This is a genomic window from Robbsia sp. KACC 23696 (assembly GCF_039852015.1).
GTDB lineage: Bacteria > Pseudomonadota > Gammaproteobacteria > Burkholderiales > Burkholderiaceae > Robbsia.
The window spans coordinates 461,374-576,716 of sequence record NZ_CP156628.1 but is presented as its reverse complement, the minus strand read 5'-3'; the positions used below and the strand labels follow the sequence as shown (position 1 = coordinate 576,716).

General features: G+C 62.3%; 88 protein-coding genes and 3 pseudogenes (2 of these 91 only partly in view). 45 read left to right on the top strand and 46 right to left on the bottom strand.

The genetic code is table 11. The annotated features are described in order from the left end of the window. Positions 1-696, top strand: the 3' portion of a protein-coding gene (locus ABEG21_RS23830) for an MFS transporter (RefSeq protein WP_347559036.1). 645 nt of this gene lie to the left of the window's left edge; the window shows 696 of its 1,341 coding nt (coding positions 646-1,341); the start codon falls outside the window, past its left edge; it ends in the stop codon at positions 694-696. Positions 697-705: 9 nt separating this feature from the next. Continuing rightward, complete coding sequence (locus ABEG21_RS23825) at positions 706-1,455, top strand: DUF2848 domain-containing protein (protein ID WP_347559035.1); 750 nt, start codon at positions 706-708, stop codon at positions 1,453-1,455. A gap of 87 nt (positions 1,456-1,542) precedes the next feature. Here ABEG21_RS23825 and ABEG21_RS23820 read toward each other — a convergent pair whose 3' ends face one another. Beyond that, the gene (locus tag ABEG21_RS23820) at positions 1,543-2,748 is read right to left on the bottom strand and encodes an MFS transporter (protein WP_347559034.1); all 1,206 of its coding nucleotides are present in this window, start codon (positions 2,746-2,748) and stop codon (positions 1,543-1,545) included. Between the two features lie 134 nt (positions 2,749-2,882). Between ABEG21_RS23820 and ABEG21_RS23815 the strand changes: the two genes are divergently transcribed. Next, positions 2,883-3,878 (top strand): LysR family transcriptional regulator, encoded by a 996-nt coding sequence (locus ABEG21_RS23815; protein ID WP_347559033.1) that lies wholly within the window; start codon positions 2,883-2,885, stop codon positions 3,876-3,878. Between the two features lie 120 nt (positions 3,879-3,998). Next, positions 3,999-5,249 carry a benzoate/H(+) symporter BenE family transporter gene (locus ABEG21_RS23810; protein ID WP_347559032.1) on the top strand — a complete coding sequence of 417 codons (1,251 nt, stop codon included), beginning with the start codon at positions 3,999-4,001 and terminating at the stop codon, positions 5,247-5,249. 9 nt (positions 5,250-5,258) lie between these two features. Here ABEG21_RS23810 and ABEG21_RS23805 read toward each other — a convergent pair whose 3' ends face one another. Next, complete coding sequence (locus ABEG21_RS23805; RefSeq protein WP_347559031.1) at positions 5,259-5,759, bottom strand: Lrp/AsnC family transcriptional regulator; 501 nt, start codon at positions 5,757-5,759, stop codon at positions 5,259-5,261. 199 nt (positions 5,760-5,958) lie between these two features. On the opposite strand from ABEG21_RS23805, the gene ABEG21_RS23800 reads away from it, so the two are divergent. Further along, a complete protein-coding gene (locus ABEG21_RS23800) occupies positions 5,959-6,975 on the top strand; it encodes a 1-aminocyclopropane-1-carboxylate deaminase (RefSeq protein WP_347559030.1) in 1,017 nt (338 codons plus the stop codon). A 39-nt stretch (positions 6,976-7,014) separates the two neighbouring features. On the opposite strand, the gene ABEG21_RS23795 is transcribed toward ABEG21_RS23800, so the two are convergent. The 5 genes from ABEG21_RS23795 to ABEG21_RS23775 all read right to left on the bottom strand — a co-directional run bounded on the left by ABEG21_RS23795 (position 7,015) and on the right by ABEG21_RS23775 (position 13,362). Beyond that, complete coding sequence (locus ABEG21_RS23795; protein WP_347559029.1) at positions 7,015-7,731, bottom strand: response regulator; 717 nt, start codon at positions 7,729-7,731, stop codon at positions 7,015-7,017. Then, entirely contained in the window at positions 7,731-9,194 is a 1,464-nt protein-coding gene (locus ABEG21_RS23790; RefSeq protein ID WP_347559028.1) for an ATPase domain-containing protein, read from the bottom strand. Before ABEG21_RS23790 ends, ABEG21_RS23795 begins: the two co-directional genes overlap by 1 nt. A gap of 227 nt (positions 9,195-9,421) precedes the next feature. Then, the gene (locus ABEG21_RS23785; RefSeq protein ID WP_347559027.1) at positions 9,422-10,825 is read right to left on the bottom strand and encodes a cytochrome c; all 1,404 of its coding nucleotides are present in this window, start codon (positions 10,823-10,825) and stop codon (positions 9,422-9,424) included. A 7-nt stretch (positions 10,826-10,832) separates the two neighbouring features. Then, positions 10,833-12,614, bottom strand: a complete 1,782-nt coding sequence (locus ABEG21_RS23780; protein ID WP_347559026.1) for a GMC family oxidoreductase — start codon at positions 12,612-12,614, stop codon at positions 10,833-10,835. 1 nt (position 12,615) lies between these two features. Next, the gene (locus ABEG21_RS23775; protein ID WP_347559025.1) at positions 12,616-13,362 is read right to left on the bottom strand and encodes a gluconate 2-dehydrogenase subunit 3 family protein; all 747 of its coding nucleotides are present in this window, start codon (positions 13,360-13,362) and stop codon (positions 12,616-12,618) included. A gap of 623 nt (positions 13,363-13,985) precedes the next feature. Here ABEG21_RS23775 and ABEG21_RS23770 point away from each other — a divergent pair. Further along, positions 13,986-15,227 (top strand): multidrug effflux MFS transporter, encoded by a 1,242-nt coding sequence (locus ABEG21_RS23770; RefSeq protein ID WP_347559024.1) that lies wholly within the window; start codon positions 13,986-13,988, stop codon positions 15,225-15,227. A 139-nt stretch (positions 15,228-15,366) separates the two neighbouring features. Here the strand turns inward: ABEG21_RS23770 and ABEG21_RS23765 are convergent, their stop codons facing one another. Next, entirely contained in the window at positions 15,367-16,701 is a 1,335-nt protein-coding gene (locus ABEG21_RS23765; RefSeq protein WP_347559023.1) for a PAS domain-containing methyl-accepting chemotaxis protein, read from the bottom strand. A gap of 323 nt (positions 16,702-17,024) precedes the next feature. Then, entirely contained in the window at positions 17,025-18,470 is a 1,446-nt protein-coding gene (locus ABEG21_RS23760; RefSeq protein ID WP_347559022.1) for an NAD-dependent succinate-semialdehyde dehydrogenase, read from the bottom strand. Between the two features lie 362 nt (positions 18,471-18,832). Between ABEG21_RS23760 and ABEG21_RS23755 the strand changes: the two genes are divergently transcribed. Further along, positions 18,833-19,447 carry a TetR/AcrR family transcriptional regulator gene (locus ABEG21_RS23755; RefSeq protein WP_347559021.1) on the top strand — a complete coding sequence of 205 codons (615 nt, stop codon included), beginning with the start codon at positions 18,833-18,835 and terminating at the stop codon, positions 19,445-19,447. Between the two features lie 257 nt (positions 19,448-19,704). Then, positions 19,705-21,105: an MFS transporter gene (locus ABEG21_RS23750; RefSeq protein ID WP_347559020.1), complete on the top strand. Its 1,401-nt coding sequence runs from the start codon at positions 19,705-19,707 to the stop codon at positions 21,103-21,105. Positions 21,106-21,109: 4 nt separating this feature from the next. On the opposite strand, the gene ABEG21_RS23745 is transcribed toward ABEG21_RS23750, so the two are convergent. The 3 genes from ABEG21_RS23745 to ABEG21_RS23735 form a co-directional block, all read right to left on the bottom strand. Next, entirely contained in the window at positions 21,110-23,575 is a 2,466-nt protein-coding gene (locus ABEG21_RS23745; RefSeq protein WP_347559019.1) for an EAL domain-containing protein, read from the bottom strand. Further along, entirely contained in the window at positions 23,565-24,230 is a 666-nt protein-coding gene (locus tag ABEG21_RS23740) for a group III truncated hemoglobin (protein ID WP_347559018.1), read from the bottom strand. Before ABEG21_RS23740 ends, ABEG21_RS23745 begins: the two co-directional genes overlap by 11 nt. A 340-nt stretch (positions 24,231-24,570) precedes the next feature. Next, complete coding sequence (locus tag ABEG21_RS23735) at positions 24,571-25,371, bottom strand: SH3 domain-containing protein (RefSeq protein WP_347559017.1); 801 nt, start codon at positions 25,369-25,371, stop codon at positions 24,571-24,573. Between the two features lie 614 nt (positions 25,372-25,985). Here ABEG21_RS23735 and ABEG21_RS23730 point away from each other — a divergent pair. Then, positions 25,986-26,627 (top strand): hypothetical protein, encoded by a 642-nt coding sequence (locus tag ABEG21_RS23730; protein WP_347559016.1) that lies wholly within the window; start codon positions 25,986-25,988, stop codon positions 26,625-26,627. 48 nt (positions 26,628-26,675) lie between these two features. Here the strand turns inward: ABEG21_RS23730 and ABEG21_RS23725 are convergent, their stop codons facing one another. Beyond that, entirely contained in the window at positions 26,676-28,346 is a 1,671-nt protein-coding gene (locus ABEG21_RS23725) for a glycosyltransferase family 39 protein (protein ID WP_347559015.1), read from the bottom strand. 629 nt (positions 28,347-28,975) lie between these two features. Here ABEG21_RS23725 and ABEG21_RS23720 point away from each other — a divergent pair. Beyond that, entirely contained in the window at positions 28,976-29,545 is a 570-nt protein-coding gene (locus ABEG21_RS23720) for a TetR/AcrR family transcriptional regulator (RefSeq protein ID WP_347559014.1), read from the top strand. Between the two features lie 321 nt (positions 29,546-29,866). Here ABEG21_RS23720 and alaC read toward each other — a convergent pair whose 3' ends face one another. From alaC to cbiE, 5 genes are all read right to left on the bottom strand, one after another. Further along, complete coding sequence (alaC, locus tag ABEG21_RS23715) at positions 29,867-31,078, bottom strand: alanine transaminase (protein WP_347559013.1); 1,212 nt, start codon at positions 31,076-31,078, stop codon at positions 29,867-29,869. A gap of 221 nt (positions 31,079-31,299) precedes the next feature. Beyond that, positions 31,300-32,025 carry a precorrin-4 C(11)-methyltransferase gene (gene cobM, locus ABEG21_RS23710; protein WP_347559012.1) on the bottom strand — a complete coding sequence of 242 codons (726 nt, stop codon included), beginning with the start codon at positions 32,023-32,025 and terminating at the stop codon, positions 31,300-31,302. Between the two features lie 10 nt (positions 32,026-32,035). Further along, on the bottom strand, positions 32,036-33,064 hold the full coding sequence (locus ABEG21_RS23705) for a precorrin-6A/cobalt-precorrin-6A reductase (RefSeq protein WP_347559011.1): 1,029 nt from the start codon (positions 33,062-33,064) through the stop codon (positions 32,036-32,038). After that, positions 33,051-34,331 (bottom strand): cobalt-precorrin-5B (C(1))-methyltransferase, encoded by a 1,281-nt coding sequence (locus tag ABEG21_RS23700; RefSeq protein ID WP_347559010.1) that lies wholly within the window; start codon positions 34,329-34,331, stop codon positions 33,051-33,053. Before ABEG21_RS23700 ends, ABEG21_RS23705 begins: the two co-directional genes overlap by 14 nt. Beyond that, positions 34,324-35,643, bottom strand: coding sequence for a precorrin-6y C5,15-methyltransferase (decarboxylating) subunit CbiE (cbiE, locus tag ABEG21_RS23695; RefSeq protein WP_347559009.1), 1,320 nt, complete (start codon positions 35,641-35,643; stop codon positions 34,324-34,326). Before cbiE ends, ABEG21_RS23700 begins: the two co-directional genes overlap by 8 nt. Positions 35,644-36,048: 405 nt before the next feature. On the opposite strand from cbiE, the gene ABEG21_RS23690 reads away from it, so the two are divergent. From ABEG21_RS23690 to ABEG21_RS23640, 11 genes and pseudogenes are all read left to right on the top strand, one after another. Beyond that, positions 36,049-37,635, top strand: a complete 1,587-nt coding sequence (locus ABEG21_RS23690; protein WP_347559008.1) for a hypothetical protein — start codon at positions 36,049-36,051, stop codon at positions 37,633-37,635. Between the two features lie 2 nt (positions 37,636-37,637). Continuing rightward, positions 37,638-38,264 (top strand): precorrin-8X methylmutase, encoded by a 627-nt coding sequence (locus tag ABEG21_RS23685; RefSeq protein WP_347559007.1) that lies wholly within the window; start codon positions 37,638-37,640, stop codon positions 38,262-38,264. Continuing rightward, the gene (locus ABEG21_RS23680) at positions 38,265-39,020 is read left to right on the top strand and encodes a precorrin-2 C(20)-methyltransferase (protein ID WP_347559006.1); all 756 of its coding nucleotides are present in this window, start codon (positions 38,265-38,267) and stop codon (positions 39,018-39,020) included. A gap of 47 nt (positions 39,021-39,067) precedes the next feature. Continuing rightward, positions 39,068-40,885 carry a bifunctional cobalt-precorrin 5A hydrolase/precorrin-3B C(17)-methyltransferase gene (locus ABEG21_RS23675; protein WP_347559078.1) on the top strand — a complete coding sequence of 606 codons (1,818 nt, stop codon included), beginning with the start codon at positions 39,068-39,070 and terminating at the stop codon, positions 40,883-40,885. 9 nt (positions 40,886-40,894) lie between these two features. Further along, a complete protein-coding gene (locus ABEG21_RS23670) occupies positions 40,895-42,616 on the top strand; it encodes an ABC transporter substrate-binding protein (RefSeq protein WP_347559005.1) in 1,722 nt (573 codons plus the stop codon). Then, positions 42,613-43,665 (top strand): ABC transporter permease, encoded by a 1,053-nt coding sequence (locus ABEG21_RS23665; RefSeq protein ID WP_347559004.1) that lies wholly within the window; start codon positions 42,613-42,615, stop codon positions 43,663-43,665. Before ABEG21_RS23670 ends, ABEG21_RS23665 begins: the two co-directional genes overlap by 4 nt. Then, entirely contained in the window at positions 43,662-44,582 is a 921-nt protein-coding gene (locus tag ABEG21_RS23660) for an ABC transporter permease (RefSeq protein ID WP_347559003.1), read from the top strand. Before ABEG21_RS23665 ends, ABEG21_RS23660 begins: the two co-directional genes overlap by 4 nt. Further along, positions 44,579-46,315 (top strand): ATP-binding cassette domain-containing protein, encoded by a 1,737-nt coding sequence (locus tag ABEG21_RS23655; RefSeq protein WP_347559002.1) that lies wholly within the window; start codon positions 44,579-44,581, stop codon positions 46,313-46,315. The genes ABEG21_RS23660 and ABEG21_RS23655 overlap by 4 nt, the downstream gene beginning before the upstream one ends. Before the next feature lie 114 nt (positions 46,316-46,429). Next, a complete protein-coding gene (locus ABEG21_RS23650) occupies positions 46,430-46,582 on the top strand; it encodes a hypothetical protein (protein ID WP_347559001.1) in 153 nt (50 codons plus the stop codon). 247 nt (positions 46,583-46,829) lie between these two features. Beyond that, positions 46,830-46,976: pseudogene (locus ABEG21_RS23645) on the top strand (DUF3100 domain-containing protein); the annotation flags it as partial. A 258-nt stretch (positions 46,977-47,234) separates the two neighbouring features. Continuing rightward, positions 47,235-48,572, top strand: coding sequence for a DUF3100 domain-containing protein (locus ABEG21_RS23640; RefSeq protein ID WP_347559077.1), 1,338 nt, complete (start codon positions 47,235-47,237; stop codon positions 48,570-48,572). 60 nt (positions 48,573-48,632) lie between these two features. On the opposite strand, the gene ABEG21_RS23635 is transcribed toward ABEG21_RS23640, so the two are convergent. The 3 genes from ABEG21_RS23635 to ABEG21_RS23625 form a co-directional block, all read right to left on the bottom strand. Then, a complete protein-coding gene (locus tag ABEG21_RS23635; protein ID WP_347559000.1) occupies positions 48,633-49,823 on the bottom strand; it encodes a M20 aminoacylase family protein in 1,191 nt (396 codons plus the stop codon). 280 nt (positions 49,824-50,103) lie between these two features. Continuing rightward, positions 50,104-51,615 carry an aldehyde dehydrogenase family protein gene (locus tag ABEG21_RS23630; RefSeq protein WP_347558999.1) on the bottom strand — a complete coding sequence of 504 codons (1,512 nt, stop codon included), beginning with the start codon at positions 51,613-51,615 and terminating at the stop codon, positions 50,104-50,106. Positions 51,616-51,652: 37 nt separating this feature from the next. Beyond that, a complete protein-coding gene (locus ABEG21_RS23625) occupies positions 51,653-52,522 on the bottom strand; it encodes an NAD(P)-dependent oxidoreductase (RefSeq protein ID WP_347559076.1) in 870 nt (289 codons plus the stop codon). 200 nt (positions 52,523-52,722) lie between these two features. Between ABEG21_RS23625 and ABEG21_RS23620 the strand changes: the two genes are divergently transcribed. Beyond that, on the top strand, positions 52,723-53,634 hold the full coding sequence (locus ABEG21_RS23620) for a LysR family transcriptional regulator (protein ID WP_347558998.1): 912 nt from the start codon (positions 52,723-52,725) through the stop codon (positions 53,632-53,634). 16 nt (positions 53,635-53,650) lie between these two features. Here ABEG21_RS23620 and ABEG21_RS23615 read toward each other — a convergent pair whose 3' ends face one another. From ABEG21_RS23615 to ABEG21_RS23590, 6 genes and pseudogenes are all read right to left on the bottom strand, one after another. After that, positions 53,651-54,400, bottom strand: coding sequence for an SDR family oxidoreductase (locus ABEG21_RS23615; protein WP_347558997.1), 750 nt, complete (start codon positions 54,398-54,400; stop codon positions 53,651-53,653). 34 nt (positions 54,401-54,434) lie between these two features. After that, on the bottom strand, positions 54,435-55,136 hold the full coding sequence (locus ABEG21_RS23610) for a magnesium chelatase (RefSeq protein ID WP_347558996.1): 702 nt from the start codon (positions 55,134-55,136) through the stop codon (positions 54,435-54,437). Positions 55,137-55,180: 44 nt separating this feature from the next. Then, positions 55,181-56,362, bottom strand: a complete 1,182-nt coding sequence (locus tag ABEG21_RS23605) for an AAA family ATPase (RefSeq protein ID WP_347558995.1) — start codon at positions 56,360-56,362, stop codon at positions 55,181-55,183. 89 nt (positions 56,363-56,451) lie between these two features. Continuing rightward, a pseudogene (gene cobN / locus ABEG21_RS23600) lies at positions 56,452-60,558 on the bottom strand (cobaltochelatase subunit CobN); the annotation flags it as partial. A gap of 34 nt (positions 60,559-60,592) precedes the next feature. After that, on the bottom strand, positions 60,593-61,750 hold the full coding sequence (cobW, locus tag ABEG21_RS23595; protein ID WP_347558994.1) for a cobalamin biosynthesis protein CobW: 1,158 nt from the start codon (positions 61,748-61,750) through the stop codon (positions 60,593-60,595). Positions 61,751-62,016: 266 nt separating this feature from the next. Then, complete coding sequence (locus tag ABEG21_RS23590) at positions 62,017-63,042, bottom strand: redoxin family protein (RefSeq protein WP_347558993.1); 1,026 nt, start codon at positions 63,040-63,042, stop codon at positions 62,017-62,019. Between the two features lie 203 nt (positions 63,043-63,245). On the opposite strand from ABEG21_RS23590, the gene ABEG21_RS23585 reads away from it, so the two are divergent. Beyond that, positions 63,246-63,914, top strand: coding sequence for a winged helix-turn-helix domain-containing protein (locus ABEG21_RS23585; RefSeq protein WP_347558992.1), 669 nt, complete (start codon positions 63,246-63,248; stop codon positions 63,912-63,914). Between the two features lie 23 nt (positions 63,915-63,937). Here ABEG21_RS23585 and ABEG21_RS23580 read toward each other — a convergent pair whose 3' ends face one another. Continuing rightward, positions 63,938-64,252, bottom strand: a complete 315-nt coding sequence (locus ABEG21_RS23580; RefSeq protein ID WP_347558991.1) for a DUF4148 domain-containing protein — start codon at positions 64,250-64,252, stop codon at positions 63,938-63,940. A gap of 362 nt (positions 64,253-64,614) precedes the next feature. On the opposite strand from ABEG21_RS23580, the gene ABEG21_RS23575 reads away from it, so the two are divergent. From ABEG21_RS23575 to nadA, 7 genes are all read left to right on the top strand, one after another. Then, entirely contained in the window at positions 64,615-65,091 is a 477-nt protein-coding gene (locus ABEG21_RS23575; protein WP_347558990.1) for a cobalamin biosynthesis protein, read from the top strand. Positions 65,092-65,235: 144 nt separating this feature from the next. Further along, the gene (gene cobO, locus ABEG21_RS23570; protein ID WP_347558989.1) at positions 65,236-65,958 is read left to right on the top strand and encodes a cob(I)yrinic acid a,c-diamide adenosyltransferase; all 723 of its coding nucleotides are present in this window, start codon (positions 65,236-65,238) and stop codon (positions 65,956-65,958) included. Then, positions 65,958-67,457: a cobyrinate a,c-diamide synthase gene (locus ABEG21_RS23565; RefSeq protein ID WP_347558988.1), complete on the top strand. Its 1,500-nt coding sequence runs from the start codon at positions 65,958-65,960 to the stop codon at positions 67,455-67,457. Before cobO ends, ABEG21_RS23565 begins: the two co-directional genes overlap by 1 nt. Positions 67,458-68,254: 797 nt before the next feature. Then, on the top strand, positions 68,255-68,827 hold the full coding sequence (locus ABEG21_RS23560) for a DUF2844 domain-containing protein (RefSeq protein WP_347558987.1): 573 nt from the start codon (positions 68,255-68,257) through the stop codon (positions 68,825-68,827). Positions 68,828-69,035: 208 nt separating this feature from the next. After that, on the top strand, positions 69,036-70,292 hold the full coding sequence (locus tag ABEG21_RS23555) for a DUF3443 family protein (RefSeq protein WP_347558986.1): 1,257 nt from the start codon (positions 69,036-69,038) through the stop codon (positions 70,290-70,292). A 135-nt stretch (positions 70,293-70,427) separates the two neighbouring features. Continuing rightward, on the top strand, positions 70,428-71,093 hold the full coding sequence (locus ABEG21_RS23550) for a PepSY-associated TM helix domain-containing protein (protein ID WP_347558985.1): 666 nt from the start codon (positions 70,428-70,430) through the stop codon (positions 71,091-71,093). A 296-nt stretch (positions 71,094-71,389) separates the two neighbouring features. Then, positions 71,390-72,520, top strand: coding sequence for a quinolinate synthase NadA (gene nadA / locus ABEG21_RS23545; RefSeq protein ID WP_347559075.1), 1,131 nt, complete (start codon positions 71,390-71,392; stop codon positions 72,518-72,520). A gap of 59 nt (positions 72,521-72,579) precedes the next feature. On the opposite strand, the gene ABEG21_RS23540 is transcribed toward nadA, so the two are convergent. Next, the gene (locus tag ABEG21_RS23540) at positions 72,580-74,475 is read right to left on the bottom strand and encodes an FAD-binding protein (protein ID WP_347558984.1); all 1,896 of its coding nucleotides are present in this window, start codon (positions 74,473-74,475) and stop codon (positions 72,580-72,582) included. Positions 74,476-74,997: 522 nt separating this feature from the next. Here ABEG21_RS23540 and ABEG21_RS23535 point away from each other — a divergent pair. Then, the gene (locus ABEG21_RS23535) at positions 74,998-76,326 is read left to right on the top strand and encodes an MFS transporter (RefSeq protein ID WP_347559074.1); all 1,329 of its coding nucleotides are present in this window, start codon (positions 74,998-75,000) and stop codon (positions 76,324-76,326) included. 39 nt (positions 76,327-76,365) lie between these two features. On the opposite strand, the gene ABEG21_RS23530 is transcribed toward ABEG21_RS23535, so the two are convergent. Genes ABEG21_RS23530 through ABEG21_RS23520 form a run of 3 tightly spaced genes read right to left on the bottom strand, consistent with a single transcriptional unit; the run spans position 76,366 to position 81,261 of the window. Then, entirely contained in the window at positions 76,366-77,985 is a 1,620-nt protein-coding gene (locus ABEG21_RS23530; protein WP_347558983.1) for a TolC family protein, read from the bottom strand. Beyond that, positions 77,978-80,047 carry an ABC transporter permease gene (locus ABEG21_RS23525; protein WP_347558982.1) on the bottom strand — a complete coding sequence of 690 codons (2,070 nt, stop codon included), beginning with the start codon at positions 80,045-80,047 and terminating at the stop codon, positions 77,978-77,980. Before ABEG21_RS23525 ends, ABEG21_RS23530 begins: the two co-directional genes overlap by 8 nt. Before the next feature lie 2 nt (positions 80,048-80,049). After that, a complete protein-coding gene (locus ABEG21_RS23520) occupies positions 80,050-81,261 on the bottom strand; it encodes an efflux RND transporter periplasmic adaptor subunit (protein ID WP_347558981.1) in 1,212 nt (403 codons plus the stop codon). Between the two features lie 439 nt (positions 81,262-81,700). Here ABEG21_RS23520 and gndA point away from each other — a divergent pair, with 439 nt between their 5' ends. Next, positions 81,701-83,110, top strand: a complete 1,410-nt coding sequence (gndA, locus tag ABEG21_RS23515) for an NADP-dependent phosphogluconate dehydrogenase (protein WP_347558980.1) — start codon at positions 81,701-81,703, stop codon at positions 83,108-83,110. 130 nt (positions 83,111-83,240) lie between these two features. Here the strand turns inward: gndA and ABEG21_RS23510 are convergent, their stop codons facing one another. Next, positions 83,241-83,729 carry a hypothetical protein gene (locus tag ABEG21_RS23510; RefSeq protein WP_347558979.1) on the bottom strand — a complete coding sequence of 163 codons (489 nt, stop codon included), beginning with the start codon at positions 83,727-83,729 and terminating at the stop codon, positions 83,241-83,243. A 483-nt stretch (positions 83,730-84,212) separates the two neighbouring features. Here ABEG21_RS23510 and ABEG21_RS23505 point away from each other — a divergent pair, with 483 nt between their 5' ends. From ABEG21_RS23505 to ABEG21_RS23485, 5 genes are read left to right on the top strand one after another with little or no spacing between them, the layout of a single operon-like run. Then, positions 84,213-84,689 (top strand): MarR family transcriptional regulator, encoded by a 477-nt coding sequence (locus ABEG21_RS23505; protein WP_347558978.1) that lies wholly within the window; start codon positions 84,213-84,215, stop codon positions 84,687-84,689. A gap of 9 nt (positions 84,690-84,698) precedes the next feature. Beyond that, entirely contained in the window at positions 84,699-86,918 is a 2,220-nt protein-coding gene (locus ABEG21_RS23500; protein ID WP_347558977.1) for an FUSC family protein, read from the top strand. Beyond that, a complete protein-coding gene (locus ABEG21_RS23495; RefSeq protein WP_347558976.1) occupies positions 86,915-87,127 on the top strand; it encodes a DUF1656 domain-containing protein in 213 nt (70 codons plus the stop codon). The genes ABEG21_RS23500 and ABEG21_RS23495 overlap by 4 nt, the downstream gene beginning before the upstream one ends. Positions 87,128-87,131: 4 nt before the next feature. Then, positions 87,132-88,307 (top strand): efflux RND transporter periplasmic adaptor subunit, encoded by a 1,176-nt coding sequence (locus ABEG21_RS23490; RefSeq protein ID WP_347558975.1) that lies wholly within the window; start codon positions 87,132-87,134, stop codon positions 88,305-88,307. Then, entirely contained in the window at positions 88,304-89,944 is a 1,641-nt protein-coding gene (locus tag ABEG21_RS23485; protein ID WP_347558974.1) for an efflux transporter outer membrane subunit, read from the top strand. The genes ABEG21_RS23490 and ABEG21_RS23485 overlap by 4 nt, the downstream gene beginning before the upstream one ends. A gap of 49 nt (positions 89,945-89,993) precedes the next feature. Here ABEG21_RS23485 and ABEG21_RS23480 read toward each other — a convergent pair whose 3' ends face one another. Beyond that, on the bottom strand, positions 89,994-92,150 hold the full coding sequence (locus ABEG21_RS23480; RefSeq protein WP_347558973.1) for a phospholipase C, phosphocholine-specific: 2,157 nt from the start codon (positions 92,148-92,150) through the stop codon (positions 89,994-89,996). Between the two features lie 246 nt (positions 92,151-92,396). On the opposite strand from ABEG21_RS23480, the gene sugE reads away from it, so the two are divergent. Next, positions 92,397-92,711, top strand: coding sequence for a quaternary ammonium compound efflux SMR transporter SugE (gene sugE, locus ABEG21_RS23475; RefSeq protein WP_347558972.1), 315 nt, complete (start codon positions 92,397-92,399; stop codon positions 92,709-92,711). A 94-nt stretch (positions 92,712-92,805) separates the two neighbouring features. Here sugE and ABEG21_RS23470 read toward each other — a convergent pair whose 3' ends face one another. The 3 genes and pseudogenes from ABEG21_RS23470 to ABEG21_RS23460 all read right to left on the bottom strand — a co-directional run bounded on the left by ABEG21_RS23470 (position 92,806) and on the right by ABEG21_RS23460 (position 95,391). Continuing rightward, entirely contained in the window at positions 92,806-93,819 is a 1,014-nt protein-coding gene (locus ABEG21_RS23470; protein ID WP_347558971.1) for a lysine exporter LysO family protein, read from the bottom strand. A 95-nt stretch (positions 93,820-93,914) separates the two neighbouring features. Continuing rightward, positions 93,915-94,334, bottom strand: a pseudogene (locus ABEG21_RS23465) (PGDYG domain-containing protein); the annotation flags it as partial. A 343-nt stretch (positions 94,335-94,677) separates the two neighbouring features. Further along, a complete protein-coding gene (locus ABEG21_RS23460) occupies positions 94,678-95,391 on the bottom strand; it encodes a DUF1345 domain-containing protein (protein ID WP_347558970.1) in 714 nt (237 codons plus the stop codon). A 355-nt stretch (positions 95,392-95,746) separates the two neighbouring features. Between ABEG21_RS23460 and ABEG21_RS23455 the strand changes: the two genes are divergently transcribed. Beyond that, entirely contained in the window at positions 95,747-96,613 is an 867-nt protein-coding gene (locus ABEG21_RS23455; RefSeq protein WP_347558969.1) for a response regulator transcription factor, read from the top strand. Between the two features lie 21 nt (positions 96,614-96,634). Here ABEG21_RS23455 and ugpQ read toward each other — a convergent pair whose 3' ends face one another. The 5 genes from ugpQ to ugpB are packed head-to-tail and all read right to left on the bottom strand — an operon-like array spanning position 96,635 to position 101,859. Beyond that, a complete protein-coding gene (gene ugpQ, locus ABEG21_RS23450) occupies positions 96,635-97,450 on the bottom strand; it encodes a glycerophosphodiester phosphodiesterase (protein ID WP_347558968.1) in 816 nt (271 codons plus the stop codon). A 50-nt stretch (positions 97,451-97,500) separates the two neighbouring features. Further along, entirely contained in the window at positions 97,501-98,646 is a 1,146-nt protein-coding gene (locus ABEG21_RS23445; protein WP_347558967.1) for a sn-glycerol-3-phosphate import ATP-binding protein UgpC, read from the bottom strand. Between the two features lie 27 nt (positions 98,647-98,673). Further along, positions 98,674-99,519 carry a sn-glycerol-3-phosphate ABC transporter permease UgpE gene (gene ugpE / locus ABEG21_RS23440; RefSeq protein ID WP_347558966.1) on the bottom strand — a complete coding sequence of 282 codons (846 nt, stop codon included), beginning with the start codon at positions 99,517-99,519 and terminating at the stop codon, positions 98,674-98,676. Then, complete coding sequence (gene ugpA, locus ABEG21_RS23435) at positions 99,516-100,517, bottom strand: sn-glycerol-3-phosphate ABC transporter permease UgpA (RefSeq protein WP_347558965.1); 1,002 nt, start codon at positions 100,515-100,517, stop codon at positions 99,516-99,518. The genes ugpE and ugpA overlap by 4 nt, the downstream gene beginning before the upstream one ends. A gap of 1 nt (position 100,518) precedes the next feature. Continuing rightward, positions 100,519-101,859, bottom strand: coding sequence for a sn-glycerol-3-phosphate ABC transporter substrate-binding protein UgpB (gene ugpB / locus ABEG21_RS23430; protein WP_347558964.1), 1,341 nt, complete (start codon positions 101,857-101,859; stop codon positions 100,519-100,521). A 371-nt stretch (positions 101,860-102,230) separates the two neighbouring features. On the opposite strand from ugpB, the gene imuA reads away from it, so the two are divergent. The 3 genes from imuA to ABEG21_RS23415 all read left to right on the top strand — a co-directional run bounded on the left by imuA (position 102,231) and on the right by ABEG21_RS23415 (position 108,054). Continuing rightward, positions 102,231-102,941 carry a translesion DNA synthesis-associated protein ImuA gene (gene imuA, locus ABEG21_RS23425; RefSeq protein ID WP_347558963.1) on the top strand — a complete coding sequence of 237 codons (711 nt, stop codon included), beginning with the start codon at positions 102,231-102,233 and terminating at the stop codon, positions 102,939-102,941. Beyond that, positions 102,871-104,730 (top strand): DNA polymerase Y family protein, encoded by a 1,860-nt coding sequence (locus ABEG21_RS23420; RefSeq protein WP_347558962.1) that lies wholly within the window; start codon positions 102,871-102,873, stop codon positions 104,728-104,730. Before imuA ends, ABEG21_RS23420 begins: the two co-directional genes overlap by 71 nt. A gap of 84 nt (positions 104,731-104,814) precedes the next feature. Further along, complete coding sequence (locus tag ABEG21_RS23415) at positions 104,815-108,054, top strand: error-prone DNA polymerase (protein ID WP_347559073.1); 3,240 nt, start codon at positions 104,815-104,817, stop codon at positions 108,052-108,054. Positions 108,055-108,148: 94 nt separating this feature from the next. On the opposite strand, the gene ABEG21_RS23410 is transcribed toward ABEG21_RS23415, so the two are convergent. Further along, positions 108,149-108,655 carry a hypothetical protein gene (locus ABEG21_RS23410; protein ID WP_347558961.1) on the bottom strand — a complete coding sequence of 169 codons (507 nt, stop codon included), beginning with the start codon at positions 108,653-108,655 and terminating at the stop codon, positions 108,149-108,151. Between the two features lie 150 nt (positions 108,656-108,805). Then, on the bottom strand, positions 108,806-110,011 hold the full coding sequence (locus ABEG21_RS23405) for an acyltransferase family protein (protein ID WP_347558960.1): 1,206 nt from the start codon (positions 110,009-110,011) through the stop codon (positions 108,806-108,808). A 660-nt stretch (positions 110,012-110,671) separates the two neighbouring features. On the opposite strand from ABEG21_RS23405, the gene ABEG21_RS23400 reads away from it, so the two are divergent. From ABEG21_RS23400 to yghU, 3 genes are all read left to right on the top strand, one after another. Next, the gene (locus ABEG21_RS23400) at positions 110,672-111,247 is read left to right on the top strand and encodes a phosphoesterase (RefSeq protein WP_347558959.1); all 576 of its coding nucleotides are present in this window, start codon (positions 110,672-110,674) and stop codon (positions 111,245-111,247) included. A gap of 379 nt (positions 111,248-111,626) precedes the next feature. Beyond that, entirely contained in the window at positions 111,627-112,766 is a 1,140-nt protein-coding gene (locus ABEG21_RS23395) for a porin (protein ID WP_347558958.1), read from the top strand. 248 nt (positions 112,767-113,014) lie between these two features. Then, on the top strand, positions 113,015-113,854 hold the full coding sequence (gene yghU, locus ABEG21_RS23390) for a glutathione-dependent disulfide-bond oxidoreductase (protein WP_347558957.1): 840 nt from the start codon (positions 113,015-113,017) through the stop codon (positions 113,852-113,854). Positions 113,855-113,930: 76 nt separating this feature from the next. Here the strand turns inward: yghU and ABEG21_RS23385 are convergent, their stop codons facing one another. Together ABEG21_RS23385 and hydA are read right to left on the bottom strand one after the other, a co-directional pair. Then, the gene (locus ABEG21_RS23385; RefSeq protein ID WP_347558956.1) at positions 113,931-114,746 is read right to left on the bottom strand and encodes an SDR family oxidoreductase; all 816 of its coding nucleotides are present in this window, start codon (positions 114,744-114,746) and stop codon (positions 113,931-113,933) included. 154 nt (positions 114,747-114,900) lie between these two features. Next, positions 114,901-115,343 carry the 3' end of a dihydropyrimidinase gene (gene hydA, locus ABEG21_RS23380; protein WP_347558955.1) on the bottom strand. The gene runs 1,054 nt beyond the window's last position, so the window shows 443 of its 1,497 coding nt (coding positions 1,055-1,497); its start codon lies beyond the right edge, outside the window; its stop codon occupies positions 114,901-114,903.

Below are 115,343 nucleotides of genomic sequence, written 5' to 3'. Positions count from 1 at the left end.
CTCGTCGGATTCGGCTTCTGGATTCGTCGCGGCGTCTCCGAGACGCCCGCTTTCGAAAAGCTCAGCGAGGCACACGCCGTCGTCAAAGTGCCGGTAGCCGAGGTGCTGACGCACTACTGGCGCCGCCTGATCGTCGCCGGCGCGGCCCGGGTCGGATCGGACGTGTTGTATGCCTTGATGGTCGTGTTCACGCTGACCTATGTGACCACGGTATTGAATCTGCCGCGCAGCGTGGCGCTTACGGCGGTGCTGCTGGGCACGGCGATCAACGCGGCCATCGTGCCATTCTTCGGCGCGCTGTCGGATCGTTTCGGTCGGCGGCCGGTGTATCTCTGCGGCGCAATCGGCGCCGTCATCTGGGCCTATGTTTTCTTCGTGCTGCTGGACACCGCGCATCCGGTCATGATCGCGCTGGCGGTGATCGGCGGCTTGACCTTGCACGCCGTGATGTACGGACCGCAGGCCTCGTTCGTGACCGAGCAGTTTCCCACCCGCGTGCGTTATGCCGGCTCGTCGTTGACCTATACGCTCTCGGGCATCGTCGGTGGGGGTTTTGCGCCGCTGATCATCATCAGCCTCTATAAGCACTATCACTCGACGATCGCCGTATCGCTCTATATCACCGCTGCGCTGGCCATCACGATCATCGCACTGCTGTGCGCCCGTGAAACCGCCGGCAAACCGCTGGAACAGTAAGGAGAGGTCATGAGCACCCTGCAATTCGCCGTTCGCGCCGTCGGCGCAACCCAGTCGGCAACGGATGTCGCCGCCCTCGACGTCGAAATCGATCAACTGGTCATCGCCGGGTGGGCCGGCCGCGACGCCGCCGCCATCCAAGCCCACATCGCCGAGCTGGCGGCAATCGGTGTCGCGCCGCCGTCGTCGACGCCGTGTTTCTACCGCGTGGCCGATACGCTGCTGACCCAATCGCCTGTCGTGCAACTGCTCGGCGGCACGTCCAGCGGTGAAATCGAATGCGTCTTGATCGATTCGCCGGAAGGGACCCTAGTCGCAATCGGCTCCGATCATACGGACCGCGAAGTCGAGGCCTACGGGGTGGCGGTGTCGAAGCAGGTCTGCGCCAAGCCGGTGTCGCGCGAGGCCTGGCGGTATGCGGATGTCGCCCCGCACTGGGATCAGCTCCACATGCAATCGTGGGTCGTCAAGGCCGACGGTCAACGCATCGACTACCAATCCGGCACCGTCGCCGGGCTCTTGCCGCCGCCGTCGCTGTGGTCCCTGTACGCGCAGACCGGGTCGCGCGACGCATCGGCCCCCTCGGCGGATGCGGCCCTGCCGGCTCGCAGCGCGATGTACAGCGGCACGCTGGCGGTGCACGGCGCGATGGCCGCAATGACCGACGGCGATACCTTCATTCTCGAGTTGACCGACCCGGTGCTCGACCGCCAGCTGACGCATCGCTACACCGTGGCGATGCTGCCGATCGTTTCCTGATCGGCCCGCGCTCCGCGGGAATACAACGCGGAGCGCGCTACCTATCTCGCCGTCACCCTACCGCAATGGCGCAGCGCGCTCGTTCGATCACCGCACCGCTTCGGTCGTTGGCCACATCCGAATCGTAAAAGCCAGCGCTGCGGCAGCGGTCGACAATGCCACCACGGCCGGCCAACCGCCCGACGCGAGCAGCAAACTTCCCGATACCGAACCCAGCGCCATCCCGAGGAAGGCGGTCACGAACAGGGCCGCGTTCAATCGACTACGCGCCGCCGGCTCCAGTCCATAGACGATGGTTTGGTGCGACACCAACGTGGCTTGCACGCCCAGATCGAATCCAACCGCACTGACGGCCAGCAAGATCAGCTGTCCCGGCACCGACAATAACGGCATCAAGAACATCGCGGCGAAGGACAGCGTCGCGATCACGCTCCCCACGCGGGTGCCAAAGTTGGCGCCACGTCGGTCGGCGATTCGCCCGGCGATCGGTGCCGCCAGCGCCCCCGCCGCACCAGCCAGGCCGAACAATCCGGCGCCGGCGCTGCCGATGCCGTACGGCGCTGCGTGCAGCATCACGGCCAAGGTCGACCAGAATGCGCTGAACCCCAATTGCAACGCGCCTTGGGCAAGCGCCGCACGGCGCAGCGCCGGGTGACGACGCCAGAGGCTGCCGAGGGAGGCCAGCAATTGCAGATAGCCCAATTGCGTCGTTGGGGCGAGCCGCGGCAGCTGGCGCCAGGCGAATACCGTAAACAGCGCGATGCTGACGGCGGCCAGCGCGAACATCGCCCGCCAGCCGGCGCTCGCCGCCATCATGCCGCTGACCACGCGCGACAACAGGATGCCGAGCAACAAACCCGTCATCACGGTGCCGACGACACGTCCGCGATGCGCTTCCGGCGCCAGTGCCGCGGAGGCGGGCACGATGTCCTGCGCGAGGGTGGCCGACAATCCGACCACCAAGCTGGCGAGCAGCAGCATATGAATGCCGGGAGCGATCGCGGCCCCCGCCAGCGCGAGCGTCAGCACGATCGCTTTCGACAGAATGATCGTTCGCCGATCGTAGCGATCCCCCAAGGGCGCCAGTAGCAGCAGGCCCAACGCGTAACCGAGTTGCGTCAGCATCGGCATCAGCCCGACCATGCGCGCGTCGGCATGCAAGTCGGCGCCAAGAATGCCCAGCATCGGCTGATTGTAGTAAAGCGATGCAACCGCGAGACCACAGCCGGTGGCCAGGAACAGGATCAACGCCGATGACAGCGGCGGATGCGGGTTTGCAGGGATGGCAGACATGCGTGAAATTCCGGATTAGTGACCAGCTGAGAAAACGTGCTCGCAGTGTCGCAATCTTTATCACGCTTGCGTAGTGGTCGCGGCAACAGAATTGTTATACGCTTCACGTATAACCAGATCGGGCATTGCATGACATGACTTCCCCACCGGTACTCGCCGCCGACCGCATCGAGATGATGCAGACCTTCGTCCGGATCGTCGAGGCTGGGAGTCTCTCCGCCGCCGCGATGCAAATGGGCACGACGCAGCCCACGGTCAGCCGGCGTTTGCAGTGGCTCGAAAAAACCTTTGGCGTGCGTTTGCTGCAGCGCACGACGCATGCGATGAAGCTCACCGACGACGGCGAACGCTGCTACGACCGGGCCAAACAACTGCTGGCGGATTGGGCGGCATTCGAAGCCGACGTGCGTGGCGCCGACGCCGAACCGGCCGGGCTATTGCGCATCGTGGCGCCGCACGCATTCGGCCAGCAGCGATTCATTCCCGCCCTCTCGCGCTACATGATGCGTTATCCCAAAGTGCAGGTGGAATGGTTGCTGCATGACCGCGGCCCCGACTTTGTCGCCGACGGCGTCGATTGCGCCATCCAGATCGGCGAGCTGCACGACCCCTCGCTCGTCGCCATTTTGGTGGCGCATGTGCCCCGCATCGTCGTGGCCGCGCCTGCGCTGCTGGGTCGCCAGCGCATACCGCAGGAGCCGGAGCAATTAGCGAGCTTGCCCTGGCTTGCCTTGAAACAGTTTTATCGCAGCAACCTGACGCTGACGCACGACGAAACCGGCGCGAGCCAGCAGATCACCTTTCGGCCTCGGATGCTGACGGACAGCCTGTACGCGATACGCGCGGCCGCCTTGGAAGGTCTGGGCGTTTGTGCATCGTCGTCGTGGATCGTCGGCGACGATCTGGAGGCCGGCGCGCTGGTGCAACTGGCGCCGCACTGGCGTGCCGCCCCGTTGCCGGTCTACCTGGTTTATCCTTACGCACGTTTTTACCCGGCCAAGCTGCGACGCTTCACCGAGATGATGCGCGAGTCGATCGCGCAACACGTCGTCGATCCGGACCGGACCGGCCTGTATTCGCCGTTGGCGATGCCGCCGGCGCTCGCATCGATGTCGCCCTTCTCACCCTGATCGCCGGTCCCCTTCGCAACCTGCCGCGTGCACCGCCCCGACGCGCAACACGCCGCCCCGGCGACCCGACGCCCCCTCAGCCTTCGACCTTTTCGCTAATCCGTAAGCCGTATAAAAGACATGACGTCCATCGCATCACCCGACAACACGCCGTCACCGGCGCCCGAATCCAGCAGTCCCGGCAGTGCCCCGCCGCCATCTGCTCGCTGGCCCTTCTCCACCGTGGTCGCCGGTTTCATCACGGTGCTGGTCGGCGTCGTCAGCTCCGGGGCGATCGTCCTGCAAGCAGCGAATGCGGCGGGCGCCGACGCTCGCACCTTCGGCGGCTGGATGGGCGTCCTCGGGCTCGCCATGGGCTTGAGCAGTTGCGTGTTGTCATGGCGCTATCGTGCACCCGTCGTCACCGCGTGGTCGACGCCCGGCGCGGCCTTGCTGGCGGTGAGCCTTCCCGGTCACAGCATGGGCGAGGCGATCGGTGCATTCCTGTTTTCCTCGTTTCTGATCACGCTATGCGGCATGACCGGCTGGTTCGAACGCATCATGAATCGCATTCCGCTGCCCCTGGCCAGTGCGATGCTCGCGGGCATTCTGGTGCACTTCGGCATTTCGGTGTTTTCAGTGCTCCCCTCGCAGCCGCTGCTCGTCGGCGCGATGTTGCTCGTCTATCTGCTATGCAAACGCGCCTTGCCGCGATATGCGATCCTGGCGACGCTGCTGGTCGGCACCGCCATCGCTTGGCAGCAACACACCTTGCGCCTCGATCTTCCCGGCCTGACTTTCGGCGTGGCGCACCCGGTGTTCGTCATGCCGCAGTGGCACTGGGCGACGATCGTCGGTATCGGGCTGCCCTTGTTCATCGTGACGATGGCCTCGCAGAACGTGCCCGGCGTATCCGCATTGCGCGCGGCGGGTTATCGCGATGTCCCCGTCTCTCCCGCGATTACCTGGACCGGTATTCTCGGGCTCGTGCTCGCCCCGTTCGGCTGCTTTGCGGTCAATCTCGCCGCGATCAGCGCCGCCATCTGTCAGAGCGCCGAGGCGCACCCGGACCCGGCTCAGCGGTACAAGGCCAGTTTCGCCGCAGGGGTCTTCTATTTGGTGGTGGGTTTGTTCGGTGCCACGGTCGCGACGATCTTTGCCGTATTCCCGCCCGCCTTGATCGCCGCGCTGGCCGGTATTGCGCTGTTCAGCACGATCGGTAGTGCCCTTGCCGGTGCAATGCAATCCGACGTCGCGCGCGAACCAGCCTTATTGACGTTCCTCGTGACGGCATCGGGCGTGACCATCGGCGGCATCGGCTCTGCCTTATGGGGTGTCGCGGCCGGCGGGCTCGCGTGGTGGATCCTCGTCAAACGTCCGCGGACCGCCTAAGACGACCCGTCAGATCGGGAATACCGTCGTCGACAGGATTTCGCGCAATACCATGAAGGTCCTTATCTGCCGGACGCCCGGCAGATACAGCAATTGGTCGGCATGCAGCTTGTTGAAGCTGTCGTTGTCGCGCGTGCGCAGCACCATGAAATAGTCGAATTCGCCGGTGACCACATGGCATTCCATGCAGCCGGGCACTTTGCCTGCGGCTTTTTCGAACTGCATGAACGACTCCGGCGTCGAGCGATCCAGCATGACCCCGATGATCACCATCATCCCCGCATCCAGTTTCTTCGGATCCAGCAGCGCCACCGTCGCGCGAATCAGCCCCGCTTCCTTTAACCGCTCCACGCGGCGCAAGCACGCAGGCGCGCTGAGATTCACCTTTGCCGCCAGCGCCACGTTCGAGATCGACGCATCGGTTTGCAGCTGTTTCAAAATCTGCCGATCGACGCGGTCCATCTGCACCGCATTCGACGACGCATCGGTCGGTAGAGACATTTTTTTCATTGCGTGAAATCCCTTTTTTTCACAATGTATCCACGATTCGGTTAAGAAAAATCCCGCTAAAGTAGGTATAGCCTATTTTATTCGCACGCAAATTTCGTGAGAACTTCGATAGCATTTTGCTCTGTTGTGCATCCCATCACGGTCCGTGTCGATGCGCCGACACGGGTTGCAGAACACCCCCCTTATCGAGGAACCCGCCATGAACTTGCACCGCTTTCCCAAATACCCACTGACCTTTGGTCCCACGCCGATCCAACCGCTGAAACGTCTGAGCGCGCACTTGGGCGGCAAAGTCGCGCTGTATGCCAAGCGCGAAGACTGCAACAGCGGGCTCGCTTTCGGCGGGAACAAGACGCGGAAACTCGAATATTTGATTCCGGAAGCGATTGAGCAGGGATGCGACACGCTGGTGTCCATCGGCGGCATTCAATCCAATCAGACCCGACAGGTTGCGGCCGTCGCCGCGCACCTTGGCATGAAGTGCGTTCTGGTACAGGAAAACTGGGTGAATTACTCGGACGCCGTCTATGACCGAGTCGGCAATATCCAGATGTCGCGGATCATGGGCGCCGACGTCCGACTGGTCGCCGACGGGTTCGATATCGGGATTCGCAAGAGCTGGGAGGACGCGATGGAAAGCGTCCGCGCGGCAGGCGGCAAGCCGTTTCCGATTCCGGCAGGGTGTTCCGAACATCCATTAGGCGGACTCGGATTCGTTTCATTCGCCGAGGAAGTGCGGCAGCAAGAAGCCGAGTTGGGATTCACGTTCGACTACATCGTCGTCTGTGCCGTCACCGGCAGCACGCAGGCCGGCATGATCGTCGGTTTCGCCGCCGACGGCCGCGCGCGACGCGTGATCGGCATCGATGCCTCGGCGAAGCCGGAACGCACGCGCGAACAGGTGCTTCGCATCGCCAAGAACACCGCCGCGCTGGTCGAACTGAACCAAGACATCACCGCCGACGATGTCATTCTGGATACCCGCTTCGGCGGACCGGAATATGGCCTGCCGAATGAAGGGACGCTGGAAGCGATTCGCCTTTGCGCGACGCTGGAGGGGGTGCTGACCGACCCGGTATATGAAGGGAAGTCGATGGACGGGATGATCCAGATGGTTCGCAATGGCGAATTCCCGGAGGGCTCGAAAGTGCTGTACGCCCACCTCGGCGGCGTCCCGGCACTGAACGGATACAGCTTCCTGTTCCGCAACGGCTAGGAAGACAGGAAACCCGATTTGCCCGCTCGGCCGACCTGCTTAGCGGGCCGCTCCGTTCTTCGGCGCGAGATCGTCGCCGATGATGCGTACCGGTTCTTCGTCGCCGCGCAGGATCTTGCCGATCGCGATCGCTTCGAAGGTTTTACGATACTTGCCGAGGATGTGATCGCGGCCACCCAGGACGCTTAACGCATCCGCGTGTCGGTTCAGGAAGTCGTCGGTCACCAGCACGCGATAATCCCGCCCCTGGAACAGGAAGGAAAACTGGAAGGCGGGTACGGTCGCTTGACCGTTGCCTAACAGGAAGACCGGCTCCTCGATGGGCACGGCGGCGGGCGGTGCATTCTGCGTCGACGTGCCGGGCGTTTGTCGCGCCAACAAGCGCGCGACAGTATCGATCAACAAGGGCAGCCGATAGGGCTTGTCGAAAACCGCATCGAACAAATCCTGACGCTTGCGCGCCTGATCGCTCTGAACCGCGCTCGCCAGGATTACGGGGATCGTGGAATACAACGGATCCGCTTTCAGCGATTCGGCCAACTCCTGGCCCGACATCACCGGCATCATGAAGTCCGTGATGACGAGCGCCGGCAATACCGCTTTGATCAGATCGAGCGCAGCCCTGCCGTTCGATGCGGCATAGACTTCATAACCTTCGTCCTCCAGCACGAACGCCAGCGACTCGACGATCAACGATTCATCGTCGACGATAACGAGGCGGGCCTTGTGCGGACGATGCGCGAGAGAGTCGACCATCACGTTCCAGCGTCGTCAGGGCTGCTGAAGTGTGTCTCGTACCGCTGCCCCGTTTCAAGCGTAGGCAAATCCAGCAGGCCGTCGACGAACAGCCCCCGTTCATTGAAGAACAGCTTCCGTGCCGATGAATCGAACACGCTGTCTCGTACCTTCACCGGAATCATCGAGCGCGCGATCCCTTCCGGCGTTTCGCGCTGACGAATCAACAGAAGGTTGTCCATCGCCGACGACAAGGTCGGCGACGCTGCGCCATACCCGGCGCCTGACACCACGCGCGACTCCAACGTTGCCACCGTCGTCACGCCGAGCGCGCGCAGTTCATTACTGAGCGCGGACAGGAACTCCGGCAGACGGCCGGCATTCCCCGCCGCCCGCTCGAAACCGCCGAAACCGTCGATCGCGACGCGGGCGACACCCAAGCGCTTCACCGCGTTCAGCAATTGATGCGCCAAGGCGTCCAGCAGGTTTTCCGTCAGCGGATTCCACAGTATATGGACCGCGCCGGAATCGATCAGCGCATCCAGGTCGATGCCGAACGCCCGCCCTTTCAAGGCAAGGCGCGCCTGGGTTTCGTAAAATCCGAAATACAGCGCCGGCGATTCGGGCGAGGCGGCCGTCAGGAAATTAAGACAGCAAGTGGTCTTGCCGCTTCCCGACGGGCCGAGCAATAGCGTCACCGACGCTTTCGGCAGACCGCCCCCGATCAAGGGATCGAGACCGGTGACACCGCTGGGAACCCGCGTGGATTCAGGCGACTCAATGTTGCTCGGACGGGACAACACCGCTTCCAGGCGCGGATAGACCGACAGCCCGTTCGACGCGATGCTGTACTGGTGCATGCCGTTGATCGAATCGCTACCGCGCGACTTGGTGACCTTCAACTGACGGACGGTTCGCGAGCCGACTTCCTCGCTTTGCAATTGGATCACGCCATCGACCATGGTGTGTTCCGGGCTCGCGTCGTCGATTCGCGCACTCGTGAGAAACAGGACGGTGCAATGGGTGAAAGCAGCATGACCCTGCAACTCGGCAACGAAAGACTTCACGTCGAGATCCGTGTCGCCGCGATCGCGGGCATTCAACAGCCCATCCATCACCAGCATCGAGCACTGCTGACGCGACAACTCCTTGCGCAATACCGCCACCAGCGCCGACAACCCTTCATCGCGCAGCGTCTGAAACAGGCTGATATAGACCAGTTGCGTGCCGATCACCGAGGCATCGAAGAAATCGAGCGTCGACAAGGACTGGAACAGTCGGTCGTGCGATTCCGCGAGGAGCGTCACATAAAGGATCTTGTGCCCTGCGCGCGCCTGCCCGAATGCGACTTGGTTGGCCAGGATCGTTTTACCGGCTCCGGGCATGCCCTGAATAATGTAGGACGATCCGGCGATCAAGCCTCCGCACAGGATGGTGTCCAGGCCGGGCACGTCGCTCAGCACGCGCTGCAGTTGTTTTCCCATTTCAATCTTTAGTGACCCGCCTGATGAACTTGCTCTCGACGACGTCGCGTGTGTGGACACAGCCGGTACGCCGCCGCCGGTAATATGATAACCGATGCCGCGAGGATCCTGCGCCGGCAGAGATTGCCTATCGACGGATGGGGTTCGATCCAAAAAAAACGCCGCACACCCCTGACAGGGCATGCGGCGCTAAAAAATGGGGCCGGAAAGCGCCCCAGAGCGTTGAATCAGTCCTTGTTCACCGGCGACAGCGATTTCTCCGAGGCCTCACGCGGCGTTTCCGGCAGCGTCTTGCGCACCTTTGCCACCATGTCCGGCGTGACGGGCGGCGCATTATTGCCCCAGCCGGAGCGGACGAAGGTCAGCAGATCGGCAATATCCTGGTCGTTCAAGCGCTGCGCGAAGGCGGGCATCGCGTAGTGCGTCGGCGCCGACGTGGTCCACGGCATTTCCGCGCCACCCAGGACGATATGGATCAATGACGTCGGATCCTGCGTGTTCACCGTCGAACTCAAGGCCAGGGCGGGGAAGGTTTCCTTCCAGCCCAGGCCCGTGGTGCGGTGGCAGGCCGCACAGTTGTTCAGGAACTGGATCGCGCCGTTGCTGCTCGCTTTCCCGCTATGGAACATCTGTTCGGTGGCATCGTTGTAGGCCAACGGCGCCTGGTCCGCACGCACCGGCTTCAGGGTCTTCAGGTACTGCGCGATCGCCGTCAGATCGGCATCGGTCATGTACTGCGTACTGTTCTCGACCACCTCCGCCATACCGCCGAACGCAGCCGAATGACTGTTGCGACCGCCCTTCAAGAAGGCGACGATGTCCGCCTCGCTCCATTTACCGAGTCCGTCGTTGACGTCGCCGCGCAGGTTCTTGGCCAGGTAACCGTCGATCACGGCGCCGGACAGGAAGGTCGAACCGTCATCGCTCAGCGCCGATTCCTCCATCGTCACCTTGCGCGGCGTATGGCATGCCGAGCAATGCGCCAGTCCTTCGACCAGGTATCGGCCGCGCGTCACCGCATCGGCGTCGCCCGTCATACTGTCGTCGCTCACGACCGCCGGCGCATACAGGCTGCGCCAGATCGACAACGGCCAGCGCATCGACATCGGCCAGGCGATATCCGTTGCCTTGTTCGCTTGCGCCACCGGCTGCACGCCGTTCATGAAATACGCGTACAGCGCCTTGATATCGGACGGCTTGACCTTGGCGTACGACGGGTAAGGCATCGCCGGATACAAGGTGTCGCCGTTCTTCGCCACGCCGTGACGTACGGCCTTGTCGAAGTCCTCGAGCGTATAGTCGCCAATACCGTGCGTCTTGTCCGGCGTGATGTTCGACGAGTAGATCGTACCGATCGGCGTTGCCATCGGCAGGCCGCCAGCAAACGGCTTCCCGCCCTTGGCCGTATGGCAGGCGATACAATCGCCAGCCCGCGCCAGATACGCGCCTTGCTTGATCAGTTGTGCCTGATCGGCGCTTTGCGTGGGCTGGCTCGTTTGGGCTAGCACGGACGGGGCCAACGCGCCCAATCCGGCAACGGTCGCCAACGTGACCGCCAACGACGACAGGACGCCCGATGTCCGCGCCATCCGGACCGAAGCCGTGGCGCGCGCAATATTTTTAGTCATCATCGTCTCCTTATGCCTGCACCAGCGGACCCGGGCTTTTCAGATACTGCTCGCGGATGGCCTTTGCCGACCAATACGCCAGCGCAGTGACCAGCCCCGTGGGGTTATAGCCCATGTTTTGCGGGAACAAACAGGCGCCCGTAACGAACACGTTCGGCACGTCCCAGCTTTGGCAGAAACGATTGACCGCGCTTTCCTTCGGGTTCGTGCCCATGATCGCGCCGCCGGTCAAATGGGTACTTTGATAGACGCGGGTATCCCAGCTCGATCCCTTCTTACGGATAGCGCGGTAAATGCCTTCGTTCGGAATGGCCTTCGCGACCTTTTCCATCTCGTCGCCCATATGCGCGAGCATCGCGTACTCGTTGTCGTGCCAGTCGAAGGTCATGCGCAGCAAAGGCATGCCGTACTTGTCCTTGTACGTGGGATCCAGGTCGAGGTAGCGGTCCTTGTAGCCCATGACCGAGCCGGAGATACCGATCGTCATATACCGTTGGTAGGCATCCTGAACGCCCTTCTTCCACTCGGTGCCCCAGGACGGCGTGCCCGGCACCGTCGGTGCCTGACCGATCGGACGACCACCGGTGCTCAAGCTACGGATGCTGGCGCCCCCGACGAAGCCCAGCGGGCCGTGGTCGAACTGGTCGCCGTTCAGATCGTCCATGCCCACCGCGCCGGCACCCGTGCCCGCGAACCGGTTCAATGCCGTGCCCTTCGGCAACATGACATTGACGCCACCGTTCATCTGATAGGCGAAGTTGCGCCCGACGGTCCCCTCGCCGGTCACCGGGTCGTATTGCTTGCCGATACCGGACAGCAGCATCAGGCGCACGTTGTGGGTCTGGAACGCGGTCAGGATCACCATATCCGCGGGCTGCTCGACTTCCCGGCCTTGCGAATCGATGTAGGTGACGCCGGTGGCGTGCTTGCCGTCGGCGTCGAGATTGACCTTCAGCACGTGCGATTCCGTGCGCAGTTCGAAATTCTTGCGCTTGAGCAGTACCGGAAGGATCGTCGTCTGCGGCGATGCCTTCGAGTACATATAGCAGCCGTAGTTCTCGCAGAAGCCGCAATAGTTGCAGGGGCCGATACGGACGCCATAGGGGTTCGTATAAGGCTCAGAAGCGTTGGCCGCCGGTGCCATGTACGGATGAAACCCGGTTTCCCTGGCCGCTTTCTCGAACAAGGAGCCGCTGTACTGCTTTTTGAGCGGGGCCGTCGGGAATTCTTCGGTCCGTGCGGCTTCGAGCGGATTGCCGCCGTCGGCGCCAGTTGTCTTCCCGTTGATGTTGCCGGCCTTACCCGATACGGCCATCAGTTTTTCGACGAAGTTGTAGTGGGGCTCGAGCTCGGCATAGGTCACGCCGTGATCCAGCAACTGCATATCGTCCGGGATGAATTTCTTGCCATACCGCTCGGTGTAGCGGGTTTTCATCTCCAGCTCTTCCGGGAGATTCCGATACATCATGCCGTTCCAATGGAAACCGGCTCCGCCCACGCCCGTGCCCAACAGGAACGACCCATGCTGCCGGTACGGCACCGCCGTCAGCTGCATATTGTGGCGAATCGTGCAGGTCTCGCCGGCCAGCGATTGGAACAGCTTGCCGCGCGTGGAATAGGCCAGTTCGTCGATGACCTTCGGATAGGCCGCATCGGTTGGCGTGTCGCGAAATTCGCCGCGCTCAAGCGCCAGAACGTTCAGGCCGGCATCAGTCATTTCCATGCCCATGATGGCGCCCGTCCAGCCGAAGCCGATCAGCACGACATCTACTTTGTCTTTTTTAATCGCCATCTCAACCCTTCCTTCCCGAAATCGACACCGGTCCATACGGATACTTCACATTCGGCTGGTCGATCCAGTCCATGAAGTCCGCACGGGCACCCGGGAAGCCCACCATCTTCCAACCGCCCATATCCTTGTTGCCGCCGTAGATGGGGTCGGCAAGATAGCCTTCCTTCGTGCTTTTCAGCAAAAAGCCGAAGAACGTTTTAGCCGGCACTTTGTCGAAATGCGCCTTGCCCGCCTCGATCTCCTTCAGGACCTGTAATTGCAGGTCCTTCGCCAGTTCCACGAAGCTCTTGCCGTGCGCGCTGTTCGCATAGGTTTCGGATTCGGCAATGCCCAGGCGGAAGATTTGCCGCGGCGTCAGGTTGAGCTGATACCCCATTTCAGGGGGTTGGTCCGGATGGAAAGGCCCCTGCATGTACCACAGCTGACCATGGCCATAGGGCGTGTCCATCTGCTTGTCGAGGAACACCGGCACGTCGGATTCGAGCGCACCCGCGCCATATTCGTCCGACGGAATCAAATGGTCGACTGCAGCTTGAAGGAAGCGGTATTCACCGGGGGTGAAATAGCGTGGCTCGTACGACGCATTCGACGCCGCAGCTGTCGCGCCGCCGTTATCGGCGGTCTTCGTTTCGTGCGGTGGCGTGCAAGCGGTTGTGGACACCGCGACACCGGTAGCAAGACTCGATGCGGGAACGATTGCCAGAACCTGGCGCAAGAACCGTCTGCGCGGCTCTTTTTCTTCTGACATGCTAGCTCTCCGAATTCGCGAAGGTCATGGGGTGAACCTTTCAGCGGACCGGATTATAGGGAAATTCGCGACAGATTGTCGCGGCAATTGTTTCCCGAAACGCTGCGATGGCCGAAGTGTTGCGCTGGAATATCACCGCGGACGGCCGTATTGCGATCTGTCACCTGCCGGATTAGCGACCGGGAGGCGTTGTCTTTTCCAAGGGACGATCCGCCCTCTTCAGCAAGATTGCTTGCTAGCTTTTTGAAAGATAAATCATTTTTTCTCTATCGCATCTTTGTGTGAAAGAACCCTGATACGCGCCGACCAGCGCCGTGATGCGCACCGTATTGGCGATTTCCCTAACATATTAGTGGTATTCCCTAGATTGACCTCGGCTTACAATCGAGCCCCCCCTCCAATCGCCGTTGCAATTTGTGAAGCGACGCCCGCTCTCGGGATCGACCGAAATCAGACACTGGCGACCTCGCTTCTCACCGCGTCAGAGCGTCGAATTATTGTTGCCTAGACAATCAAAATCCGTATAATTGTCTTGCTTACAAAAGACGCCTTTTCGGCGCGAAAGCTTACACGCGTCATCGCGGACCAGCCGCCCGCGCTGCAGTCTGTCCAGGAACCTCCCGATGCGTATCGCTAGCGGCAAGGCCGCGTCCACCGCCTCGCCCGCGGGTTCCCCCACCGGGGCCTCCTCGCCACAGGCGCCGCTCTGGCTGTTGGTCCTGATCACGATCAGCGGCACCTTGGCGATGCATATCTTCGTGCCCGCGCTCCCGGACGCGGCGCATGCATTTGGCGTTGGACCGGCAGCCATGCAGGCGACGATCAGCGTCTACATAATCGGTCTCGCGCTCGGGCAATTGCTCTACGGTCCGGTGTCCGACAGCGTCGGTCGTCGTCCCTTGCTGTTGTTTGGTTTGGCGCTGTATGGCCTGGCCAGCGCGGTGGCGATGTGCGCGCAAAGCGTGCATGTGTTGGTCGTCGCGCGTCTGTTTCAGGCATTGGGCGGGTGCGCCGGTTTGGCATTGGGTCGCGCGATCGTGCGCGATACCTCCGCCAGCGACGAGGCGGTGCGCGCCCTGGCCTTGATGAATCTGATGATGATGATCGGGCCCGGCTTTGCGCCACTGGCCGGATGGGCATTGGTCAGTATCGGCGGCTGGCGCTTGGTCTTCGCCGTTTTGACGGCCTTGGGCGCGGCGACGCTGATTCTGACCTGGCGGATGATCCCGGAGACCGCAAGTCCCACCGGCCGGCTCAGTATGCGCAAGCTGATGCGCGACTACGGCAGCTTGTTGCGAGCGCCCGCCTTCCTCGGTTATGCGATTGGCGGTGGCTGCGCGACCACCTCGATCTATGGCTATATCGCTGCCGCACCGTTCATCGTGACGCGGGTCTTGCACCGGCCCTTGGGAGAAGTTGGCGTCTATCTCGGGCTGTTGATCGTCGGCATGTCGCTCGGCAATGCGACCACTCGGCGCCTGATCCGCAGCGTCGCGTTGACGCGGCTCTTAATGGCCGGGAATGTCTTCAGCCTCGCGGCTAGCGTTGTGCTTCTCGGGATTGTGTTGAGCGGCCATCTGGATGTCTGCTGGGCCGTCGCCTGCACTTCGATCTATGCCTTTGGTGCTGGACTATCCAGTCCAGCCGCGCTCAGCAAGGCTTTGGCCGTCGATAATCGCTTGATCGGCTCGGCGGCGGGGCTGTACGGCTTTACGCAAATGGCGGTGGGCGCATTGTGCACGATGCTGACGGGATTGGCCGGACGCCCGGAGTTGGGCGCTGCCTTGGTACTGACCGCCACGGCGGTCGCAGCGCAAATTGGCTTTTCCAGCGCGCTGCGGTATGAACGGCGTAATGCCGTTTGAGGTTACGGCGCGCCACAACGCCGAGGGAACGACTGCACAGCGCCCGATGCATGAAGCGGCGAGGCGCGCGTCGGAACAACATCAGGCAAGTGCTAATCCGACGTTATTGACGCTAGCGTCGCTAGCGAGGTCGTCGAGGTCAAGATTCGATCTTCAGCGCTTCGGTCGCCTGATGCAAGCCGGCGAGTTGATTGCCCTGCTGCTCCGAGGCGGACACGATGGCGTCCATCGACGTCGCCATTTCCTTCACGGCGGTCACGACCTCACTGATCGTCGCGCCCGCATCTTCCACTAGCGCGACGCCGTGCTCGACTTGCTTGTTCGAGCGGTCGATCAACGCGCGAATCTCCCGTGCCGAATCGGCGCTTCGCTGTGCCAGGTTGCGGACTTCACCCGCCACCACCGCAAAACCCTTCCCAGCCTCACCCGCTCGCGCCGCCTCCACCGCAGCGTTCAACGCCAACAGATTCGTCTGGAACGCGAGGCCATCGATCACCTTGACGATATCCCCGACGGCTTTCGAACCGTCGTGGATCTCGCGCATCGTCGAGACCATTTCATGGACCGCATCGCCGCCATGCTGTGCCATCGCCGCCGTGCGCTGCGCCAGATCGTTTGCCGAACTTGCAAACGAGGCATTGTCCCGCAATGCCGTCGAAAGGCCGCCCACGGCGTTTCGCAACATCTGGGTCGCGTCGATGCGGGCCGTGATGTCGGTCGCGTACTTGACGACTTTCACCAGATCCCCGTTCATATCGCGAATCGGGTTATAGCTCGCCTGGATCCATACCGAACGCCCGTGCTTGCCGAAGCGTTGATAGATGCCGCTATCGTGCCGACCTTCCGCGAGTTTTTTCCAGAAGGTCTGGTAGTCGCTACTTTTGCGATACGTCGGATCGACGAACATACTGTGGTGACGCCCGATCACCTCGTTCGACTTGAAACCAAAGGCTTCGAGGAAGTTTGCGTTGGCTGCCAGCACCGTCCCGTCGAGGGCAAACTCGATCACGGCCTGCGCCCGTCCAATGGCGTCGACCTGTCCCCGATGATCGGCATGTCGCAATTCATCGGCCGTGACATCGGTTGCATACTTGATGACGCGGCGCACCTTACCGTCGGTATCGATGATCGGGTTGTAGGTGGCCTGAATCCACACTTCACTGCCGTCTTGGCGCAGACGCTTGAACACCCCCCGATGAAACTGCCCGGTGGACAACTTGTTCCAGAACGCGCGGTATTCACTGCTGGCGTGCAACGGCGCTTCCACGAAAATGCGATGGTGCTGGCCGACGACCTCGTCCAGACGGTAACCCATCAAATCCAGGAAAATAGCATTCGCCGAGAGGATGGTGCCGTCCGCTTTGAATTCGATAACGGCATTCGTCCGATCCAGTGCTTCCATGCGACCATGGACGGTGGCGCGCTGCCCCCGGAAATGGTTCAACCGACCGAGTCGGGCCATTAGCTTCTTCATCTCTTCACCTAGCAAAGTGGCGCGGCGCCATGCAAGGCGCCAGACCGCAGCGACGGGTCCGTTTCGATGCGCAACACCGTTCACAGCCCGTTTTACCGAAGCCGAACAATTGCAGCGGCAATTAAACGATTCTTTTATTTATCATGTGGGATAATAAGGCAAGCGGACGCGGCTTAGCGGAAATCCGGATAGGGCGGGGTTCTAAATCACTTGTTTGACGGTTTTTCACCACGACTTACGTAAAAAAGGGACAGTCGTTACGTAACGACTGTCCCTTCGGTGTGATCCGGACCGGAAGCTTTATCCGGCCCGCTATTGGCCGCTCAAGTGCCTTCGGCGATGTATTTCGTGACGAGATAGGCTTCCATCGCTTCCTGCCCGCCCTCGGAGCCATAGCCCGAATCCTTGACGCCACCGAACGGCGTTTCCGGCATGCTCAGACCGTGTTGATTGATCGAGATCATGCCGCTCTCGATGTCGTTGCCCACACGCGCCACCGTGGCGGCAGAGCGCGAATACGCATACGCGGCAAGCCCGAACGGCAAGCGATTCGCTTCGACTATTGCCTCCTGATACGAGTCGAAAGCGATGATGGGCGCGAGCGGGCCGAACGGCTCCTCGTGCATCAACGCCGCGTTCGCCGGGACATTGCGCAAGACTGTCGGGGCAAAGAAATAGCCCTTGTCGCCAACCCGTTCACCGCCAGTCACGACCTCCGCGCCCTTCTCGCGCGCATCGGCCACCAGCCGCTCCATCGCAGCCAGCCGACGATCATTTGCGAGTGCCCCCATTTTCGACGTTTCGTCCAGGCCATTACCCACTTTCAAAGCGCGGGAGGCGGCGGCAAACGCATCGGTAAACTGCTGAACGACACTGCGCTCGACCAGAAAACGCGTCGGCGAGATACAGACTTGTCCGGCATTGCGGTACTTGGCCCCTGCCAGCAATTGCGCCGCGCGATCGATATCGGCGTCGGCAAACACCAGAACCGGTGCGTGACCGCCCAGTTCCATCGTCACGCGCTTCATATGCTGCCCTGCCAAAGCGGCCAGCTGTTTCCCCACCGGCGTCGACCCGGTGAACGAGATTTTCCGGATGACCGGATGCGCGATCAGATAGTTGGATACCTCGGACGGCACACCGAAGACCAGATTCAACACGCCTGCCGGCACGCCGGCATCGGCGTAGGCGCGCACCAATTCCGCACAGCTCGCCGGCGTTTCCTCCGGCCCTTTCAGGACGATCGAACAACCGGCCGCTAGCGCGGCCGACACCTTGCGCACCGCTTGATTGATCGGGAAATTCCACGGCGTGAAAGCGGCAACCGGACCGACCGGCTCTCGGAGCACGACGTTGCGCACCTGCGGGCTACGCGACGGGATGATGCGGCCGTAGGTCCGCCGCGCTTCCTCGGCAAACCATTCGATCGTGTCGGCGGCGCTCAGCGTCTCCACCCGCGCTTCCGCCAGGGGTTTGCCTTGCTCCATCGTCATGATCGCGGCGATCGATTCCGCACGCTCGCGCAACAGGGCGGCCGCCTTGCGCATGATCTTGCTGCGCTCGAGTGCCGGCACCTTGCGCCAAGTCTTGAATCCCTGATCCGCCGCCCGCACCGCCTCGGCCAACTCTTTTTCCGATGCCAGTGCCAGGCGGCCGATTTCCGCCTCCGTGGCCGGATTGATCACCGCCGTATCGCGTGCACCCCGTTGCCATTCGCCGTTGATATACAGCTTCACTTCGGGATACGCCGGGTATTGAATATCGCTCATTGCTCAAGTCTCCAAAAGTCCAGGATCTGCATTGCGCCGCATGACCAGCACCCGCCATTGGACGCTCAGTGTACCTTCGATGCCGATGCGCCGCAGGCGCCGCCCAGCCCGAAATCGTCGTCGTCTTCGCGCCGATAAGTGACGCGTTCGCAACACTTCGGGCAAGACCAATGCATCAAGTTGTAAGACAAATTATAACGCTCAACGGAAGCATGCCACGATAGACGGGCATCGCCGCGTCGGCGACGGGATGAGCGGGAATAAATCAAACGAGTGTTTAAAATCTGCCTACAGCTCTTAATCTGCTGCTATCTTGCAATTCATTGACCGCCGAATGCGTACGCCCGTATAGTTGGCGCACTATGCCGAAACCTTCCCACCGCACAAAATTGTTGAACGAGGGGCTGCGCGTAATGCACGAGCGCGGCTTTAACGGCGCGAGCGTGCGTGACATCGTTCAGGCCGCGGGCGTGCCCCAAGGCTCTTTCACCAATCATTTCCAATCGAAGGAAGCCTTTGCCATGGAGGTCGTCGACCTCCACTTCGAGCAGGCGCAAGCGCTGATCGGCCGCACATTGGACAATATGGCACTCGATGCAATCGGCCGGCTTCACGCGTATTTCGACGCGGTGTTGACCGATTTGACCGAACAGGGCGTGCAACACGGTAGCTTGCTCGGCAATCTCGCTCTGGAGACCGCCGAGCACAGCGAGGCGCTGCGGATGCAGATCGGCCGCATCCTGGCGCACGTCGAACTGCGTCTCTCCTCCTGTATTGCCGAAGCGATCGAGGCTGGCGCGATCCATCCGCCCGCGACGGAAGCGCCGCCCAGTCCCGCGGCCTTTGCCGTTCCGGCCGCACTGGCGCGCTATGTGCAAGCCACGTTGCAGGGCGCGGTGTTGATCGCCAAGACGATGCGGGATCCGGCACCGGTCGTCCTCGCGCGCAATATGCTGTTTGCTACCGCACTGCGTTAGGCCCGATGCGCACCTCGCGCGTTGCTCACGCTTTCGCGTGATTTTGTCGTCGGCGCGGACAAAAAAACCGTTGCCTGGTCGTTTTCGAGATGAATTTCCGGGATAATGGCGCTCCGTATTCCTTCATGCCACGGCCTGGTTCGTCGGCGCCCTGATCGTTCGCACCGCCCTGCTGCTTCGCTGGTTTGCTGAAGCAGGGTCGCTCCCGAATGCGCTCACCGGCGGCGTCGATACCGCCAGACGCCGCTCCGATGCTCATGCGCGCCATACCCCGGGAATTGCTCGCCCCGTTGATCGTCGCTTTCGCGATGTTCATGGAATCGATGGATGCCAATGTGATCGCCACGTCGCTGCCCGCCATGGCGCGCGACTTCCACAGCGATCCGGTCGTCTTGCAAATCGGGATCATCGCCTATGTCGTCGGGCTCGGGATCTTCATTCCGATCTGCGGCTGGGTGGCGGATCGCTTCGGTGCCCTACGCGTGTTTCAGACCGCGATCGGTGTCTTCGTCGCCGGCTCCCTGCTGTGCGCGGCCTCGATGTCCTTGCCCTACTTCGTCGTCGCGCGTTTCGTGCAAGGCATCGGCGGTGCCATGATGGTGCCGGTCGGACGCATCATCATCTTTCGTGCCGTACCCCGCAGCGAATTTGTCCGGGCGATGAATTACCTCAGTATTCCTGCCTTGCTCGGTCCGGCTGCCGGCCCCGTGCTGGGTGGCTTCATCACGACCTATTTGCACTGGCGATTGATTTTCGGGATCAACGTGCCGGTCGGCATTGCCGGTATCTGGCTAGCCCAGCGCTTTATCAAAAACTCGCGCGAGCCGCATCCGGGGCCTTTGGATTGGGTCGGCTTCGCCTTGTCGGCCGGCGGCGGCGCGACGTTTTTGCTCGGTCTTTCGGTTCTGGGTGGCGGCTTAGTCTCCGCCGGCACCGCATGGTTACTGATCTTTATCGGGGCGGCGCTGGGCGGACTCTATGTCCTCTACGCCTTCAACGTCGAGAAGCCGCTACTGCACCTGCGATTCCTGTTGATCCCCACGTTCCAGGCGAGCGTTGCCGGCGGATCGCTCTTTCGGATGGGGCTGGGCGCGCTGCCGATTTTACTGCCGTTGTCACTGCAGACCGGCCTCGGCATGTCGGCGTTTCAGTCCGGGATGATTACCTGTGCGTCGGCATTCGGCTCTTTTCTGGTGAAATCGCTTGCCCCGGCCGCGCTGAGTCGTTGGGGATTTCGTACGGTACTGATGTATAACGCCGCGTTCTCGGCGGCGGCGATCGCCGTCTGTGGCGCGTTTATTCCCGGCACGCCGGTATGGGCCATCTGGGTGATCGTGCTGTTCAGCGGCTTCTTCCCCTCACTGCAGTTCACGAGCCTGAACTCGCTCGCCTATTCCGATATTGCGACCCGTGATATCGGTCGTGCCACCAGCCTTGCGAGTTTCGTCCAGCAGATGTCATTGGGCTTGGGCGTTGCCCTTGCCGCCGTCGTGCTGCATCTGACCCGCTATGTGCAAGGCCATGAGACGCTGACGTGGAGTGATTTCTGGCCGGCCTTCATCGTGATCGGTTGCTTCTCCCTAGGATCGATTCCGATCACGCGCCGCATGCCCGCGGACGCTGGCGCCGAAATCGCCCGGGGAAGCAAGCGCCAATAAGCGTTTAAGTCGCGTCGGCAACGACATCCAGCAACCGGGGATCCGCGCCTGGCCAGGCGCGTCGCAGCCCCCGTTCATCGATGCCGAGCATGCTTCTCAGTTCAGGCAAGGCCACCGGCTCGCTGAACAGGAAGCCCTGTAGCTCGGTACAGCCTTCGATGGCGAGCAAGCGCCGTTGCGCATCGGTCTCCACGCCCTCGCCGACGGCCGCAATCCCGAGATCGGAACAGAGTCGCGTGACGGCGCGCACGATCGTATTGGCCTTGCTGTTCTCGCCCAGCGACCGCACGAAGAGCTGATCGATCTTGATGCGGGAAAACGGCAAGGTCTGCAACAGACTCAGCGCCGAATAACCGGTGCCGAAATCATCCATGACCACGCCGACGCCCAACTCGCGCAACGCGCTCAGGATCGTGACCGCGTTCGACGTATGCGTGATCAACGCGGTTTCGGTCAATTCGATTTCCAGGCGCCTGGGCGGCAACCTGGTACGGGCCAACACGCCCTGGACGAATTCGGCGAAATGACTGTCCTGCAATTGCACCGGTGAAACGTTCACGCACACGCGAATATCGTCAGGCCAATACATCGCATCTTCGCAGGCCCGCTCCAGCACCCAGCTGCCGAGCCGCTGCATCAAGCCGATTTCCTCGGCAACCGGGATGAATTCCGACGGGGTGATCGCACCGGACGGATAGGCATCCCATCTCAAAAGTGCCTCGCACGCGTTCAGTCGACCGCTGACGGCGTCCACCAGGGGCTGGTAGGACAGCGTGAAATGGCCTTCATTAACCGCGTGCTGCAAATGCCGCTCCAACTCGCGGCGGACTGCGAGCGGGTCCTGCATACCCGGCCGATAGACCCGAAAGCAGTTACGCCCATGGCGCTTGGCTTGGTACAACGCGATGTCGGCGAATCGCAGCACGGCGTCGGGGTCGTGGAGCATCAGACCCGCTTTGCTATCCAGTGCGAAGCGCCCGACCTGCGACGTGACGAGGGCCGTACTATCGGCCAAGTCGATCGGCCCATCCGCTTGCGGCTGCAGCGCGTCGCTGATGACGATGCCGATACTCACGCCCACCTGCAATCGATGATCGCCGATGTGAAACGGTGACATCAACGCATCCAGACAGCGCTGTGCCAAATCCGTGGTGTGTGCTTCGTTTTCGTGACAGTCGGCACCGAAGCGCGGCGCCTGAATGATCGCGAACTCATCGCCACCGAGGCGCGTCAGCACGTCGTTGTCGTCGAGCAGCGCCCGCAGGCGCTCCGACACCGCCTTCAGCAAGCAATCGCCGACGTGATGCCCGTAGGAGTCGTTGACCGGCTTGAAATTATCCAGATCCAGATAGAGCAAGGAAAACCGCGGTGCCACCGCACGCACCTCCGCGCCGAGCGCCGACATGGGCGGCGGCGCCAGCGCGTGCATATGGGCGTAGAATCGCGTGCGGTTCGGCAGGCCGGTCAGCGTGTCGTGATGGGCAAGGTAGGAAATATGGTCCTGCGCCGCCCGCTGCGCGGTGACATCCTCGATCGTGCAGAGCCAGCCTCCACTCGACGGCATCGCGCCCGGTGCTGTCGGCATCGTTCTCAGCGCAATCAGCAAATGTCGGCCGCGATAGCGCCATTCCAACGGCACGACGGCTGCGGTTTTAGGGGCGCCGATCCGCGCGACGTCCTCGCGCGACGTGTGCGCGCCATTCCGAGCCAAGGCCAGCAAGCGACGGGACATCAGCCGCAATCGACGCGGGCCACGCGTCGGCGCCGAGCCGACCTGTAGCGCCGCGCCGAAACCGCCCAATCCGTTGCTCGGACCTTGCGCGAGCGGAAATTCAGCGGTGTCGCCCCGGTCCAATTCGCGCAGCACGCGCAAGGCACGCGTGCCCTGTCGGACATCGCCGTCCGGGAGGTTCAGTAGCCCGGGGAATCGCGCATTACACAATACAATGCGGCCGGCCGGATCGATCAGGCAGACCCCTTGCTGAATCTGCGACAAGGCGAGATCAAGATTGCGTCGCGCGAGTTCGACCGACGCGTCGGCATCTCTTTGCTCCGTCCTGTCGCGCGTGACCTTGGCATAGCCGCACAGAAGGCCGTCATCGTCATAAATGGCATCGATGACGACATGTGCCCAGAATCGACTGCCGTCCTTGCGCAGACGCCAGCCCTCGGCTTCGAACTTACCCGTCTCTCTCGCGATATTGAGTCCGCGTTCAGGCAGACGGGTTGCCCGGTCTTCCATGGTGTAAAAACAGGAGAAATGTCGGCCAACGATTTCGTCGGCGAGATAGCCTTTTGTCCGCTGCGCCCCGGCGTTCCAATTGCTGACGATGCCGTCGACATCCAGCATATAGATCGCGCAGTCGGAAACGCTGCGAACCAACAGTCTGAAATGTCGCTCCTGGCGGCGCATCAGGTCGTCCAGCGCTTCGTCTCGCGGGCTGGACGACAGCCGACGATCATTTTGCATCGTCGCCCGGCTCCGGCAGCAAAGCGCGCAGCGCCGCGATTCGGGCAGCGGTCGATCCAGTGGTACCGCTGCCCTGACCGTTTGACGGCACGCGCGACGCCGATATCGGCATCGCCGCATGCGACGCAGGACGCGGGCGCACAGGTGGCAAAGGCGCACGGGCAAGCTGAAGGCTACGCGCCATGCGCTTCGCAGCCTCGATGAAGCGTTGCGCGGCGGCAGGCGGACATTCGCGCGCCGCCGTTTCTTCGAAGAGCGTCAGCCAACGCTGGAAGTGCGTTGCATCGATCGGGAGCGGCGCGTGTCGCTGCATCGGACTGCCCGTATAGGCGCCGGTGGACAGCAAGACCGACGCCCAGAATTGCCCGATCCGTGCCAAGTGCGTCGGCCAGTCGTCGACATGGCGATCGAAGACCGGCCCCAAGATTGCATCTTCGCGCGCGCGGGTGTAAAACGCGTCGACAAGGCAGCCGATCATCGCTTCGTCGATGTCCGGGGAAACATCGGGCGCGTCCGTCGGTGTGAGCACGGCATCGCTTGCAGGCGTGGACTGCGTCCCGTCGATGCCGGCAGCCGGCTGCAAAGCGGGTTGCGAGACGGGCGGCAAAGCGGTGATCGAATCCGCTACGGACGGGGACGCGGTGTGTCGTTTCATCGTTACTCGACCGCCGGCGAGTCACTCGGCAGTCTGGTCGAAGGGCAAGGTATCGTGACACCCAAGTCGAACAAAAACACGCACCCGAGGGATGCCCGACTCGCGCATTGGTGCCATCACGCATCAATATCGCGCCATCTTGCCAGAAAAACGACTGTTATGACATCGTACACAGTCATATTGCAGGCAAAAAAAAACCCGCTCACGAGGAGCGGGCTGAATCCATATCGGTTGAGACATGGAGGAGACGAGTTAAGTATAAACCCGTAAGGGTTCAGACTGCAAACATTGCCTCACTTTTTTCAGATTTCGTGTTGCAAAAGTCTCACGTCTGTCGCGATCAGCCGTGCGGTGGGCCGCCGCGATGGTCGCCGCCATCGCCATGGCCGCCCTGTTGCGGCGGGCGCCCACCTTGACCGCCACCGCCGTGCGGGCCTTCGGGCGGATGTCCGCCACCGCCCGGAGGGGGACCGCGATGCTCTTCCGGACGCGGACCGGGTTGCGGTCCGCCATGCTGTTCGAGTCGCACGCCCTGCGGCGGACCGCCATGGAATTCCTGCGGACGTGGCTGAGGACCGCCATGCCATTCGGGTCCGCGCCCTGGCGGCGGGCCGCCATGCCACTCCGGACCGCGTCCCGGCGGCGGCCCACCGTGCCATTCCGGCCGCGGCGGCGCGATGTGCTCCCACCGATCACGCTGACCATACCAAGGCTGAGCGCGATAGTGATCGCCCCAATACGAGCCGAATGAGAATCCGATAATCGGCAGACCAATCTGCGGCCCATAGGACATCAACGGCACCGGATTACCTTGATAGGCGTAATTGAGCCGACCGCCATAGACCCAGCCGCGCAGGCCCGGCAGAGAGACATCGCACCAGGTGTACCCTTCCACGCATCCCATAACCTGCAGCGGCGTGCCGCCCTGCAGTTGCGCGACGGCCGGATAGTCTTGCGATGGGCCCGCGCGAATGATCGCAGGCGCATTGGTGAAGGCAGGTGCCGATTGCGCGTGCGCGAATGGCGCCGCGAGGGCGAGCGCCGCGATGCCGCCGAATCTGGCCAGCGTGCCCGGTTGCCTCGACTTCACCCGCAAGGCCTGCAATACGCGGAGGACATTGACGGTTTTATTGTGCGACATGATTTCTCCTGCTGTCTCCAGCGCTCTGCTGCCAAGCCCAGTGGCCGGCATTGGAATCCTTTGCGTATTGCCGGATCCCGATGCCTGTCATTAAATCGGAAGGGGCCGTAGGAATCTGTTGTGAATTGTGTCTACACGTTACGCGGGGCGCGCGGGTTCCTCTTGCGCTTGCAATTGGATACATCAACCGGGCGGCGCATTCTCGGCGAGGCCGCTTTCGCGAACACACCCGGGACTTCGTGCGTCTTCGCCTGACAGGGGGCAACTTCGTGACTTGTCGATGCAAGCGGTATGCGCCTCCGTATAGTCAACGCTTCCCTACTATCCGAAGCTAAGACATGCGCCATTTGGAGACATCACGCCACACCCGCACGCTACCTATGCGCCGCTATTTAAGTGCCATGACCCTCGGCTTCGCGGCGCTGCTGTCGATAAGCGCGTGCGGCGGCGGCGACAGTCCCGCGCCGCCGGCAGGCGCGGCGCTCCCGCCATCGATGCATATAGAAAATCAGCCTCCTGTGACATCCGGTCCGACCGCACTTCGCGGACTGCCCAATAGAGATGGGAGCTGCTTCCTCAACGCCGCCTTGCAAGTGGTCGCAAACAGGACCGCATTGAGAGATGACGTCGAACGTCTGCATCCGACGGGACAATTCGCCGAATTCTTCGACGCCTATGACAATCCTGCCATTACCGGTACCGACTTCGATCTTCGCCGGGACGCTGTCGTGCACTATCTGCGCACCGTCGCTAACCAGGCCGCGTACACCCTCGGCAGCGACAACTATATTCCCGCGACTGGCGCCGCGGACAGTGCACAGGCCATGTCGGTGATGTTGGGGCGGAGCACCTTTGCCGCGGACTATCCGCCCCATTCGCCGTATATCGAAATGGACCTCTTCGAAGCCGAGAACGCACAACGTCCTGGTGATTCCGACAACGACGCCATGCTCAGGGCGGCGCAGATGCATTTCGAAGCCGGAAAGCGCGTCTTCGGTCACGCTAACCTGATCGATTATCCGACCATGATGCGCATTGCAGCAAACGCCCATGCGACGGTCACCGGTTTCAGTTACTACGCGAACGGGCATTTCATCGCCTACGTCCGAAAGGACGATCAGTGGTGGATGATCGACGACCATGTCACGCGGAAGGCCACCGAGATTGAAATACGGGCCGTCCCCTATGCACTGGACCTTCATATGTTTACCACCACCGGTAAAGGTAGCGGCATTTCGACGTTTGCCCTCGAGTAAACGCGCGCGGAACAGCCCTCGGTTTCGCGATGGCGGCCGTCGCCGGCTTTATTTTTCGACGATGACGCGCCACGGGTCGCGCGCAATCACTGTCATCGGCAGATGCGCTTGCTGGAATTCCGCATACACGCCCGGCGGCATCAACGCCAACGCGTGCGTATCGTGATTCCAGCTTGCGGTGAACGCCGCGTCGGTAGGCTCCCATTGGGCGGGTGCCTGCGCTACGCCAAAGGCAAGCTCGTCAGGATCGCGCACCATGATCATCGTATGCCCGATATAGAACGGGAAGGTGTGATCCAGCTTATGCACCGAATAGAACGGCGTGTCGGCGGGTAGTCCTGCCAGGACCGACTTCACAGTCGGCGCCAGCAAGGCACCGGAACGGAAGCGGCCAAACACTTCGTGCCCGGTACCGGCCACCGTCACCAGCACGCACCAACCGGCCACAAAAGACAGCACGGACGCTGTCATCGAACGCCGCGATAGACGCCAGGCGGCCAACAGTCCGACAAGCCCGCAGGCCAGCGCCAGCCACGCCCAGTTCGTATAGGCGACATACAGCGCGTTAGGCGTGTCGTCCGATCCCATTCGCCGCAGAAACACGGCTGCCGCCACGATTCCCGCCGACAACAGCACGGCATACCCCGCGAGATGCCAGCGCCAGCCGCGCGGCGACAGGTCCGGCAACACGCGCCCCAGCAACAAGGCGAGCGCCGGCACGACCGGCAATACATAGGACGGCAGTTTCGAATGCGACGCGCTGAAGAAGACAAAGATGAACGCCGCCCAGACCACCAGCATCAATGTCGGCGAAAAACGATTTGCCTCACGCGGCGCGCGTAGCAGACCTCGCAACGACCCAGGCAACAGCGACAGCCACGGCAGCATCCCCACCAGCAATACCGGAACGAAGTAATACAGCGGTCCGGGGCGGTTCTGATCCGGCGTCAAATAGCGATCGAACTGCTGGACGATGAAGAAGAAGTGAAAAAACTCGGGATTGTCTCGCTGCACCAGCGCGAACCACGGCGCGCAGAGGAGCAGGAAAACGAGCAGGCCCGACGGCAGATGAATGCGCAGGAACACGCGCCAATCGCGCGCCACGACCATATAGACGATCAGCACCGTGCCAGGGATCAGGATCCCGATCAAGCCCTTCGACAGCATCGCCATGGCCATGCCGGCCCACGACAGCCACATCCAGCCGCGTCGGCCCGCGCGTGTCATCGTGTCGCGCTGCGCCAGCAGCAATGCGCACAAGGTAACAGTCATCCAGAATGACAGTCCCATATCGAGCGCATTGAAGTGCCCCATCAGATTCCAGTACGGTGCCGCGGCCATGACCAGGGCCGCACTCCAACCGGCCAGCGCCCCGAAAAGACGCGCTCCCGTGAAGCCGACGACGAAGATCCCCACAAAGCCCGTCAGTGCCGTATACAACCGCGCTTGCCACTCGCCCACGCCGAACGCCGCAAACGTCAGCGCATTCGCCCAGGTCTGCAACGGCGGCTTCTCGAAATACTTATAGCCGTTGTACCGGGGCGTGATCCAGTCCCCGGTCACGAACATCTCCCGCGCCATCTCCGCATACCGCCCTTCGTCGGTCGGGATCAGATGCCGCATGCCCAGCGGGATGAACCAGATCAGCGCGAACGCGATCAACAGCAGCAGCACGGTGCCGCGCGATAGCGGCGGACGAAGAGACGGATTGGCTTGCATATCACTTGAATATCGAAACTCGGGCGCAGCGCTCGATCGATGACGATTCGACGCCCACGCACCTGGGACCCCTGCGGCGCATGATACCCCACCCGCACAGGCGCACCGCGCCGCATCTGCCCCGCGACGACGTGCCGGCGTCCGGCCCGACGAGGCCGATAAATGCCATCCTGGAAAATAAGCCAAGGCAGCGATTTTATTCATACGATGATTACATTATCGCCCGCGCCTTCCTTGCAAAATCCATAACACGGCTATGTTTAATGAAACATATCGTGAAAAATTGTGTTCTATTCGCGAACCATTCTGCGCGGAAATAAGAATAAGTCTTATTGGTAAACAACCGATTGTCTCGAATTTGGATACGGAATGGTACTGCGCGAAATCACCATTCGTATATATGATTCATCATACGTAAGTGATTATCAGGTGACATAACATTCGGTAACATCAGGCGACATGTACCTGCATCGACAACAATTCTTGGTGCGACGACAAATATCGCCTGGTCTATTCGGAAAATGTGGCGCCAACCCCGCACCTGTTATAGAAAATAAGCCTGTCGACAATTTACAAATCGGATTTGAATCGTATAATAGATCCATAACAGACAGTTGGGTTCTGAGATCATGGATAAGCGCCAACAAATACTCGATACCGCCACGATACTTTTCGGTCGCCACGGATTTCATGCGGTCGGCGTGGACTGGATCATCGCCAAATCAAACGTGTCGAAAATGACGATGTACCGATATTTCCCGTCCAAGGGAGATTTGGTCGTCGAAGTGCTTCGATTCCAGAAAAAGGTTCTCGCGGACCAGCTCAACGCGGACATCGCAGCTGCGGCGAGCCCGATGGAAGCGCTCGAACGCGTTTTCAACTGGCATACGCGCTGGTTCGGCAGCGAAGCCTTCTCGGGCAGCCTGTTCGCGCATGCCGCGTCCGAGTTCGCCGATAAGGGCACGCAAATTCATACGGTTACCGTCTCTCAGAAGCAAGAGCTGACGGCGACGATCGAGAAGATCATTGCGGAAATCGCCGGTGACGAGCGCGCCAGCGCGCTGGCCCCGATCGTCGTGATGATGCTCGACGGGGCGACGCTCCAAGCGCAACTCACCGGCCGTGTCGGCGCGGCAAGCGATGCCTGGAACGCAGTGAAGTCCCTGCTGCAGGTCGAGGCAATGACGGTTAGCGCTTGATTTTCAACTCGCGCCGCGTTGAATCTGTTTTCGGACAGGGAATACCTGAAAGTACAACAACTCTCTGCCCGGTCCGGAGCGCGCGACAGAGCGACCGTAGTAAGCAAACGTTTGTACAAGACAAAACGGCACAGTTCCCTACCGGGTTTGCGCCGTTTTTGTTTTATGAACGGGTTTATTACGGAATTTTACGACCGCACAGAGCGGTCTAGCGTAGACGCAAGTCGCGGCTCGTCATGCGGCCGGACGCAGCACAAAAAATCTGATGTAAGCGGCGATCAATAGGAGGCGATGTCTCAGCAGAGACATCGTCCTGCCGGATTAGGCGTGGATATTGTCGGTAATATCTGCCTTGAGCATTCCGCGAATGCCGCGGATCGCCTGCCGGATACGCGATTCATTTTCGATCAGCGCGAAACGGACATAGTCATCGCCATAATCGCCAAATCCCACCCCCGGCGACACACAAACCTTGGCCTTTTCGAGTAGCAAGGTGGCGAAGGCAAGCGAACCCATTGCACGGTAGGCGTCTGGAATACGTGCCCAGACATACATCGAGGCCTTCGGTTTCTCCACCGGCCAGCCTGCCTCGCAGAGGCCCTTCACCAACACATCGCGGCGACGCTGATACTGCGCGGCGATATCCTTGACGCACTGTTGGTCACCCTCGAGCGCGGCAATCGCGGCAACCTGCAGCGGCGTGAACGTGCCGTAATCGTGATAGCTCTTGATACGGGCAAGCGCCGCGACAAGTTCCGGGTTACCGACCATGAAACCAATCCGCCAGCCGGCCATGTTATAGCTTTTCGACAGCGTGAAAAACTCGACGGCGATATCCTTGGCGCCAGGCACCTGCATGATCGACGGCGCCTTCCAGCCATCGAAAACGATGTCCGCGTAAGCCAGATCATGCACGACAAAGATGTCGTGCTTACGGGCCAGGGCAATCACGCGCTCGAAGAAATCCAGTTCCACGCACTGCGCAGTCGGGTTCGACGGGAAGCCCAAAATCATCATCTTCGGCTTGGGATAGCTGCCGCGAATCGCTTTTTCCAGTTCCTCGAAAAAGTCGATCCCGGGCGCCATCGGCACGGAACGGATATCCGCGCCGGCGATGACCGCACCGTAGATGTGAATCGGATAGCTGGGATCCGGGACCAGGACCGTATCGCCCCGATCCAGCGTCGCCAGCATCAAATGCGCCAGCCCTTCCTTCGAACCGATCGTCACGATCGCTTCACTGTCGGAATCGATCTCCACGTCATATCGATCGTGATACCAATGCGCGATCGCTCGGCGCAGTCGCGGTATCCCTTTCGACGACGAATAGCCATGCGTATCCGGGCGCCGTGCCACTTCCGCCAATTTCTCGACGATATGGGGAGGCGTGGGTCCGTCCGGATTGCCCATGCTGAGGTCGATGATATCTTCCCCGCGCCGACGCGCCGCGAGTTTCAACTCCGCCGTAATGTTGAACACATACGGAGGGAGACGATCGATACGCGCGAAGCGTCGCTTGCCGACATTCGACATTTTTTGGTCCTTTACGTAAGCGCCCGGAACCGTCCGAGCGACGTGCTGGCCCGCCGTGGCGTTCTCACGCGTTCACACCGCGGACCGCCAACGTAAATAGTACCGAACACTGGCGGTGCAATGCAAGAAATTCTTCATCGACGATTAAGCGATCATGAGATTCAGCCTAAACAATCGCTTCTAAGTGCTTGCCTGTTCGCCATTTTGATCGGCACACGGCCCTAGTCGGCACGGTACAACGTCGAATCGGTAAAATGTTCCATATCTAGGACCTTTCCGACGACGATCAATGCGGTACGTTGCAGCGATGTCGATGCGGCACGATCGACGATATCCGCCAACGTGCCGCGGACGATATGTTGGTCGGGCCAACTGGCGCGGTACACGATCGCCACCGGGCAGTCCGAACCATAGTGCGGCGTGAGGATCGGGACGATCTCGGCAAGATGTCGGACGCCCAGATGGATTGCCAGCGTGGCCCGATGTTGTGCAAGCTCGGCGAGCGACTCTCCCTCCGGCATCGCCGTCTTTCGCGCATAACGCGTCAAGATCACCGTTTGCGAGATCCCGGGTAGCGTCAATTCGGCGCCAAGCGCGGCGGCACTTGCCGCGGTAGCCGTCACACCGGGAATGATTTCCCAGGTGACGCCGAGCGCGTCAAGGCGCCGGATCTGCTCCCCGATCGCGCCATAGAGCGATGGATCGCCCGAATGCACACGCGCCACATCCTCGCCGCGAGCATCGGCCGCCGTCAGGATCGCCACGATCTCGTCGAGCGTCAGCGACGCGCTGTCAATGACGGTGTGGGCAGTGTGGCCGTCCAGCACCGCTTCCGGCACCAGGGATCCGGCGTAAAGAATGACCGGGCAGGCGCGTATCAGACGCTGTCCCTTCACCGTCACCAGCTCGGGGTCGCCGGGGCCGGCGCCAATGAAATAGATTGTCATGCGGTGTCGATTACGTTGAACGGGGTGGGAGCGCGTGCAATACGGCCTCGGCCGAATCGAAAACACGCACGGGCCGACGATACTGGTCTGCGAAGTGGTCGGCCGCCTGCGTGCCGATCTCGGACGTATCGCGTGGTGAAGCAGACGATGCGGCGTTTTCACCCGGCGACGGCCCGCCGCTATCGGAGACGTTTTCCCATGGCGCCGGCGGACGGCGGCGCATGATGATCGGCAGCCCAAGCTCACGGGCCGCTTGCAGCTTGGCATCGGTCGCGCTACCGCCACTGTTCTTGCTGACGATCACGTCGATGCCGAGCGACGCGATCAACGCGCGTTCGGATGTCAGCGTGAACGGACCGCGCGCGGGCAGCACCGTGATGCGTGGCGGCAACGCCGCGCTCCCCACCAACTTGCCATAATCGGTGTCGACCGAAAAGTCGTCGAGGACGGCCGCGCGATCGCTCGCTTGCTTGGGCGTCTGTGCATCGCCGCGCCCCTCAGCGTGCCGCGCCGCCGTCCCGGGCAGACAGCGCACGAACCAATGCTGTCCGTACGAGGCGGCATCGGTATGCGCCAAGGGCTCGCGTCCCAAGGTCCATAGCGGCCGACGAAAAGCACTGACCGCCTCGCGCGTCTGCGGCCAGTCGTCGACATCGATCCAGCGATCCGCCGACGTCGCGGTCCATGCCGGTCTTTCCAAGCGCCAATAGGGTAAGCGACAGTGCGTGGCGGCAGCCAATGCATTCGCGCTGATCCGGGCCGCATACGGATGGGTGGCATCGATCAGCAGGCCATATGCCCCGGACAGCAGTGTCTGCGTCAAGCCGTCCACGCCACCGAAACCGCCCTCGCGGACACTGCAAGACAGGTCCAGCGGCCGACCGCCCAAGCCGGCAATGCTGTAGCAATCGTCGCGCCCCAGTTGTCGGGCAATCGCCAGCGCGTCCCCCGTCCCGCCTAGCAACAAGATCCGCAGTGCCGTATCGCGCGAGAAGACGATACGGGGCGACGTTGCGTGGGATGGATCAAGGGGTCGCATGCGCCGCCTCGCTTGCCTGACCGACTACCTGCCCGCGGCGATCGATCGCCACGACATCGAGCGCGAGACGGCCATCGCCGATGACGTCGCGGACATGGGCGAGTGCCTTGATGCAGACGATATCGCCGAGTGCCACGCCGGCTTCCTGCGCAAGAGCCAACGCCTCCAGGCTGGTATTCGCCTGCAAGATGGCCTGCCCGAGACGTCCGCGACGCTCCGCCGCATCGACGACGCCAGACAGTGTGTCATCGGCCCACGACGCGTCATCGACACACCATTGCGCAAGCCGGCCCAGATCGACCGACGATTGTTTGCTATGCAGGTCCAGATGCCCGGCCGCGAGCTTGCTGAACTTACCGAATCCCCCAACCAGGCTCAGACGATGCAAGGGCTGGGCGGGAATCGATTGCATTCCGGCCTTATCCGGAAACGGCAGTGTCACTGCGGCCGCATGACCGGTACGCCGCACATGCTTCAGCACGGCGCCGGCAAAATCGCCCATTTCCACCAACGCCATGTCGGGCAAACCGTAACGTGCGCGCGCGAGCGCCTCGCTGGTATTGCCGGTGCAGGCGGCCAGATGGACTTGACCGTTTGCCCGCGCGACATCGATGCCTTGATGGATCGACGCGATATACGCGGAACAGGAAAACGGGCGCACGATACCCGTCGTGCCGAGTATCGACAGACCGCCGACGATTCCCAGGCGAGGATTCATCGTCTTCAAGGCCAGTTCCGCCCCGCCCTCCACGCCCACGGATACGACAAAACCGCCGCAATAGCCGTGTTCCTTCGCGATGCTTTGCAGATGGCTGCGGATCATCGTTCGCGGTACCGGATTGATCGCCGGCTCGCCGATCGGCAAGGCCAGACCCGCGCGCGTGACGGTACCCACTCCCGGGCCGGCTTCGAACGACACCCCCGGCTCCGTGCGCAGACGAAGCGCGACAAACACCACGGCGCCGTGCGTCACATCGGGATCGTCGCCCGCGTCCTTGACGACGCCGGCCTGCGCCTGCCGGGGTCCGTCGGGCGTGTCGGACAGAAGGCGGCAATACGCGATCGGCATCGTCACATGCTGCCCTTTCGGCAGCACGATCTCGATGCTGTCCGGGGCATCATGGGCATTGCCACCGCTCAACAGCAACCGTGCCGCGGCGCTCGTCGCCGCCGTCGCGCAACTCCCCGTGGTCAGGCCGGTGCGCAAGGCCTGCGCGCCGGCGGCGCTGCCATCCCGGGTCGGAATCTCCTCCAACTCCTTACGCATCGGCACGGTCCTTCGGCACGTTCGCGGACGATCGCGCCGGGGTGTCGGTGGCAGCGCGGCCTTTCGTGACCACCCACATCGTTAATGGCAGGGCACCACGCCACACGTCGAAGCCGCCCAGCGGTGCCGCGTGCGACACCGCTAATTTCACCAACGTCCCCCCGTGGCGGCCGTGCCAGTCCATCAGCAAGGCTTCGCTTTGCAGCGTCACCGCATTTGCAACGAGCCGTCCTCCGGGACGCAAGGCATCCCAGCATCGGGGCAGCACATCCGGCACGGTCAGTCCGCCACCGATGAAAATCGCGTCAGGCGCGGGCAGATTCGCCAAGGCCTCAGGCGCCGCGCCACGGATCAGCGCCAAGGTGGGCACGCCGAAGCGATCGCGATTCTCGACGATCAAACCTTGCCGCGTCGCGTTCGCCTCGATCGCGATGGCGTGGCAGCGTCGGTGCGCGCGCATCCATTCGATACCAATCGAGCCGCTGCCCGCCCCGACGTCCCATAGCACCTCACCCGGACGCGGGGCCAGATGCGCCAACGTCACCGCGCGCTGTTCGCGCTTGGTCAACTGGCCATCATGCGCGAATAACGCGTCGGGCAAGCCTGGCGTCACGCCCCACTCCTGCGGCGCATCGACGCACGTCCCCTCGATACGGCTGTGTTCCGCACGCACACAGTGCACGCCAATGACGTTCAGGGGATCGACGTGGGCGCTATCGTCGTCCTGCCACGCATCGGCGCGAACCGAGAACTGGTGCTCGCGCGGACCGCCCAGGCAGGAGCAGATCGTCATCATGCTCGCGCCGAAGCCCCGCGAGGTCAACAGCCTGGCCACGGCAGCCGGCGTCGTGGCATCGGCGCTCAGCACGATCACCCGTTCGTCGGCGTACAACACCGCATGCAAGGCACTGAGCGGACGCCCGACCAAGGACAAGGTCGTCACGCCGTCGAGCGGCCAGCCAAGACGCGCGGCAGCCAGGGCGATCGACGAGACCGCAGGCCATATCGTGTAGCTCGCCGGTTCGAAAGCACGCGAAATCGCAGCGCCCACGCCGAACCACATCGGATCGCCGGACGCGAGGGCGACCACGCGCTGCCCTTGCAGCGCATGCAAGGGCGCTAGCGAGAACGGGCTCGGCCAGAGTCGACCGCGGGCGCGCAGACGCGCCGGCAGCAGCGCGAGGTGCCGCGCGCCGCCGACGATATGCTCGGCCGCCCACAGGGCTTGACGCGGCGCCCGGTCGAGTCCGGCATAGCCGCTCTCGCCGATGCCCACCACCGTCAACCACGCCGTTGGCGCGGACCTATCCATTGCTAGCTTGTCGTCACACGTGTTCATCGCTGCCATTGTAATGCGCATCAGCGCTGTCGCGGCCGTCCTATGTCGTTCGACCAGCCGATCGGCGCGGGGGGCGCGGGCAACGGCGCCGGCGGGCGACGCCGCGCCCCCCACGCCCCTGCCCGCGTCCCCCGCTCTCACCGCCCGTCGAACCGCTTCGCGGGGGCGGTGCGGAATGCGGAAGGCGGCCAGTCCGCTGCGTATAATAGGGGCCGCTGCCGTCCCGTCCGCCCCGTTAAGTCTGGTATCTGGGCGCCAAGGCCCCGTATTTCTGATGTGATGCCGCTTGTCTTGTGTCCTACCCTAAACCCGCAAGTCGCCCTTGCTCCCCCCTCCGCCGCGCCGCCGTTGCCGCCGCGGGCGGACGCATGCCCGGGAATGATGCGGATTGCGCCGGCGCTGGATGGCGGTATCTGCCGTATTCGCTTACCGGGGGGCATGCTGAGCGCCGCGCAGGCCCGCAGCATTGCGCACGCCAGCCGGACGTTCGGTAACGGCATCATCGAATTGACGAATCGCGCCAATCTGCAGTTGCGGGGCATCGGCGGCCCCGGTGTCGCCGGTCCTGGCCTCACCGATGCGCCCGCGGATTTGATCGCCTTACTGATGGCCGCCGGACTCGGGCCATCTTCGTCGATGCGCTCGCCGCAGGAATCCCACGCAGCGGCCAGCGGCACGCCTGCGCCGCATCACGCCGCGCAACACGCAGACATCGACGCGGTTCGAAACATCCTGATCAGTCCGAGCGCCGGTATCGATCCGTCGATGCGGGTGGATACGCGCCCCTTGCTCACGGAAGCGTTAGCGCGACTGACGCGGCGCATGACGCATGGCATGCTGACGCAGCGTACGCCGTTATCCGCTAAATTCGCGATCCAGATCGACGGCGGCGAAGCGCTGACGGTGCTGGGACATCACCACGACATCTGGTTCAGTGCCGTGGATACGCGCGACGACGCTATTCCCGGCGCAGGCGAAGCCCACGACGTCGAGGCGGACGCGGTGTGGTGCGCCTTTGGACTCGCATCGTCGATTCCATCCGAGAACACGCGCGAAACCGACGGATTGCCACGTTCGCCGTCCGAGGCGCATGCCGATGTCGCGATCGGTTTGCTCCGCGCGCGCGATGTGCCGCTCGCGATCGATGCGCTCGTCACGCATTTCCTCGCGTGCCGCGCCGCCGGCACGGCGCGCGACGGCGAAGGTCGCACGGCGGCCCGATTACGTGACGTGCTGGCAGCGTCCGATCTCACCGCGCGATACGCCTTTGCCGAGACGGCCCTTTCCGTCGTCGGGCTGACACCCTGGCGTCCCGACTGGCTGACGCAGTGGCGTCGCCCGCGGCCAAACGCGGAATCGGCGCGCCATATCGGACAGATTGCGCAAGCGCGTGCAATACCGGGCACCGGCTGCATGGCGACACAAACCGATCGCGTCGCCTTGGGGCTACACAGCGCACTCGGGCGCGTAAGCCCGACGCAACTCGATTCGCTTGCCGCGCTGTGCCAACGCTTCGGCGATGGTACCGTTCGCGTGACCCCTTGGCACGGCGTCATCGTCCCGAACCTGATGGTGGAGGATGCGGGATCGACGCAGCAGGCAGCGGACGCGGCACGCGACGCCGGTTGGATCGTCGATGCCGACGCACCGATCACGCGCCTGCATGCTTGTGCCGGCAGCACGGGATGCGCGAAATCCCACGCCGACACCAAGGCGGACGCGCTGAAGATGGCCGCGCGGCTCGCGGCACTGCCAGTGGACCGACGGGCGAGCATCGCGGTGCATCTCAGCGGATGCGAGCGGCGCTGCGCGTCTGCCGTCACGCGTGAATTTACCTTGATCGCCCAGCATCCTGGCCACTACGACCTGTATGGTTGGAACACCCAGCGCCACGAAAATGCCTTACTGTGCGGCGGCGTCGATATCGACACTGCCGCCGACCGTATTTTGAAAGAGACTGCCTGACCATGATCGATTACCAGCGCAACGGCGACGAAATCTATCGTCAATCGTTCGCGACGATACGCGCCGAAGCCGACCTCGACGCGATTCCTGCAGACCTGCAAAAACTGGCCGTCCGTGTCATCCACGCCTGCGGGATGGTCGACGCCGCAGCGGATCTGCGCTTCTCCCCGGGTGCCGGCGCCGCCGGGCGGCAGGCACTCGCCCAAGGCGCGCCGATCCTTTGCGACGCCCAGATGGTGGCGCATGGCGTCACGCGCACGCGCCTGCCGGCCAACAACGCGGTCATCTGCACCTTGCAGGACCCGCGCGTCGCGACGCTCGCGCAGGAAATGGGCAATACCCGGTCCGCGGCGGCGCTGGAACTGTGGCGCGACCATCTGGCTGGAAGCGTCGTCGCCATCGGCAATGCGCCAACCGCGCTGTTCCATTTGCTGGACATGATCGACGCCGGCGCGCCGCGGCCGGCACTGATACTGGGGTTTCCGGTCGGTTTCATCGGTGCGGCGGAATCGAAGGCGATGCTGGCAGCCGATAGCCGCGGCATTCCTTTCGTCGCCCTGCAAGGACGGCGCGGCGGCAGCGCAATGGCTGCCGCCGCCGTCAATGCCCTTGCAACGGAGCGTGAGTGAATGACGACCGACGTTTCAAACACGTCCCCGCGACGTGGCACGCTAATCGGCTTGGGCGTGGGGCCTGGCGATCCGGAACTGATCACCGTCAAGGCATTGCGTCTGCTGCGTGCCGCGCCGGTCGTGGCGTATTTCGTGGCGAAGGGCAAGACCGGTAACGCCTTCGGCATCATCGCTTCGCACCTGGACGCCGAGCAGACACGTCTGCCGCTGGTCTACCCGGTCACGACCGAAGCCTTGCCGCCGCCGTTGCGCTATGAGGACGTCATCGCCGCTTTCTACGACGAATCCGCCATGCTGCTCCGCGCCCATCTGGACGCGGGCCGCGATGTCGCGGTGATTTGCGAAGGCGACCCGTTTTTTTACGGCTCCTATATGTATCTGCATGATCGACTCTGCGCCGACTATGCCACCGAGGTCGTGCCCGGCGTGTGCTCGATGCTCGGTGGCGCAGCCATGCTGGGCGTCCCGCTCGTCTATCGCAATCAGACGCTTACAGTGCTGTCCGGCGTGCTGCCGGCTGACGAGCTCGAGACGCGACTGGAAAGCGCCGATGCGGCCGTGATCATGAAACTGGGCCGCAACTTCGACAAGGTGCGCGGCGTTTTGCGCAAACTGGGACTCGACAAACGCGCGCGCTATATCGAACGCGCGACCATGGCGCAGCAACGTATTGTGCCGATCGACGACGTCGATCCGATGGCATCCCCGTATTTTTCCTTGCTGATCGTGCCGGGGGTGAAATGGCAGGCGTGACGCAACTACCCGACGCGCCCGCGGATACCGCACCGGCAATCGTCGTCATGGGACCGAGTGCGCTAGCCAGCGCCCGCCGGATCCAGCAGGCGCTGCCGGGCGCCGTCTTGCATCTGCTGCGCAAGCGCTTCACGTCGACGCACGCCCCCGACATCGACGGCGCGGCAGTGTATATCGATGCACTCGGCCCGCATTTGCGCCGCTGCTACACCGAAGGCACGCCATTGATCGCGCTCTGTGCGGCCGGCATCGTTATTCGTTGTCTGGCGCCGGTCATCGGCGCCAGCGCTAAGACCGACGAACCGGCGGTGTTGGCGGTAGCGGAAGACGGCAGCGCGGTCGTCCCCTTGCTGGGCGGATTGCGCGGCGCGAACGATCTCGCGCGCCGGGTCGCCGACGTGTTCGCCTGCGAGCCGGCGATCACGACCAGCGGCGAACTGCGATTCGGTCGCTGCTTGCTGAGTCCGCCGGACGGCTATGCTCTGGCCGATATCGATGCAGGCAAACGCTTCGTTTCGGATCTGCTTGCTGGCGCACCGGTACAGGTCGACGGGGCGGCGCCCTGGCTCGATGACCTCGGCTTACCCAAGACCGGCGAGATCGCCGAGGCAACGGCACCGTTCGATCCGGCGTCGCCGCCGCGTCGAACGATCCGCATCGGCATCGAACGCACGGCCCCCGACGACACGCTGCTGATTCATCCTCGCAGCGTGATCGTCAATGTGCGGCGCGTCGACGATACGCTCGCGGAACGCATCGACACGCTGCTCCGCGAAGCCGATATCGCACGCGCGGCGTTGGCGGTCCTGTGCTGTTCCTTGTCCTTGATGGGCGACGACCGAATCGACGAAGCCGCCGACGAGCTGGGCGTACCGGTCCGCTATATAGAGACGGCACCGATGCCGCACACGGACGAAGGTGGCGGCCTGAGCCTCGACGTACAGGCATCGCCGGTCACCGTTGCCGAGATCGGCATCGCGCGCGGCACGCTCTCGGTGATCGGCCTGGGACCGGGGGACAAATCGATGCTGGCGCCTGCGGCGGCGGAAGCGCTGCGGCAGGCCAGCGATATTCTCGGCTATACCACCTATGTCGAGATGGCCGGTCCGTTCGCCGCGTGGCAGCGGGTGCACGGCACCGATAATCGCGAGGAAATGGCACGCGCGCGGCACGCCTTGCGACTCGCAGCCGCGGGCCATCGCGTGGCGATCGTCTCGTCCGGCGATCCTGGCGTTTTCGCGATGGCCGCCGCGGTCATGGAAGCGCTCGATATCGACGACGCGGGCCGCCGCCCCGCTTCCGCGGATCGCCGCGCGGACCCGCCGCTCTCGCAAGCGGAGCTGTCACGTGTGCGCGTCCAGATCATTCCCGGCATTACCGCGGCGTTTGCCACCGCGGCCGCGGCAGGCGCGCCCCTCGGGCACGATTGCTGTCTGATATCGCTGTCCGACAACCTCAAGCCGTGGGACATCATCGAAACCCGGCTGCAACTCGCCGCGCAGGCCGATATGGCGATCGCGTTCTACAATCCGATCTCCCGCGCACGGCCCTGGCAACTCGACCGGGCGCTCGATGTCCTGCGGACGATACGCCGTCCCGAGACGCCGGTGGTGTTGGGACGGGATATCGGGCGACCTGGCGGACGAATCCGGCATCACACTCTGGGCAGCGTCCAAGCCAGCGATGTCGATATGCGCACGATGGTCATCATCGGCGCCTCGACCACCCGACGCATCACGCTGGGCAGCGCGCCCGGTACATCGAACGATCCTGCGGACATGCAGACGCAAACGCAGGCCGACGGCGCGTGCCGGCAAATGGTCTATACGCCACGCTGGTATCCTGCCGCTGGACAGGACCAATAGGAGAGCAGTTTGAATCGACGTCGTTTCTTGATCGACAGTTCCGCCGCGTCGGGCCTGATGGCCGGCGTGGGTGCGCTACCGATGCTTGCCCTGGCAGACGGCAGCGCGAACGCCGCCGCGCCCGAGACCGCCCCCATCACGCGCGCGCAAAGCGTCCGCGTCTTGGCAGAGGGTGCGCCCAACAGCCTCGATCCGCACGGTGACGGTTTCAATCGCGAGTCGCTCGGCGCGTTCACGAATGTCTACGACACGTTGATCCAGTTCGATCGCACGGCCGTGGCGGGTAGCGCGGGATTCTACCACTACGACTACCGCCATTTCACCGGCGCGCTGGCGCAGACTTTCACCCCGCTCGACGGCGGCAAGTCCTGGCGCTTCCATCTGCGGGACGGCGCCACGTTTCACAGTGGCCGACCGGTCGATGCCCACGCGGTGAAATGGTCGCTAGACCGTGCCGTGACGCTGCCCGGATCGAAGCAGCAGTTATCGACGGGATCGATGACGGATCCATCGCAATTCGTGGTGGAAGATCCGCTGACGCTGCGCATCGACCTGCCGCGCGCCGACCGCTACCTGCTGCCAAATCTGGCATTGACCTATGGCGCCGTGCTCGATGCCGGCACGATTCAGGCGCATGCGACGCAGGACGATCCCTGGGCGCGCGATTGGCTGCGGGCACAAGGCGCCGGCGGTGGCGCATTTAAAGTGGCGGCATGGACGCCGGGCCAGCGCATCGCCTATACCCGTTTCGACGCCTGGCGCAGTGGCCGCGACGGCGCACTGCCGTATGTCCGTCAGGCCATTGCACAAGCGATGCCGGACGCGGCGAACCGCGTCGCCGCCTTGTCGCGTGGCGATGCCGATATCGTCCTGCAACTTCGGCCGAACGATTTCGACGCCGCCGGCAAGCTTGCCGGCGTGCGCCCCTTGTCGATCCCGCTGACCAATGCTTTCCGGTTCCTGTCGTTCAATGTGCGCGCCAAGCCGTTCGACGATCCGCGCGTACGTCAGGCGATTGCCTATGCGCTGCCATATCAGGCGATGTTCGATGGCGTCGCACGCGGTCACGGCGCCAAGCTCTTTGGCGCCAAGCCCTTCGATATCGGCAGCGACAACGCGGAAGCGCCAGTGGCCTCCTTCCCTCAGCCCTATCCCTACGACACGCGTATCGCGCGCGCGCAAATGTTGCTGCGCGACGCGGGGCTACCGAACGGCTTCGCGACCACGCTGTCGTACAGTAGCGCCGACGTCAGCACGGCCGAGCCGACCGCGCTGCTGATCCAGCAAGCGCTGCAAGCCATCGGCATCCGCATCCAGTTGGAGAAAGTGCCCGGCACGCAATGGGCCGAACGCGAGACGCAAAAAACGCTGCCGCTCTTCATCGATTGGTCGTCGGCCTGGTTCAACGAGCCGGACTATTTCTATCGGATCTTTTTCGAGGGCGACTGGCGCTGGAACTTCTCGTCGTATGACGATCCCGCCTTGAAAAAGTTGACCGATACCGCACGCTGGCTATCGGCAGCCGGCGAGCAGGCGCAGTACGAGCAATTGATGCGCAAAGCGGCCGCGCGCGTGATGCGCAATGTTCCGCTGATCCCGCTGTGGACGCCTTCGTTCGATGTTGCGATGCGTCGGGACTTGACCGGCTTCACGTACTACGTCCATGGTCAGGTGGATTTCCGCACCTTGGCGCGGACCGCGTCGCGCGAAGGCGCGGCATCGGGTTCATGACACCTGACGTCGCGGCGGTCGGCAGACGATGGGGCCGGTGGGCGGTGTCGCGGCTCGCGTCGGCCATCGTCGTGATCGGTGTCGCCGCCATCGCGACGTTCTTGCTTGCGCGCATGCTGCCCGGGGACCCCGTCGCGCATCTCGCGAGCGGCATGGGCGCCAACGCCGCCGGTTTGACTGCGTTGCGACATCGGCTCGGACTCGATCTGCCGCTGCCGGTGCAGCTCGCGCATTACCTGCGAGGCTTGCTGGAGGGAAACTGGGGGCAATCGTTTGCCACCGGCGAGCCGGTGCTGCGCGCGTTGCGCGAGCGCTTGCCGGCCTCGCTGGAGTTGACGCTTGCGGGCCTGATCTTAAGCACCGCGATCGGCATTCCGTTGGGCATCGCGGCGGCATGTCGACGCCGTGGTGTGATCGCGTTGCTGTACCGATGGTTGACGGCCGCGGGGATCGGTCTGCCCAGCTTCGTGATCGGCCTTTTGCTGATCCATGTTTTCTATTTTCGATTGGGATGGGCACCGGAGCCGTCAGGGCGTGCGGATGCCTTTGCAATCGCGCCACCGACGCATACCGGCTTCCTGTTGATCGATGCCTGGCTTGCCCATGACGGCGTTGCGTGGCGCGATGCCTTTGCGCATCTGCTGCTGCCTGCAGCGACGATGGCGCTGTTCGGCTTGGCGCCGCTGGCGCGCATGACGCACTCCGCAATGAGTCAGGCGCTGGACAGCGCCCCGGTTCGCACGGCACGGAGTCTCGGACTGCCGCGCTTTCGCGTCTTGCGAGACTACGCCCTGGCGCAGGCGGCCGCCTCGATCGTGACCGCCTTTGGCATGGTCGCATCCTATCTCCTGGCGGCAAATGTCGCGGTCGAGCGTGTGTTCGCCTGGCCGGGCATCGGCAGCTATGCGCTGGATGCCTTGAGCGCGTCGGATTACCCGGCGCTGCAAGGCTTCGTGTTGATGGTCGCGATCGTCTTTGCCGTGTGGAACCTGTTGATCGATGCACTCACCGCGGCATTGGATCCGCGTGTCGCGGAGTGGGAACAATGAGCGCGACGCGAGACCCGAAACAGGCTGACGAGGCGGATGCGTACGGTCTGCGTGCGCCACCGTCCGATCGCTCCGGCATGGTCGGTTCTTTGCGTGTTTCGCTTTTGTCACGACAGGGGTGGCCCGTTCTTGCACTGCTCGGCATCGCCTTGATCGGCTTTCTCGGCCCGTTGTTGCTGACCGCGTGTGGCATCGATCCAAACCGCGCGGACGTGCTCGCGGCCTTGCAAGCACCCTCACTGCGTCATTGGTTCGGTACCGACGACATCGGGCGTGACCTGTTCGCGCGCGTCGTCGCGGCCACCCGCCTCGATCTGACGATGGCGCTCAGCGCCGTGCTGTTATCGGCGCTTGGCGGTAGCATCATCGGCGGTGTGTCGGCGTGGATGGGTGGACGCCTCGACCGTCTTTTACAGCGCGTTGTCGACGTGGCGATGGCATTTCCCTTGTTTGTCGTTGCGTTGACGTTGGCGGCGGTGTTCGGCAATGGCGCCGGCAGCGTGATTCTGGCGACGGCGCTGATCAATCTGCCGTTCTTCGCGCGGCTCGCCCGAACCGAAGTGGCGCAGCGACGCGCGCTGCCTTATATCGATGCGGCACGCCTGGATGGTTGGTCATCGTCGCGGATTTTGGTTCGTATTCTGCTGCCGAATAGTCTGCCCTCCTTGATCGCGCATGCCACCACCAATATCGGCTGGGCGATGTTGAACGGCGCCAGCCTGTCCTTCGTCGGCATGGGAGTCAGGCCGCCCGCCGCCGAGTGGGGCACGCTGATCGCCGATGGCGCCAGCGCGTTTGTCGGAGGCCAGTGGTGGCTTGTCGTGTTTCCCGCACTTGCGTTGTTCGGCACCGTCTTGATCGTCAACGGTGCCGGGCAGGCCTTGCGCATGCGCTTTGTGCCAGGAGCGTCGCAATGACCGGTGCGCCACGCGTTCTTGCGCCGGAACTCTCGCCGCTCTTGCGAGTGGACGGCCTGACGTTGGACGCGACATCGCCGCGCGCTGACACCACGACGCGGACGCGTTGCGTGGTCGAAGGGGTGTCGTTCACGATCCAGCCCGGGGAACGCGTTGCGCTGGTGGGCGCCAGTGGTTCCGGCAAGACGCTCACCGCACTGGCGATTGCCGGCTTGCTGCCGGAAGACATCGCGCATCGGGCGGGGATGATTTCTCTTGCGAACCAAGCGATCGGGCCAAGCGTGCACGCCGTCCCCGCGCGAGGCGCTCGCCCCTCTGTTCGCACCGATTCCGCTGTGCTGCACGGCGCGTCGCACGACCGTAGCAGAGAGACGTTGCGCACCGCGATGATCTTTCAGGATGCGCGCGCCGCGCTGCAGCCGATCAGACGTATCGGCAAGCAGATCGATGATGTGTTGCGCTACACGCCACGCGTCGGCGAAGTTGGCGTTTCGCGACAGCCGCCAAACCGTCGACAACGCGACGCTGCCGCGCGCGCGTTGCTGAACGAGGTCGGACTGCCCGATGCCGAACGTGTGCTGCGAGGCTATCCGGCGCAGTTATCCGGCGGCATGTGTCAGCGCGTGATGATCGCCCTGGCGCTTGCGCGCGCGCCGGAACTGCTGCTCGCGGACGAGCCGACCACGGGGCTCGACGCAGCGAAGCAGCAACGCGTGATGCACTTGCTCGACCAAGCGACAAAAACGCGAAACACGGCCCTCTTGCTGATCACGCACGACCTGCCCCTGGCAGTGGCGCATTGCGATCGTATCGTCGTGATGCGCGCGGGCCGTTGCGTCGAAGTGATCGACGCCGCGAGCATCGGCGACAAGGCGCGACATCGCTATACGCGGACGTTGTGGGCGGCGCATCGTTTGTCCGGATTCGTATCATTGGATTCCGCAATGGCTGCTCTCGATGGTGGGGGTAAAGCAAGTGAACCGGAAACGGTTGCTGCCGTGGGTGCCGACGCGAGCGGTGCGATGTCAGCGCTTCAGTTGGAGGCCGTCAGCAAATCTTATGCGGCCCTGTTCCGTCAACGCACGGACGTGCTTCGCAATATCGATCTGACGGTGCAGCCGGGAAAGATCATTGGTATTAGCGGCCCGTCGGGCGGCGGAAAAACGACCCTTGGGCGTATCGTTGCGCGACTCGCCCAGCAAGATAGCGGACGCGTGATCTGGCGAGACATCGATCTGTCCGCCGTGCATCCTGCAGCCGCCGCGAGCGCGACATGGCGACATGAAGTGCAATATCTGCACCAAGACGCGCGCGCCAGCCTGGATCCACTGCGCACGGTGGGTGAGATTCTGGCCGGCGCGCACTGGCCGCCGCGGCCGCGCGGCATTGATGCACGCAGCCATCTGGACAGGCGCGACAGCCTGGATAGCCGGTTACGAGAAGTGGGCTTGCCGATTGCGCTAGCGGATCGCCTTCCGCATCAGCTCTCGGGCGGCGAAGCGGCACGCGTCGCATTGGCACGGGCTTTGACGCGCAAACCCCGATTGCTCGTATTGGACGAGCCCACGGCCGCGCTCGATACCTTGTCCCGCGCACGGATTCTGCGCCTGATCCATCGCCTGGCCCGATCGCACGGGCTTACTGTCCTCTGTATCTCTCACGATCTCGAAGCGCTCGACATGCTATGCGACCGCGTTCTCACGCTGGAAGCAGGATGCCTAAGGATCTCCTAGCCATTCTTAGCGCCGCGCGCGCAATGGCTGCCGAAGCCACACGCCGATAGCCCCCCTCCTTGTCACGCAACTGACACCGCGCCCCTTGAGTCTGTGGTCTGAGACGACGCTACGGTGTTGTTCGTTTCGCATCGCATCGAGCGCGCCGCGGCGATGCCACGCATTCTGGTCGTCGTCGATGGCCGCGTCGTTGCCGATGGTGGTCACGCGGCGCTGCTAAGGGATAGCGCGGACTATCGACTGCTATGGGAGCAAGGCAAGCGTTAGATGCCGTATCCGTTTCCCCACGCGACTGTCGACGCATCCTTTAGCCGAAGTCAGCCCGCGTGTGGAGACCATGAATATAAAAGCCGTTCCCCCGTTGTCAGCCGGTACCGATCTCGCAAGCTATACCAAACTCTTTGTGATGGCGTTTGCGATCGTCAGCCTGGCCTGCCTATCGGCCCCGTTGCGCCACGGTTGCTACCTATTTCACGCTATTCATTTCCTTGCCGCTGGCGGTCTGGACCTATCGCTGCTGACGTTTGCCGGCCTGTCGGTCGCCAAGGATCTGCCCGCCTTCCGTCGATTGGGATGGCGCATCGTCTTGGTATCGCTGGTCGCGAACGCCGGTACCTTTCTGGGTGCGGCCGCTATCGCGCAGTGCTTCCGGATTGCTTGATGCGTCACTGTGCACCTTCATCTTCGCGTCGTATTCCCGTACAGTGTTCTAATTTCTCGAACACGAATTAAATTGGCGACGGGGTTTCCTGCATTTTGGCCGCTTGACACTGTAAGCCGCGAGTAATGCCCGATATCGGGGCCTACCGACGTGCCATGGCGGTTCCGCGCGTCATTGCCGCAGAACCGCTAAAAATAACGATCAACCGCCAAAGTCAGCCCGCGCGTGGAGCCTATGAGTACAAAAGCCTTTTCCAGCATGCCCGATCGCGTCGATCTGGGCGGATATGCGAAGCTGTATCTGTTCGCGCTCGTGATTGTCGTTCTGGCTTGCCTGATCGGGGCCATCACGTTCAATGTCGGACCGGGCCAGGTCGTGTTGCTGCCGATGGTCTGGGCCATCCTGATGGGCGGCGCATTAGGTCTCTCGGCGCGCTTTCTGCCGGCGGTGTTTCGGCTCGATCGCGCGATGCAATTCAAGGCATCGGCCATTCTGCAGGCCGGGCTGCTCATTTTCATCGCAAAGCTCGGCCTGCTCGTCGGCGGTTCCTTGCCCGCCATCGCCAAAGCGGGATGGTCCTTGGCATTCCAGGAGTTCGGCCACTTCGTCGGCACCATCTTATTGGGAATGCCGCTGGCCCTGCTGTTGGGCATCAAACGCGAAGCGATCGGCGCGACCTTCTCCGTGGGCCGCGAGCCGAGTTTGGCGATCATCGGCGAGCGCTATGGGATGAATTCACCGGAAGGCCGCGGCGTGCTTGCCGAGTACCTGACCGGCACGATCTTCGGCGCCGTCTTTATCGCGATCTTCGCCGGCTTCGTCGCCAGCCTGCATATTTTCAATCCGCTCGCGCTGGCAATGGGTGCGGGCGTCGGTTCAGGCAGCCTGATGGCTGCGGCAGCCGGTGCCATCGCGGCACTGCAGACGCCCGAGGTCGCCAAGCAAGTCGCCACCTTCGCCGCCGCCAGCAATCTGATCACCACGACGATCGGCACCTACTTCACGCTGTTCATCTCGCTGCCGCTGGCGGTCTGGGGCTATCGCGTCCTCGAGCCGGTGCTCGGGCGATTGACACGCGCGGGTGCCGCAGCCGCGGCAAATGCCGCCGCCTCGGACGCAGAGCAAGCCAACGACGCGCATACCATCGATGAAAGTGGCGAATTGAGCGCCGCAGCACGTTGGGTATCGTGGATTGCGATTTCGGTGTTGACGTTGCTCTGCAACCAGATGCTGTACAAGACGTCCGTCGCCGATGCCTTGCCTGGCGCGTTGATCATCCTGTTATGCGTCGCGATCGGACACTATCTGACGCTTGCATTGCGGAACAAGATCCCGGCTGTGTGCGTGGTATCGCTTATCGCGATGTTCCTGACGTCGCCGTGGTGTCCCTATGCGGCCAGCGTGGCGGCGATGACCGGCAAGATCAGCTTCCTGGCAGCCGTGCCGGCGATGTTGACGTTTGCCGGACTGTCCGTCGCGAAAGACGTGCCGGCCTTCCGTCGTCTGGGATGGCGCATCGTGCTGGTGTCGATGGTCGCCAATGCCGGCACCTTCCTGGGTGCCGCCGCCATCGCGCAGTTCTTCCATCACGGTTGATCGCGGCACGTTAGCCGCACCCAAGCCCCCGCGCGAGTGACTCGCGCGGGGGCTTTGCGCTTATCGCGCCAGATACCGCTGTACCAACGTGACGAAATAGCTGGCACCCACCGGCAGCAGCGCATCGTTGAAGTCATAGCTGGCGTTATGCAACAGGCAAGGGCCGCCGCCATGGCCGGTGTCGCGATGATCGCCGGTGCCGTTACCCAGGAAGGCATAGCAACCGGGCTTGGCCTTCAGCATGAAGGAGAAGTCTTCCGCCGCCATCGTCGGGTCGATATCGGCGTTGACGGCCTCGTCGCCGACCACCGCGCGCATCGCTTCCACGGCAAACGCCGTCTGCGTGGCATCGTTGATCGTCGGCGGATACTCGCGATCGAACTGGACCGTGGCCTCGCATTCGAACGCAGCAGCGACATTCTCGGCGATGAGACGCACTCGACGCTCGATCAAATCGAGCATCGCTTCCGAAAACGTCCGAACCGTACCGCCCACCCAGGCGTCGGTCGGCACGACGTTGTTGACCTCGCCGGCGTGCATCTGCGTGACGGACAGAACGGCCGCTTCGATCGGATTCTTGTTCCGCGCGATCACCCCTTGCAAGGCGCTGACCAATTGCGCGGTGGCAAACACCGGATCGCGGCCGGTGTGCGGCATGGCGGCATGGCATCCGGCGCCTCGCAGCGTAATACGGAAAGTGCTGGTCGATGCCATGATCGGACCGGGCCGCACCCCGAAATGTCCGGTCGGGATTCCCGGCCAGTTATGCACGCCGAAGACGCTGTCCACGGGGAAACGCGTAAACAAGCCGTCGTCGATCATCGCCTGCGCGCCGGCACCGGCTTCTTCCGCCGGCTGAAAGAAGAACTGGACCGTCCCGTCGAAATCGCCATGCGCTGCCAGATACTGCGCCGCGCCCAACAACATCGTCGTGTGTCCGTCGTGGCCACAGGCATGCATCGCGTTCTGATGCGTGGAGCGATGCGCGAAGCTATTGACTTCCTGCATCGGCAAGGCATCCATATCGGCTCGCAGACCGATCGATTTTGTCCCGGTGCCACGCGTGAGCGTGCCGACCAGGCCGGTGCGCCCGACGCCGCGCGTTACCGCGATACCATACGATTCGAGCTGGGTCGCGACCAGTTCGGCAGTACGATGCACTTCATATCCCACTTCGGGATGCGCGTGGATATCGTGTCGGATACGTTGCAAGGCGTCAGCCTGGGCGAGGATTTCGGGCAAAAGCTTCATTGCAGGGGCTCTTTTTGATACGCAGTGTGATTTCGGTAGCGCGGGACGCTACGGGTCTTCGACTATTTTAGCCGAGAGATCCCCCTATAACGGCCTCACGAATAAAAACAGCACCGCCCGGACGCACGAGAAATCGTACGCCGGGCGGTGTGACATGCCAGGTTGCCATCGGTGCGGACATCAACGAAGGCGGACGGTAATGAGCCGGGCCAACGATCCCCCTTCGCCGCGCCGTACCGCTAACGCAGCGGGGCGCGCATTGCCACGGACGGATTCAGGCTCACAGATAACCGAATGCCGTGGCTGGCGCGGCAGCGGTTTCGACCCAGACGCTCTTCGTCTGCGTGTATTCGTACAGCGCTTCGACGCCGCTCGACCGTCCATATCCGCTCAAGCCATAACCGCCGAATGGCGATGCGACGTTGATCGTCTTATAGCCATTGATCCAAAACGTGCCCGCATTGACCTGGGCCGCGACGCGATGCCCACGCCCGATATCATTGGTCCACACGGCGCCCGCCAAGCCGAACTCGGTGTCGTTGGCGATGGCGATCGCTTCCTCTTCGGTATCGAAAGGAATCGCTGCCACGACCGGCCCGAACACTTCCGTCCGCGCAATCGCCATCTCGTTGGTCACGTTGGCCAATACGGTCGGCGAGACAAAATAGCCGCCCTCACCGCGCTCGGCGGAGCCGGCCGCCAGCGTCGCACCCTCGGCCACACCGGCGGCGATCATGTTCATGACGTGATCGTACTGCTTGCGATTATTGATCGGGCCGACCTCGGTGGCGTCATCGAGCGGCGCGCCCACTTTGATCTTGCGGGCGCCGCCGGCCACCATGTCGACAAACTGGTCGTAGACCGCGCGTTGCACCAACAAGCGCGACCCGGCGACACAACTCTGACCCGCGCCCGCGAAGATAGCGGCCTGGGCCGTCAACGCCGCGCGTTTTAAGTCGGCATCGGCGAAAATGATATTGGCCGACTTGCCGCCCAACTCCAGAACGCAGGGCAGCACGCGCTCTGCTGCGGCTTTTGCGATCTGGATGCCGGTGGCCGGCGAACCCACGAACACCACTTTCTTGACCGTCTTGTGTGCAATCGCCGCTTGCGCGACCGTATGACCGAAACCGGCGAGCACATTGATCAGCCCCTTCGGCGCGCCCGCTTTTTCGGCGAGCATGCCGAGCACCAAGGACGTGAACGGCGTCAGCTCCGACGGTTTCAACAACACCGCGTTGCCCATGGCGATCGCCGGCGCGACCTGCCAGCCGCAGGTAAAGACCGGCGCGTTCCATGGCGTGATTTGCAGCACGACGCCGGCGGGCTCACGACGCGTGTAGTTCAGGTGCGACGTAGGCACCGGAATGACCTCGCCGTAGAACTTGTCGGTCCAGCCGCCGTAGTATTCGAACATTTCCGCGACCTTGGCGACTTCGCCACGACAGTCGCGGATCGGCTTGCCCGATCCGAGCGACTCGAGACGCGCCATCGGCTCGATGTGTTGGCGCACTTCTTGCGCGATCTCGAACATCACGCGGCCGCGGGCGGCGTGCGTCAATGCCCACCATTGTTTCTGTGCTTGGGCGGCGGCGTCGGCGGCCTGGGCGACGATGGCTGCACCGCCGTCGCGGTAGGCAAGGCTCGGCGCGCCGGTTGCGGCGTCGTGCAACTGCACGACGTCGCCGGCGCCTTCGATCAGCTCGCCGCCGACGTAGGAACCGATAGTCTTGGCCTGCGGAAAGAAATGGGCGAAGGCGGCGAGTAATTGCGTTGCGGCGGTGTCTGCCATGATGGGTTCCTGCGATGCTGAGAGAGAAGAAGCAAAATCAATGCTTTGCATCGATGTATTGAACAATACGATTAAAGTCTTCCGCGTCGCCGATAGCGGCTTCGCTGGCGGCCCAGAGGCGGCCCGCCTCTTGCGCGACAGGCGCGGTGGCGTCGATGCTTTGCAGCAGCGCCATCGCGAGGCGCATGTCTTTGCGCATCAGTTTCATCGTGAAGCCGGAGTCGAAGGTCTCCGGGAAGATCCAGGTCGGATAATTGGTCAGCGTCGCGCTGTTGCGGCCCGAGCCGCCGTTGAGCGCCTCGACGAGCTTTGTCGGATCGATATCGAGCGCTTGCGCGGCACGAACCGCCTCGCTGGCGACCAGCAGATGCGCGCCGGTCAGCAAATTATTGAGCAGCTTCGTCACATGTCCGGCTCCCACCGGGCCAACGTGAGTGCGCTTGGCGCTGATCGTCGCGAGCACCGGCTCGACGGCGTCGACATCCGCTTGGCTGCCGCCGAGCACCATGATCATCGTCGCCGTTGCCGCGCCCTTCGGGCCGCCGCTGACCGGCCCATCGACAAAACCGATGCCGGCATCGGCCAGTGCCGCCGCCACTTTTTTCGTGCTGTTCGGATCGGCGGTCGTGGTATCGACCACGATCAAGCCGCGCTTACCGGAGGCGCGCACACCACCGTCGCCCAAAACGACTTGCTCGACGATGTCCGACGTCGGCAAGGACAGAATCAGGATATCCACGGTGGCGGCGATATCGGCGATAGAGGCACAGGCTTGCACCCCTTGCTCCTGCAAGGTCGCCGCGACGCCTGCCACGTCGAAACCGAAGACGGCAAAGCCGCCCTTGACCAGGGACAACGCCATGCCCTTTCCCATATTCCCCAAGCCGACGACGCCTACTTTTTGCACGACCTTGTCCATCTCAGCACTCCACGGTGTTAGGCATTGAGCGTGATCTGCGTATGTCCGTCTCCGACACCGAACCCGCTCGATGCCCAAGTCTTTCCACGCCGCATGTCACGCCGATATCGCCATGGTCGGGCTTGTCAGCCGTATAATCCATCGACGCCAATAATGAAATTGTTCGAATAATTCGCACACTCCGAACCATGGCAGACCAACTAACCGAAAGCCGTATCGTTTATCTGTTCGAAGCCGTGCGCTGCGGCACGATCCGCGCGGCGGCGGACTGGCTGAATGTGGCACCGTCTGCCATCAGTCGGCAAATCGGGCTCCTGGAAGGAGAACTGGGAACAGTCTTGATCGAACGCCACGCGCGGGGTGTCAAGCCGACCGCGGCCGGCGAACTGGTCGTCGCCTACTTCCGCGAACAGATCGCGCACCGGGACGACCTTCTCTCGCAATTGCAGGCGCTGCAAGGCTTGCGCACCGGTTCTGTCAACGTGGTGCTGGGCGAGGGTTTCGTGTCGGACGTGCTATCGGGACCGATGCCGGTGTTTTGCAGGCAATTTCCCAATATCGAAGTCAATCTCGATATGGCCGGCACGAACGAAGTGATCCGTAAAATCTCGGAGGACGACGGCGAGATCGGGCTGGTCTACAACCCGCCGACCGACGCGAAGATCGTCAGTCGCGCCATCCGCACGCAGCCGATGATGGCGATCGTGGGGCCGAGTTTTCGCTGGCCCGATCCGGATAGGCCAATGCGTGTCCAGGAATTGGCGGCATACCCGCTTGCGGTAACCCATCCCGCTTATGGGACGCGACAGATGTTGCAAGCGGTCGAATACGCGGAAAAGATCACGTTTAAACGCGGGGTGACGACGAACTCGATCAATATCCTGAAGCAGTTCGTCAAGTCCGGCCTGGGCCTGACGGTCTTGCCGGCCTTTGCGGTGACCAGTGAGATGGATGCCGGGGAATTACGCGCCATCCCGATTGACCATCCGCTGCTGGCGAGCGGTGAAGCGCATTTGGTGACGCGTGTGGGTCGCAAGTTATCGGTGGCGTCGAATCGGATGCTGCAGACGATGAACGCGCATCTGCGAGCGTTTCGATAAAGCGACTTGATGCAACTCACACTGACCGCATCAAGCCGCCATCCACACGAATATTCTGCGCGGTAATATAGCCAGCGCCCGGTGACGCCAGGAATGCTACTGTCGCCGCGATTTCTTCCGACGTCCCGTAGCGCCCCATCGGCACCATGTCGCGGCGTTCGTCGCGTTCCGGCAAACTATCGATCCAACCCGGCAGCACGTTATTCATCCGAATATTATCGGGCGCGTATTTATCGGCGAACAGTTTCGTGAACGCTGCTAATCCCGCCCGGAAAACAGCCGATGTCGGAAACATATCGCTGGGTTCGAAAGCCCATGCGGTCGAGATATTGATGATCGCGCCACCCTTCTGCTGTTGCATGATCGGTGCGACCAGACGCGTCGGACGGACCACATTCAACAGATAGGTGTCCATCCCTCGATGCCAGTCGTCATCGCTGATATCGAGAATGGGCGCACGCGGGCCATGGCCAGCACTATTGACCAGTACGTCGATGCGACCCCAGCGCGCTACTGCCAGATCGACAAAGCGCTTCAGATCGTCGTTCGACTGATTCGATCCGGTGACACCCAGGCCGCCCAGACGTTCGGCCAAGGCCTTGCCCTTGCCCGACGACGACAGAATGCCGATCTGAAACCCCTCCGCCGCCAGTCGTTCAGCCGCGGCCGCGCCCATGCCGCTGCCGCCCGCGACGATCAAGGCGACTTTTGCCGTGGCGCCGTCGTCCTGCCCCTTCTGTTGTGTGCTCTCGTGTGCTGCCGACATCTCAGGGTTCTCCTAGTTGATCGTGTCAATGACGTCATCTTATAAAGCATCGTCCGCCCCACGCCAGCGCCAGTCGCGCGGCCTGACGTTGGCCCAGGCGACGCCGCAATGCATCCGGCGCCGCTTCGGCGTCATCGCCCAGCGGCAGAACGATATCGATCGCATCGAAACCGTCGGGCCGCGCGGGCTGTTCGTCACTGCGGCCGTCCGTCAGTACCACAAGTGTGACCGGCCGCCCTGCCGCCACACGCTTTCCCGCGGCGCCGCGACGTCCGTAAGCCTGCGCCGCCATGACCCCGCGATCGAGTGGTGTCCCGCCGCCTCCGGCAATCGGCGCAAGCCATCGCGCGCTCCATCCCCGCGGCACGGCCGGCCCGAAACGTACCTGCGCCACGCTGCCACCAAAACCGATCACCACCGCTTCGGCGTCCTGTCGGCGTAATGCGCGGAGCCATGGCATCAACAATCCCTTGGCATGCGCCAAGGCCCCCGACGCCAGCATCGATGCGGAACAGTCCAACAAGAAGACAGTGCGGGTCGCCGTCGCCGCGCCGCGCTGGATCGCGCGCAAATGCGGTAAGGAAAGAGCGGCGCCACGGGCCGCGCGCAAGGTGGCAGGCCAGGAGAGCGCTGCACGATGCCGCAAAACGTCTACGCCTTCAAGATGTCGCACACGGTCGCGCTTCCGGCCGCCGTCGCGGCGCAGATCCGCTGCCTCGGACCATCGTCGTGACATCCCGGGAAGCTTTGTTTCGCCGGGACCGGCATCGTCACGACGACTCAGGCTTTTTTTGCGTCGTACGGCCGAACGTGCTTCACGTGCGGGACCGCTGTCTGCGCCGGAGCGAGATAACCCCAGTCTTTCGACGGATCGCCATCTGGTGCAGCCGACGCCCGGCCGTCGGCCTGGCCTCGTGACATCATCTCGCCATGCCCTTTCCGCGTTTCCGCGGCGGACGGCGCATCGACGCCATTCCGTGCCGGCTGGTTGGAATCTTGCCCCTTCGCACTGCTCTGCTCGGTCGGCATCGACGCCTGCTCGCCGCCAGAAGGCGACGGGCTCGCACCGGCCTGGCGGCGATGCGACAGCACCAAGGGAGCGACCCGGTCGACATGCGCGACGGAGATCGATTCCGCCCCGTCGAGTGCCGCTTGCGCGCGCGCGGCCTTCAGCATGACGAGATCGGCGCGCACGCCATCCACTGCCGCGGCGAGGCACCATTCGGATACGCGTCGATGCACGGCATCGCTGAAGGCAAGCGCCGAGAGGCGCAGACGGGCTGCTTCGATTTTCTGGCGCAAGGCGAGCGTGCTCGCGGCGTGCGACGCGACGAACGCCTCCGGATCGAGATCAAAGGCGAGTCGGGATCGGACGATCGCCTCGCGCAACGCGACATCCCGATAATTCTCCAATACCACCGACAAGCCAAAGCGATCGCTCAACTGCGGCCGAAGTTCGCCCTCTTCCTCGTTCATCGTCCCGATCAGCATGAAGCGGGCCGCATGGCGATGCGATACGCCATCGCGCTCCACGACATTGATGCCGCTTGCGGCCGCGTCTAGCAAGGCATCGGCCAGCGCATCCGGCAACAGATTGACCTCATCGACATACAGCACGCCGCCGTGCGCCTTCGCCAACATTCCCGGTGCAAAACGCGCCGTCCCGTCGCGCAGTACCGCATCCAGGTCGAGCGAGCCGATCAGCTGCGCCTCGCTCGCCCCCAAGGGCAGCGTCACGAAAGGCGCCGGCGCCAGCAAGGCGGCCAACGCCCTCGCGCTCGTCGATTTCGCCGTGCCGCGCGGGCCGGCGATCAGCACGCCGCCAAGTCCGGCATCCACCGCTACCAATAGCAAGGCCTGTTGCAACGCATCCTGCCCCACCAAGGCGACAAAAGGAAAAGGCTGCGGCAAGGCCGGCAACGGCGTGTTTTCCGAGAGGGCTGACGCGGTCGTCGAACTCATTTGTTTATCTCATAAGGCATTGCGATGGCATCGACAGACGGAGGCGTCGCGGCACCCGGCGACGACGACATCGCCCCTTCGGCAATCGCGTCCGCAGCGAGCAGATACTGCTCGATACGGTCCCGATGGTCTCCTGGCGACTGCCATAGACCGCGCCCCATAGCTTCCAACATCCGTTCGCAGATCGCCTGTAACGCCTGCGGATTATGTTCGGTCAAGAAAGCACGCGTCTCCGCATCGTGCAGATAGGCATCGCCGATCATCGCATACTGGTGATCGGATACCACGCGCGCCGTGGCGTCATAGCCATAGACGCAATCGACGGTATCGGCAAGTTCCGCCGCGCCCTTGTAGCCATGACGTTTGACGCCGTCGATCCATTTGGGATTGACCACACGGGACCGAATCACGAAGGCGATTTCCTCGCGCAACGTCTTCACGCGCGGAACATCGATCTGACTGTGGTCGCCGACATAGACGGCCGGTTGCTGCCCTGAGAGGTGCCGTACCGCCGCCGTCATACCGCCTTGGAAAAGATGATAGTCGCTCGAATCGAGGACATCGTGTTCGCGGTTGTCCCGGTTCTGTACAACTACGTCGACGTCCTGCAAGCGCGCGGCCAGCGCGTCCTGCGCAGGGACACCGGCATCGTCCTGGCCATAGGCATGGCCCCCCCAGCGCAGGTAGGCATCGCTGAGATCGCCATCCGTTTGCCAATTACCACTGTCCAACGCTTGTTGAATACCCGCGCCATACGCCCCGGGCCGCGCACCGAAGACCCGCCAGCCGGCGCGCCGACGTGCCTCCTCGGCCGGCCTGCCCTCGGCGATCATGCGGTCGCGCTCCGCTTGCACCCGTGCGCGAATCGGATTCGTCTCGGCGTCTTCGTCGAGCTCGGCGACGGCTTGCACGGCCGCGTCGAACAGATGGATCAGATTCGCAAAGGCATCGCGGAAAAAGCCGGAGACGCGCAGCGTGACGTCGATCCGTGGTCGGTTGAATATGCTGACCGGCAATATCTCGAAATCGGTCACGCGATGCGATCCTGCCGCCCACTTCGGGCGCACGCCCATCAGCGCGAATGCCTGCGCCATGTCGTCGCCACCGGTGCGCATCGTCGCCGTGCCCCACACCGACAAGCCGACCGCGTGCGGAAAGTCCCCGTGATCTTGCAGGTGTCGCTCGACCAACTGATTTGCCGCTTTGAGGCCGAGCGCCCAAGCCGATTGCGTCGGCAGCGCTCGCGTATCCACCGAGTAGAAATTCCGCCCCGTGGGCAGCACATCGGGGCGGCCACGCGACGGCGCGCCGCTCGGGCCCGGCGGGACGAATCGCCCCGACAGCCCGCGCAGCAGTTGCCGCATCTCCTGCGTACCGCAGGCATCGAGTCTCGGCGCGATCTGCTGCGCGATACGCGACATCACCGCGCGCGCGGTCGGCCATGTCTCCAACGGATAACGATCCGGGGAAAGCGCGGTAGGCATGTCGCGCGCGGCATCACCGCTTTCTATCAAGGCCAATGCCAGGCATTCGAGCCGTTCACGCGTATCGCCGTGATGCCGCCACGGATCGTCCGCCTGCTGTAAAAGCCACGCCGGGCGCGGCCCCGTCCACGGTATTGCGGGATCGGCGCGCAAAGGATCATAGGCGCCCTGCGGCACCCCGCCCTCGCCGTCGGGCAAGTGCTGCGCGATCCGCGGCGAGGCATCGGGCGCGTCGCCGGTAAGGCAATCGGCTGCGGACGGCGCAACGTCGCAGAGACCGAGATCTTGCGCCAGCGCCTGGATCAAACCGGCTCGCGCACCCTGGCCGTCACCGGTGGGAAAACGCGCCAACGCCATCAGCGTGTCGCGCCGCTGACGTCCGACAGGCGACACGCCGAACGTATGCAACCCGTCGCGGATCTGCGCCTCCTTCAGCTCGCATAGATACGCATCGGCACGCGTCAACAGCGCGTCCTCGCCGTCGCGGTCCGCCCCAGCCTCGGCACCGGACGAATTCGTCGGCAACGGCATGCCAAGCTCCTCGTGCAAGCCGTGTTCGACGATCGTTTGCAGAATGGAGCGCCGCAACAATACCGCGCGACGCGGATCGACCATCAGTGCTTCGTAGTACTCGTCGACCTGCCTTTCCAGGTCCTGGAGCGGCCCATAGGTCTCGGCGCGCGTGAGCGGCGGCATCAGATGATCGATGATCACCGCCTGCGCGCGACGCTTCGCCTGGCTTCCTTCGCCCGGATCATTGACGATGAACGGGTACAGATGCGGCATCGGCCCGAGGATCACATCGGGCCAGCATGCCGCGGACAAGGCGACGCTCTTGCCCGGCAGCCATTCGAGATTGCCGTGCTTGCCGACATGCACCACCGCGTCGATCGCATAACTTTCGCGCAGCCAGAGATAGAAGGCCAGATAGCCGTGCGGCGGCGCGATCGTCCCGTCGTGATAGCTCGCATAGACGTCGGTGGCGTCACCGCTGGCATCCGGCGCCTGTCCCGCCAACACGCGCGACGGCTGGATACCGACGAAGACCTGACCATAGCGCTTGCCGGCGATCATGAAACGCCCTTGCCGCACGGAGGGATCCGCCTCGGGCTCACCCCACTGCGTGCGGACAGCCGTGCGCAACGCTTCCGGCAATGCATCGAACATGCGGCGATACTGCGCCATCGGGAGGCTCTGCCATGCCGCGCGCAACGGACGGGTCGTCGGATCATTCGTGACCCCTGCGAGCAGCGTCGCCATCAATGCGTCGCCATCGGCAGGAACCGTGGCGTCGAGCGTATATCCCTGCGCTTGCAACGCAGCGAGGATGCCGACCACCGACGCCGGCGTATCCAGACCGACACCATTTCCAATGCGCCCTTCCGATTGCGGATAGTTCGCCATGACGAGCGCGAGACGCTTTTCCGATGGCGGCAGCGTCCGCAGGCGGCACCAGCGCCGCGCAAGCTCGGCGACAAACGCGACGCGCTCCAGATCGGGCTGATAACGGACCACATCGACCTGCGTCAACGGACAGTGATAGTCCAGCCCCTTGAAGCTGATCGCCCGGGTGATGATGCGCCCGTCCACTTCCGGCAGGGCGACATGCATGGCGACGTCACGCGCGCGCAGCCCTTGCTCGTCGCCAAGCCAGTCGTCACGGTTCGCGCCGCTGAGGATCAGCTGCAGGACCGGGACATCGCCGAATACCGCAACGGAGGCCGACGACGCGGTGTCGTCGGCATACCAGTCGGCACTATCGGCACCATCGATCTCGTCCCGATCGATCGATGCCGCGGCAAACGCCGTCGTATTCAACACCAAGGCCACGTCCGCCTGCGCACAGACCTGCCGCAGACCATCGGCGCTCAAAGCGTCTTTCAAAGACGTGATCGCGATGGGCAGCGGATTCAAGCCACGCGACGATAAGGCATCGGACAAGGCATCGAACACCGCCGTGTTGCCGGACTGCAAATGCGCCTTATAGAACACCACGGCCACGGTCGGCGCAAAGCCGCCGTCCGCGGTGCGATGCCAACGCGCCTGCCAATCGGCAAGCGCCGCAACTGTCACGTCGGGATGGTAGAGCGCGACTGCGGGCAGCGGCGCCGGAGGCGGCGGGACGGGGAAGCGTGCGGATCGCGACAGGCCCGCACGCGCGGCCGCGTCGGCGTCTGCGTCGTCAGAGCCGACGCCTCGCGCGTCCCCGCTACGTTGCGTATCGACCAGATGGGCCAGATAACGCAGGAAGGACGCCGCATTCCCAGCGCCGCCCTCGCGCAAATAGCGCCATAACTGGCGACACACTGCGGGCGCCACCGTGCTCCGTGCGGTCAGACTCGCGTCCTCGCTCAGATCGCCGGAAAACATGACCAAGGCGGTCCCTTGCTCGCGCGCGATCGCCGTCACGCGCTCGATGCCATAAGGCCAATAGCTTTCGCCACCCAAATGATCGACAACGATCAGTCGTGCCTGACGCAGGACATCGGCTTCATAGAAATCGATAGCGCCTGGCTGGCGCAGAAACGCCAGATTCGCCAGGCGGAGGGACGGCAGACCCTCGGTCTGAAGGCGCTGACAGGCCTGCGCCAACAGGGACAAGGTGGTATCGGCGGAACTGAGCACGACGATGTCGGCCGGGGTCTGCTCGATACGGATCACGCCGGCGCTATCGTCGACGAATCCGCCTGGCGTGGTGCGCAGTAAGTGCATGCCTTAACGCGACGCGATAACGGGTCGGCGACGCTCAGACGAGCGCGCCGGACCCCGTGGGGTTGGCCGCGTGCTGCGCGCCGGCAGCCGAGGCCAGTGCCGCGTCGAAGGCCTGTTGCAATGCGGCGCCGTCGAGGTCTTCGCCGATGAGGACGAAGCGACTCTGCATCGTGCCGTCGGCGGTCGACAGGGCCGTGCGCTCGGCATCGGTCCAGCGACGGTCGAAATAGCTGTCGAAGCGGCGCCCCACGCCCTGCACGACCAGGCGCATCGCCGCACCCGGCAACGCGGCAAAACCCTTGATTCGGTAAATGGTATTCGCGGCCACCAATGCTTCGAGTGCCGCCGTCACCTGCTCCCGACGCGCTACCGGCGCGGTCACCAACACGGAATCGAATTCGTCGTGGTCGTGATCATGATGATCCGGGTCGTCCGCGCCGTGATGGTCATGCCGCAGATGGATGTTGTCCTCCGACGCCGCTTCGAGCCCAAGCAAAGCATGCAGGTCGAGTCGGCCCATCGATGCCGGCACGATTTTGACGTGCGGCGGGATCTCGCCACGGATCAGTGCTTCCACGCCCGCGCGGTCCGCCGGATCGAGGATATCGATCTTATTGAGGATCACCAGATCCGCCGCCGACAATTGGTCCTCGAACAGCTCGTGCAACGGGGATTCGTGGTCCAGATTCGGATCGGCGCGGCGCTGGGCGTCGACGGCTGCCGGATTCGCGGCAAACTGCCCGCTGGCTGCCGCAGGGCCATCCACCACGGTGATGACCGCATCCACGGTAAAGCTGTTTTTGATCGACGGCCAATTGAATGCCTGTACCAGCGGCTTGGGCAAGGCCAGGCCGCTGGTTTCGATCAATACGTGGTCGATCTGGTCGCGCCGTTCGACCAACGCCTCCATCACGGGGAAAAACGCTTCCTGCACCGTGCAGCACAGGCAGCCATTCGCCAACTCGTACAGCTCGCCCGCGCGCTCGGCGCCCACATTCCCCTCCGCATCCACCTCGCAGCCGATGCCGCATCCTTTCAGGATGTCGCCATCGATGCCGAGTTCGCCGAATTCGTTGACGATCACGGCGATCCGCTTGCCTTGCGCGTGTTGCAGGATATGGCGGAGCAAGGTGGTCTTACCGCTACCGAGGAAACCAGTAACGACGGTAACGGGAATCTTGCGCAACTGCATGCTGGCGCTCCAGAAGAAAGGCTGCAAAACACGCGCCGAAGCGGCGGCGCGTCGAAAAAAAAGAAAACGCCCACGCAGCAAAGGGCCGCGCGAGCGTGGCAATGACCGGTCAGGCATGCCGGCGGGGACGCATTGCCCCCCGCCGGCCACGCGTGCAGTCTAGGCCCGGGTCCCTGCTCCGTCAAGATTGGCCGATCGGCGGACGTGCGCGCCTGGCCAAGCGGGGCCTTTGTCCCCGGGCTCGGGACGTCCCAGACTTCCGGGCATTACCCGCGTCGATCGGCCGCCAGGAGCTTGTCAAGCACCGCGTGCAGCGCGGGCTCCGACAATTCACCGAAGTGCACATCGGCAAACCCGCCGTCGGCGTAGAAGAACAGCGTCGTCGGCACGACGCTGCTACGGTATCGCGCACCCAGTCGTGCGTCGCTATCCAGCACCACGTTCTGCAACGACAAGTGGGCACTCGCTAAATAGGCTGTTACCTGTGCCGCGTTTTCGCCCTGATTCGCGAAGACGATGTGGACGCCCGGATAGGCCTGCTGCGCCCGCGCCAGCGCCGGCATCTCGCGGCGACAAGGGCCGCACCACGTTGCCCAGAGATTGACGACGGTCGGCTGGCGCTTGCGCGCCAGCAACTGCACATTTTCGACCGGCACTGCGGTGGATGCCGCTAACGGCGCTCGGGCATCGAGCGCGGCAAAGCGCCAATCAGGCAATGCCGGACGCCCCATGGCACCGACATGCAGTGCCGCGCCCGCCCCGCACCAGATCACGCATGCCGCGCAAACGGTTGCCGCGAGCGGCGTGCGAAGCCCCTTGCGTCGCCATCCCGCGACGATCAGGACGATCAGCGCGATGGCAAGTCCTGCGCCGATCGACATCCCGCCATCGCGCAGATCGATCAATTGCACGAACCAGCTCCAGACGCCCGATCCCGACACGCTCGCATCATGCGCATTCGTGCCCGTGAACGCGCCCTCTCGCAGCGCATAGGCCGGCCAATTCTGACCGAGATAGACCAGCCTGCCGACGAAAACCCCGCCAATCGCCGCCCACCACATCGAGGGTTCGATATGCGTATGCCGCCGCCGCGCAAAGATCCAGGCCAGCGCCATGCAGATAGCTGCCACGGCAAGCCATTGCAGCATCGGCGCCGTGACTGGAATCCCGGCGACGACAAACGAGGCCTTGGGCGCGACCGCGGCAGTGATGGTCGAACCGAAGTCCGACAGCGTCGTCGCAACGGAGGCATCGGCACTGTGTGTTGTCAGGGGAAAAGCAGAATCAGGCATGAGACCACATCGGCGAGCACACTCGGTGTTGAAAAGAAGGGGTCAATCGCGCAATCGAAGGCGGCGTACAGCGGGCCCCGGCGATTATAGCGCCCGAACCGGGCCGCTCCGCCCCTATCCTGCACCAATCATATGCGATGTCAATCAACAAGTTAGGACCGGTCTAAATGCGCTTTCCGCGCGAGATAGATAGGATTGGTCATATGAAAATCCTAATCATCGATGCGGACCGTACGACAGCGTGGGCCTTGCGTGATGCACTGACGCAATCGGGGCACACGGTGGATACGTGCGACAACGCGCCGTCGGGACGGCACGAGGCGATGGAGGCGCAGCACGACCTGCTGATCATCGCCACCGAATTGCCGGGGGCCGATGGCATCGCGCTGATGCGCGAAATTCAACAGCGGCGTCCCACACCGACGCTGATGCTGAGCGCGCGCGACGATCTCGGCGAACGCTTGGACGCATTGCATGATGGCGCCGACGATGTGCTGCTGAAGCCGTTTGCGACCGCGGAAGCCGCTGCACGCGTAACGGCGATCCTGCGTCGTGGTCCGGCCCGTGCGCCGACCCGAATCGAAGTGGGCGATCTGCAATTGGATCTGGATCAACGCAAGGCCCACCGCCGGGCGCGCCCTATACTGTTGACCGCCAAGGAGTTTTCCTTGTTGTGGCTGCTCATGCGCCGCGCATCGCAGGTCTTGACGCGCACGACCATTCTCGCGCACGTCTGGGACACCACGTTCGACAGCGATGCCAACGTAGTCGATGCGGCCATTCGTCGCCTGCGGGCCAAAATCGACGATGACGCCACCCAGCCTTTGATCCACACGGTCCGAGGCATGGGATATGTCTTAGAGCCGCGGTAACACCGCGGACTTCCCCCACCCGCTTAACGGCATCGTGCCTTCACGCCCGGGATGGGCTTGCCCGACCGTAGACTACGGGTGCGCTCGATACTCTCCGCGCTATACGGGTAATTTACATCGCTGGCGTCGTGCTGGAGCGTGCCATCGCACCAGGCGATCAGCAATTCCTCCCGCGCTTGTGCACGTGTCTTACCGCTTTCGTGCGCCGGCGGCGTCCCTTCTATTACCCGGAGTGTCGAGGTGGTTGCCGCATCCGACGCATAGGCGGCGGGTAACGCAGCCAGGCCGAACACCGCCAGACCGACACATACCGACATCGCTAATCGCTTCGCTTCCATGACTTTCTCTCCCATTGACTATTGCGTGCCGTGGGATCAGGGAGCATGCTGCCCGAAAGCAGATGGCCGACTACGGTAACGCTGGCCTGACGCTCCTGATCCTGCGGTGCTGTCGCTGGCCGATGAGCCAGACTTGCTTGCAGTTTGCCTACAGGGCGGTGCGTAAACGTGATGAGAAGATGACGGGCGCGTCATCGAATGTGAGACCATCAGACATGCACCGCACACGCATAGACGCCAAGCCCCGCCAATAGGGTAGTTACCCTGCACTGACGCCTTTATATCGCCGCATGTCTTCTGAACCGCCGTGGTTTCATTCAGACCAATCGCCGCAATCGGAGGCGAATGGGAATACGGATTCTGTGCGTGCGGCCCACGGAGATGGCCGGGTAGGGGCACTGGTCGTCGGCATCGGCTGCCGCCGCGGCGTTACCACCGATGCCATCGCATCGGCAATACGAACCGCGCTGGCGCGCATACCGCAAACGGACCGCTTCAGCCGGCCCACGCTGGCGCTCCTGGCCACCATCGAGGCCAAGGCCAACGAAGTGGGCCTGCTGGCGTTTGCCGAACGGCATAACGTGCCGCTGCGCCTGTTTTCCGTTGAAGCCTTGGCCCATGCGCTGAATACGACGGTCGCGTCGGGGGCGCCCGCGCCAGACGGCGACCTGACAGCGCCCAATGCGGTGCGCCGACGCTTTGGCATCGAAAATGTTTGCGAGGCCGCCGCGCGTGCGGCCTGTCCTGCCGGCGCGGTGCTGCTTCCGAAAACCGTTTTCGGTGACGTGACCGTCGCCATCGTCGCTCCCTTCGCCCCGCTTGCCCCACTCGCCCGCTGAATCGGCGCTGCCGCGGTCTGTGGTATCGTCGGAGCCGACTCGCTCCAGTAGGGTGCGACGGTTCCGCAGGCGCACACGCCAGCCTAGCCTCGAAGCGCCGCCCTGCCGACCTGCCATTCGCTTATTGCCCGTTTTACGATACCGATGTCCGATCTCAAGCCCATGCCGTCATCCCCGCCCCTCGCAAGCCCGCTCGATGCCGGCAACAGCCCATCCGAAACCACCCCGCCTGTCGAGGCGCAGCAAGACAGTGGCGGCGATAGTGTTGCCACGGACGGCGATGCCCACTTGCGGATGGCGCAACGCCGCAAGGCCGGCTTCGACAAGAAGCAAGCTGCAGCGACCAATGAAAAAGGCCTCCTGATCGTCAACACCGGCAACGGCAAAGGCAAGAGCACCGCTGCCTTCGGCATGGGCCTGCGGATCATCGGCCATGGCATGCGGCTCGGGGTCGTGCAGTTCATCAAGGGGGCGCTGCACACGTCGGAGCGCGACTTGCTGCAGGCCTACGCGCAATGCGAGTTCGTGAGCGTCGGACATGGCTATACATGGACCACGCAGAATCGCGACGAGGACATCGCCACTGCCCGTGAAGGATGGGACATCGCGCGTCGGATGATCGAGAGCGGCGAGTATCAGATGGTCATCCTCGACGAACTGAATACCGTGTTGAAGTACGAATACCTGCCTTTGGACGAAGTGCTGTCGGTCGTGCAGTCGCGTCCGGACATGGTGCACGTCGTCATCACCGGTCGGCATGCCGCCGACGCCTTAATCGAAGCGGCCGATCTGGTCACGGAAATGCGGGTAGTGAAGCACCCGTATAAGGAACAAGGGGTAAAAGCGCAGCGCGGCGTGGAATTTTGATGGCGGTGTTCGAACAAGCGCCCGATGCGTCGGCGTCCTGCCCGGCACTGTTTATCGGGGCACCGGCGTCGAATCAGGGCAAGACCACCGTCACGGCCGCACTCGCCCGATGGCATACCCGTCAAGGACGTCGCGTGCGGGTCTTCAAGACCGGCCCGGACTTCCTCGATCCGATGATACTCGCGCGGGCATCCGGCGCACCGGTCTGGTCGCTCCATCTGTGGATGGTCGGAGAGGACGCCTGCCGGTCGATATTGGCCGATGCGGCGCGCGAGGCCGACCTGATCCTGATCGAAGGCGTGATGGGACTGTTCGACGGCCAGCCGAGCGGCGCGGACCTTGCCGAGCGCTTTGGCGTGCCGGTACTTGCGGTCATCGATGCCCAAGCGATGGCGCATACGTTTGGCGCACTGGCGTTCGGCCTCGCCCGCTATCGGCCCACGCTGCCGTTTCACGGCGTGCTGGCCAATCGCGTCGCCTCTCCCACGCACGCCGCGAGCCTGAAGTCGAGCCTTCCCGAGGGCATTCATTGGTGTGGCCATCTTCCACCCGATGCCGCGATAACACTACCGGACCGTCATCTGGGTCTCACGCAAGCACAGGAGATCGCCGATCTGGACGCGCGGCTCGACGCGGCCGCGGACGGACTGGCCTCCGCTCTGACGCAGTTGGGGATCGGCGCGCCGGCTCCCGGCCCGAGTGGCAACGCCGGCACATCGACGGGGGATAATGGCAACCAGGCGATCAACGACGCGGCGCGAGATCGGGCAATGTGCGCGATTTTGCCACCTCCGGTCGTATTCGAGGCGCCTGATGCGCGGCAGGCCAATACTGCCGCGCATCCGAGTGCGCCGCGCTTCTCTGCCTCCGTGCCGTCCGAGCCGGAGCAGCCTGTCGGCATGGGTCCGCTGTCAGGTCGCCGCATCGCTGTCGCGCGCGACACGGCCTTTTCGTTTTTGTATCCGGCCAATCTGGCCTTGCTGGCAACCCTCGGTGCTCAGGTCGTCACCTTCTCTCCGGTGGCGAACGAAGCGGTACCCGATGGCGCAGACGCGCTGATCCTGCCCGGCGGCTATCCCGAATTACATGCGGCGCAGTTGGTGGGTGCGCAGCACACCGCCGCCGCCATTCGCGCGCATATCGCAGCCGGCCGACCGACGTTGGCCGAATGTGGCGGCATGCTTTATCTGATGGCTGGCTTGACCGACATCGACGGGCGCCGCTGGCCGATGCTCGGCATCCTGCCAGGCGAGTCGGTGATGCAACCCAAGCTGGCTGCGCTCGGCATGCATCGGCTGGATACGCCCCTGGGCGAAGTACGCGGACACACCTTCCATTACTCCCGCCTGACCACGACGCTGACCGCCAGCGCCGAGACCCGACACGCCACGCGTCATTCTCGCGGGGAGCCCGTCTACCGGCTGGGCGGTATCACCGCCACCTATTTCCACGCTTACTGGCCGTCGAATGTCGACTGGCTGATCGCCACGCTGAGCTAATCGTTTCCATGACGCAAGAAAATCCCACGTCGGCGCCCGCTGACAATCATGTAGTTCTTTTGCAAAAAATTCAAAACGCGCTGAATAGCACGCCAATTGGGTCGCCATGCATTAATATCTGCAAGCTCGACGAATTCACACGTACGTTTTGCGTCGGCTGCTCAAGACCGCGAACCGAAATCAAGGCTTGGAAAACCCTGAACGACGCGGAGAAGTGTGTGATTTTACGGCGCCTGGCCTCCGAAATCGCTGAATGATCAGCCATTTCGCGCCATAACATGCGCTTCTGAGCCGAACTTCCGGCCATACGTATGACGAAGGCCTAGCGATTGAGAGGGCCTATCACTTCAATAGGCTTTCAATAGCAATTTATACGACTCAGCCGGGAAGATTTAAAGCAATTGCGTATTCAATAAAACTATTTACTACGTACGTATGTATTTATAAATGCGGACGTTTGTATAATTTAAAATCTTCGATTTAGGTCACTTTTAAACAACATGTGAGTGTTGTTTTAATCGCAATGACTATGCCTTTTATCGCGATCCGTTCAAACGCTCGTGTAAGATTCATATCCATGCACTGACGATAAAACACACGGCGGGAGATAACCGGAAATCGTCTGATGTTTGATAAAAATCGCAGAAATTCCCCGAAGTAATACAACAGATGTAAGCAATAGCGGGTGGATTTCATAATCTACGGAACTGAATAGGTTCCTCGCTGCATCTTCTTAACTCATGCCTAGTCAACATCGTAATTTTTACCAAAGTGAAGCGCGAAACGCGTCGCGCACGATGAAAACCGGGTCCGCCGTGTGCGGCGTTGTGTTTCACGGTCGTTTGAATTTTCAAGCCATGTTGCTGGCATTGATGCTTGCCATCCTGTTGATGTCCTCCGCGATGTCGGCGCATGCAGCATTGGGCGGCAACGCGGCATCGATCACGCAGGACCACGCCGCCCTCGGCGGTACCTCGACGACGACGCAGCGCGCGGCGGTTGCGAGCGTCAATGCAGTGGGCGTGAACGTCGGCAATAGCGCCACGTCCGCCGCGCAGTACGCGGTCACGACGATCAAGACCGATCTCGGCACGACGGTCAACGAGTACGCGACAACCGCCGGCGTTGTCTTCGCGATTTCGTGGTCGGGCCCGGCGGTACCGAATCTGGGTCAGTTGCTCGGTACGCATGCCGCCGACATGCGCAGCGGCGCCGCGGCAAATGCTGCAGCGGGCAATGCACACGGTCCGATGACGATGGATAACGGTGATCTGGTGGTGTTCTCGGGCGGCATGATGCAGGCCTATCACGGCCTGGCCTACCTGAAGAGCGCCCTGCCATCCGGCTTTTCTCCGACGAATCTTCGCTGACACGCGCCTTCGTCCCCTGCTTCACCCCTAGCTGAATCCCTTCAACGCTTCATGCGCGACAGGCCCCTTTGTGGGAGAGCCGGATGGGTTGCGGTCGTCTCGGCGCGCGTGCGCGACACGACTGTAACCCTCCGCGGGCGGTGTGACTGACACCGTTTCTCCCGAGTTACCAGTCGGTTGGCGCCAGTCTCGATTTCGGAAATTGATCATGACGTTTTATTCTCGGACCCGTTGGGCCCTGGCCGCCGCTTTGTCCGCTTTCATCCTGACCGCATGCGGCGGCGGTGGCGGTGGCAGCAGCAGTACCGCTTCCGGCAATGCCAACAGCAACGCCAACACTGCAACAACATCGGCCGCGGCCATTGCGACAAATGCGGTCGCGGTGACGATCGGTTCTTCGGTAGGGGGCAATGCGTTCCGCAATATTCCCACGGTCAGCGTGACGGTTTGCGTGCCGGGCACCTCGACCTGCCAAACCATCGATAACATCCTGGTGGATACCGGATCCGTCGGCCTGCGCCTGATCTCCTCGGCCACGACGGTCACGCTGCCGACCGTGTCGACGTCGAGCGGTGCGACGTTGGCCGAATGCGTGAACTTCGCATCGGGTTACGGCTGGGGCGGCATGCGTACCGCCGACGTGAAGATCGGCAGCAAGAGCGTGTCGGGTATGCGCGTGCATTTGATGCACGACAGCAGCGTCCCGTCGGCACCGAGCAGCTGCGTGAACGCGCTGACCGGATACGAAGTCGACACGGTCGCCCGATTCGGCGCGAATGGCGTGCTGGGTATCGGCCAGTTGCCGCAGGATTGCGGTAGCGGCTGCGCGACAAGCACCTCGAATCATATTTACTACGGCTGCGCGCTGGGCACCTGCACGGACGTCACCTTGCCTGTCGCCCAACAGTTGCCGCATCCGGTGACGCAATTCACGTCCGACAACAACGGCACGGTCTTGCAATTGCCGTCCGTGGCCAGCGGCGGCCAGAGCAGCGCCACCGGCTTGCTGATCTTCGGCATCGGTACCGGGACGAACAATGCGCTGGGATCGGCGACGGTATTGAAGACGAATGGCCTGACCTTCAACGGTTCGTACAACGGCAGCGCGATCACGTCGTTTATCGATAGCGGCTCGAATGGCATCTACTTCCCGAGCAGCATCACGCAATGCTCGCAAAGCGGTTTCTCCACCTTCTACTGCCCGACCGCGTCGATGACGCAATCGGCAACGCTGTCGGGATCCGATAACGCCACGTCGGCGGCGATTTCCTTCGTCGTCGACAATACGGTCACGACGTATAACGCGAACAATGCCGGCAACAACGCATTGCCGGGCCTGGCGGGCTATCCCTCGGGCATGACGGACCTCGATCTTGGCCTGCCGTTCTTCTTCGGTCGCAGCGTCTTTACCGCCATCTCCGGTGTATCCACGCCCGGCGGCACGGGACCTTTCGTCGCCTTCTAATTCGACGCGTGGCGAGATCTCGCGGGCAAGGAAGCGCCCGCGAGATTTATGACATTTAGATGCATATGAGAATCATTGCCATTTAAATGTTTTACGCGTACATTACGCGCACTCAAGCTCGCTGATTCTGTTCGGATGCACACCGCCACCACTGCTCCCCGGGTCCGCCCGGCTTCGAAAGGCTCCGCGCGCAGCCGTTTTCTGAAATGGCTCCGACGTATCCATGGGTGGCTCGGGTTGTGGGGCGCCATCGCCGGCCTGCTTTTCGGGTTGACCGGCATCTTCCAGAACCACCGTGCAGTGATGCGCATCCCCTTGCCGCCACCCACGCGCTCTAGCGTTCAGTTGACGGTACCGCCTGAAGCGCAGCAATCGCCAAAGGCGATGGCGGCGTGGTTGCGCCAGTCGTTGAAGTTGAGTCATGCGCCCGCTCGTGTCTCGCGCGAGCCGGCGCAGGCCGTTGCCTGGGGCGACGAAACGGTGCAACAGCCGGAACATTGGCAGATCCGCTTTTCCGGGCCTAACACGCTACTCGACGCCGAGTACTGGGCCGGCGCTTCCGACGTCAAAGTCACTCGCGTCGAACACAACATCATTGGCGTCATCGAGAATCTGCACCGCAGCAACGGGATGTCACCAGTCTGGATCCTGCTCGCCGATACCTTTGGCGGCGCGATGATCCTGCTGTCGATTACCGGCGTGATTCTGTGGTCGGAGTTGAATAAACGCCGTCTGATCGGCTTCACGATCTTCGCGGCCTCGACCATCGCGATCCTGTCGGCCGCCGCGTCGTCGTTTTAATCGCGGGCCACCACCCTTCACCGTGCGCCATAGCGTTATGGCGTTTTCGGCTAGAATCCCTCCTTTGTTTGCAAGTCTCCTAGAAGACGACGCCAGAAGCGCGACCCGGTCCGATGGCATCGTGACGCGGCGTCGGCCCGTGCAAGAGGCTTGCAAAGCGCTATCGGTCCGATAATTTCAATCGGACGCGCCAAGGAGACGGCATGACGACCTCGGTCACCGCGGATGCACGGCAGACGCAGCAGACGAATGATTCCGACCTGCACGATAGAAAGGCCGTGCACGCCAGCGCATCGATGGACACACGGCCTATCGAATTCGACCGCCCCGACGCTGGCAATGCCAGTTGCAGCATCGGTCAGGCGTGGGCAAAGGTGCTGCCCGAGGCATCGCCCGACGAAAAACAGGCGCTGAAACTGCGGATCAAGGCGTTGCTGGCACGCGAGAACGCAGTACTGGTCGGGCACTACTATGTTGATCCGGAACTACAGGCGCTGGCGGAAGAAACCGGCGGTTGCGTGGCGGATTCGCTCGAGATGGCGCGATTCGGCCGGGATCATCCGGCTCAGACGCTGGTCGTGGCAGGCGTTCGTTTCATGGGCGAGACCAGCAAGATTCTCAGCCCCCAGAAACGCATCCTGATGCCGGATCTGGATGCCACCTGTTCGCTGGACCTGGGTTGTCCCGCCGACGCATTCGCGGCATTCTGCGATGCCCATCCGGATCGAACCGTCGTTGTCTATGCCAACACAAGCGCAGCGGTGAAAGCGCGGGCCGACTGGATGGTGACGTCGTCGATCGGGCTCGATATCGTCCGGACACTGCATGCGCGCGGCGAGAAAATTCTGTGGGCGCCGGACCGCCATCTCGGTAGCTATATTCAGCAGCAGACCGGCGCCGATATGCTCCTGTGGCAGGGCGCCTGTCTCGTTCACGACGAGTTCAAAGGCACCGAACTGGTGGATCTGCGCGCGCAATATCCGGACGCGAAAGTGCTGGTACACCCGGAGTCGCCCGCTAGCGTGGTGGCGCAGGCCGATGTGGTCGGATCGACATCACAATTGATCGATGCCGCCGTCACGCTGGATGCCGCCACTTTTATCGTTGCGACGGATCTCGGTATTCTGCATAAGATGCAGCAGGCGGCGCCAAATAAGACTTTTATCGCGGCACCTACCGCAGGCAATAGCGCGACCTGCAAGAGCTGCGCGCATTGTCCGTGGATGGCGATGAACGGCTTGTCAAACCTGGCCGACGCGCTCGAACACGGACATGGCGAAGTGCATGTCGATCATGCCATCGCGGAAAAGGCATTGCGGCCGATCAGCCGGATGCTCGAGTTCGCCGCGGCCCGGAAGCAGCGCGTCCAAGCCAGCGGCGATTTGGAAAAAGACCAGGCGCTGTACGGCAATATCGGCGCTGCCTGATCGAGGTCGAGCAGACGCGCGCGACGCGTGTCTGCTGCAATCGGGTCGCTTGCCCGGAATCAGGCCGCGCTCCCCATCAGGATCGTCGGCAAGCCTTTCGGCCAGGTATGCGGCGCGTCGAAGCGGTAGTGCGCACCCCGGCTTTCGGCACGCTGCACGGCGCCATCGACGATCAGCGCGGCGATGGTCAGCAGATTGCGTAAATCGATGCGCCGCGTGGCAAGAAGGGTCATTTGCGTTGCCGATGCCGTGTTGGCCGCCAGTTGCTCGATGTCGCCAACGCTTCCCGCGTCGCCCATGGCCGCGCGCCATGCGGCGATCTGGCGTTGCGCCAACAGCAGACTCGCCCCGTCACGTTGAATTCCCGCGGCTTGCCACATCAAGGCACGCAAGGCCGTCCGTACGACCACGGGATCGATCGCACTTTCCAATCCCGCCGACACCGCTGCGTTCACGTTGCCGACATTGCCGTCACCCGCGCGTGTGCGCGGTTCGACCACGTCTTGCCTTGGCACATCGGACGGTGCGCCGGCGTGCGCGGCCGACGTCTGATCGATTGCCGTGGCGATGCCGTCTTCCGGCGTGCGCGCCATGGCCTGCAGCGCCGCGGCGGCATTACGGCCGATCACCACACACTCCAGCAAGGAATTGCTCGCGAGCCGATTCGCGCCATGCAGTCCCGTGCAACCCGCTTCACCGACGACAAACAGACCCGACAAATCGGTGCGGCCGGACGTATCGGTGACAACGCCGCCGCAGGTGTAATGCGCCGCTGGGACAACCGGTATCGGCTCATGCCGCATATCGATGCCGCGCGTCAGGCAATGCGCGAGAATCGTCGGGAAATGCGTTTCGAGAAAATCAGCCGACTGGTGGCTGATATCCAGATGCACATAGTCCAGCCCATGTTGCAACATCTCACGCGTAATGGCGCGAGCCACGATATCCCGAGGGGCCAGCTCGGCACGCGGATCGAGCGCCGGCATGAAACGATATCCATCGTTGGGCCGACGGAGGATGCCGCCCTCGCCCCGCACGGCTTCCGAAATGAGGAACGTCCACTCGCGCTGCGCCGCGGACGGCGACGCAACAGCCGACGTGTCCGACTCGGCGCGCGTCGTCGCAGCAAGATCCCGTTCCACCGCGGCCTCATACAAGCAGGTAGGGTGAAACTGAATGAATTCGAGATTTGCAACGCGGCAGCCGACGCGCGCGGCCATCGCGATCCCGTCGCCGGTCGCCGTCGCCGGATTTGACGTATGCGGGTAGACTTGGCCCGCGCCGCCTGTCGCCAGCACGACTGCCCGGGCGGCTAGCGTCGTGCACTGGCCGCTCTCCCGGTCCAGAACCGACACGCCGACACATCGACGCGATCCGGTTTCGCTGACCACGAGGTCGATCGCCTGGGTCTCCTCTAAAAAGCGTATCCGCCGATGCTCGCGCGCCCGAGCATGGACCGCGGTGAGCACCGCATGACCGGTGGCATCGGCCGCGTGGATTATGCGCCGATGCGAGTGACCGCCTTCCCGCGTCAAGTGATAGCCGAGCTCGGCCTCGTCGTCGGGCGTGAATGCCACGCCCTGTGCGATCAGCCAATCGATCGACTCCCGGCCGGCTGCCACGATCGCGCGGACCGCCGGTTCGTCGCACACCCCGGCGCCAGCGACCAAGGTATCGCGGACATGATCGTCGACACTATCCGTCGCGTCGAGCACCGCCGCGATCCCACCCTGCGCACGATCGCTCGCGCCCTCCATCGCGTGACGCTTGGCCAGCACGATCACTTCACATGCCGCGTCCTGCTCGACCAGCGTCAAGGCAACGGTCAGACCGGCCAGACCGGCGCCGACGACGATGATCGGCGCCGTACTCGATATCCCGTCGCCGCCGCACGATGGATCGCCCGCCGTTTGCCGAAGCGCCGCCTGCCGCGCAGTCTCTGTATTCGTCTTCATGCCTTCGTCCCTTCCGTCCCTCTGGGCCACAGCGACCGGCCTGACCCTGTGCTTTAGCGTTGCCGTCGCATTATGCCGTCATTGGCATGAACGCGTGGGAGACCGCCGCAAGTCCGTTTGCGTACGGCGATGCCCTTGTGGCAACCCGCCCATAATACGACTTCATCGCTTACACAACGCCTTCGGTACAGCGCAAGGTCCGGCCACGCGCGCCGGATGGAAATCCCTGACGTCAGACATTTGACGTGGCAAAATAGATGTCTTACAAATTTGTCCGCCTGGCGCAGGTTCATGTCCGACGATCACATGCAAGGCGCACCGGCCAGGCAAGTCCCGCCGCGTACGCCTCCCCGAGCCCCCAGCGTCCCCGCGAGTACTACGCCGCCCGAGCTGGCCGGCTCGACGCCCGCCGCAAGTAAAGCAGGCGCGGCGCTGTCTGCAACGGCCGCCGGTGACGGCCGCGCTACGCTCAGCGTCGACCCGAACAAGAGCGGGTCGTTGACGCCGGAGCAACGCAAGGGCATGGCTGCCTTGATGACCGGGCTCGGCTTGGCCTGCCTTGATGTCGCGATCGCCAATACCGCGCTGCCATCGATGGCGCGCGATCTCCACGTGACGCCGGCACAATCGGTCTGGATCATCAATGCGTATCAGTTGGCGATGGTCGCCACGATGTTGCCGCTGGCCGCCCTCGCCGACCGTTTTGGTCTGAAACGGGTGTTCCTTTGCGGAGTGGTGGTTTTCACCCTGGCATCGTTGGGCTGCGCGCTGTCGCCGTCGCTTCTGCTTCTGACACTGTCTCGTATCGCACAGGGCCTGGGCGGCAGCGCGATGATGACGGTCAATATTGCGCTGATCCGCTTTATTTATCCTGCGCATCGTTTGGGGCGCGGCGTTGGCATGAATGCCTTGGTGGCCGGCTCGAGCATGGCGATCGGACCGACGGTGGCGTCGCTGGTGCTGTCGGTCAGTAGTTGGCCCTGGTTATTCGCCTTGAATGTCCCTATCGGCATGGTCGCGATCGCGCTGGCACTGCCCTATCTGCCGAAACCGCCGCCCCGCACCACGCGCTTCGATGCCATCGCTGCCGCGATGAACGGCTTGGGTTTCGCGGCCATTCTTTTTGCATTTATCGAATTTTCGCAACAGGCATCCGTATGGATCGACCTGTCGGCGCTGGCGATCGGCGTCAGCGCTTTATGGCTCCTCGTCAAGCGGGAAGCCGGTCACCCGGCGCCGATGTTGCCGATCGACCTCTTCCGTCGCCCTGCTTTCTCGTTATCCGCGGCCACGGCGGTATGCGCCTTTTCCGTCCAAGGTCTCGCCTTCGTGTCCCTGCCGTTTTATTTTGAAACGACGCTAGGACGCGACCAGATCGCGACCGGTTTTCTGATGACACCGTGGTCGTTCTGCGTTGCGGCGATCGCCACCTTTGCCGGACGCCTCTCCGATCGCTATCCGCCCTCGGTACTATGCGGCATCGGTCTGATCTTCATGAGCGCATCCCTGATGTCGCTCGTCTGGATGCCGAGCGACGTTTCCTCGCTCGGCATCGTGATCCGTATGGCCTGCTGCGGCATTGGATTCGGCTTCTATCAGTCGCCGAATCTGAAAGCGTTTATGTCGAGCGCCCCACCCGAACGCGCCAGTAGCGCAAGCGGCGTCGTGGGGACGTCACGATTGTTCGGGCAGTCATCCGGCTCGGCCCTGGTGGCGTTGAGTTTTGGTCTCTCCGGTCATCACGGCCCACTGATGTCGATTGTCTGGGGCGCCGTGTTTGCATTGCTCGGCGGCATCGCCAGCGGGGCGCGGATGATGTCCAAACCGGATAGCCCTGCCAAACAGGCCTGAGACGGCGTCGCGCAGCCGAGCGGACGCATGGCAACGTCGTCATCGCGTCAGTGCTGCCATGCGCGTTCCATCGCCCAGCGCCTGAACCACTTGGACAACGCTGACCGCTTCATCACGCCGCTCCGCCAGCAGCGCCATTTCCACGCGGATTCGTTGTTCTCGTCGATCGAGCCAGTCGGCGGCAGCGATCTCGCCGGCCCGATATCGGTGTTCGGCTAGGCGTTCGGCTTTGTTCAGATCCACCTGCCTGCTTTCTTCGTTTGTCCGCGCGATCAAGGCGCGATTCGCCTCCGCCAGTGCATCGGCAACGTCTCGGAGCGATGTTTGCCATTGCTGCAGATAACGGGTTTCTGCCGCCTCGTAGCGCGCTTCCGCCTCGGTAATGCGATGGCGCTGGCCAGGATTTAGAAACGGCAATTTGACCATGCCGGCCAACACGGCCATCGGCGCGTTCACTAAGGATAAGAGGCTGGGGCTGCTTGCATTGAGCCCTGCCGTCAAACTGAGGCGGGGATACCAGTCCTTCCGCACGACTGCCGCTTCGGCCGCGAAAGCGGACAAGGCGGCGGCACTCGCGCGGATGTCCGGGCGGCACTGCAACTGCGCGGCACTCAACCCCGCGGGAATGTCGGGGAGAGCCGAAGGCAGTCGTGCATCGTCGTGAAAGCCGATCATTGCAGGAAGGGTGCGTGCTCGGTCCGCCATCCGCGCCAGGAGACCGCTGGGCCGCTTCGAGACGATGGCGATGGAATCGGTGACACCCGGTGCCTGCCCCATGAGCCGCGCCAACGTGTAGCCCGATTTACTGACGCGTGCTTCGAGTTGCGCCCATTCGATATCACGTTGATGGGCGTCGGCACGCGCGGTTGCCAGGTCGTCCATGGCGACGTCGCCGTTGTCATAACGCGCCGTCATGATCATGACGCGCTGTCGCGCAATATCCTGGAGCGCCCTGAGCCAGACGGCCTTCTCGTTCAAATAAGCTTGCTCCCAGTAGGCTTTTACGACCGCCAGAATCAGTTGGCGACGGGTATCGTCGCGCTCGAATCGGGCTTGCGCCTCTTGCAATCGCGCGCCGCGCTGTCTATCGCGCAAGCGTCCCCACAGGTCGAGATCCTGCGTGACGGTGAAAGCCGTCCTGAATTCCGATCGGTTGTTTCGCCATGGGTCCTCACCGGAAGCCAGTGGATCGCGGCGGTCATACCGCACATCGGCATCCGCCTGCGGCCCACGCGCCGCGCCCTCGGCACGACGCCGCGCTTCTGCCTGGCCGAGCCGTGCGCTGCTTTCCTTGAGCGCGACATTGTCGCGCAAGGCAATCGCAATGACTGCGTCGAGACGGGTATCGCCAACATCGCGCTGCCAGCTCTCCCCCGGGGTCGGCGCGTCGCACAGCATGTCCGAAGGCTGTGCCAACGTCTCGGGCGGCACAATCGTACCTCCCAGCACCGTCGGCGACTCAAACGCCGCCACGCGCGCACGCGGCTCAGTAAGTGCCGACACCGCGGCCCCCGGCGCGGCAGTGACCACCGACGCTTGCACGCCTATCAGACCAATGATCAGCGTTGCAGCGCGCAGAGCGCGACGTTTCTTTCCTTCGAGGCCTTTCGTGCGCGATGGCACGAACGGTTGAAAAACATGGCCGCGACGCTCAACCATCGGTCAAGGCCTTGATCGGGTCCATGCGCGCGGCCTGTCTCGCTGGCAATAGCCCAAAGGTAATACCGATAGCAATCGATCCAAGGCAGGCACCAATCAGCGAGGCGGACGTCGGTTGCAGCGGCAGACTAGGCGCGGCCCACGGCATGATCGATGCGACTGCCAACGAGAGCAAAACGCCGGCTACGCCGCCGAACAGACAGATAAGCAAGGCCTCCAACAGGAATTGCCGAGCGATGTCCCGCCGTTGCGCGCCGACGGCAATACGGATGCCGATCTCCGCTACGCGCTCGCGTACGGCGACAAGCATCATATTCATCACCCCTATGCCGCCGATACTCAATGCGATCGCGGCGGAGAGCAACATGACGATCCCCATCGTGCGCGCAGTCCGTTTCTGGCTCTCGATGTATTTGGTCGAAGACATCATGTGAAAATCCTTTTTACGATGCCGCGCCGCAAGCGCGACCGAAACGGCGGCCTCGGACGCATCGATCGACGGCTCCGGTCGCAGACTCATCTTCAGGTAATCGATATGGCGACGCCCGCTGAAGCGGCTCTGGACCGCCGTCACCGGCATATAAATTTCCAGCCCCATTTGGGGTAGCCCGTTATCTTCGACATCGGTCACGCCCACGACCATCACCGGCACCTTCCCCACCAGGATCCGCTCACCGAGGGCGGACCGTCCGTCTGGAAAGAGTGTCTTATAGCCGTTGCTGTCGATCACCGCCACCGCTGCCTGGCGCGTCAATGCGCCTGCGCCAAACATGCTCCCGGCGAAAAAGCGCCGCGGACTGGTGGCGAAATAATCCGCCTCGACACCGTAGACCGTCGCATCGCTCTTGATCGCGCCCCGCACGACTTGACCGGAGGCGGACGTGATGGCGGACACGCTCGCTACCTGCGGCAATCTGCGCAACGCCGCGGCGTCTTGCAAGGTCAGCGTTTCAATCAGCCCCGCCCGGGGATCGGATGGCCCGCTTCCGGGCAGTAGATATGTGGCGTCGGCGCCGTAGCTGCGAATTTCGGCCAATTGCTTGTCCCGCGCGCCGGCGCCCACTGCCAGCATCAACACCACGCTGGCTATCCCCATCATGATGCTGAGCACCATTAAACCGGTTCTTATCCGATTTCGTCGCAGGATCCGCCATGCTGCACCGAGATGTTCCCGACCGCGGCCGAGGCGTCGCAGCAACTGCCCGCGCGGTGTTTCATTCGTGGCGCTTGGATAAGGGCTCGTACTATCGACCGCGGACGACGCGCCGCCCTCCACCGTGGCGACAAATCGCGGATTCGAACAATCCGATACGATCCGACCGTCGCGCATCGTCACGATGCGCTGCGCCGCCTCGGCGACTTCCTGCGAATGGGTGACGACGATCAGTGTCCGCCCGCTCGCGTGCAGCCGCCGCAATAAGTCCAATACGGTGTCGCCACTGGCACTGTCCAAGGCGCCGGTCGGCTCGTCGGCAAGGATCACATCGGCGTCGTTCATCAGCGCGCGGGCGAGACTGACGCGCTGCTGCTGTCCGCCGGATAACGCTGCCGGCAAATGTTCCCCATGCCGCGCCAGTCCAACCGCCGCCAGAAGCGCTGTTGCACGATGGCGTCTCGCGGCCCGAACACTGCCCCGATAACTACCCGGCAGCGACACGTTATCCGCCGCGTCCAAATGGTCCAGCAGGTGATAGCGTTGAAAAATAAAGCCGAATGCATCACGCCGTAGTCGCGCCATCTGCGCCGGCGTCATGTCGAGGACATCCATTGTGGGAAACGGCGCGGACAGGTCGCCGCCCTGGTCAGCGACAGCGCGACGGCAGGGGCGTCCCTCGGCCAGGTCGGCATCGATGCGGTAGCGTCCCCCCGTCGGACGATCGAGGCCGCCGAGCAGATGCATCAACGTCGATTTCCCAGATCCCGAGGCGCCGACGATCGCGAGCCACTCCCCGGCATGAACGGTCAAATCGATGTCGTGCAATACGCACGCGGCGGGCGCGCTGTCGCTCTCGGGATAGTGTTTCGAGACGCCGGTCATGACCAGCAGAGGACGATCCGACAAAATCACGTCGCCTCGACCCCGGAAGCCGGTCGCGAACGGCCTATGTCACCATTGGCTCCGCTGGCTACGTCGGCACCAATCTCGAGGTCGGCGATGCGGGCATCCCCGACGGTGATCGCCACCTCCGCCGTCATCATCGGCCGCAGCTTCCCGTCCGCGTTGTCGACATCGAACAAAGCCCGGTAATAGATGGCTTTCGCGGTGTCCGGTTTTTGAATCGCGCCCGGATCGATGCGACGCAGCGTGCTGTGCCATTGCTGTCCGGCATCGGCCAGGATAGAAAACGACACCTTTTGACCGACCTCGATGTAGGGCACATCGGCTTCGGCGACGTGTGCCTCGATCGTCATCGTTTTTAGGTTGGCAACTTCGAGCACGACCTGCGCTGTCTGCGCGCCCACCACCATCTGGCCTTCCTTGATCAGAACATTGATGACAACGCCATCGATCGGCGATAGCAAACGCGTTTGTTCCAGATTTTTCAACGCGATACGGTATTCCATCTGCGCGGCACGCACGGCGGCCTGGCCGCCTTCGACACGGGCGCGCATCCGCGCCCATTCCGCCTTCGCCCGTTCATAATCCCGTCGCGCCATCGCGTCGTGTGCCATCAGACCCATCGCGCGGGCCTTCTGCAACCGGGCCAACTGCAAGTCGGCTTGTGCCACGTGCAAGTCCGCGTTCGCCTGCGCCACGGCCGCCGCTTTTCCGTCCACCGCGTTCTGGGCCAAATCGGGATCGATCTCGGCAAGCAACTGACCTTGCATCACCGCATCACCGGGGCTGACGTGCAACGTGCGCAATTGCCCGGTTTGCTGCGTGCCGACCTCCACCCATTGGCTCGGTTTAACCAAGCCGATGGCTCGGATCGGCCCGGCGGACCGACCCTCGGCGGCAGCGGCCGCAGTCACCGCACCCGGAGCAGACGCCTCGTTCGATCTACCGTCTTCGTCGGAATCACGCTTATTCCCGCCCCGATCGACGGCGAACACGTTGATCGACTTACCGGTCCACAGCCGATATCCGATCCCTGTCCCGCCGAGAGACACGCATAACACCGCCACCGATAGGGCAATCTGCGTGGACGAGCGCATGGCGCTAAGGCGACGCTTCCCGCTCGCAGCGGCAGGCGCTTCGGCTTCCTGGCGCGCGCCGGGCCCATCGGTCTTGGCGGCCTGCCGCTCTGCTTCCCGCTTGCCATCGTCCGGTCGCACATCATCTCCAAATGGGATTCCGGGAGCGGGGCCGCCCGGACACTCCCGTATCGTGACGACACGTGGTATCGCGCACAGCGCTACTATAGAAAAAAGCGCGGCAATCGAACATCAGACGATGCTGAATCTGCATGACGCGTCGCCATCGGTCGGCCGCATGACCCGAAGGCGCGTGTCGTTCGGCCGGAAGGCCGTATCTGAAGTAAACTAGCGGTAATTCGCTGCGCGCCAACCGTGGCAGTCGGGTCCGTAGCGTTCGGGTCGAGAAATCCGGCACGATCCGAGCGGCGCAAGGGTGCCGCAGCAGGACGTTCGCAAGCCAATGGCAAGCAATCGTCGCCACGATCGCAATCGGATCGGACGCTTTTAGAGATACTTGGTACCGGCCATCGGTCCCCAAGAACCCATTTTTAGCAATATCGCTCCCAGGGAGAGGAAGATGAGTAAACAATCCATCGGTGTCGTCGGACTGGCGGTGATGGGCCGCAACCTGGCTTTGAACATCGAAAGCCGCGGCCATGCGGTCTCGGTGTACAACCGTAGCCGGGAAAAGACCGACGAACTGATCAAGGAATTCCCGGACCGCAAGCTGGTTCCGGCCTACTCCCTGGAAGAATTCGTCGAATCGCTGGAAAAGCCGCGTCGCATCCTGCTGATGGTGAAAGCCGGCGCCGGTACCGACGCGACGATCGATTCGCTGCGCCCCTTGCTGGAACCGGGCGACATCCTGATCGACGGCGGCAACACGCATTTCACCGACACGATCCGACGCAATGAAACGCTGGCCAAGTCGGGCTTGCACTTCATCGGCACCGGCGTGTCGGGCGGCGAAGAAGGCGCATTGAAAGGTCCGTCGATCATGCCGGGCGGCCAACGGGAAGCATACGACCTGGTTGCACCGATCCTGACGGAAATTTCGGCGAAGGCGCCGAATGGCGATCCCTGCGTTGCCTATATGGGTCCGAACGGTGCCGGCCATTTTGTCAAAATGGTTCATAACGGCATCGAATATGGCGATATGCAGTTGATCGCCGAGAGCTATTGGGTACTGAAGCAGGTCGTCGGTCTGTCCAATGAAGAGCTGGGCAAGGTCTACGTCGAGTGGAATCAGGGCGAGCTCGATAGCTACCTGATCGACATCACGACGAAGATTTTCCAGAAAAAGGACGAGGAGACCGGTAATTACCTGGTCGATATGATTCTGGATCGCGCAGCCCAAAAGGGTACCGGCAAGTGGACCAGCCAAAATGCGCTGGATCTCGGCGCGCCGCTGCCGCTGATCACCGAAGCCGTATTTGCCCGGGTCTTGTCGTCGCTGAAGACGGAACGCGTGGCAGCCTCGAAGAAGCTGACTGGCCCTGAGAAGAAGCCGCTGTCCGGCGATCGCGCTGCATTTATCGAATCCGTGCGTCGCGCTTTGTATCTGAGCAAGATCATTTCCTACGCGCAAGGTTTTGCACAATTGCGTGCCGCGTCGGACGAGTACAAGTGGGATCTGGACTACGGCACGATCGCGAAAATCTTCCGCGCCGGCTGTATCATCCGCGCCCGCTTCCTGCAGAAGATCACCGACGCCTATACGAACGACGGCACGCTAGCCAATCTGCTGCTCGATCCGTACTTCAAGGACATCGCGGATCAGTACCAGCAGGCGCTGCGCGACGTCGTGTCGACGGCGATCCAGGCGGGGGTACCCGTCCCGGCGTTCTCGTCGGCGATTGCCTACTACGACGCCTATCGTTCGGAAACCGTGCCGGCAAACCTCGTGCAGGCACAACGCGACTTTTTCGGTGCCCACACGTTCGAACGCACCGACAAGCCGGGCAGTTTCCACGCCGAATGGGCGTAATCACGGTCCCCAGCGCGCCTGCGCTGTGTAAATGACCCAAATGGTCGGCATTGCCGGCCATTTTTTTTGGCGTGCCGCCTCGTGTCCACATCGCAACGCCTTTAGCGAAGGTGCCCGGGCAATGGCTCCTTTACACGGACTGCCGCAGCAAGCCCAAGCGCACCAAAATATCGAAAATGATTTGCGCATTCGTCGCCAGCACGGCGACAGCGCCCAGTCCGCCCGTAACGAGCAATACCAAGCGCTTATGGGACTTGACGTCTTTGTCCAAAGTATCGATTCGCCCCGTTAGCTTCATGTCCACTGAATCGATCCGTGCGACCAACTTCGTCTCGACGTCATCGATACGCGTGCTCAACTTTGTTTCGACATCATCGATACGTGCAGTCAACTTTGTTTCCACGTCATCGATGCGCGCAGTCAACTTTGTTTCCACGTCATCGATACGCGCAGTCAACTTTGTTTCGACATCGTCAATACGCGCACTTAACTTTGTTTCCACATTGTCGATGCGGGCACTTAACGTTGTTTCGACGTTATCGATTCGCGTCTCGAGGCGCTTGACGCTGGCACCCAGATGTTCGAGCCCCCCGAGAATGAGGCCGATATCTTTCTGCATTCCTGATAATTGCAGATACACAGAATTGCTGAACTCACTCAAAGACTGTGCCAATTGCGATGACCCATTCCGTTCAGCGAAACCTGCCGTCCTATGTAACCCCATGATCGCCCACCTTCTATTTGCACCGCCTGATCCGGTACTGATCGCAGCAATTGCGCGAGATGTCCAACCGCATCGCGCTCAAGTGCGAACACTAGCATTCCAACCGCGCCTTGACACCCGTTTTGCCGGTAAAACCCGCGCTTTGCAGCAGAATAAGCCAACCGGCATAGGGATCTGCCAAGGATTTCGTTTTATTGCCTAGGCACACACATACAAGATATTACGCCGACCGCCTCAGCACATCGGTGCAGGCTTCCGCTGCGAGCGGTCCGGATCCCGTCTTTACCCTGCTTTCCTTTCGATTGACCCTCGTTTGCACAACAGTCTTATGCTGAAAATATCATTAGCTGGCTAACGAACGGTTGCTATACTCCTGCCATGTCAAAAAACGCCGCACCGCCGCTTTCCGCTCAGCAACAAGTTCATCTCGCTGTAAGCAGTGAACTGGTGCTGTCGGCGCGCGCCTGGCGCAAAACGGCAGATAACGCGCTAAGCGGCTTCGGGCTCTCGAGTTCGGCGGCATTGCCATTGGTCATGATCGGACGCCTTGGCAACGAGGGCGTGCGTCAGGTGACGCTTGCCCATGAACTCGGCATCGAAGGACCCTCATTGGTACGTCTGCTGGACCAGCTTTGCACACAGCAACTGGCGCGCCGAGACGACGATCCTGCCGATGGACGTGCAAAAATCGTTTCGCTGACCGAAAATGGTGTCCAACTCGCGCATCAGCTCGAAGGCCATCTGGCGCAGCTGCGCGCATCGGTGCTAGAAGACTTCTCCGACGACGAACTGCATACGGCGCTACGCGTGATGCGTCGTTTTTCAAGCGCCGTCGGCGCCTCCTCCGCTTCCTGACCCCGTAACATGGCGCCGACCTGGAAAGACTGGCTTTTTTCTATCAAGACATTTATAGCGGCAATGCTCGCGCTGTATCTGGCCTTGTACTTCGAATTGCCACGTCCCTACTGGGCAATGGCTTCTGTCTACATCGTATCCAACCCATTCGTCGGCGCCACCCGCTCCAAGGGTTTGTACCGTGGACTGGGGACATTGCTCGGCGCGGCCGGAGCCGTCCTGCTCGTACCGCCGCTGGTCGAGATGCCGCTCGTGCTGTCGCTCGCGGTTGCCTGCTGGACCGGGACCTTTCTCTTCTTGGCGCTGCAGGACCGCACGGCACGCAACTACGTGTTCATGCTGGCCGGCTACACACTGCCGCTGATCGCCTTCCCCACCGTCAATGATCCGAATACGGTATTCGATGTGGCGGTAGCACGATCCGAGGAGATTTTGCTCGGCATCATGTGTGCCACGGTGGTCAATACGACCTTATTCCCGAGTCGACTCGGTCCGAGCCTGGGAGAGCGGACCGGCGCCTGGTTCAACGACTCCGTCAACTATATGCGGGAAACGTTGAAAGGACGTGTCGTCGGCAAGGATCTTTCCGCATTGCGTCAGCGGCTTGCAGCCTCCGTCAACGGTCTCGAGTTACTGTTGAGCCAACTCAGCTACGACAACACGAATCCTGGTCTGATGGAACGTGCCAAATCGTTGCGTGGGCGGATGTCACTTCTTTTGCCGATCGCTTCGGCGCTGGGCGACCCCTTGGCGGCGCTCAGAGCGCATGACGCCGCACCGCCAGCACTCGAGGCCTTGATCGTCGACTTGGTCGAATGGCTCGAAAGCAAGGATGGGACGACACGTGATGCAACGGCAGATGCGCTGCGCAATCGATTGACCGGCCTCGAACCCCACTATATTTCGCCGCCTGAGAGCGACGCGACTGGCGCGATCACGAATCGCCAAAACAGCGTGTCTGCCGGTCTCGCCCGGGATGCGGCCAGCAACGATGCCGAGGCGCAGACTGCATCCGCCGCGGAAAAGATTGGAGAGGAACCCTACCGGAATCCCGACTGGGATCGGGCATTGCTGTCGTCTTTGCTATGGCGCCTCCGCTTGTTGATCGATCTGTGGCAGGACTGCCGGACATTGCGAGAACTGATCGAAACGGAGCCGCGCCGTGGCTGGGTACCCAAACTACGACACTGGCGGCTCGGCGGGTCGGAGCGCCACGTCGATCTGACGATGTCTTTTTTGTCGGTTTTCCCCGCGGTCGGCGCCACCGTCGCAGCCTGCCTCGTCTGGATCTTCACCGGATGGGCCGATGGTGCGGGCGCGGTGACCCTGGTTGCGGTGTCCTGCAGCTTCTTCGCGGCGTTGGATTCGCCGGCCCCGCAAGTGATGGGATTCTTCATCTGGACATGTGTGGCGACGGTGCTCGCCGGCGTTTATCTGTTTGCCGTGCTGCCGAATGTGCATGATTTCCCCATGCTCGTCGTTTTATTCGCGGTGCCCTTCATCTGCGTCGGCACCTTGATTCCGCAACCGCGGTTCATGCTCGCAACCATGTTGACAGCGGTGAACACCGCCACGTTCATGAGCATCCAGAGCGCCTACGATGCAAACTTCCTGACCTTCATCAACAGCAATAGTGCCGGCTGTGCAGGTCTGTTGTTCGCCTTCCTGTTCGTGCGCGTCACGCGACCGTTCGGCGCGGAATTGGCCGCGGCGCGACTGACGCGCTCCGGCTGGGCGGATGTAGTCATCGCGGCGTCGCCGCATGCCATCGCCGCGCAGAATAATATGGCGTCGAAGATGCTTGATCGCTTGATGCAATTGCTGCCGCGCCTGAGCGCATCGGACGACCATCATCACCCTTCCATCGAGAGTTTTCGCGACCTACGCATCGGCCTGAATGCACTGGATCTGCAACAGATCCGCCGCACCCTGCGCGAGGATCTGCGCATGCCGATCGACCGCGTACTTTCCGGCATCCGTCAGTATTTTCAACAATGCATCGAGCAGCGTCGCCGCCTGCCGCCTCCGCCCGAGTTGGCCGAACGGATCGATGCCGCGCTGGCCGCCAATCCGAATGCGACCCGCCGCGCCTCCGGGGGCAATGTCGCTGCCTCGACCGATGCCGAACAGACACTCGGCGCGTTGCACGCGCTGGTGGGCTTACGTTTATCGCTGTTCCCAGCCGCCTTGGCAACGCAGGCGGCTGCTACCAATGAGAAATCCGCATGATCGGCGAATTCGATATCTACGGGGTTTTTGTCCCGGAATTGCTGGTGTGGATGCTGCTCACGTACGGCCTATTGCGCATCTGCTCAATGGTGTTCGCGCGACTTGGCGTCTATCGACGTGTATGGCACCGCTCCGTGTTCGATCTCGGGATCTACGTGATCCTGCTCGGACTCGTCGTCTATGTTTCGTATATGTTCCGAACCGGTTGATCAATTGAAACTCAAACTCGCTACCGTCGGTCGGGTGGTCCTGACCATCGTGGTTGTCGTCATCGCCGCTCTGGTCGTATGGCGCTTGGTCCGCTATTACATGTTCGCGCCCTGGACGCGTGACGGCCATGTACAGGCCGATATCGTCGAGGTGGCACCGGACGTCACGGGCCTGATCGACAGAGTCACCGTGACCGACAACCAAACGGTCCATAAGGGCCAGGTCTTGTTCGTCATCGATCAGGCACGCTTCAAGTTGGCGCTGGCCCAAGCGCAATCGACGGTCGCACAGCAGCGTGCCGCGGTGGCCGAACGCAATGCGACACTCGCGCAGATGCGTCGCGAATCGGGGCGCAACAAGTCGCTCGGCGATTTGGTATCGCGCGAGACCTATGAAGAAAGTCAATCGAAGGTTCAGGCCGGCGAAGCTGCTTTGAATGCCGCGCAGGCCGCACTGGCCGCTGCCGAAGTGGCGGTCGGCACCGCGCAGTTGAACCTCGAACGGACCGTCATCGTCAGCCCGGTCGACGGCTTCATGAACGATCGTGCCCCGCGTGCAGGCGAGTTCGTCACGGCCGGTCATGCGGTGCTGTCCGTTGTCGATGCCAACTCCTATCGGGTGGACGGCTATTTCGAAGAAACGAAGATGCCGAGCATTGCGATCGGTCAGCACGTGACGATTCACTTGATGGGTCAGAATACGTTGCTGCATGGTCATGTGACCAGTATCGCCGCCGCCATTGCCGACCGCGACCGCTCGGTGGGCTCCAACCTCCTCCCGAACGTCAACCCGTCGTTCAGCTGGGTGCGTCTGGCGCAGCGGATTCCGGTGCGTATCCAGATCGACGACGTGCCGGCAAATGTCCGCTTGATCGCGGGCCGGACCGCGACGGTATCGATCGATGCCGCCGACGTGGTACACGGCTCGCCGCTCCATCCGGCACCGGCCACATCGATCGATGCGGCGTCCAGCCCATGGTCGCCAGCCTCGGATACCGGCGTGGCGCGCGCGCAGACGGCTTCGGCCGCCTCCGATGAGGTGGTCCTCCCTCCGGGTTCGGTCAGTGGCGATATGTCGGTGCCCCCGACGCAGGGACGACCCGGTACGGCCGCAGCCAATGCGCTGGCCGGTAGCGGCGCAGGCATGGCCGGCAACGCATCGCAGGCAGGTGCGCGATGAATCCCGAAACACGTCCTGCCAAAGGGGACGGACGCGTCACTGCAGTGTCGCGTTCGGCACATTCGACGGGCCGCTGGGCTCGGCGGCTGGCGCCTGCCGCCTTGGCCGTGGCAGTGCTTGGCGGCTGCACGGTAGGACCGAATTACAAGGTTCCGCCGACTGCGCTGATCAATCAACCGCTGGCAAACCGCCCGCTGGTGGAAACCGAGCACGATATTCACGCTACGGCGACCGTCGCGCGCGCCGCAAGCGCGGACCCCGTGCCGAACGACTGGTGGAAGTTGTACGACGATCCGGTCCTGAACGGGCTGATCGAGCAGGCCTTGCAACGCAATGTCGATCTGCGCGTGGCCGCCGCCAATCTCGCCCGCGCCAGTGCGGTGTTGAACGTGGCACAGGCGCAAGGTGGCTTTGGCGGCAGTCTGGATCTAGCTGCCAAGCGCGCACAGGAATCGGCCCAGCAATACTTGCTGACCGAGAAGCTGCCGGTCACGAACGAAAGCAATTTCGGGCTCTCGGTGTCCTATCAGTTCGACCTGTTCGGCGTGCTGAAGCGCGGCGTGGAAGCCGCCGATGCCAATGTCGATGCCGTACGTGCGGCCGGCGATACCGCGCGGATCACCGTCGTGTCGCAGGTCGTGCAGGCCTATCTCGAATCATGCGATGCGACCGAGCAGGAAGATATCGCATTGAAGTCGCTGGATTTGCAAGACCAGTCGACGCAGCTCGAACGCCGCTTGCGTGATGCCGGTCGCGGCGCTCAGCCGAACGTCACGCGCTCGGTCACACAGCAGGAAACGCTGCGCGCGCAGTTGCCCCAGTTCGCCGCACAGCGACGCATCGCACATTACACGCTGGCCGCGCTGTTGGGCGTGTCACCGGACGCGTTGCCGAAGACGATCGATGCGTGCCGGGAAACGCCGCGTATTCTGACGCCGTTGCCCGTTGGAGACGGCGCGGCCTTGCTGCGCCGTCGCCCGGACGTCCGCCGTGCGGAACGCGAGTTGGCCGCGGCCACGGCCAAGATCGGCGTGGCGATCGGGGGCCTGTATCCGAACATCACCTTTGGTGCGAGCGCCGGCGTAACCGGCGTGCTGGAAGACTCCTTCCGTACCCCGACGCAGCGTTGGAGCTTCGGCCCGATGATCAGTTGGGAACTGCCGGCGAACGGCGTGCGTGGACGGATTCGCGAGGCACGTGCCGGCGCCGATGTCTCGCTGGCGGAATTCGATAAGGTCGTGCTGAATGCGCTGCGCGAAACGCAGACGCGGCTTGCAACGTATGCCGGCGATCTGGGTCGCTTACAAGCGCTGGAAGATGCCTTGACCTCCGCGCGACAATCACGCGAACAGACGCATCGCTTCTATCTGGCGGGTCGAGAATCGTTCCTGGCCGATCTGGAAGCCACGCGAACGCTGACCTCTGTCGAGTCGCAAGTGGCTGCCGTGCGCGGCAAGGTGGCGCAGGATCAGGTCGCTGTTTTCCTGGCGCTGGGCGGTGGTTGGCAAGCAGATCAGGGGATACCCCTTGCCGGGCGCGATGCGAAGGCTAACGCGGCCGCAACGGACCCTGCCACGGCAGGCGTGTCCACCGCGCCGGTAACGGCGACATCGTCTGTCGCCAGCCCGGCGCCTTGATACCTGGCCTCGAAAGAGAGGCCAGGCGTACCCGTGTCGGCCGCTAGTATCAAGCCAGCGAACGCACCGGTGCGACAGCGGCCGGGTCCGTTACCGTCGGGCGCCCGGTTTCGACATGCCCCGCCACGCGCCGCAGGAAGCGGTCCTCGTCGCGGTCGGTGACGCTGAGATCGTACCAACGATGGCTGCTCGACAGTTCCCACGGCACCACCGTATTGGCGCCGGGGTGCAGTTCGAGGCCGCGCGGGCGCGCGCCATAGGCGTTGTCGTTGATCATCAGGCGCGCGACACCGCTACCAGGGTTGTTCAAGCGCAAGATCAGGCTACCTTCGCGGCTCTCGTACTGCACCCGCAGGGCGATACGACCGAAGCCCCATCCATGTCCCTTGGTCGCAGACGCGCCCGAACCTTGCGCCAGACCGTCGAATTGTCTGACAAAGCCGTTCGGACCGTAGACGACGAAGTGATAGGCGCCGCCGGATACGCTCAGGTCGAAGGATGCGCTCAACGATTTGCCCGCTTCCACCGTATAGCTCCAGGGGCCGTCATTGCGGTTCGGCGCATACACATAGAAATGCGCCCCGACCTTACCGGTATTGGCGAACTGCAATGTCAGACGATTGTCGCGCGGCGAAACATCGTCATGCACATGGAGCTCGTACGGCAAAGCACGGGCAAAGCGCACACCGGGTTCCTGCGGATCGATCGAGCCCGGCGTTGCCGGCACCGTGGGCGCCGGTTGCGAGGCGCATTGCTGGTCCGCGATCGACATATATTGGCTGGTATCGGGCAAGGACGGCATCGACGCGTCCGGCGTGCGAAAATCGAACGCCGATGTCAAGTCACCGCACACGGCACGACGCCAAGGGGTGATGTTCGGCTCGCGCACACCAAAACGCTGCTCGATGAATCGGATCACCGACGTGTGATCGAATACTTCGGAACAGACGAAGCCCCCCTTCGTCCACGGTGAAACGATCGTCATCGGCACGCGCGGTCCCAGTCCATACGGTAATCCGTCCGCGGTATAGCTTCCACCGCGTGCCGGGTTGACGACGGTGTGAAGCTCACCCTCTGTCGTCACCGTCGACTGCCCTTGCGCGGCCGAAATCGGCGGCTGCGGCGGCACGACGTGATCGAAGAAGCCGTCGTTCTCGTCGTACATGATGAAGAGAACCGTCTTGCTCCAGACGTCCGGATTCGAGGTCAATGCATCGAGCACCTTCGACGTATATTCCGCGCCGTAGGCCGGCGTGTACTTCGGATGTTCGGAGTAGGCGGCGGGCGGCAGAAGCCAGGACACCTGCGGTAACTTGTTTGCCTGTACGTCGGCCTTGAGGTCGTCCAGCGTCCGCACGCTGTTTGCACGTTGTTGCAGCGACGAGCCTTGTGGCGCATTGATGATGTTGGCGAAGTTCTGCAGGATGTTCGTGCCGTAGTTGCCATTCAACGGATCCGCGCCGGTGAGGCCTTGCTGGTAAATTTGCCAATTGATGCCCGCCGCTTCCAAGCGTTCCGGATAGGTCGTCCACGACAGCAATTGGTATTGCGGCGGCACGTCGCCATCGACATAGTCGTTGTTGTCCAGCAGCGGACCACCATACTTGCCGGTCGGATCGACAGTACCGCTCATCAGATAAGCGCGGTTCGGATGGGTCGGACCCGGTAGCGAGCAGAAATAGGCATCGCAGACGGTGAACGCATCGGCAAGCGCGTAGTGAAACGGCAAATCCGCGCGTAGGTGATAGCCCATCGTCATATCGGTCTTATTGGCCGGCCACTGATCGTAGCGGCCGGCGTCGATGGCGGCATGCGTCGCGGCCCACGAGTGATCGAGGTCGCCCACGCACTGCGCGCTGGTCGTGTGCGTGTCCAGATGGAAAGGCAGCACCGGCTGCGAGGCATCGGCTTGCGACGGTTGATACCAGACCGGCTTACCATTCGGCAACGGAATCGGAAAGCGATCGTTATAACCGCGTACGCCGCGCAGGTGGCCCATATAGTGGTCGAAGGATCGGTTCTCCTGCATGAAGACGACGATATGTTCGATGTCCTGGATCGTGCCGGTACGCGACGCGGCAGGAATGGCCAAGGCGGTACGGATCGATTCGGGTAAGACGGAAAGGGCCGCTGCGGCACCGGCTGAGCCGGCGACGGACTGGAGAAAGCGGCGACGGCTGTTACCTGACTTCGGGGAGGTCGTCATCGTAATATCTGCCATTTTTAGAAGGAAACCGGAAAGGGGATGAAAGGTCCGGCGCGGCTGAGTGTGCCGCTGGAAAAAGTCGGATTGATGAAATAGCGCTAGCCGGCTAGCATCGCTTCGCTTTTACTTCGCCCATGCTTTCGTTTTCATTACGATATACTGCGGGTTTCGGCACGACGTAACGCGGACGACCGTGTTGCAATGTGTTTTCCGGGGACGGCCCCATTGAACTGGAAAGGAGCCGTTATGAACTGGCTGATTCTCTGTATCGCGGGATTGCTCGAAATGGGATGGGCGATCGGTCTCAAATACACCGAGGGCTTTACACGACTATGGCCGAGCGTCGGCACGATCGTCGTCGCGGCCGGCAGTTTCTATTTATTAAGTGTCGCCATGCGATCGCTGCCAGTCGGGACCGCCTATGCGATATGGGTCGGGATCGGTGCCGTAGGAACCGCTGCCCTGGGCATCGTGCTGTTCGGCGAGGCCGTGACGATTGGTCGGATTGTCAGTCTCACCCTGCTGGTGGCGGGAATCGTGGGTCTTAAGCTCGCGGCGTGATGCGCGTATCGCAGACGTTCAAGTGAGACTTGCTTCGATAAAGGACCTGGCCTCGTCTCATTGGCGAGCGCCTCTTTTCGTTATCGCGCCGGGGTTAAGCTCGCCACAGAAACAGCGTCATCATCAGCGGTGCCGCAAGGCTGAGCACGAAGCCGCTGACCACGGCGGTAGGCCAATGTATCGGTGCGCAATGTTGCTTGATGATCGGCAAAGTGGTATCCAACGCCGTCGCGGCGCTGGCGCCGATACAGGCTCGTGCAAAGCGGCGCCCGAACAGATAGAGCAGCACCACCGACATCAGCTCCCGAAACAGGTCCGTCAGCAGGGCGACCGCGCCCCATTGCGCGCCTAGATGCTGGCCGATCATCACGCCCGATAAGGTAAACCAACCAAAACCGCTCGATAGCGCCCACACCGTCGAAAACGGCAAGGACGTGAGGGCCCCTGCTATCGTTCCCCCTAACAAGGAGCCGGCGATGACCAGCAACGGCACGGCCAGGACCTGCCTGGACCACCAGCGGGCATCGATTGCGATTGCCGACAACTCCATGCCGACGATGCCCACCAGCACGAGCAGCAATATCGTGCTCAGGTCCGACGGAAGGGCAATACCCTGACGGGTGCAAAACACGTTCACCAGCACGCCGGCGGCAACCATCGCCAGTGCCATGCCACACTCTCTCGTCGGCGCCCACCAGCCGGGTGCAGCCGCATGCGCCGGCGCATCGCCGCCGTTCAAATGCATGGCGGGCGGCGTCACGGTCGATGCGGCTTGGCCCAGGTGGCGGCTTTCATCTTGCGGTGCCGTCTTGTCGCGCGTCCCGTCACGCCCGCGCCGCGAGATCGCAACAGACAATACGATCAAGGCCCAGGACGCCATCGTCGTCCATGCAGACAGCCACAGTGCCGTGCCCAGCGCTTCGCGCGCGTGAGAGGCGGAGCGCAGAACACCCCCAAATGCGAGGCCGATGGAGAACAGCAAGGCAAGCACCAGCGGTCCCAGCAAACCGCCTACTTTGCTGCGCCAATACGAAGACACAAAGCGACCAGCGATATATCCCACGAGCAACGCCAAAAGAATCGGCGCGATTGCAAACAGACCCGTCATGCCTCGGATCCGTCGGTGTCGTCCGCGGCGCGCAGCGGCGCTTCAGGCTGCCCGGTGCTATCGGCCGGCCTAGCGTCGGCTTTATCCGGCACGGCGCGATATACCCGCGCAAATCGCGCCTGTTGCACGACACCGTAATCGGCCGGCGCGTATTGCAAGAGCCAGTCGCCTGGCGCGCCCTGCAGATGATCGCCGCCAGTGCTGCGCGCGATCGTGAACGGCTGGTCCATGCGCTTGGCAAGTACCGGTACGGGGCGATTGCGATACGCGCCGTCATGTCCATGGCGGAGTGACGCATCGGCAGGCAGATACTTCGGGTCGAAGCGTGCGCGAGAGACGACCCAACGCTCACCGCTGGCGGCCTGCACCAAGGCGTCGTCGATGTCGTAAGCGTTCGGCCCTTCCAGGCTGAGCAAGGTGCCCGGGGCCTTTGCAAAGACGACACCGACGACCTCGTCCTTGACGAAAACAGTAGCCAGCGGATCGATGCGAAGATCGACATCCTGCAGTCGAATCCGAGTATTGTTCGGAGCGAGTTCCCCTGCCGGAGGGACAGCGACCTCATGGTCCACCGTCTTAACGGGGGCGGTATCGGGAGGCGTTTCAGATGCGGTCATTGCGATCGACGAAAAATTGGGATGACAGTTCGCATTCTAACCGCTGTCCCCTCTCCTACTTGACCTGGACGGCAGCAACACCGGTGCCCGAGCGGCGCAACAATACGAAGATGGGCTGCCGTCACCGAAGCAAAGCGTCGGAATGGCATTTCCAAATGGCGACGCGCATCGGCAGAAATGTTTCTGATACGGCATCGAAGGTGCTTTTTACGGTCGTTGCGTCGGCATCGCAAAGCGAATTTCAGCTCAATAAACTGGCCGCCACATTCACCGAAAGACCCAGTATCGCCAGATTGAAAAAGAAAGCCAGCACCGATTGGATCAGCGTGAAACGCCGTGTAGCGGAGTCCGCGACCGCGACATCGGATGTCTGTGCCGCGACAGCGATCGTGAAGGCGAAGTAGGCAAAATCGACATAATCAGGATGAGACTTGTCATCCGGAAAACGCAAAGGCAATTGCGATTTCGCAGGCGAAGCGATGCCCTCCCCGGATCTTGGCATGCTTGCATCGGTCCAACTATGATGCATGTAGAACAAGCGGGCGTAGTACACGGTGAACGCGGTAGGCAACAACGTCCATGCGCCGATCAAGGCAAAACCCGACAGTGCGAGATGCAAGGCTTTCTGGGCCGCATCGGCCGCCGAATGGGCCGTGCCCAGTTCGAACACGATGGCGGCAATACTGGCCAATGCGGCAACACATGTCGTCACCAACACCGTTGAAGCACTTTCGTCCTCACTGTCGAGCGCGACGCGTCGACTGGCGGACTCGGCGCGATACATCATCGTCCACAACAGGATCAGATAGAGCCATAGACCGACATTCCAACCGAACAGTGCGCGCTCGAACACATGCCACTGGGAGGGCGCTAGCGCGGCAGCAACAAGACCGACGGCCATCGCACCATAGAGGCGATGATGAAAGCGTATCAAGCTGCGAACGTAGGTCTGCATGAGGAATGCCTTGAAGGATGCAATAGAGGCGCGGATGTCCGGCACATAGCGCACCGCTCCAGCTATTTATGCGACTGCCTTACCACCCTATCACACAGCGTCGCAGCGCACTGGCGACACAGGGCAGCAGTCGGATTGAGACCAGTCACGTTTCGTCGTCGTCGCAAAGTAGGCAACATGGCCTTGATTGAGACATTCCCCAAGGCCGGATCGCAAAACGTCAGGATCCACGTCGTAATACAACGGGGTTTGTCTGTTTTCATGCTTCCAGGCGTCGCGGACGTATCCGTCGACGTCAGGCCGTTTCTTGCAGTCCTCCGCGCTCCCAGAGCGCCTTTTCAATCATGGAGCAGTCATGACTTGTCGAGTGATAGTAGCTGACGACCACCCATTCTTTCTCAGGGGCGTGGAGCATGTCTGCGCCACGATGCCAAACATCGACATCGTCGCGACTGCCACCAGCTGCGACGAATTGATGGCTTGCCTTAAAAGCCAGGAAGATGCGAACCAACCGCCCTGCGATGTCCTGGTCACGGACTTCTCGATGCCGGGCAGCCGTCAGCAAGACGGATTGCGTTTGTTGTCTACTTTACGCCGGCTGCTTCCCAGCATGCGCATCATCGTGCTGACCATGCACGACAATGCCGGCGTTCTGGGATCGATCGCACGAATGGAGGTGTCCGGACTTGTCAGCAAGGCAGATGCCTCCGGCGAGCTGATCAACGCCATCCAGACCGTCATGGAAGGCCGTTGCTATCTGTCGCGCACGATTCGTCAGACGATCGGCTGCGAGGCGATGTCACGGCTCCCCACCAAGACACGTTTGTCGCCGCGTGAAGCCGAAGTGTTGCGCCTGTTCTCGTCGGGACTGACCGGCAATGAGATTGCGGCGACACTGCATCGCAGCAAGAAAACGATCAGCCGCCAGAAAGTCAGCGCTTTCCATAAACTCGGCGTATCGAGCAATGTGGAGTTCTTCGTCTATCTACGGGAAATGCGCGGCCAGGCAGAATGGCTGTCGTCGCCGGATCGTGCGGCCGCCGAGAGTGCTTTGGCCCCGTTGTCGGCGGACACGCTGAACGTCCCGGCGACAGGCGGGATGGCCGATGCGGCCGAGACCCACGGCGACCTTCAAGAAGCAGCCCCTGCGCCCGCGCCGGTCATGCGCGACAATGCCGGCAGCTTGCCGGTATGGGGTGCCGCCACCAGCGTATTACGCTGAGGGCAGGCCGCGTCGCGTCGCTCAGCCTGGCGTGGCGAAGCGCGGCCCGATGAGATCGATACGATCGGTACAAATCGTATCGACGCCCCATTCCAGCAGCGTCGCTGCCCGGGCCGGGTCATTCACCGTGTAAGCGAGCAAGCACAAACCGGCCGCCTTGACCTCGGCAACGCGCGCCTGCGTCAACTCGGTGTGGCGGATATGAAGCGAGACGCAGGACAAGGCCTGCGTCTGCTCGCGCCAGGGATCGGACCAGCTGCCGCACAGCATCCCGCGAGGCAACTGCGGCGCCACTTCCGCGGCCGCCGCCAGTGCTTCATATGAGAAAGACGACAACAACGGCGCGGCCGGGCTGCCCTTCCAGTATCTCAGCACCTCCCGCGCTACCACCTGTCCGGTATGCCGCTCCAAGCCAGGACCGGGTTTGATCTCGACATTGGCATGCAGGCCGAGTGCCAGACATCGGTCTGCGACATCGCCGAGCGTCGGAATACGCGCGCCGGCAAAGCGGGCATCGAACCAGCTACCGGCGTCCAAGGTTTGCAAGCGATGCCACGGCAACGTCGATGCGTCGCCGCTGCCGTTGGTCGTGCGTTCGACTTGATCGTCATGCAGCAGAAACACGATATCGTCGACGCCGCAGCGCGCGTCGAATTCGATCATCTGGTGCCCGAGACGGGCCCCGGTGTCGATTGCCTCCAACGTATTCTCCGGTGCCAGCGCGCCGCCACCGCGATGCGCGGCAATCGACGGATACGGCCAGCGATGCGACGGCGTAGTCGATGCGCCAACAGCGGAGGATACCTCGGAAGAGGAAGACGGAGACGATGATTTCATGGCGAAAAGGCGTGAATGCGGCGTTGCGTTCAAGGTTCGGTCCGGCGCCCCTATCCTTCGATTCGACGCGTGCTATCGGCATCGAAGAAATGCAGGCGATGCGCCGGCAGCGTCACCGGCAACAGTTCGCCGGGTGCCGGTGTGACGTCATGCGGCAGGCGTACGGCAATATCATGACCGCCCCACCGTCCGCGCGCCAGGTTATCGGCGCCGGTGCGCTCGCACACATCCACCGGCAATGTCGCGCCGGGCGGTGCGGCCGAGGCGGCAGTCGACGACTGCCCCGTTTTATACGATAGCTCGGATGAGGCGGACGCCAAGGCCATATGTTCGGGCCGGATGCCAAGGATACACCGTCGCCCGGCAAGACTGGCATATGACATCGACCTTGCCGTCGTGTCGAAGATCAGGACCGGACCGCCATCCTGCACCTCGAATGCGCGGCCATCATCGGTAACGCGTCCCTCCATCAGATTCATCGCCGGCGAGCCGATGAAACCGGCGACGAAGACACTGGCCGGCCGATCATAGACGTCGGCCGGGGTGCCGATCTGCTCGGCACGGCCCTTATACATGACGATGACGCGCTGCGCCAGCGTCATCGCCTCGATCTGATCGTGGGTGACGTAGACGCTGGTGGTTTTCAAACGCGCGTGCAGGCGCTGCATCTCGAGCCGCATCTGCACCCTTAGCCGCGCGTCGAGATTCGACAGCGGCTCGTCGAACAGGAAGACCGCCGGCTCGCGGACGATGGCGCGGCCCATCGCCACGCGCTGCCGCTGACCGCCCGACAGTTCGCGCGGCGTGCGCGCCAGCAGGCTGTCCAGTTCGAGCGTCTGTGCCGCCGCTTGCACGCGACGGGCGATGTCGTCGCGCGATACCCCGCTGATTTTCAGCGCATATCCCATATTCTGCGCGACCGTCATATGGGGGTACAGCGCATAATTCTGAAACACCATCGCGATGCCGCGATCCTTCGGCTCGTGTCGGTTGACGACGGTGCCCCCGATCGAGATATCGCCTTCGGACACGCTTTCTAGACCGGCAATCATCCTCAGCAAGGTGGACTTGCCGCAGCCCGACGGCCCTACCAGAACGACAAATTCGCCGTCGGCGATATCGACATCGATACCATGCAAGACATATTGCTGTCCGTCGTAAGTCTTACGTACGCCTCTGAGCGTCAATGCCGCCATCTGAAATTCCCTTTGGATGTCTTTTGACTACTTCTCTGTGTCCACGAGACCGCGGACAAACCAGCGCTGCATTGCGATGACGACCAGCAGCGGCGGCAACATCGCCAGCAGCGTCGCGGTCATCACCAGATGCCATTCGGTGGCCGTGTCACCAATGCCGATCATCTGTTTGATTCCGACCACCGCCGTCTGCCATCCGTTCTGGTTGACGACCAGGATCGGCCATAGATACTGATTCCATCCATAGATGAAGGTAATGACGAACAGCGCGGCGATCGTCGTCTTCGTCAACGGCAGGACGATGTCGATGAAGCAGCGCATCGGGCCGGCACCATCGATACGCGCGGCTTCCAGCAATTCCGACGGCAAAGTCATGAAGAACTGTCGAAACAGGAAAGTGGCCGTTGCCGATGCGATCAGCGGCAACGTCAAGCCCGCATAGCTATTCATCAGATGCAATGTGGACACCACTTGCACCGTCGGGAAGATCCGCACCTCCACCGGCAGCATCAACGTGATGAAGATCAGCCAGAAAGCGGTATTGCGAAACGGAAAGCGAAAGAAAACGATCGCATAGGCGGACAGGATCGAGACGACGATCTTACCGGCCGTGATGCCCAGTGCCATCGCCAGGCTGTTCAACAGCAGATGCCCAAATGGCGCCGTGGCATTGCCGGTGCCCTGCGTCCAGACATGCGCGATGTTTTCGAATAGATGCGTGCTGGGAATCAGCGACATCGGCACCGTGAACACTTCACTTTCGTTCATCGTGGCAGCGGTGAACGCGATGTAGAGCGGAAAGGCGATCAGCACGAGCCCCACGATCAGGACCGCGTGACAGAAGAGATCAAATCCGCGCCGATGCTCGATCATACGTATTGCACCTTGCGTTCAATGAAGCGGAATTGAAAAACGGTCAAACCGATGACGATCACCATCAGTACCACCGATTGCGCACCGGCACTGCCGATATCGAGGCCGCGGAAACCGTCGGCATAGATCTTATAGATCAAGGTGCGCGTCGATTGTGCCGGTCCACCGGCGGTGGTGGCATCGATGACCGGGAAGGTATCGAAAAACGCATAGACCACGTTGACGACCAGCAGAAAGAAGGTCGTGGGCGCGAGCAAGGGAAAGACGATGCCGAAGAAGCGTCGCACCGGTCCGGCACCATCGATGGCGGCCGCCTCGATCAATGAACGAGGAATCGCCTGCAGTCCGGCATAGAAAAACAAGAAGTTATAACTGACCTGCTGCCATACCGACGCCAGTACCACCAGGAACATCGCCTGGCCGCCATTCAGCGCGTGGTTCCAGATGATCCCGTGCGATTGCAGCGCGTGCGCAATCAGGCCGATACTCGGATTGAACAGAAACATCCAGAGAATACCGGCGATCGCCGGCGCGACGGCGTACGGCCAGATCAGCAAGGAACGATAGAGCCGCCCCCCACGCACGACACGGTCCGCACAGACGGCCAGGAGCAAGCCAATGGCCAGCCCTGCCAGCGTGACCATCGCGCAAAACCACAACGTGGTCTTGAACGATGCCAGGTAGAGTGGATCGGCAAAAAGCTCGGTAAAGTTTTGCAGACCGACAAAATTACTGGATAGGCCGAATGCGTCCTGCGCCTGCGTGGATTGCCATAAAGCCTCGCCGGCCGGCCACAAAAAGAAGATCGCGGTGATGGCCAGTTGCGGCAGAATCAGCAGATAAGGCAACCAGGACGCGCCGAAGGGCGTATTCGCCGCATGCGCACGGGCGCGCGCTTTGGCGAGCGCCCCTCGCGTGGTCGGTGCGAGGGGAGAAGGCGACGGCGACGATGACGTCGATGACGCGGAAACCGAGGCCGCTTCGTTCGCTTGCGTCACGTCAGCTTCCGGATTTCTGGAACCGACGCAGCAGATCGTTGCCGCGCGCAACCGCTGAGTCCAATGCCGTTTGCGGCGTCTTCGTGCCGCCCCAGACCTGTTCCAGTTCCTCGTCGATCACGACACGGATCTGCGGCATATTGCCCAGACGCAATCCCTTGGTGAACGGCAACGGCGGCTTGTTCATCATCTGCTTGATCGCCGTCTCGCTATCCGGGTGCGTTTTGTAGAAACCCTGCGCCTTCGTCAGGTCGTAGGCGGCCTTCGTCACCGGCAGGTAACCGGTATCCTGGTGCCACCTCGCCGCCACCTCGGGCTTGGCCAGATAGGCCAGGAATTCGGCCACGCCCTTATACGTGCTCTTATCCTTGCCGCCCATCACCCACAGGCTCGCGCCACCGATGATCGCATTCTGAGGCGCACCCTTGACGCTTGGGTCGTAAGGCAAGGTGCCGCTGCCGAATTCGAACTTCGCGTACTTCTTGATATTCGCCAATGCGGCCGACGAATTGGTCGTGATGCCGCAATCGCCACTGTAGAACTTGGCGTTGGGCTCGTCCTGGCGGCCGACATAGCTGAACGCGCCTTCGTTCTGCATCTTTTTCAAGAAGGCGATATGTGCGACCTGCAGCGGCTTGTTGAATTCGAGCACCGCATCGTCGCCATCGAAACCGTTATTGCGCGAGGCAAACGGTGCGGCATGCCAGGCACTGTAGTTCTCCAATTGGATCCAGCTCTGCCAGCCGGACGCATAGCCGCAGGACAGGCCCGCCCTGCGCAGCGCCAGCGCGTCCTTCTCCACCTCCGGCCAGGTCCGTGGCGGTTGATTCGGATCCAGACCGGCCTTGCGGAACGCGTCCTTGTTGTAGAACAGGACCGGAGTGGAGCTGTTGAACGGCATCGAGACCAGATGGCCGGTTTTCGCGTCGCTGTAATAGCCGGAGATCGTCGGAATGAAAGCACCCTCGTCTAATGGCACACCGGCATTCTTGAACACGTCGTAGACCGGGACGATCGCGCTCTTCGCCCGCATCATCGTCGCCGTTCCGACTTCGTAGACCTGCAGAATCGCCGGCGCGTTGCCGCTTCGATAGGCGGCGATGCCCGCTGCCAGCGTCTGATCGTAACTGCCCTTATAGACCGGCGTGATGTGATAGTCGCTCTGCGAGGCATTGAAGTCCTTCGCAATGTCGTTCACACGATCGCCCAGCGCACCTTCCATCGCATGCCAGAACGGAATATCGGTCGCGGCATTGGCGGAAGCGCTCGCCAGCACACCCAACGTGAGTGCTGCTGCGGCGCATACCGTCTTGACCGTTCGGGCCAGAGGCGATTGTTGCATTGGGCGTTCTCCTGTCGTCTATCGGAATGAAAACGTTATCGTAGGGCGCATTTGTTGCAGCAACATTACGTCATTGAATTGACATGATTGCCTGGGGCGACAATACCCGGCATTCGTCCGCACCGCGATTAGCATTAATCCGAATGATTGATACAAGTCGCGTATTACCGGAACGGCAAGGTGTTTCCTCGAGGAGAGGTCATTGCGCTTATCCGACAGAAAGTTTCGGCGTTTTCCCCCGCTCAGGGCCCAAGGCACGGGGATCGGGCCCGGGTGGTGACGTGGTGGCGAGGCCGCGGTGCGCATCGTTTCTGGTATTTTGCGATAGGCGCGCTATACTACTGTACATTCATACAGTATCAAGGTGAGCCATGCAAAACGCCGCGCTCCAGCATCCGGAAACCATCCACCCGTCCTTATGGCGTGCCTCCCAGCTCGCCCAGGTACGGCAAACCTGCGTGGATCCGGGGGATAGCCGTCTGGCGGCCGAATTGCCCGGTGGGGGCTGGCCCGTGGGCAGTTTGACGGAATTGATGCTGCCGCAGGCAGGCATTGGCGAATTCCGAATGCTGCGGCCAGCATTGCAAAACGTCGCGGCGCGTCCCTTGATGATGCTGTGCCCGCCCCATATCCCGAATCAACAGGCCTTCCATTATTGGGGACTGCCGCTGGCGCAATGGCATTGGGTGCGCGCCGCGCGGACGGCGGATGCTTTATGGGCGGCGGAGCAGATTTTACGCACCGGGGGGTGTGGCGCCCTGCTGTTCTGGCAGGACCCTGTCAGGCCGGAGGCATTGCGGCGGCTGCATATGGCCGCGCAGGCATCGTCGTCGCTGTTCTTTCTCTTTCGCCCATTGAACGCGGCGCATCGCACCTCTCCCGCGCCGCTGCGGCTGGCTTTGCAGCCCGCGCCGGAAGGATTGTCGGTGACCTTCATCAAGCGGCGCGGCCCCACCAGCGAGCAGTCCCTCGACCTGTCCTTATCGCCGTCCCCTATTTTATTGAATCGTCATGCGTCTTTGGATCGGCGTCTTTCTGCCGCACCTGCCCCTCGAAGTGTTTCGGCCGACCTGGTCCAGTGAAACGTCCCTTAGCGGCACCGACGCGACCGGCTCGCCGATCCCGCTCGCCGTGCTCGAACAGGGCCGGGTCGTGGCGATGAGCCGCGCCGCGCGCCAGGCGGGTGTCCGCCTGGGGATGAAGCGCGGCGGCGTGCTGACGGTTGCCGCGCAAGCGGTGCTGCGTGAACGGGATCTGCTCCGCGAAGCCGATGCCTGGCAAGGTGTCGCCCTGGCGTTAATGCAATACACGCCGCAAGTCGCGCTGCTCGACTGGGCGCGTGCATCTCAGCAGGCCGGCAGTACGCCGGCGCAGAATCAGATGCAGGGGGTGACATGGGGACAGGCCGGCGCAGCGATCGACGCACCGCTCATCGTCGCCGACATCTCGGCCAGTCTGCGGCTGTTCGGCGGCATCCGTGCGCTGCGCCGACGCATTCGCGCGACGCTGACCGCCAGCGGCCTGACGGCCCGTCTCAGCCTGGCCCCCACCGGTACCGCTGCCGCATTGCTGGCGCGCGCCGGTGGCATGACCGTTTTGCATCCGATGGCAATGCCGGAGGAGGCATGCATGTCGATCGGTATCCGCCGTACGCCGCGCTCCCTCGATCGGATACTCGGCCAGTTGCCCTTGCCTTTCCTGCCGGAAGCGCAGGCGCATGTGGACAGTTTGCACGGTCTGGGCTGCCTGACGCTCGACGATCTGCGGCGCCTCCCCCGTGCCGGCATCAAACGGCGATGCGGCGAAGCGCTCGTCGAGGCGTTGGATCGCGCACTGGGCCTGGCCGAGGAAGGGTTCCAGTGGCTCACGACACCGGAACAATTCGATCAACAGCAAGCCTTGCCCGACCGCGCCGACGACACAAGCCTTATTTTTGCCGGTGCAACAACGTTGATCGGCCGGCTGACGGGTTGGCTCGCGAGCCGTCAATGGGCGGTGACGCGTTTCATGCTGCTGCTCGAACACGAGCGAGGAAGGGAAGCACGCCCACCGACGCCGATCGAAATCGCTTTGGCCGAACCCACTTGGCATGACAGTCATCTATTGCGCCTGGTGCGGGAGCGATTGGCCAAAACCAGTTTGGAGGCGCATGTCATTGCGGTACGGTTGCAGGCCACCGCTGTAGAACCGGCCAAGCCGTTGAGCAACAGCCTGTTTCCGGAGCCGGCTGGCAGCCCGGCCGATCATCGTCGCTTGATCGAGTTACTACAGGCGCGGCTCGGCATCGACAACGTTCTGCAATGCCACGACCGGGAAGACTATCGCCCGGAGAGAGCAAATCAGTGGGGACGGCGCGACCCGCGCGGCACGCCGGAAAGCGGGGGCAAAGGCCGCGCCGGGGCACCTGCCTTATCGATCGTCAAGGCCGGCAATCTCGCCGAGGCGGCGCGGGCCCGCATCGCGCAGCATACGCCGCGTCCGGTCTGGCTGCTGGACACGCCACTGCCCTTGATGACGCGCCGACATCGGCCGTTCTACGGCAGCTCGCTACGCCTGGTATCGCCAGGAGAACGCATCGAATCGGGCTGGTGGGACGATGCCGTGGTGATGCGCGATTACTTCGTCGCGCAAGCCGACGATCACACCTGCTATTGGATTTTTCGGGAGCGCCTGGGGAGAAAAGTCAAGACGCGGGCCGACGAACAGGCGGACGGACAAATCGATGAACCGGCCGAGGCGCAGGCCGATGGCCCTGACACGAACCGATCGAACGGGCGGCCGTCCGATGCACGCCCATCCGGACGTGACGCCATGCCTGACACCGCGTCCGCGGAGGAAGCGCACTGGTTCCTCCATGGTTTTTTTGGGTGAATGCCGATGGTCGACCTGATGACACCGGCACCGCCCGATGCCGTACCACCCGACACGTCTCTGCCGCTATCCGGCTGGACGCCGATGCCCGCTTATGCGGAGCTGCAATGTTTTTCGAATTTCTCTTTTTTACGAGGTGCATCTCATGCGGAAGAATTGGCGCAACGCGCGGCGCAGCTGGGGTATAGCGCGCTTGCGATCACCGACGAGTGCTCGTTGGCGGGCGTCGTGCGCGCGCATGTCGAGGCAAAGAAAGCCGACCTGCCGCTGATCGTCGGCGCCACTTTCACGCTGGTGAGCGACGACGCGCAGACGCCTTCTCTCGAATTGGTGCTGCTTGCGTGCAATCGCGAAGGCTATGGCAATCTGTCCGAACTGATCACGCTGGCCCGCACCCGTACCGGCAAAGGCCATTACCGTCTGACCCGCGAGGATCTCGCCTCACCGGCGTCCTCCCATGCCATCCTGCGCGGCATGCCGGACTGCATCGCCATCCTCGTCCCCACCTACCCGGCCTTACCTGGCGACGATATTCTGACGGGACAAGCCCAATGGATCGCGCAGACCTTTCCCGGACGCGCCTGGGTCGGTCTGACACTGCACGCCCGCGCGATGGACGACCTGCACCGCGGCACCGTGGAACGGGCGGCGGCGGCGGCAGCCATCCCAATGGTGGCTTTGGGTGGCGTGACGATGCATGTGCGCTCGCGCAAGCCTTTGCACGATGTGCTGAGCGCGATCCATGTCAGTCGCCCCGTATCCGAATGCGGCTATGCGCTCTCCCCCAATGCCGAATCGCATCTGCGCTCGCGGCTGCGCCTGGCCAATCTCTATCCTGCGCGAGCACTGGCGGAAACGGTGCGCGTCGCCAACGCCTGCACCTTCAAGCTCTCCGATCTGAAATACGAATATCCGGACGAGTTGGTGCCACCGGGCGTCACGCCCGCCGTCTATCTCCGACAGGAAACCTATATCGGCGCGCGTCGGCGTTTCCCGCTCGGCATTCCACTGAAGATCCAGGAGCAGATCGAACACGAACTGGCCCTGATCGGCGAACTGGAATACGAAGCGTATTTCCTGACGGTCTATGACCTGGTGCGTTTCGCACGCAATGAAAACATCCTGTGCCAGGGCCGGGGCTCCGCCGCGAACTCCGCCGTCTGCTATTGCCTGGGAATCACCGAGGTCGACCCCGCACGCAGCAGCATGCTCTTCGAGCGCTTCATCAGCAAGGAGCGCAACGAACCACCGGACATCGATGTCGACTTCGAGCATCAGCGCCGCGAAGAGGTGATTCAATACGTCTATCGCAAATACGGTCGACATCGCGCCGCCATTGCCGCCGCCATCTCGACCTATCGGCCACGCGGTGCCTTGCGCGATGCCGGCAAGGCACTCGGCATCGACCCCGCCCTGGTCGATCGCGTCGCGAAGACGCATCAATGGTTCGACTCCAGCAGCGAATTGCTGGAACGGTTTCGAGATTCAGGACTGGACCCGGAGGCACCCATTATTCGGCAATGGGCCCATTTCGCAACACTATTGCTGGGGTTTCCAAGACATTTGTCGCAGCATAGTGGTGGTTTCGTGATCAGTCGGGGCAAGCTGTCTCGACTGGTGCCGATTGAAAACGCGGCAATGCCGGATCGCAGCGTCATTCAATGGGATAAGGACGACCTGGAATCGCTCGGCTTGCTCAAGATCGACATCTTGGCACTGGGCATGTTGTCGGCGATCCGACGCGCGCTGGCCTTGGTGTCGGCGCGCCGCGGCGAGCCGTTCGAGATGCAGGACATCCCGGCCGAGGACAAAGCAACCTACGACATGATTTGCAAGGCCGACACGATCGGCGTCTTTCAGATCGAGTCGCGGGCACAGATGAGCATGTTGCCCCGGCTGCGCCCCGAAACATTCTACGACCTGGTCATCGAGGTGGCCATTGTGCGTCCCGGCCCGGTACAAGGGGGGATGGTGCATCCCTATTTGCGACGACGGCAGAAGCTGGAACCGGTCACTTATCCCAGTGAAGAGATGAAAACAGCACTGTCGCGTACCTTGGGCGTGCCTATTTTTCAAGAGCAGGTGATGCAGGTGGCGATGCTCGCCGCCGGCTTCAGCGCTGATGAGGCGGACAGCCTGCGACGCGCGATGGCTGCGTGGAAGCGCAAAGGCGGCCTCGAACATTATTACGAGCGCATCGTGCAGGGCATGATGGCGCGCAACTACGACCGCAAGTTCGCCGAGGCCTTGTTTGCGCAGATTCAGGGCTTTGGGGAATATGGCTTTCCGGAAAGCCATGCAGCCAGTTTCGCATTGCTGGTTTATGCCAGTTCCTGGCTCAAATGCCATGAGCCCGAAGCGTTTCTTTGCGCCATGCTGAACAGTCAGCCGATGGGGTTCTACTCCCCCTCGCAACTGGTGCAGGACGCGCATCGGCACGGCGTACGCATCCAGGCCGTCGATGTCACGATCAGCGACTGGGACAGCACCTTGGAGGCCGCCGATGCCGACAACGACGACGTCTCCTCCCCTGACGGCGATCAGCAGCATCCGCCTGTTCCATCGACCGATCGGCCGGCGGTGCGGCTCGGCTTGTCGTTGATTCGCGGTTTCAGCCAGGACAGCGCGCGCCGCATCGAGACAGCGCGCGCGGTACGCGCTTTTGCCGATGTCGCCGATCTCGCGCACCGCGCCGCCCTGGACCGGCGCGATCTGCATCTGCTCGCCGCCGCCAATGCTTTACTGCCCCTGGTGGGCAACCGACGGCAAGCGCTATGGCAGGCAATGGGCCAGCTCGGCCCCCGTCCCGCGGCCGCAATCGAGGCGCCTCGCGCCCACGGCCAGACAGCGGACCTCTTGCGTCAGGCACTCAGCGACGATGCAACGCCGGCCTTCGCGCCTCCCAGCGAAGGCGAGCATATCGTCGCCGACTATCGGACGATCGGCCTGACCCTCGGACGCCACCCGCTCGCCTTGCTGCGCCCGCAATTGCGCGAACGTAAGCTACAAGCCGCCAGCGAGCTGTTCCGTTTAAAAAACGGACGGGCCGCTCGGGGTTGCGGGATCGTAACGGTCAGGCAGCGGCCCGGCACCGCAAAAGGCGTGATGTTCATGACGCTCGAGGACGAAACCGGCTCGATCAATGTGATCGTCTGGCCCGGACTGCTTGAAAAGCAGCGCCGCGAAGCCTTGAATGCATCACTGGTCGCCGTCTACGGCACTTGGCAGTGCCAAGGCGAGGTTCGGCATCTGGTTGCACAACGCTTTGTCGACCTGACCGATCTGTTGGGCGGCCTGCCGACCGTCAGCCGCAATTTTTGTTGAGCGATGTCGCGAACAAACCTGGCTGCACGCGTCGTCTTTCATCCGCGACGTCGCCACGTCCGCTCTAACTCCGCGCATCGCACGTCGGCGTGCCTCATGCGGACACGGTGACGAACGCCTGATTCGTCCGCAAAATCGTCCCGGAACCACTGTATTGGGATGTGGGGTCGAGCTCCGGTTTTGGCGGCGCAGGGGGCGGCGGAATAAACTGCGCCGCGCCCAGCTTTTCTACCTTCCCCTCGACTTTCAGCGTGCCGCCATCACGCCATAACACCGCCTTGCCGTCGATGCGCACAAACGCCGACGTCGCAATGCTTCCCGATTGCACCGTCAACGTCATCGTGCCCGGCACGCCAGGCGGCACGCTCGTCAACAGCCCATAGGGCGGCTTCATATATTTCGCATCCGCCGTCACCGATGTTTCAACGCCCAGCACACACACCGGACTCCCGTCGATACGAACGACAGCCTGACCTGCCCCACCGTGTCCCGCATCGAGTTTCCCCAGTGGCCCCGGCATCGGCGGAATAAGCACGGCGGGCGGATCGATCGACATCGTTACCGCATCTTCGTGCACCAGCACCGCTCCTGACTGCCCCATGTGCCACCTCTCCACGCTGCGCGCTATTCTGATGCACCCAGCGTACAAGCCAGGGCGTATCAACACCAGCTGGCCGAATGGCCAGGTGTGCAGCGCGCGGCCAAGCAACACCGGCCGATGGATGGCGCCGTCTACGACGGCTGACGGCACTTAGACAACAAGTTTTCGTGTCGACCGACGCGCTTTGACGAGCCCGATCTTCTGCGCGCCACGGTGCGTCGGTTGTTCCACGAGCTTGTAGAAGAGATAGGCCAACCCTAACGCAAGTCCAAGGAATACCACCCATCCAAGGCGCGACTCGGGCGGAAGCGACGGCAGCCACAATTGCAGCACGTCATAAACGACGGGATGCACGAGATAGAGCGAATAGCTCCAGGCACCGGCGTACACCAGCCAACGTGACGGCGCCAGCGTACGCGACACAGCCAGCTCTGCACGAATCCAATAGAAAGCGAAGACACCGACGAAAAGCATCGTGTGAATCTGCGTCAGCGGCGTATGAAAATGCAGCATTTCGCTTCCCCACATTGTCAGCCAGGCGCCTCCACGCCACACCCAGATCGACACGCGCGCCTGATTTGCCGCAGCGCTGGCCGCAGCCGGCATTCCCTTCGACGCCTTGTCGCGACCCGCTGCTGCGATGCCATCGGAGCCACGTGGGGCGAGATCGCGATGGTTGCGCACGACGACACGTCGGTCGCCCCGGCGTTCCGCGAGCACACAGCCAAGCAACCAGATCGGATACAGAATCACGGCCGTGCCAAGCGGCCCCACCTCTTCCCAACTGACTGCCGGCGTAGAAAAACTCGCCCAAACCACGCTGATGCCCACGGTGGCGGTCAGGATCGGCATCCAACCCACATGGCGGCGCAGCCATCGCAATACCGGATAAACCGCATAGTAGAGTTCCTCGCACAGCAAACTCCACAACGTGCTTTGAAAGAAGATCGAGCCTTTCCCGAGCCAATGTATCTGCGCGGCACCGCGATAGGCGATCATCGTTGCGATAATGACGACGACGGGTAGCACGGTACGCGTATATCGGCGGAGATAGAAACGGGGAATGCTGAAACCGTCCACGGCTTGCGACGGATAGTGAATGCAAAACCCGGAAACCACAAAAAACGCCATCACCGCCGGCATGCCCCACACAAGCGTATTTGCCGCACGGGACGCAATGTGCAAAACACCTGAACCAGGGTCGGCGCCAAATATCGGGAAAACCCCGAGGTGTCCAATCGCCACCCACAGCGCCAGGACAAACCGCAGCGCGTCCAAAATCAGATATCGTTCTTGTCGTGCCGAGGAGGGCAAGGCCTCCAGAGTACCGATCGATCCGCTCGTCATCTCAGCCATTTCACACTCCGGGAAAAAGCCCTTCTGATATCGACACGAAAAACGACTGTTTAACACACCTGATTCATATGGACAACTTACTATCTGTAAAAAGGACGATCGAATTGCATAATACAGAACGTTTCGACACTTAGAAATGTAAAATTATTAATGAAATGACAGGCTAGTACAAAGGGAAAATGGGCACGCGTCGTTTGCATTGCGCACGCCCCATCTGCGTTGATGTGCAAGGCCTTTTGTGTTTGTCGTCGTGGCCTGTCGCGGCCCAGCAAATTCAGCAAGCCTATTCCGCCACCTTGGCCGCGCCTCGATTTGACGGTGATTGCATGATAAACGACAGGCAGCCTGTTAGTTGCATTTAAAAGCCAGCGCGACTTTTCTCGCCTACCGCTCGCTGCTCCCGCTATCGCGAAACGGTTCCCCAGACGCGCGCAAAGACCGGGACTGGCAAGCCCTGATCGCCGACTATTTCGTTTGATTACGGCGTGTTACCTTCCTGCAGACAAGCATGAATTCGACAATGCTTGTGGGGTATACTCTCGAGTCGACGCCCTGGCCTAGACATGTGTCTGCCATGATCCGCTGCCCGCGCCCTCCAGCGTCCGGGCCTCCCTTCACTCTCTTCACACGCGTGCAACGCGCTATTCAGAAATGGTTTCGATGAGTGAAGTGTGGCGCGTTACGAATTTCGGCGACCTCGCGGTATTGCTGCCCCTGGCAGTCATCCTTGCCATTTGGGTAGGTATCCGGTCGCCGGAGCGCGCCATCCGGTGGTTCGGCGCGATGGTCATGGCGATGGCGCTCACGACGCTCACCAAAATCCGTTATGCCAGCACCGGCACGACGATCGAGCCCTTCGACTTCCGCATGATTAGCGGTCATATGGTGCTCTCGTTTTCCGTCTGGCCCGTGTTGGCCTATGCGGTCGGCAGCCTGCTGGGACAGCGCACCGCTTATCTCGCAGCGGCATTGGCAGGGATAGGTTGCCTCATCATCGGCTATACCCGCTTGTTCGGCTTTCATACCCCTGCCGAAGTGGTCGTCGGTACCCTGCTCGGCAGCGCGGTGGCCATCACGACGCTGCGCCGTTGGCATTCTCCGCCCCTTTCCCTGCCGCATCCAACCGTTGCCGTCTCGCTGATGTGCGTGACGGCATGGGCCTGCTACGGCCATAAAGCACCGACCGAAGACTGGATCAACGCGACGACCTCCTGGCTTCACGCGTTCATCGGTTAACCTTTCATTTTGAAATATTTTATTTCAAAATGACTTGCGTGCCTAATATATTACTCAATACCCCAGCCGCAATGTCTTTCCTAGCCGTATTAGCGAATCCCACGCCTGGGTATCCCCCGATACGCACCTGACTCCCCTCTTTATCGATAGTGATCGATCGCAACGTCCAACTTTCATTGCGTTGTCAATAGAAAGGTGTGCGAGCAATATAGAGGAACAGCACTATCCTTTAGAATCATGCGTTTATTCTATTTTGTGTATAAAAAACATCAGACACCGTTGCCATAACAGCCATCCACATTATTGAAACAATATGATGCGTGCCGTTGGAGATGTTTCCGTTATCAACGCAATGGCGTGACGAAAGCTCCTCAAAAAAATGATCGAAAGGAAAATCGTGAACAAATCGATTCTGGCGCGCGCACTCGGCGGTGCAATTCTGGCTTTGGCCGCACAACACTCATTCGCACAATCGTCCGTGACGCTGTACGGCATTGTCGATACCAGCATCCGTTATTTGACGAATGCCAATGCGGCGAATGACAGCCAAACGGCGATGGGCGTCGGCCCGATCACCGGCAGCCGTTGGGGTTTGAAGGGTAATGAAGATCTGGGCGGCGGTTTGTCGGCCATTTTCCGCCTCGAAAACGGGTTCAACCTGTGGAACGGCGGCTTTGCCAGCGCGGGCACGGAATTCAATCGGATGGCGTATGTCGGTCTGGCCAGCAAGCAATACGGCACGCTGACCTTCGGTCGTCAAAACACGCCGCTGTTCGATCAATTGGGTAACTCGTTCGACCCGCTGACCGTCGGCAACTATGATCAGGACAGCTTCCTGCCGGTTGCTGCCGGCTATGGTCTGCGTTCGAACAACTCGGTCAAGTACAACGGCACGTTCGCCGGCGTGAACCTGGATGCGATGTACGGCTTCGGCAACACGGCAGGCAGCGCCGGTGCGAACAATATGTACGGCTTCACGCTGACCTACACGTTCGCCAAGTTGTCGATGCTGGCCGCGTATCAGCAGAACAGCGACGCCGCAAATCGTAAATTCCGCTCGGCCGTCGTCGGCGCCACCTATTCCATCACCGATGCGGTGAAGGCATACGCTGGCTATATGCACTTCCAGGACAACACGGGTATGGTCGAAGTGTTCAATGGCGCTGCAGGCTCGGCAGCTGCCACGATCGGTGCCAGCGCGGTCGGCCACGGCATCCTCAATGCAAACCGTATCGACGATGGCTTCTACGCGGGTGCAACGTACCAAGTTACCGCACCGTTGATGGTGTCCGCCGCGTACTACTACGACCACGCACGGAATGCCGAATACTCGAACGGCACGCTGGGCCGCTCGCAGCGCTACTCGGCCGTGCTAATCGCCGAATACGCCCTGTCCAAGCGCACCGAAGTGTACGGTACGGTCGACTTCCAACGCGGTACCGGCGCAGCGGCATCGATGGACTTCCCGGGCCGCAACAACCAGACCGGCGTTGCAGTCGGCCTGCGTAACGTATTCTAAAGCGTGATCTAAGGCGTCGTTTCATCCGCCTTTTTTTAACGGCGTGGCTGTTCCGGATTCCCCGATCCGAGACGGTCACGCCGTTTTTTATTTTGGCGGTGCTTCTTACGCCGCGCCCGGCATCGGGTGCATACGCGCGGCCACCCGTCAAACCGAAGCAAACGATGGCCCCTGCTTCGGTGAAGTATCGATTTAAAAGATAGAATCTCCCGATGCGTAAGACCGTGCATAACATCAGGAGCTGCCACGTGACCGATACGACACAATACGAACCGCCGAAAGTCTGGGCACCCGCTTCGTCAGGCGGCGCCTTCGCGAATATCAATCGGCCGACCGCCGGCCCGACGCACGATAAAGCGCTTCCGGTAGGACAGCATCCGTTGCAGTTGTATTCGTTGGCCACGCCGAACGGCATGAAAGTGTCGATCATGCTCGAAGAGCTGCTTGCGCTCGGCCACAAAGGCGCGGAATACGATGCATGGCTGATCCGTATTTCCGATGGTGACCAATTCTCGAGTGGCTTTGTCGACGCCAACCCCAATTCCAAGATCCCCGCCCTCGTAGATCACAGCGGCGGCACGCCAGTGCGCGTCTTCGAATCGGGCTCGATCCTGTTATACCTCGCAGAGAAATTCGGTGCGCTGTTGCCTGCGACGCAACCCGAACGTACCGAGACCATGAACTGGCTGTTCTGGCAGATGGCGTCCGCCCCCTATCTCGGTGGCGGATTCGGCCATTTCTACGTCTACGCCCCCGAGAAGTTCGAATATGCGATCAACCGCTTTTCGATGGAAGCAAAGCGGCAATTGGACGTACTGGACCGGCAATTGGCCGACCGCCGCTTCATCGCAGGCGACCAATACTCGATTGCCGATATCGCCATCTGGCCGTGGTACGGCGGTCTTGTCCTCGGCGCACTATACGATGCCGCGGAATTTCTGGCTGTGCACGAATACACGCATCTGAACCGCTGGGCCAAGGAAATCGCCGAACGCCCGGCGGTGATACGTGGCCGCAAGGTCAATCGCATTCGTGGCGATGCCTCGGAGCAAGTGCACGAGCGGCACAGCGCGTCCGATCTGGACTGAGCGTCGGCAGCGCTTCCCGTCACGCGCGGCGGGGCGCATGCTGCGCGGCATGGCATCATGAAAACCCCGCCAGCGATCAGCCGCGCCCGACGAACGGCATATTGCTGGCCATCACCGTCATATTCAAGACGTTCGTCGACAACGGTAGATTTGCAACATAGCTGACGGCGCCGGCAATATCGGCAACGTCGCACATCGGCTCCGTCGCCGTCGTGCCATTCGCCTGCAGCACGCCTTTCTGCATCCGCGCCGATAGTTCCGTCAGTGCATTGCCGATATCGATTTGGCTGGCGACGATATTGAAGGCACGCCCGTCCAACGCGATGCTTTTCGTCAAACCGAGTACCGCGTGCTTGCTCGCCGTGTAAGGCGACGAGAACGGACGCGGTGCGTGCGCCGAGATCGAGCCGTTATTGATGATCCGGCCGCCCTGCGGCGACTGTCGGCGCATCAAACGAAAGGCGGCCCGCGCGCACAGAAAGACGCCCGTCAGATTGGTATCGATGACGTCGCGCCATTTCTCGACGCTGAGTTCGTCCATCGGCACTGCCGGCGCATTGATACCGGCATTGTTGAAGACGACATCCAGGCGGCCATAGGTCTCCTCGATGGTGGCGAACAGCGCATCGACGCTTGCCTCATCCCTGACATCCGCCGTGACGGCCAACGCTTCTCCACCACTCGCATGGGCCTCGGTCACGAAGTCGTCCAAGGGCTCCGCACGCCGCCCGGCCACGACGACGGTAAAACCATCGCGCAACAGCCGCTGCGCGGCCGCGCGACCGATGCCGCTACCCGCACCGGTCACGAGCGCAATGCGCCGCGCTTCCGTGCCTTTATGCGATCGTGTCGCCTCCGTCGCGCGATCGGACTGCCCATTCTCGTTATTCATTTGTCCCACGCCTCCTTTCAACTGGTTATGCTTATGATGATAGCGCAATCAGTTTACACAAAGACTCACCGCTATCGGACAGTATCTCGAAAAGGCGGTGACGGACGCCCGTCTGACACCCCGTGCGACATTGCCGCGCCGGGGCAGGCTGCATTCAGAGCCCGATGTCCGCGAGCCAAGGGAACAACCGCTCCCGGCCCGGCCGTTGCTGGCGATGAAAGGCCATGGGGCGGTCGCATTTCAAAAATTGCCCGCGTCCCAGCGCGGTGCTGAACGCGCCGGTGCTGCGATCCCAGACCACCTCGCCACGAGACAAGGTCAACGCCGGCCAGGCACGGACGTCGCGCCCTTCGTACGGCGTATAGTCGACGGCGTGATGCAGCGCGCTGTTACGGATCGGCGTCGCCTCGAACGTATCCCAAATAACGAGATCCGCGTCGCCGCCGATCGCGACGCTGCCTTTGCGCGGATACAGTCCATACATCTTTGCCGGCCCCGTGGCCGTCACGTCGACGAAACGATGGATATCGATCCGCCCTGTCATGACGCCTTCGGAAAACAACAGCGGCAAGCGTGTTTCCACGCCCGGGATGCCGT

Coding starts and splice junctions, on each gene's coding strand:
- ABEG21_RS23810 (WP_347559032.1), top strand. CDS start 3,999: ATGACGTCCATCGCATCACCCGACAACACGCCGTCACCGGCGCCCGAA.
- ABEG21_RS23685 (WP_347559007.1), top strand. CDS start 37,638: ATGATCGATTACCAGCGCAACGGCGACGAAATCTATCGTCAATCGTTC.
- ABEG21_RS23445 (WP_347558967.1), bottom strand. CDS start 98,646: ATGGCGGCATTGACGCTCAGAGGCGTACGTAAGACTTACGACGGACAG.
- ABEG21_RS23585 (WP_347558992.1), top strand. CDS start 63,246: ATGAAAATCCTAATCATCGATGCGGACCGTACGACAGCGTGGGCCTTG.
- ABEG21_RS23720 (WP_347559014.1), top strand. CDS start 28,976: ATGGATAAGCGCCAACAAATACTCGATACCGCCACGATACTTTTCGGT.
- ABEG21_RS23395 (WP_347558958.1), top strand. CDS start 111,627: ATGATCGAAAGGAAAATCGTGAACAAATCGATTCTGGCGCGCGCACTC.
- ABEG21_RS23725 (WP_347559015.1), bottom strand. CDS start 28,346: ATGCAAGCCAATCCGTCTCTTCGTCCGCCGCTATCGCGCGGCACCGTG.
- gndA (WP_347558980.1), top strand. CDS start 81,701: ATGAGTAAACAATCCATCGGTGTCGTCGGACTGGCGGTGATGGGCCGC.
- ABEG21_RS23410 (WP_347558961.1), bottom strand. CDS start 108,655: ATGGGGCAGTCAGGAGCGGTGCTGGTGCACGAAGATGCGGTAACGATG.
- ABEG21_RS23640 (WP_347559077.1), top strand. CDS start 47,235: ATGCCCGATCGCGTCGATCTGGGCGGATATGCGAAGCTGTATCTGTTC.
- ABEG21_RS23610 (WP_347558996.1), bottom strand. CDS start 55,136: ATGTCACGACGATGGTCCGAGGCAGCGGATCTGCGCCGCGACGGCGGC.
- ABEG21_RS23775 (WP_347559025.1), bottom strand. CDS start 13,362: ATGTCAGAAGAAAAAGAGCCGCGCAGACGGTTCTTGCGCCAGGTTCTG.
- ABEG21_RS23655 (WP_347559002.1), top strand. CDS start 44,579: ATGACCGGTGCGCCACGCGTTCTTGCGCCGGAACTCTCGCCGCTCTTG.
- ABEG21_RS23735 (WP_347559017.1), bottom strand. CDS start 25,371: ATGTCGCACAATAAAACCGTCAATGTCCTCCGCGTATTGCAGGCCTTG.
- ABEG21_RS23510 (WP_347558979.1), bottom strand. CDS start 83,729: ATGCAGAAAGATATCGGCCTCATTCTCGGGGGGCTCGAACATCTGGGT.
- ABEG21_RS23820 (WP_347559034.1), bottom strand. CDS start 2,748: ATGTCTGCCATCCCTGCAAACCCGCATCCGCCGCTGTCATCGGCGTTG.
- ABEG21_RS23750 (WP_347559020.1), top strand. CDS start 19,705: ATGCGCGCCATACCCCGGGAATTGCTCGCCCCGTTGATCGTCGCTTTC.
- ABEG21_RS23630 (WP_347558999.1), bottom strand. CDS start 51,615: ATGGCAGACACCGCCGCAACGCAATTACTCGCCGCCTTCGCCCATTTC.
- ABEG21_RS23500 (WP_347558977.1), top strand. CDS start 84,699: ATGGCGCCGACCTGGAAAGACTGGCTTTTTTCTATCAAGACATTTATA.
- ABEG21_RS23770 (WP_347559024.1), top strand. CDS start 13,986: ATGCGTATCGCTAGCGGCAAGGCCGCGTCCACCGCCTCGCCCGCGGGT.
- ABEG21_RS23805 (WP_347559031.1), bottom strand. CDS start 5,759: ATGAAAAAAATGTCTCTACCGACCGATGCGTCGTCGAATGCGGTGCAG.
- cobM (WP_347559012.1), bottom strand. CDS start 32,025: ATGACAATCTATTTCATTGGCGCCGGCCCCGGCGACCCCGAGCTGGTG.
- ABEG21_RS23795 (WP_347559029.1), bottom strand. CDS start 7,731: ATGGTCGACTCTCTCGCGCATCGTCCGCACAAGGCCCGCCTCGTTATC.
- ABEG21_RS23675 (WP_347559078.1), top strand. CDS start 39,068: ATGGGACCGAGTGCGCTAGCCAGCGCCCGCCGGATCCAGCAGGCGCTG.
- alaC (WP_347559013.1), bottom strand. CDS start 31,078: ATGTCGAATGTCGGCAAGCGACGCTTCGCGCGTATCGATCGTCTCCCT.
- ABEG21_RS23400 (WP_347558959.1), top strand. CDS start 110,672: ATGAGTGAAGTGTGGCGCGTTACGAATTTCGGCGACCTCGCGGTATTG.
- ABEG21_RS23470 (WP_347558971.1), bottom strand. CDS start 93,819: ATGACGGGTCTGTTTGCAATCGCGCCGATTCTTTTGGCGTTGCTCGTG.
- ABEG21_RS23745 (WP_347559019.1), bottom strand. CDS start 23,575: ATGCAAAATGATCGTCGGCTGTCGTCCAGCCCGCGAGACGAAGCGCTG.
- ABEG21_RS23555 (WP_347558986.1), top strand. CDS start 69,036: ATGACGTTTTATTCTCGGACCCGTTGGGCCCTGGCCGCCGCTTTGTCC.
- sugE (WP_347558972.1), top strand. CDS start 92,397: ATGAACTGGCTGATTCTCTGTATCGCGGGATTGCTCGAAATGGGATGG.
- cobW (WP_347558994.1), bottom strand. CDS start 61,750: ATGCAGTTGCGCAAGATTCCCGTTACCGTCGTTACTGGTTTCCTCGGT.
- ABEG21_RS23480 (WP_347558973.1), bottom strand. CDS start 92,150: ATGACGACCTCCCCGAAGTCAGGTAACAGCCGTCGCCGCTTTCTCCAG.
- ABEG21_RS23690 (WP_347559008.1), top strand. CDS start 36,049: ATGATGCGGATTGCGCCGGCGCTGGATGGCGGTATCTGCCGTATTCGC.
- ABEG21_RS23495 (WP_347558976.1), top strand. CDS start 86,915: ATGATCGGCGAATTCGATATCTACGGGGTTTTTGTCCCGGAATTGCTG.
- ABEG21_RS23385 (WP_347558956.1), bottom strand. CDS start 114,746: ATGAATAACGAGAATGGGCAGTCCGATCGCGCGACGGAGGCGACACGA.
- ABEG21_RS23455 (WP_347558969.1), top strand. CDS start 95,747: ATGACTTGTCGAGTGATAGTAGCTGACGACCACCCATTCTTTCTCAGG.
- ABEG21_RS23580 (WP_347558991.1), bottom strand. CDS start 64,252: ATGGAAGCGAAGCGATTAGCGATGTCGGTATGTGTCGGTCTGGCGGTG.
- ABEG21_RS23740 (WP_347559018.1), bottom strand. CDS start 24,230: ATGAAACGACACACCGCGTCCCCGTCCGTAGCGGATTCGATCACCGCT.
- ABEG21_RS23620 (WP_347558998.1), top strand. CDS start 52,723: ATGGCAGACCAACTAACCGAAAGCCGTATCGTTTATCTGTTCGAAGCC.
- ABEG21_RS23535 (WP_347559074.1), top strand. CDS start 74,998: ATGGCTGCCTTGATGACCGGGCTCGGCTTGGCCTGCCTTGATGTCGCG.
- cobO (WP_347558989.1), top strand. CDS start 65,236: ATGTCCGATCTCAAGCCCATGCCGTCATCCCCGCCCCTCGCAAGCCCG.
- nadA (WP_347559075.1), top strand. CDS start 71,390: ATGGACACACGGCCTATCGAATTCGACCGCCCCGACGCTGGCAATGCC.
- ABEG21_RS23615 (WP_347558997.1), bottom strand. CDS start 54,400: ATGTCGGCAGCACACGAGAGCACACAACAGAAGGGGCAGGACGACGGC.
- ugpE (WP_347558966.1), bottom strand. CDS start 99,519: ATGATCGAGCATCGGCGCGGATTTGATCTCTTCTGTCACGCGGTCCTG.
- ABEG21_RS23415 (WP_347559073.1), top strand. CDS start 104,815: ATGCCCGCTTATGCGGAGCTGCAATGTTTTTCGAATTTCTCTTTTTTA.
- cbiE (WP_347559009.1), bottom strand. CDS start 35,643: ATGGATAGGTCCGCGCCAACGGCGTGGTTGACGGTGGTGGGCATCGGC.
- imuA (WP_347558963.1), top strand. CDS start 102,231: ATGCAAAACGCCGCGCTCCAGCATCCGGAAACCATCCACCCGTCCTTA.
- ABEG21_RS23800 (WP_347559030.1), top strand. CDS start 5,959: ATGAACTTGCACCGCTTTCCCAAATACCCACTGACCTTTGGTCCCACG.
- ABEG21_RS23590 (WP_347558993.1), bottom strand. CDS start 63,042: ATGCCTGATTCTGCTTTTCCCCTGACAACACACAGTGCCGATGCCTCC.
- ABEG21_RS23815 (WP_347559033.1), top strand. CDS start 2,883: ATGACTTCCCCACCGGTACTCGCCGCCGACCGCATCGAGATGATGCAG.
- ABEG21_RS23700 (WP_347559010.1), bottom strand. CDS start 34,331: ATGCGTAAGGAGTTGGAGGAGATTCCGACCCGGGATGGCAGCGCCGCC.
- ABEG21_RS23765 (WP_347559023.1), bottom strand. CDS start 16,701: ATGAAGAAGCTAATGGCCCGACTCGGTCGGTTGAACCATTTCCGGGGG.
- ABEG21_RS23760 (WP_347559022.1), bottom strand. CDS start 18,470: ATGAGCGATATTCAATACCCGGCGTATCCCGAAGTGAAGCTGTATATC.
- ABEG21_RS23785 (WP_347559027.1), bottom strand. CDS start 10,825: ATGATGACTAAAAATATTGCGCGCGCCACGGCTTCGGTCCGGATGGCG.
- ABEG21_RS23680 (WP_347559006.1), top strand. CDS start 38,265: ATGACGACCGACGTTTCAAACACGTCCCCGCGACGTGGCACGCTAATC.
- ABEG21_RS23665 (WP_347559004.1), top strand. CDS start 42,613: ATGACACCTGACGTCGCGGCGGTCGGCAGACGATGGGGCCGGTGGGCG.
- ABEG21_RS23605 (WP_347558995.1), bottom strand. CDS start 56,362: ATGAGTTCGACGACCGCGTCAGCCCTCTCGGAAAACACGCCGTTGCCG.
- ABEG21_RS23705 (WP_347559011.1), bottom strand. CDS start 33,064: ATGCGACCCCTTGATCCATCCCACGCAACGTCGCCCCGTATCGTCTTC.
- ABEG21_RS23755 (WP_347559021.1), top strand. CDS start 18,833: ATGCCGAAACCTTCCCACCGCACAAAATTGTTGAACGAGGGGCTGCGC.
- ABEG21_RS23505 (WP_347558978.1), top strand. CDS start 84,213: ATGTCAAAAAACGCCGCACCGCCGCTTTCCGCTCAGCAACAAGTTCAT.
- ABEG21_RS23780 (WP_347559026.1), bottom strand. CDS start 12,614: ATGGCGATTAAAAAAGACAAAGTAGATGTCGTGCTGATCGGCTTCGGC.
- ABEG21_RS23460 (WP_347558970.1), bottom strand. CDS start 95,391: ATGCAGACCTACGTTCGCAGCTTGATACGCTTTCATCATCGCCTCTAT.
- ABEG21_RS23420 (WP_347558962.1), top strand. CDS start 102,871: ATGCGTCTTTGGATCGGCGTCTTTCTGCCGCACCTGCCCCTCGAAGTG.
- ugpB (WP_347558964.1), bottom strand. CDS start 101,859: ATGCAACAATCGCCTCTGGCCCGAACGGTCAAGACGGTATGCGCCGCA.
- ugpQ (WP_347558968.1), bottom strand. CDS start 97,450: ATGAAATCATCGTCTCCGTCTTCCTCTTCCGAGGTATCCTCCGCTGTT.
- ABEG21_RS23825 (WP_347559035.1), top strand. CDS start 706: ATGAGCACCCTGCAATTCGCCGTTCGCGCCGTCGGCGCAACCCAGTCG.
- ABEG21_RS23405 (WP_347558960.1), bottom strand. CDS start 110,011: ATGGCTGAGATGACGAGCGGATCGATCGGTACTCTGGAGGCCTTGCCC.
- ABEG21_RS23485 (WP_347558974.1), top strand. CDS start 88,304: ATGAATCCCGAAACACGTCCTGCCAAAGGGGACGGACGCGTCACTGCA.
- ABEG21_RS23540 (WP_347558984.1), bottom strand. CDS start 74,475: ATGAAGACGAATACAGAGACTGCGCGGCAGGCGGCGCTTCGGCAAACG.
- ABEG21_RS23550 (WP_347558985.1), top strand. CDS start 70,428: ATGCACACCGCCACCACTGCTCCCCGGGTCCGCCCGGCTTCGAAAGGC.
- ABEG21_RS23530 (WP_347558983.1), bottom strand. CDS start 77,985: ATGGTTGAGCGTCGCGGCCATGTTTTTCAACCGTTCGTGCCATCGCGC.
- ABEG21_RS23560 (WP_347558987.1), top strand. CDS start 68,255: ATGAAAACCGGGTCCGCCGTGTGCGGCGTTGTGTTTCACGGTCGTTTG.
- ABEG21_RS23660 (WP_347559003.1), top strand. CDS start 43,662: ATGAGCGCGACGCGAGACCCGAAACAGGCTGACGAGGCGGATGCGTAC.
- ABEG21_RS23565 (WP_347558988.1), top strand. CDS start 65,958: ATGGCGGTGTTCGAACAAGCGCCCGATGCGTCGGCGTCCTGCCCGGCA.
- ABEG21_RS23635 (WP_347559000.1), bottom strand. CDS start 49,823: ATGAAGCTTTTGCCCGAAATCCTCGCCCAGGCTGACGCCTTGCAACGT.
- ABEG21_RS23790 (WP_347559028.1), bottom strand. CDS start 9,194: ATGGGAAAACAACTGCAGCGCGTGCTGAGCGACGTGCCCGGCCTGGAC.